Source organism: Streptomyces sp. NPDC001980, assembly GCF_040296885.1.
Taxonomy (GTDB): Bacteria; Actinomycetota; Actinomycetes; order Streptomycetales; family Streptomycetaceae; genus Streptomyces.
Map to the genome: position 1 here is coordinate 1 of NZ_JBEOYD010000037.1, position 103,673 is coordinate 103,673.

93 protein-coding genes are annotated in these 103,673 nt (G+C 72.2%); 44 read left to right on the forward strand and 49 right to left on the reverse strand.

The genetic code is table 11. The features are described 5' to 3' along the window. Positions 1-109: 109 nt before the first annotated feature. Entirely contained in the window at positions 110-799 is a 690-nt protein-coding gene (locus tag ABT137_RS38930; RefSeq protein WP_351716274.1) for a DUF6215 domain-containing protein, read from the reverse strand. Between the two features lie 159 nt (positions 800-958). On the opposite strand from ABT137_RS38930, the gene ABT137_RS38935 reads away from it, so the two are divergent. Together ABT137_RS38935 and ABT137_RS38940 are read left to right on the forward strand one after the other, a co-directional pair. Continuing rightward, positions 959-1,663, forward strand: coding sequence for an alpha/beta fold hydrolase (locus tag ABT137_RS38935; RefSeq protein WP_351716275.1), 705 nt, complete (start codon positions 959-961; stop codon positions 1,661-1,663). Between the two features lie 73 nt (positions 1,664-1,736). Next, the gene (locus ABT137_RS38940) at positions 1,737-3,659 is read left to right on the forward strand and encodes a glycoside hydrolase family 5 protein (protein WP_351716277.1); all 1,923 of its coding nucleotides are present in this window, start codon (positions 1,737-1,739) and stop codon (positions 3,657-3,659) included. A 35-nt stretch (positions 3,660-3,694) separates the two neighbouring features. Here the strand turns inward: ABT137_RS38940 and ABT137_RS38945 are convergent, their stop codons facing one another. Together ABT137_RS38945 and ABT137_RS38950 are read right to left on the reverse strand one after the other, a co-directional pair. Beyond that, complete coding sequence (locus ABT137_RS38945) at positions 3,695-4,552, reverse strand: AfsR/SARP family transcriptional regulator (RefSeq protein WP_351716442.1); 858 nt, start codon at positions 4,550-4,552, stop codon at positions 3,695-3,697. A 307-nt stretch (positions 4,553-4,859) separates the two neighbouring features. Continuing rightward, a complete protein-coding gene (locus tag ABT137_RS38950) occupies positions 4,860-5,831 on the reverse strand; it encodes a DMT family transporter (RefSeq protein ID WP_351716279.1) in 972 nt (323 codons plus the stop codon). A 543-nt stretch (positions 5,832-6,374) separates the two neighbouring features. On the opposite strand from ABT137_RS38950, the gene ABT137_RS38955 reads away from it, so the two are divergent. After that, the gene (locus ABT137_RS38955) at positions 6,375-7,646 is read left to right on the forward strand and encodes an FAD-dependent oxidoreductase (protein WP_351716281.1); all 1,272 of its coding nucleotides are present in this window, start codon (positions 6,375-6,377) and stop codon (positions 7,644-7,646) included. A gap of 30 nt (positions 7,647-7,676) precedes the next feature. Here ABT137_RS38955 and ABT137_RS38960 read toward each other — a convergent pair whose 3' ends face one another. The 5 genes from ABT137_RS38960 to ABT137_RS38980 form a co-directional block, all read right to left on the reverse strand. After that, the gene (locus ABT137_RS38960) at positions 7,677-8,501 is read right to left on the reverse strand and encodes an AfsR/SARP family transcriptional regulator (protein ID WP_351716283.1); all 825 of its coding nucleotides are present in this window, start codon (positions 8,499-8,501) and stop codon (positions 7,677-7,679) included. Positions 8,502-8,583: 82 nt separating this feature from the next. Next, a complete protein-coding gene (locus ABT137_RS38965) occupies positions 8,584-9,240 on the reverse strand; it encodes a ScbR family autoregulator-binding transcription factor (RefSeq protein ID WP_351716285.1) in 657 nt (218 codons plus the stop codon). Between the two features lie 215 nt (positions 9,241-9,455). Continuing rightward, positions 9,456-10,121, reverse strand: coding sequence for a ScbR family autoregulator-binding transcription factor (locus ABT137_RS38970; protein WP_351716286.1), 666 nt, complete (start codon positions 10,119-10,121; stop codon positions 9,456-9,458). Between the two features lie 174 nt (positions 10,122-10,295). After that, on the reverse strand, positions 10,296-10,466 hold the full coding sequence (locus ABT137_RS38975) for an SDR family oxidoreductase (protein WP_351716443.1): 171 nt from the start codon (positions 10,464-10,466) through the stop codon (positions 10,296-10,298). 115 nt (positions 10,467-10,581) lie between these two features. Next, complete coding sequence (locus ABT137_RS38980) at positions 10,582-11,313, reverse strand: HAD family hydrolase (RefSeq protein ID WP_351716288.1); 732 nt, start codon at positions 11,311-11,313, stop codon at positions 10,582-10,584. A 396-nt stretch (positions 11,314-11,709) separates the two neighbouring features. Here ABT137_RS38980 and ABT137_RS38985 point away from each other — a divergent pair, with 396 nt between their 5' ends. After that, on the forward strand, positions 11,710-12,666 hold the full coding sequence (locus tag ABT137_RS38985) for a ScbA/BarX family gamma-butyrolactone biosynthesis protein (RefSeq protein ID WP_351716289.1): 957 nt from the start codon (positions 11,710-11,712) through the stop codon (positions 12,664-12,666). Between the two features lie 79 nt (positions 12,667-12,745). Here the strand turns inward: ABT137_RS38985 and ABT137_RS38990 are convergent, their stop codons facing one another. Further along, entirely contained in the window at positions 12,746-13,426 is a 681-nt protein-coding gene (locus tag ABT137_RS38990; protein WP_351716291.1) for a lamin tail domain-containing protein, read from the reverse strand. Between the two features lie 495 nt (positions 13,427-13,921). Here ABT137_RS38990 and ABT137_RS38995 point away from each other — a divergent pair, with 495 nt between their 5' ends. Beyond that, on the forward strand, positions 13,922-15,259 hold the full coding sequence (locus ABT137_RS38995; protein ID WP_351716293.1) for a jacalin-like lectin: 1,338 nt from the start codon (positions 13,922-13,924) through the stop codon (positions 15,257-15,259). A gap of 89 nt (positions 15,260-15,348) precedes the next feature. After that, on the forward strand, positions 15,349-15,834 hold the full coding sequence (locus tag ABT137_RS39000) for a DUF5990 family protein (protein WP_351716445.1): 486 nt from the start codon (positions 15,349-15,351) through the stop codon (positions 15,832-15,834). On the opposite strand, the gene ABT137_RS39005 is transcribed toward ABT137_RS39000, so the two are convergent. Both ABT137_RS39005 and ABT137_RS39010 read right to left on the reverse strand, forming a co-directional pair. After that, positions 15,813-17,480 (reverse strand): FAD-dependent monooxygenase, encoded by a 1,668-nt coding sequence (locus ABT137_RS39005; protein ID WP_502984648.1) that lies wholly within the window; start codon positions 17,478-17,480, stop codon positions 15,813-15,815. The two genes, ABT137_RS39000 and ABT137_RS39005, sit on opposite strands and share 22 nt — an antisense overlap. A gap of 68 nt (positions 17,481-17,548) precedes the next feature. Further along, on the reverse strand, positions 17,549-19,273 hold the full coding sequence (locus ABT137_RS39010; protein WP_351716297.1) for a sigma-54-dependent Fis family transcriptional regulator: 1,725 nt from the start codon (positions 19,271-19,273) through the stop codon (positions 17,549-17,551). Between the two features lie 163 nt (positions 19,274-19,436). On the opposite strand from ABT137_RS39010, the gene ABT137_RS39015 reads away from it, so the two are divergent. Together ABT137_RS39015 and ABT137_RS39020 are read left to right on the forward strand one after the other, a co-directional pair. Next, entirely contained in the window at positions 19,437-21,176 is a 1,740-nt protein-coding gene (locus tag ABT137_RS39015; protein ID WP_351716300.1) for an FAD-dependent oxidoreductase, read from the forward strand. A gap of 90 nt (positions 21,177-21,266) precedes the next feature. Next, positions 21,267-22,181: a YceI family protein gene (locus tag ABT137_RS39020; protein WP_351716302.1), complete on the forward strand. Its 915-nt coding sequence runs from the start codon at positions 21,267-21,269 to the stop codon at positions 22,179-22,181. A 30-nt stretch (positions 22,182-22,211) separates the two neighbouring features. Here ABT137_RS39020 and ABT137_RS39025 read toward each other — a convergent pair whose 3' ends face one another. The 5 genes from ABT137_RS39025 to ABT137_RS39045 form a co-directional block, all read right to left on the reverse strand. Next, positions 22,212-22,646 carry a tautomerase family protein gene (locus ABT137_RS39025; RefSeq protein ID WP_351716304.1) on the reverse strand — a complete coding sequence of 145 codons (435 nt, stop codon included), beginning with the start codon at positions 22,644-22,646 and terminating at the stop codon, positions 22,212-22,214. 46 nt (positions 22,647-22,692) lie between these two features. Continuing rightward, positions 22,693-23,541: an alpha/beta fold hydrolase gene (locus ABT137_RS39030; protein ID WP_351716306.1), complete on the reverse strand. Its 849-nt coding sequence runs from the start codon at positions 23,539-23,541 to the stop codon at positions 22,693-22,695. A 91-nt stretch (positions 23,542-23,632) separates the two neighbouring features. Next, on the reverse strand, positions 23,633-24,526 hold the full coding sequence (locus tag ABT137_RS39035) for an MBL fold metallo-hydrolase (protein WP_351716308.1): 894 nt from the start codon (positions 24,524-24,526) through the stop codon (positions 23,633-23,635). A gap of 174 nt (positions 24,527-24,700) precedes the next feature. Then, positions 24,701-26,023: a sensor histidine kinase gene (locus ABT137_RS39040; protein WP_351716310.1), complete on the reverse strand. Its 1,323-nt coding sequence runs from the start codon at positions 26,021-26,023 to the stop codon at positions 24,701-24,703. 40 nt (positions 26,024-26,063) lie between these two features. Further along, the gene (locus tag ABT137_RS39045) at positions 26,064-26,741 is read right to left on the reverse strand and encodes a response regulator transcription factor (RefSeq protein WP_351716312.1); all 678 of its coding nucleotides are present in this window, start codon (positions 26,739-26,741) and stop codon (positions 26,064-26,066) included. A gap of 169 nt (positions 26,742-26,910) precedes the next feature. On the opposite strand from ABT137_RS39045, the gene ABT137_RS39050 reads away from it, so the two are divergent. Then, complete coding sequence (locus tag ABT137_RS39050) at positions 26,911-27,237, forward strand: hypothetical protein (protein ID WP_351716314.1); 327 nt, start codon at positions 26,911-26,913, stop codon at positions 27,235-27,237. Positions 27,238-27,387: 150 nt separating this feature from the next. Continuing rightward, positions 27,388-27,792, forward strand: a complete 405-nt coding sequence (locus ABT137_RS39055; RefSeq protein ID WP_351716316.1) for a nuclear transport factor 2 family protein — start codon at positions 27,388-27,390, stop codon at positions 27,790-27,792. Positions 27,793-27,826: 34 nt separating this feature from the next. On the opposite strand, the gene purU is transcribed toward ABT137_RS39055, so the two are convergent. The 3 genes from purU to ABT137_RS39070 form a co-directional block, all read right to left on the reverse strand. Further along, positions 27,827-28,735, reverse strand: coding sequence for a formyltetrahydrofolate deformylase (gene purU, locus ABT137_RS39060; protein WP_351716318.1), 909 nt, complete (start codon positions 28,733-28,735; stop codon positions 27,827-27,829). Beyond that, positions 28,732-29,604 carry a methylenetetrahydrofolate reductase gene (locus tag ABT137_RS39065; protein WP_351716320.1) on the reverse strand — a complete coding sequence of 291 codons (873 nt, stop codon included), beginning with the start codon at positions 29,602-29,604 and terminating at the stop codon, positions 28,732-28,734. The genes purU and ABT137_RS39065 overlap by 4 nt, the downstream gene beginning before the upstream one ends. A gap of 114 nt (positions 29,605-29,718) precedes the next feature. Next, positions 29,719-31,083 carry an aminomethyl transferase family protein gene (locus ABT137_RS39070; RefSeq protein WP_351716323.1) on the reverse strand — a complete coding sequence of 455 codons (1,365 nt, stop codon included), beginning with the start codon at positions 31,081-31,083 and terminating at the stop codon, positions 29,719-29,721. A 396-nt stretch (positions 31,084-31,479) separates the two neighbouring features. Between ABT137_RS39070 and ABT137_RS39075 the strand changes: the two genes are divergently transcribed. Beyond that, positions 31,480-33,789, forward strand: coding sequence for a nitrate- and nitrite sensing domain-containing protein (locus ABT137_RS39075; RefSeq protein ID WP_351716325.1), 2,310 nt, complete (start codon positions 31,480-31,482; stop codon positions 33,787-33,789). A gap of 16 nt (positions 33,790-33,805) precedes the next feature. On the opposite strand, the gene ABT137_RS39080 is transcribed toward ABT137_RS39075, so the two are convergent. Together ABT137_RS39080 and ABT137_RS39085 are read right to left on the reverse strand one after the other, a co-directional pair. Then, positions 33,806-34,984 (reverse strand): AI-2E family transporter, encoded by a 1,179-nt coding sequence (locus ABT137_RS39080; protein ID WP_351716327.1) that lies wholly within the window; start codon positions 34,982-34,984, stop codon positions 33,806-33,808. 95 nt (positions 34,985-35,079) lie between these two features. Further along, the gene (locus ABT137_RS39085) at positions 35,080-35,883 is read right to left on the reverse strand and encodes a serine hydrolase (protein WP_351716328.1); all 804 of its coding nucleotides are present in this window, start codon (positions 35,881-35,883) and stop codon (positions 35,080-35,082) included. A gap of 266 nt (positions 35,884-36,149) precedes the next feature. Here ABT137_RS39085 and ABT137_RS39090 point away from each other — a divergent pair, with 266 nt between their 5' ends. After that, entirely contained in the window at positions 36,150-37,601 is a 1,452-nt protein-coding gene (locus ABT137_RS39090) for a purine-cytosine permease family protein (protein WP_351716330.1), read from the forward strand. 152 nt (positions 37,602-37,753) lie between these two features. On the opposite strand, the gene ABT137_RS39095 is transcribed toward ABT137_RS39090, so the two are convergent. Next, positions 37,754-38,269: a transglycosylase SLT domain-containing protein gene (locus tag ABT137_RS39095; protein WP_351716332.1), complete on the reverse strand. Its 516-nt coding sequence runs from the start codon at positions 38,267-38,269 to the stop codon at positions 37,754-37,756. 393 nt (positions 38,270-38,662) lie between these two features. Here ABT137_RS39095 and ABT137_RS39100 point away from each other — a divergent pair, with 393 nt between their 5' ends. Further along, positions 38,663-39,391 carry a response regulator transcription factor gene (locus ABT137_RS39100; protein ID WP_351716334.1) on the forward strand — a complete coding sequence of 243 codons (729 nt, stop codon included), beginning with the start codon at positions 38,663-38,665 and terminating at the stop codon, positions 39,389-39,391. Next, positions 39,388-40,875, forward strand: coding sequence for a sensor histidine kinase (locus ABT137_RS39105; protein WP_351716336.1), 1,488 nt, complete (start codon positions 39,388-39,390; stop codon positions 40,873-40,875). The genes ABT137_RS39100 and ABT137_RS39105 overlap by 4 nt, the downstream gene beginning before the upstream one ends. 2 nt (positions 40,876-40,877) lie before the next feature. Here the strand turns inward: ABT137_RS39105 and ABT137_RS39110 are convergent, their stop codons facing one another. From ABT137_RS39110 to ABT137_RS39125, 4 genes are read right to left on the reverse strand one after another with little or no spacing between them, the layout of a single operon-like run. Continuing rightward, a complete protein-coding gene (locus ABT137_RS39110; protein ID WP_351716338.1) occupies positions 40,878-43,262 on the reverse strand; it encodes a bifunctional salicylyl-CoA 5-hydroxylase/oxidoreductase in 2,385 nt (794 codons plus the stop codon). Further along, positions 43,259-44,947, reverse strand: coding sequence for an AMP-binding protein (locus ABT137_RS39115; RefSeq protein ID WP_502984649.1), 1,689 nt, complete (start codon positions 44,945-44,947; stop codon positions 43,259-43,261). The genes ABT137_RS39110 and ABT137_RS39115 overlap by 4 nt, the downstream gene beginning before the upstream one ends. A gap of 43 nt (positions 44,948-44,990) precedes the next feature. Beyond that, positions 44,991-45,917, reverse strand: coding sequence for an acyl-CoA thioesterase (locus ABT137_RS39120; protein ID WP_351716342.1), 927 nt, complete (start codon positions 45,915-45,917; stop codon positions 44,991-44,993). Then, the gene (locus tag ABT137_RS39125; RefSeq protein WP_351716344.1) at positions 45,914-46,396 is read right to left on the reverse strand and encodes a cupin domain-containing protein; all 483 of its coding nucleotides are present in this window, start codon (positions 46,394-46,396) and stop codon (positions 45,914-45,916) included. The genes ABT137_RS39120 and ABT137_RS39125 overlap by 4 nt, the downstream gene beginning before the upstream one ends. A gap of 140 nt (positions 46,397-46,536) precedes the next feature. Here ABT137_RS39125 and ABT137_RS39130 point away from each other — a divergent pair, with 140 nt between their 5' ends. Continuing rightward, the gene (locus tag ABT137_RS39130; protein ID WP_351716346.1) at positions 46,537-46,950 is read left to right on the forward strand and encodes a RidA family protein; all 414 of its coding nucleotides are present in this window, start codon (positions 46,537-46,539) and stop codon (positions 46,948-46,950) included. A 23-nt stretch (positions 46,951-46,973) separates the two neighbouring features. Here the strand turns inward: ABT137_RS39130 and ABT137_RS39135 are convergent, their stop codons facing one another. Beyond that, entirely contained in the window at positions 46,974-47,828 is an 855-nt protein-coding gene (locus ABT137_RS39135; RefSeq protein WP_351716348.1) for a PaaX family transcriptional regulator, read from the reverse strand. Positions 47,829-48,117: 289 nt separating this feature from the next. Between ABT137_RS39135 and ABT137_RS39140 the strand changes: the two genes are divergently transcribed. Further along, positions 48,118-48,723: a GOLPH3/VPS74 family protein gene (locus ABT137_RS39140; RefSeq protein WP_351716350.1), complete on the forward strand. Its 606-nt coding sequence runs from the start codon at positions 48,118-48,120 to the stop codon at positions 48,721-48,723. A gap of 102 nt (positions 48,724-48,825) precedes the next feature. Here the strand turns inward: ABT137_RS39140 and ABT137_RS39145 are convergent, their stop codons facing one another. After that, positions 48,826-49,512, reverse strand: a complete 687-nt coding sequence (locus ABT137_RS39145; RefSeq protein ID WP_351716352.1) for a hypothetical protein — start codon at positions 49,510-49,512, stop codon at positions 48,826-48,828. Positions 49,513-49,666: 154 nt separating this feature from the next. Between ABT137_RS39145 and ABT137_RS39150 the strand changes: the two genes are divergently transcribed. After that, on the forward strand, positions 49,667-49,960 hold the full coding sequence (locus ABT137_RS39150; RefSeq protein ID WP_351716354.1) for a hypothetical protein: 294 nt from the start codon (positions 49,667-49,669) through the stop codon (positions 49,958-49,960). A gap of 59 nt (positions 49,961-50,019) precedes the next feature. Next, positions 50,020-50,658, forward strand: a complete 639-nt coding sequence (locus ABT137_RS39155; protein WP_351716357.1) for a hypothetical protein — start codon at positions 50,020-50,022, stop codon at positions 50,656-50,658. Positions 50,659-50,736: 78 nt separating this feature from the next. Here the strand turns inward: ABT137_RS39155 and ABT137_RS39160 are convergent, their stop codons facing one another. The 3 genes from ABT137_RS39160 to ABT137_RS39170 form a co-directional block, all read right to left on the reverse strand. Then, positions 50,737-55,137: an FtsK/SpoIIIE domain-containing protein gene (locus ABT137_RS39160; RefSeq protein WP_351716359.1), complete on the reverse strand. Its 4,401-nt coding sequence runs from the start codon at positions 55,135-55,137 to the stop codon at positions 50,737-50,739. Positions 55,138-55,218: 81 nt separating this feature from the next. Continuing rightward, positions 55,219-55,512 carry a WXG100 family type VII secretion target gene (locus tag ABT137_RS39165; protein WP_351716361.1) on the reverse strand — a complete coding sequence of 98 codons (294 nt, stop codon included), beginning with the start codon at positions 55,510-55,512 and terminating at the stop codon, positions 55,219-55,221. An 84-nt stretch (positions 55,513-55,596) separates the two neighbouring features. Then, positions 55,597-57,492 carry a putative T7SS-secreted protein gene (locus ABT137_RS39170; RefSeq protein ID WP_351716363.1) on the reverse strand — a complete coding sequence of 632 codons (1,896 nt, stop codon included), beginning with the start codon at positions 57,490-57,492 and terminating at the stop codon, positions 55,597-55,599. 198 nt (positions 57,493-57,690) lie between these two features. On the opposite strand from ABT137_RS39170, the gene ABT137_RS39175 reads away from it, so the two are divergent. Further along, positions 57,691-59,100 (forward strand): LysM peptidoglycan-binding domain-containing protein, encoded by a 1,410-nt coding sequence (locus tag ABT137_RS39175; RefSeq protein ID WP_351716365.1) that lies wholly within the window; start codon positions 57,691-57,693, stop codon positions 59,098-59,100. On the opposite strand, the gene ABT137_RS39180 is transcribed toward ABT137_RS39175, so the two are convergent. Together ABT137_RS39180 and ABT137_RS39185 are read right to left on the reverse strand one after the other, a co-directional pair. Further along, the gene (locus ABT137_RS39180) at positions 59,084-59,623 is read right to left on the reverse strand and encodes a sigma-70 family RNA polymerase sigma factor (RefSeq protein ID WP_351716367.1); all 540 of its coding nucleotides are present in this window, start codon (positions 59,621-59,623) and stop codon (positions 59,084-59,086) included. The two genes, ABT137_RS39175 and ABT137_RS39180, sit on opposite strands and share 17 nt — an antisense overlap. Before the next feature lie 111 nt (positions 59,624-59,734). Next, positions 59,735-62,611 (reverse strand): AfsR/SARP family transcriptional regulator, encoded by a 2,877-nt coding sequence (locus ABT137_RS39185; protein WP_351716369.1) that lies wholly within the window; start codon positions 62,609-62,611, stop codon positions 59,735-59,737. Between the two features lie 320 nt (positions 62,612-62,931). Here ABT137_RS39185 and ABT137_RS39190 point away from each other — a divergent pair, with 320 nt between their 5' ends. Beyond that, the gene (locus ABT137_RS39190) at positions 62,932-63,906 is read left to right on the forward strand and encodes a hypothetical protein (RefSeq protein WP_351716371.1); all 975 of its coding nucleotides are present in this window, start codon (positions 62,932-62,934) and stop codon (positions 63,904-63,906) included. Between the two features lie 50 nt (positions 63,907-63,956). On the opposite strand, the gene ABT137_RS39195 is transcribed toward ABT137_RS39190, so the two are convergent. The 5 genes from ABT137_RS39195 to ABT137_RS39215 form a co-directional block, all read right to left on the reverse strand. Further along, positions 63,957-64,826, reverse strand: a complete 870-nt coding sequence (locus tag ABT137_RS39195) for a carbohydrate ABC transporter permease (protein ID WP_351716373.1) — start codon at positions 64,824-64,826, stop codon at positions 63,957-63,959. Then, positions 64,823-65,785: a carbohydrate ABC transporter permease gene (locus tag ABT137_RS39200; RefSeq protein WP_351716374.1), complete on the reverse strand. Its 963-nt coding sequence runs from the start codon at positions 65,783-65,785 to the stop codon at positions 64,823-64,825. The genes ABT137_RS39195 and ABT137_RS39200 overlap by 4 nt, the downstream gene beginning before the upstream one ends. Further along, a complete protein-coding gene (locus ABT137_RS39205; RefSeq protein WP_351716376.1) occupies positions 65,779-67,080 on the reverse strand; it encodes an ABC transporter substrate-binding protein in 1,302 nt (433 codons plus the stop codon). The genes ABT137_RS39200 and ABT137_RS39205 overlap by 7 nt, the downstream gene beginning before the upstream one ends. After that, complete coding sequence (locus ABT137_RS39210) at positions 67,077-68,066, reverse strand: GNAT family N-acetyltransferase (protein ID WP_351716379.1); 990 nt, start codon at positions 68,064-68,066, stop codon at positions 67,077-67,079. The genes ABT137_RS39205 and ABT137_RS39210 overlap by 4 nt, the downstream gene beginning before the upstream one ends. Before the next feature lie 75 nt (positions 68,067-68,141). Next, a complete protein-coding gene (locus ABT137_RS39215) occupies positions 68,142-69,338 on the reverse strand; it encodes an exo-beta-N-acetylmuramidase NamZ family protein (protein ID WP_351716381.1) in 1,197 nt (398 codons plus the stop codon). A gap of 163 nt (positions 69,339-69,501) precedes the next feature. On the opposite strand from ABT137_RS39215, the gene ABT137_RS39220 reads away from it, so the two are divergent. Beyond that, positions 69,502-69,690 (forward strand): hypothetical protein, encoded by a 189-nt coding sequence (locus ABT137_RS39220; protein ID WP_351716383.1) that lies wholly within the window; start codon positions 69,502-69,504, stop codon positions 69,688-69,690. A gap of 175 nt (positions 69,691-69,865) precedes the next feature. Further along, positions 69,866-70,180 carry a hypothetical protein gene (locus tag ABT137_RS39225; RefSeq protein WP_351716385.1) on the forward strand — a complete coding sequence of 105 codons (315 nt, stop codon included), beginning with the start codon at positions 69,866-69,868 and terminating at the stop codon, positions 70,178-70,180. Positions 70,181-70,246: 66 nt separating this feature from the next. Here ABT137_RS39225 and ABT137_RS39230 read toward each other — a convergent pair whose 3' ends face one another. Continuing rightward, complete coding sequence (locus ABT137_RS39230) at positions 70,247-70,876, reverse strand: LysE family translocator (protein WP_351716388.1); 630 nt, start codon at positions 70,874-70,876, stop codon at positions 70,247-70,249. Between the two features lie 114 nt (positions 70,877-70,990). Here ABT137_RS39230 and ABT137_RS39235 point away from each other — a divergent pair, with 114 nt between their 5' ends. Next, positions 70,991-71,926, forward strand: coding sequence for a LysR family transcriptional regulator (locus ABT137_RS39235; RefSeq protein ID WP_351716448.1), 936 nt, complete (start codon positions 70,991-70,993; stop codon positions 71,924-71,926). On the opposite strand, the gene ABT137_RS39240 is transcribed toward ABT137_RS39235, so the two are convergent. Beyond that, the gene (locus ABT137_RS39240; RefSeq protein WP_351716390.1) at positions 71,915-73,108 is read right to left on the reverse strand and encodes a putative hexosyltransferase; all 1,194 of its coding nucleotides are present in this window, start codon (positions 73,106-73,108) and stop codon (positions 71,915-71,917) included. The two genes, ABT137_RS39235 and ABT137_RS39240, sit on opposite strands and share 12 nt — an antisense overlap. A gap of 176 nt (positions 73,109-73,284) precedes the next feature. Here ABT137_RS39240 and ABT137_RS39245 point away from each other — a divergent pair, with 176 nt between their 5' ends. The 4 genes from ABT137_RS39245 to ABT137_RS39260 all read left to right on the forward strand — a co-directional run bounded on the left by ABT137_RS39245 (position 73,285) and on the right by ABT137_RS39260 (position 78,747). Next, positions 73,285-74,730 (forward strand): glyceraldehyde-3-phosphate dehydrogenase, encoded by a 1,446-nt coding sequence (locus ABT137_RS39245; protein WP_351716392.1) that lies wholly within the window; start codon positions 73,285-73,287, stop codon positions 74,728-74,730. 164 nt (positions 74,731-74,894) lie between these two features. Continuing rightward, on the forward strand, positions 74,895-76,418 hold the full coding sequence (locus tag ABT137_RS39250) for an alpha-N-arabinofuranosidase (RefSeq protein WP_351716393.1): 1,524 nt from the start codon (positions 74,895-74,897) through the stop codon (positions 76,416-76,418). Positions 76,419-76,435: 17 nt separating this feature from the next. Continuing rightward, positions 76,436-77,737 carry a glycoside hydrolase family 27 protein gene (locus ABT137_RS39255; RefSeq protein ID WP_351716395.1) on the forward strand — a complete coding sequence of 434 codons (1,302 nt, stop codon included), beginning with the start codon at positions 76,436-76,438 and terminating at the stop codon, positions 77,735-77,737. A gap of 2 nt (positions 77,738-77,739) precedes the next feature. Further along, complete coding sequence (locus ABT137_RS39260; protein WP_351716397.1) at positions 77,740-78,747, forward strand: LacI family DNA-binding transcriptional regulator; 1,008 nt, start codon at positions 77,740-77,742, stop codon at positions 78,745-78,747. A 20-nt stretch (positions 78,748-78,767) separates the two neighbouring features. On the opposite strand, the gene ABT137_RS39265 is transcribed toward ABT137_RS39260, so the two are convergent. The 4 genes from ABT137_RS39265 to ABT137_RS39280 form a co-directional block, all read right to left on the reverse strand. After that, positions 78,768-79,463 (reverse strand): class F sortase, encoded by a 696-nt coding sequence (locus ABT137_RS39265; RefSeq protein WP_351716399.1) that lies wholly within the window; start codon positions 79,461-79,463, stop codon positions 78,768-78,770. 109 nt (positions 79,464-79,572) lie between these two features. After that, on the reverse strand, positions 79,573-80,019 hold the full coding sequence (locus tag ABT137_RS39270; protein ID WP_351716400.1) for a hypothetical protein: 447 nt from the start codon (positions 80,017-80,019) through the stop codon (positions 79,573-79,575). Between the two features lie 235 nt (positions 80,020-80,254). Then, positions 80,255-81,643: a glycoside hydrolase family 43 protein gene (locus ABT137_RS39275; protein WP_351716402.1), complete on the reverse strand. Its 1,389-nt coding sequence runs from the start codon at positions 81,641-81,643 to the stop codon at positions 80,255-80,257. A gap of 108 nt (positions 81,644-81,751) precedes the next feature. Beyond that, a complete protein-coding gene (locus ABT137_RS39280) occupies positions 81,752-82,315 on the reverse strand; it encodes a tRNA-dependent cyclodipeptide synthase (protein ID WP_351716404.1) in 564 nt (187 codons plus the stop codon). A gap of 228 nt (positions 82,316-82,543) precedes the next feature. Between ABT137_RS39280 and ABT137_RS39285 the strand changes: the two genes are divergently transcribed. From ABT137_RS39285 to ABT137_RS39305, 5 genes are all read left to right on the forward strand, one after another. Then, the gene (locus ABT137_RS39285; protein WP_351716406.1) at positions 82,544-83,023 is read left to right on the forward strand and encodes a hypothetical protein; all 480 of its coding nucleotides are present in this window, start codon (positions 82,544-82,546) and stop codon (positions 83,021-83,023) included. Between the two features lie 27 nt (positions 83,024-83,050). Beyond that, positions 83,051-83,917, forward strand: a complete 867-nt coding sequence (locus tag ABT137_RS39290; RefSeq protein ID WP_351716408.1) for a fructosamine kinase family protein — start codon at positions 83,051-83,053, stop codon at positions 83,915-83,917. Positions 83,918-84,082: 165 nt separating this feature from the next. Next, positions 84,083-84,274, forward strand: a complete 192-nt coding sequence (tgmA, locus tag ABT137_RS39295; RefSeq protein ID WP_089102565.1) for a putative ATP-grasp-modified RiPP — start codon at positions 84,083-84,085, stop codon at positions 84,272-84,274. A 15-nt stretch (positions 84,275-84,289) separates the two neighbouring features. Next, positions 84,290-85,273 carry an ATP-grasp ribosomal peptide maturase gene (gene tgmB, locus ABT137_RS39300; RefSeq protein WP_351716410.1) on the forward strand — a complete coding sequence of 328 codons (984 nt, stop codon included), beginning with the start codon at positions 84,290-84,292 and terminating at the stop codon, positions 85,271-85,273. A 47-nt stretch (positions 85,274-85,320) separates the two neighbouring features. Then, positions 85,321-86,208, forward strand: coding sequence for a Gfo/Idh/MocA family protein (locus ABT137_RS39305; RefSeq protein WP_351716411.1), 888 nt, complete (start codon positions 85,321-85,323; stop codon positions 86,206-86,208). 173 nt (positions 86,209-86,381) lie between these two features. On the opposite strand, the gene ABT137_RS39310 is transcribed toward ABT137_RS39305, so the two are convergent. Next, positions 86,382-87,275, reverse strand: a complete 894-nt coding sequence (locus tag ABT137_RS39310) for a GNAT family N-acetyltransferase (protein ID WP_351716413.1) — start codon at positions 87,273-87,275, stop codon at positions 86,382-86,384. Between the two features lie 242 nt (positions 87,276-87,517). Here ABT137_RS39310 and ABT137_RS39315 point away from each other — a divergent pair, with 242 nt between their 5' ends. Further along, positions 87,518-88,615: a PP2C family protein-serine/threonine phosphatase gene (locus ABT137_RS39315; protein WP_351716414.1), complete on the forward strand. Its 1,098-nt coding sequence runs from the start codon at positions 87,518-87,520 to the stop codon at positions 88,613-88,615. A 29-nt stretch (positions 88,616-88,644) separates the two neighbouring features. On the opposite strand, the gene ABT137_RS39320 is transcribed toward ABT137_RS39315, so the two are convergent. Beyond that, entirely contained in the window at positions 88,645-89,085 is a 441-nt protein-coding gene (locus ABT137_RS39320) for an Lrp/AsnC family transcriptional regulator (RefSeq protein WP_093497173.1), read from the reverse strand. Between the two features lie 38 nt (positions 89,086-89,123). Then, a complete protein-coding gene (locus ABT137_RS39325; protein ID WP_351716416.1) occupies positions 89,124-90,473 on the reverse strand; it encodes a transaminase in 1,350 nt (449 codons plus the stop codon). A 333-nt stretch (positions 90,474-90,806) separates the two neighbouring features. On the opposite strand from ABT137_RS39325, the gene ABT137_RS39330 reads away from it, so the two are divergent. Next, positions 90,807-91,277 (forward strand): hypothetical protein, encoded by a 471-nt coding sequence (locus ABT137_RS39330; RefSeq protein ID WP_351716417.1) that lies wholly within the window; start codon positions 90,807-90,809, stop codon positions 91,275-91,277. 1 nt (position 91,278) lies between these two features. Here the strand turns inward: ABT137_RS39330 and ABT137_RS39335 are convergent, their stop codons facing one another. Next, positions 91,279-91,452, reverse strand: coding sequence for a hypothetical protein (locus ABT137_RS39335; protein ID WP_351716418.1), 174 nt, complete (start codon positions 91,450-91,452; stop codon positions 91,279-91,281). A 222-nt stretch (positions 91,453-91,674) separates the two neighbouring features. On the opposite strand from ABT137_RS39335, the gene ABT137_RS39340 reads away from it, so the two are divergent. The 7 genes from ABT137_RS39340 (at position 91,675) to ABT137_RS39370 (ending at position 98,586) form a co-directional block, all read left to right on the forward strand. Continuing rightward, positions 91,675-92,922: a serine hydrolase domain-containing protein gene (locus ABT137_RS39340; RefSeq protein ID WP_351716419.1), complete on the forward strand. Its 1,248-nt coding sequence runs from the start codon at positions 91,675-91,677 to the stop codon at positions 92,920-92,922. Positions 92,923-93,255: 333 nt separating this feature from the next. After that, the gene (locus ABT137_RS39345) at positions 93,256-94,761 is read left to right on the forward strand and encodes an ATP-binding protein (protein ID WP_351716421.1); all 1,506 of its coding nucleotides are present in this window, start codon (positions 93,256-93,258) and stop codon (positions 94,759-94,761) included. Continuing rightward, complete coding sequence (locus ABT137_RS39350; protein WP_351716423.1) at positions 94,758-95,180, forward strand: roadblock/LC7 domain-containing protein; 423 nt, start codon at positions 94,758-94,760, stop codon at positions 95,178-95,180. Before ABT137_RS39345 ends, ABT137_RS39350 begins: the two co-directional genes overlap by 4 nt. Then, the gene (locus tag ABT137_RS39355; RefSeq protein WP_351716425.1) at positions 95,177-95,539 is read left to right on the forward strand and encodes a DUF742 domain-containing protein; all 363 of its coding nucleotides are present in this window, start codon (positions 95,177-95,179) and stop codon (positions 95,537-95,539) included. Before ABT137_RS39350 ends, ABT137_RS39355 begins: the two co-directional genes overlap by 4 nt. Beyond that, complete coding sequence (locus ABT137_RS39360) at positions 95,511-96,134, forward strand: GTP-binding protein (RefSeq protein WP_351716428.1); 624 nt, start codon at positions 95,511-95,513, stop codon at positions 96,132-96,134. The genes ABT137_RS39355 and ABT137_RS39360 overlap by 29 nt, the downstream gene beginning before the upstream one ends. Next, the gene (locus ABT137_RS39365) at positions 96,131-97,357 is read left to right on the forward strand and encodes a cytochrome P450 family protein (protein ID WP_351716430.1); all 1,227 of its coding nucleotides are present in this window, start codon (positions 96,131-96,133) and stop codon (positions 97,355-97,357) included. Before ABT137_RS39360 ends, ABT137_RS39365 begins: the two co-directional genes overlap by 4 nt. Beyond that, complete coding sequence (locus tag ABT137_RS39370) at positions 97,354-98,586, forward strand: cytochrome P450 family protein (protein WP_351716433.1); 1,233 nt, start codon at positions 97,354-97,356, stop codon at positions 98,584-98,586. Before ABT137_RS39365 ends, ABT137_RS39370 begins: the two co-directional genes overlap by 4 nt. 144 nt (positions 98,587-98,730) lie before the next feature. Here ABT137_RS39370 and ABT137_RS39375 read toward each other — a convergent pair whose 3' ends face one another. Further along, a complete protein-coding gene (locus tag ABT137_RS39375) occupies positions 98,731-100,260 on the reverse strand; it encodes a helix-turn-helix domain-containing protein (RefSeq protein WP_351716435.1) in 1,530 nt (509 codons plus the stop codon). A gap of 412 nt (positions 100,261-100,672) precedes the next feature. Here ABT137_RS39375 and ABT137_RS39380 point away from each other — a divergent pair, with 412 nt between their 5' ends. From ABT137_RS39380 to ABT137_RS39390, 3 genes are all read left to right on the forward strand, one after another. Beyond that, complete coding sequence (locus tag ABT137_RS39380; protein ID WP_351716437.1) at positions 100,673-101,293, forward strand: L-threonylcarbamoyladenylate synthase; 621 nt, start codon at positions 100,673-100,675, stop codon at positions 101,291-101,293. Positions 101,294-101,407: 114 nt separating this feature from the next. Continuing rightward, positions 101,408-102,163 carry a dienelactone hydrolase family protein gene (locus ABT137_RS39385; protein ID WP_351716439.1) on the forward strand — a complete coding sequence of 252 codons (756 nt, stop codon included), beginning with the start codon at positions 101,408-101,410 and terminating at the stop codon, positions 102,161-102,163. A gap of 160 nt (positions 102,164-102,323) precedes the next feature. Beyond that, complete coding sequence (locus tag ABT137_RS39390; protein ID WP_502984650.1) at positions 102,324-103,523, forward strand: glycoside hydrolase family 64 protein; 1,200 nt, start codon at positions 102,324-102,326, stop codon at positions 103,521-103,523. The last annotated feature ends 150 nt before the right edge of the window (positions 103,524-103,673 follow it).

A 103,673-nucleotide genomic window follows, 5' to 3' on the forward strand; every position in this document is an offset into this window, starting at 1 on the left:
AGTTGGGCAGCGGTGACCTCGGCGACGTCGTCCTCGGGTCCGAGACGGACGGCGTCCAGGAGCTGGCACCAAGAGGTGCGGCCCGATTCGAGGGCCCCTCCGGGGACCGTCAGTTCCCGTTCCAGCCGGGGACGGTCGGCAGTACCTGCTCCGCGACCCGCACCAGGGCCGTGTCGTCCGGCGGTACGTCGTCCTGCCGCCACAGCGCGACCTCGAACGTGCCCTTGCCGTCGTCCTTGCCGTGCTTGGAGACCAGGAGGCAGCGCGCGGTGCCGCCGGGGCCCGTGCTCGCCTTGCCACCACCGAGGCTGAATCCGATGGATATGGTCGGGCTGGAGTAGAGGACGGCGGGGTGCCCGAGGACGGTCGTCCTGCGGGCGTCGCCCATCAGGCCGCCCACCGTGGCGACGGTCATGTCGTCGTACGACGCCGTCAGCTTCACGGAGTACGTCTCCAGGGTCACCGTCGCCTCGGGTTCGGCGATCTTCGTGCCCCCGGCGAGCGTGAGCCACTCCCCGCTGCCGTCGGCGGTCTCGGCCCGCTCGTGCGAGGTCCCCAGCAGGGCCGGCAGGTCCGGGCGGTTGAGCGCCTTGCACAACCGGGCGCCGGAGACATAGCGGGCCGGCAGGTGGTCGTCCGGCTTCGAGCAGGCCGCCGGTTCACTCGCCGTGTCCTTTTGGTGGACGAACTCCTTCTGCGCCCACAGGGCGCCCACCACCACCGCGAACAACGCCACCGCCGCGAGCGCCTGAAGCCCCGGTCTGCCGTCCTTTTCGGGCTCGGCGAAGCCCTCGTTCATGTCCCCCACCCCCGCTGTGCGTCCCCTGTGCGCGCAGGAGCCTAACTGATGTTCACGGGGAAGGCACACGCCGCACATACCTCTCGGTGGCAGGGGATTCCTTCGGGAGTGTTTGATGGCGGGAGCATGCTGCAAGCCGGAGGAAGCAGGGGGGACGCGGTGACCGACGGACGGGTCGTCGAGGCGGGCGGGAGCGCGCTGGTGGTGCGCCGCAGGCCGCGGGAGCGGACGCGCGCGGCGGTGCTCGTCCTGCACGGCGGGCAGGAGAACGGACTCCGCCCGGCGCGCTCCTGGCAGCCGGCCGCGCTGCGCATGCGCCCCTTCCTCAGCGCCGCCGCCTCGGTCTCCTCGCCCCGTGACGTGCTGATCGGCCAGGTGCGCTACCGCCACCAGGGCTGGAACGACGCCGCCGACCCGCTCCAGGACACCCTGCGCGCCCTCGACGAGCTGCGCGGCCTGGCCGGCGACGCGTCCGTGGTGCTGGTCGGCCACTCGATGGGCGGCCGGGCGGCGCTGCGCGCGGCGGCCGACCCCTCGGTGCGCGGGGTGCTCGCACTGGCCCCCTGGTGCCCGCCCGGCGACCCCGTGGACGATCTCGCCGGGACGAGGATCGTCGTCCTGCACGGGGACCGTGACCGGACCACCGCTCCCGGCGACTCGGCCACGTACGTACGGCACGCCCGTGGCGCCGGTGCTCAGGCCGGGATGGTGCTGCTCAGAGGCGGCGATCACGCGATGCTCCGCCGCAGCCGTGACTGGCACCGGGCCTCCGCGGCCGCCATCAGGCGGTTGCTGCGCCCCGAACGCGACCTCGAAGGCTGGACGGCCGAGGCCTGCGCGTCGGACGAACCGCTTCTGCGCTGATCCCCGCCCTGGTAGGGTGCCTCGCCCCCATGGGCCATCCACCCGCACGGGACATCCACCCAGAGGACTGCCGATGCCGATCGCACGATCGTTCCGGATTGTCACGTACCTGACAGCCATGTTCCTGGTTCTCACCCTGTTCGGCACCGCCCCGGCCACCGCCGGTCCGCAGTCCGCGCAGTCCGCCGGGCAGGCACCGGCCGCGTCGGCCACCGGCACCTGGCAGCCCCCGCTGTCCACCCGGGGCCGCTACATCGTCGACGCCGACGGCAATCGCTTCCGCCTCCGGGCCGCCAACTGGGACGGCGCGCAGGGCTCCTGGACGGGCAGCGGCAGCAGCGCCGATCCCGCGAACCACCACGCCGGCCAGGACTCGTACGGCATCCCCCTCGGCCTGGACCGGGCACCCCTGTCCCAGCTCCTCTCGGACTTCCAGGCACTCGGCATCAACAGCATCCGGCTGCCGTTCTCGAACGAGATGATCCACACGACGACCCCGGTGCCGGACGCCGCGGTCACCGCCAACCCGCAACTGCGCGGCAAGACCCCGCTGGAGGTCTACGACGCCGTCGTGACCGCCCTCACCGGCGCGGGCTTCGCCGTCATCCTCAACAACCACACCAACACCTCCCGTTGGTGCTGCGGCGTCGACGGCAACGAGCGCTGGAACAGCAGCCAGTCGACCCAGCAGTGGGCCGACGACTGGGTCTTCATGGCCCGCCGCTACGCCGCGAACTCCCGTGTCGTGGGCGCCGATCTCTACAACGAGGTACGCCGGGACGTGCTCGACGACCCCAACTGGGGCCTGGGCGACGGCCACGACTGGTACGCGGCGGCCCAGCTGGCCGGCGACCGCATCCTCACCGAGGCGAACCCGAACCTCCTCATCGTCGTCGAGGGCATCAACTGGACGGGCCTGCCGGTCGACGGGCTCCCGCACGGCCGCCCCATGCTCACCCCCGTCCGCACCCTCTCCAACACCCTCGTCGACGCCCACAAACTGGTCTACTCGGCCCACTTCTACGGCTACACCGGCCCCCACCACAGTGGCGCCACCGGCATCGGCGAGACCAGCGACCCCCGCTACCAGGACCTCACCCGCGACGAGCTGTACCAGGCCCTCGCCGACGAGGCCTTCTTCGTCACCACCGAGGGCAAGCACTACACCGCACCGGTCTGGATCAGCGAGTTCGGCATCGGCGCGAACGAGTCGGGCGCGGCCGCCCGTACCTGGTTCGGGAACATCACCGACTACTTCGCCGACCACGACGCCGACTTCGCCTACTGGCCGCTGGTCGGCTGGGCGGGACACGACGACTGGTCGCTGCTCGACTACGACACCTCCGGGCACCGGTCCGGCATCCTCGACGGAGGCGACTGGCGGGCCACCGCCTGGAACCACCTCATGAACTCCGAGAGCCGTACCGGGCACGTCGAACCGGGGACGACCTGGCGCATGCTGTCCACGGACCACGGCGACCAGGTCGAGTCGCTGCGCGTGCGGGCGGGCGGCGACTGGGACTCGGGCGCCTACAAGGCGGTCTGCCCGGACGGGCTGCGGCTGATCGGGCTCGCGCACTCCGGCGGGCGCGGTCTGTGCACCGACGCGACCGCCGGCGACCTGCGCGCCACGGGCAATGCCCAGACGGTGGTCACGGACGAGCGGTACGTGCCGGCGGGCGGCGACTGGGCGTCCGGGTACACCAAACTGCAGTGTCCGGCAGGCCAGTTCGTCATCGGCTACAGCCGTCGCGGGGAGCGGGTGTCGGCGGTGCTGTGCGCACCCGCGCGCGCCGCGTCGAGCGCGAGCGGCCGGACGGTGTGGTTCGACCGGTCCGACAACCGCCCCGCCGACGGGGCGGGCGACGACTTCGCGTCCGGCGCCTACAAGGGCCAGTGTGCCGCCGGCGAGTTGATCGCCGGCGTCGCCTTCACCACCCGGGTGGGCAGTGCGCAGGGGCCCGCCGCCGTGCTGTGTGTCCCCTTGCCTTCCTGATGGGAATTGCCTTCCTGACGGGAAGGCGCGAAGGTTCAGAACGCGCGCGCCAGCCCACCGCCCGGTGCCGGTGCGGTCAGGTCGTCGTGGTGCGGCGGGGTGCCGGGGTTGTCGGCGGTGGCCGCGAGGATGGACTGCTGGAGGCGGCGCAGGCGTGCCGACGGCTCCAGTCCGAGGTCTCTGACGAGGAGGGTGCGCAACTGCCGGTAGACGAGGAGGGCCTCGCCGCGCCGGCCGGAGCGGTAGAGGGCGAGCATGAACTGGGCGTGCAGGTTCTCGTGGGAGCGGTAGCGGCTGGTCAGGACGGTGAGTTCGCCCAGGAGTTCGCGGTGCCGGCCGAGCCGGAGATCGGCCTCGATGCGCTGGTCCAGGGCGCACAGCCGGCTCTCCTCCAGGCGCCGCGCCTCCATGGCCAGGTGGGCCCCGGTGGTTACGTCGGCGAAGGGCGGGCCGGTCCACAGGTCCAGGGCCCGGCGCAGGGTGCCCGCGGCGCCCGCGAGGTTCCCCTCGTCCATGGCGCGACAGCCCTGTTCGCACAGCCGCTCGAACTCCCGGATGTCGCTGCCTCCGCCTCCGGTGGCGAGCAGGTAGCCGCCGGGCAGGGTCACCAGCACGTCCTTCGCGGACCGGGCGGCCGCGTCCTCGGGATCCGCGCCCCGGCGCAGCGCCGCCGCGATCAGTTCCCTGAGCTGGAGCACGTAGGTCTGCAGGGTGGTGCGGGCGCTGCGCGGTGGAGTGCCCGCCCAGAGTTCCTCGATCAGGGTCGGGACGGGCACCACCTGGTCGGCGCGCAGTGCCAGCAGAGCCAGCAGCTGGCGGGGCTTCGGTGCGGTCGGGGCGATGGAGGCCCCGTTCTCCCTCACGTCCAGTGCTCCCAGCAGCCCGATGTCCACACGCGTCTCCCTGGCCTTCTCATCTGACACTTCGCCAGTAGAAAACAGCATGACCGGTCTGTCAACAGACTGCTGACCGAAGCGCTTCCGGCGAACCGCCGGAGAACCGCCACAGGACTGCACCTCTCCCCTACCGGCCGCCGAAGTGGCAGCGTATGCCGCTCTTTCGGCGACCGGCGGACCGGCCCACAGCCGGGCCGGTCCCTCGAATCGGGCACGGAATCAGGCGGAATCCCGCCCTCCGAGCCACTCAGAAAGAGACCATCCGGTCGGTTACTTGACGGTCGGTTACTTGACCTCGCTCGGGTCAGGTGTCCCGCCCGCCGGTGTCGGCGGGGACGGCGAGCAGCACGATGCCGAGTGCCAGGACTGCCAGTCCGCACCACGAGACGCCCGGCAGGCGCTCGCCCAGGACCGTGACTCCCAGGACGGCGGCCACGGCGGGCTCGGCCAGCGTCATGGCCGTCGCGACCTGGGGGGTGGTGTGGCCGAGGCCGTGCCCGAACAGGCGGTAGCAGAGGAAGGTGGTGATCGCCCCCAGGTACAGGACGACCGTCACTCCCCGCTCTGTCAGCAGTCCGCCGCCCCCGCCCCACAGCACCACCGGCAGCACGAGCAGCGCCGCTCCCGCGAACATCACGCCCAGCACGGCGCCGGAGTGATGCCCGCGGGCGATGAGCTCCCCGCCGACCAGGGCGTACACCGCGTACGACAGGCCGGCGAGCCCGGCCAGCAGGACCCCGAGGGCGTCCACGGGGGCGCCGTCACCGGCGAGTTCCGGGCCGAGGACGAGCACCGTACAGCCGAGGACGGCCGCCGCGGTCGCGGTGGCCCAGCGGGCTGAGGGCCGGGACCGCCGGGTGAACCAGGCGAGGAGGCCCGCCAGGACGGGCGCGCCGCCGAGCGCGATCACGGTGGCCACGGCCACGCCGGTACGCGCCACGGCGGGGTAGAAGGTGAGCGGGTAACCGGCCACTGCCAGGGCGCCCAGGGCGAGCAGTCGGCGTTCGCCGCCGTTGCAGGCTCCGGGCAGGGAGCGGCTGCCGGGTGCGGTCAGGAACAGGAGCAGGCCGCCGAGGGCCAGGCCGGCGGCGCCGATGGCGGCGGCCGGTACTCCGGCGGGGGCGAGGGAACTGGCGGTCCCGGTGGTGCCCCACAGCACGGCGGCCGTGAGGATCGGGAGCGGCCCTGCGAACGGGCCGGTACGGCGGGGACGCGGGCGCGCGGCGGCAGCGCCGCCCGGCGCGCAGGAGGAGCGGGATGAGGTGTCGTTCGGCACAGTCGTGAACTTCCGTCGTCGAATACCGTCTGCGGACTGGTTTCGATGCGGGCGCACGACACGAGCTCCGGGCCGCCTCCAAGGCGGTACCGGGAGCTTGGGTTCGATCCGTCGGTGTGTGCGCCCGTCAGGCGCAGAGCGGCGGCAGAACGACGTGCCAGTAGGTGTTCACGGGGCGATCGTACAGGGGCGGCCGCCGGGACCCGGTGACCGCGGTCGCCGGGCGGCGGGCGAACCGGGTGGTCCGCAGTCGGCGCGCGGCACCTCTCGGTGCCCAGGGCACAGCCGGCGTGCCGATCGATCTTGTCGCTCCCGTGATCACCCGCATCCGCCCGTCGCACGTCGATGACATGACTAGTGTCACTTGTCGTATGGTTCGACCAAGTTTTGGCCAACGTGCGTCGATATCGTTTCCCGGTGCCTGCCCGTGGGAGAGACTCACCCGCGGAGGGGGGACGAGCACGTCCGTTTCACGCCGGACGTGCCATCCCGCAGTGTCGCGTCGCCCAGGGGAAGGCGGCGAGCAGACCAGCGGAGGAATGCATGACGCAGTCGCTTCCGGGGCAGCGCCCTGCCCAGGAGCAGGCTTTCACGGGGCACGGGCGGCCACCCGTCGTCGTGATCGGCGCCGGGCCGTACGGCCTTTCGGTGGCCGCCCACTTGCGGGCGGCGGGGGCGCCGGTTCGTGTCTTCGGTGACGTGATGGGCAGTTGGCGGCACGCCATGGCCACCGGGATGTACCTGAAATCGACGCCGGACGCGACCGACCTGTCGGCGCCCGAGCCCGGCGGCCGGTTGGCGGACTTCCGGCGCGCACACAGCGAGCCGGAACTGACCGAGCTGACACCGATCCCGTGCGACGTCTTCGTACGGTACGGGCAGTGGTTCCAGAAGCGGTACGTCGGTGAGGTCGAGCCGGCCCGGGTGACGTCGGTCGAGCGGTCGGCGGAGGGACCCGGCTTCGTCGTCGGACTGGACGACGGGAAGGAGATGGCGGCCTCGGCCGTCGTGGTGGCGACCGGCCTGAACGGTCTCGCCCACGTCCCGGACGAGCTGCGGCGGCTCGCGCCCGAGGGGCCGGGTCCGCGGGCGCGTGTGTCGCACACCAGCCACCACACGGACCTGTCCGTCTACGCGGGACGCCGGGTGGCCGTCATCGGCGGTGGTCAGTCCGCGCTGGAGAGCGCCGCGCTGCTGCACGAGGCGGGTGCCGAGGCGCAGGTCCTGGTACGTGAGCGGACGGTGCTGTGGGGCATGACGCCCGACCTGTCCCGGCCCTGGACGCAGCGGGTGACCAAGCCGGCCTCGCCGCTCGGCACGGGCTGGATCCTGGCCGGTGTCTGCGCGTCACCCGGTGGTGTGCGGTGGCTGCCCGCGGCGGCCCGGTTGCTGCTGTTCCGGCGGGCGCTCGGCCCCTCGGGCGGCTGGTGGCTGCGGGACCGGGTGGAAGGTGTCGTACCGGTGCACACCTCGCGCCGGGTCACGGGCGCCGCGGTCCAGAGGTCGGAGGTGCGCCTGGACGTCGCGGGCCCCGGGGGCGAGCGCGCGTCCGTCGCGGTCGACCATGTGCTGGCGGCCACCGGTTACCGGCTGGACCTGGACGCGCTGCCGTTCCTGTCGCCCACGGTGCGGCGCGCCGTGGCGTGCGTGCCGGGTTCGAAGGCGCCCGCACTGCGGGGGACGTTCGAGTCGTCGGTGCCCGGCCTGTACTTCACCGGTTCGCTCGCGGCTCCGATGTTCGGGCCGATGATGCGGTTCGTGGCGGGCACGGAGTTCGCCGCCGTACGCATCGCCCGGCACGTCGCGGCCGCCTGAGGAACCGGTCGGCCGATCCCGGCGGGCCTGTCAGCCGATCCTGGCGAGCGGGTCCGCCGAACCGGTTGCCGGGGTGTCGTCGGTGGCGGCCGACAGCACCGACTGCCGTATCCGGCCCAGCGCGGCCGAGGGTTCCAGGCCCTGGTCGCGTACCAGAGTGGTGCGCAGCCGCCGGTAGGCGTCCAGGGCGTCGCTCCGGCGGCCCGCTCGGTGCAGGGCGACCATGAGCTGGCCGCACAGGCTCTCGTGGGTGGGGTGCCGGTCGGCCAGCACGGTGAGTTCGGGGATGAGCTCCCGGTGCCGGCCGAGCCGCAGGTCGGCCTCGATGCGCTGGTCCAGCGCGCACAGCCGGCTCTCCTCCAGCCCGCGGATCCGGGTGCGCAGGTACGCCCCCGCGGTGATGTCGGCCAGGGCCGGCCCCCGCCACAGGTCGAGCGCGGCGCGCAGCAGCCGGGCCGCCTCGCGCTGGTCCCCGGCCTCTCTCGTCCGGTATCCGGTTCCGGCGATCCGCTCGAACTCCCGGACGTCGCTGGTGCCTTCACCGCTGTCGAGGAGATAGCCGCCGGGAACGGTGCACAGGACCTGCTTGGCGGTGCGCGCGCCCGCGCCGTGACGAGTCCCTTGCAGCGCCGCGGCGATGAGGTCGCGCAGATGCATGATGTACGTCTGCAGGGTGGGGCGTGCGCTGCGCGGTGGCTGTGGTCCCCAGAGTTCCTCGGTGAGCGTGCCGACGGTCACCGCCCGGTCGGCGTGCAGCGCGAGCACGGCGAGTACCTGGCGCGGCTTGGGTGCGGTCGGCACGACGGAGACGCCGTTCTCCCGCACGTCGAGAGCGCCGAGTACGCCGATGTCCATGCCGTCCCCCTGCTCGTCCGCCACCGCGGGTGGTGCGCGGCGGTTCCTGAGCCCCCGAGTCAAAAACGGCGCGGTCGGTTTGTCAAACCGGACTCCGGCCGGTTGGCGCGCTCTTGGCCCGGGACCGGGCATCGGAGAGCGCAACGCCCGCGAACTGGTCACTGCGCGCCGCGAGCTGGGGCAGTACCAGGGACCAGAACTGCTCGACGTGCCGAGGTGTGATCCGGTCGCGGTCCTCCGTGCCGAGTACTTCGAAGCCGACCGTCGCGGCGACTATCACCGCGGCCGCCCGGTCCGGCGACACCCCGTCGGCCAGTTCCCCCGCGCGCTGGGCCCGCAGCAGCTCTTCGCACACCCAGCCACGCCACCAGCAGCCGAAGCCCATGCCGTTCTTGCGGGAGGGATCGACGCTCAGCTTGAATCCCGCACGGACGACGACGTCGGCGGCGACCGCGGCCAGGACCTCCCGGGTGACCGTGACCAGCAGGTGCAGTGCGGAGGCGGTCGACGGCCGCCGGTCGGCGACCAGTTGCTCGACGGCCCGCCGGGCCGCGCTCTCCACCTCGATCGCGAGGGCTTCCTTGCTGGGAAAGTGGAAGTGCAGCGCTCCGGCGCTCACTCCGGCCCGCCGGCTGATCGCGGGCAGCGAGGACAGCGCGTATCCGTCGGTGGCGAAGATCTCGGCGGCAGCCAGAACGAGGGCCTGCCGGGTTCGGGCCGCCCGGAGCTGCTTGACCATCGCGTCCCCCTGTTGTTCCGGGCGAATCCGGAATTGGACGGTCCGATTCCCCCTGGGCCTGCAGCATTGCGATTCGAGAACTTTAACAAACAGCACGATTGGTAGGTTTGCCGGCGTTCGAGACTCGGTCGGATGGCAGCGACTGTGCTCCGCCTCGCCGGAGCCATAGGCTTCGGCACGCAACAAACCAGGCGGATGGTTTGGTTCGAGGCTGGTCAGGCCTCGGTGGGCACGGGCGATTCCTGCCGGTGACGCTCGACTTCCTCGACGACCCGGGCACCCCGGTCGGGAGTGGTGTCCAGCCGGATCAGGGCCGCGGGAGTGGCTATGGCCGGCAGTACGTGGTTGTAGAGGACGGAGATCCGGTCGTTGAGATCGGTCCAGTCGGAGACCACCTCGGACATGAACTGGGTCCCGATCCAGGCCCCGAGGAAGCACTCGGCGGTCTCACGCGGGTCGACGTGCGGCAGCACCTCGCCGCGTTCCTTGGCCTCCACGAGCTTGTCCGTCACCAGCTCGGTCCAGGCGGGCCAGGCGCTGCCGAACAGGGAACGCCCCTGGAGGTCGGCGGAGAGCCGTATGCCGGCGAGGAGGATGACCTCCTTCGGGATCCGGTGGGCCAGCGTCATGCCGATGTCCACCCACTCCTGGAGCTTCAGCTCGCGCGGCACCCAGTAGTCGTCGCTGATCTGGGCGTTGATCACGCCCCGAGCGAGGGCTTCCTTGGAGTCGAAGTGGAAGTACAGGGCGCCCTTGGTGACTCCGGCCCGCTCGAGGATCTCGGAGATCGTGGCTGCCGTGTAGCCGCGCTCGGCGAAGACCGCGGCGGCGGCCTCGACAACAGCGCGCCGGGTCCGAATCGCACGCTCCTGACGCGCCATGGGGACCCCTCCTCGGTCAAAACAAAACCGGACGTGACGTACCTTACCCCAATCGGGGGTTGGTATTTCGGCCGCACAGGGCCGATTCCCGGTCGGTCCCGCTCCGCCTCCGCCCCGGTTCCGCGCCGGTCGTGCGCCGGAGCCCGAGCGTCGGCGGGCGATCTGCCGGGCAGTTCACCAGGCGGTGCGCCCGCCGTCCACGGTAAGTGTGGCACCCATGACGACGCTCACCTTGCCACCGCACAGCCAGGCGGCGGCCTCCGCGGCCTCCTCCGGGTCGGCGGCGCGGGCCTGCAGGGCGGAGCGGCAGGCGCGCGCCTCGTTCCCGGGGGCCCGGCGAACCAGTCGTCGATCATCTCCGAGCGGGTCGGGCCGGGGGCGGTGGCGGCCCCGATGCCGCTGCCCGCGCCGGTGACGGGAGTGCTCCGGCCCGCCCGTGCGGCCCCCCCCTCCCCCGCGGTCATCCGGTCACCTCACGTGCACCGGAGAGGGAGTCGGCGTCCTGCCAGACGGTGCCGAGCCCGGCCTCGCGGTCGAGGGTGCGCAGGCGTTCCTCGTCGATCTCGGCGAGGCCGCCGACCAGGTGCCGGACGCCGAGTTCGCGCATCAGCTCGCGCTGGAAGCCGTGTTCGAAGGTGCTGGGACGGCCGACGAAGGGCACGTCCAGATCCTTGGCGTGGCCGGCGAAGCGGGCGACGTCGTCGATGAAGAGGGCCTGGTGGTAGTCGAGGCCGAAGCGGTCCCGGACGATCTCCCGGATGCCGGGGCGGAAGTCGTCGGTACAGATGTAGTGCGGGGCGGTGAACAGGTGCTCCCAGGCGCCGAGATGACGGCGGAAGTGGGTCTCGTCGAGGCCGCCGTAGCAGATGACGTCCAGGCCCAGGCCGCGCAGCCGGTGCAGGAGTTCCTCGGCGCCGTCGAGGGTGTGGACGGGGTGGTCGCGCACGTAGTCCTCGCGCTCGGCGAAGTAGTCGGCGATGGCCTCCTGCTCGCTCACCCCGGCGCCGGTCTCCTCCAGCAGCACCTTCGCGGCCGCGAGCCGGGACTGCGAGAAGAGCCGCTGCTCCAGCTCCCGGGTGTACGCGCCGCCGTACTTGAGGACGAGCCGGTGCAGGACGGGACTGAAGCTGTCGTTGAGCAGAACGCCGTCGATGTTGACGGCGGCGAGGCGCAGGGTGCGCAGTGGTTCCATCGGGGTCTCCCTCTCGCAGGCCGTTCGACCATCATGCAGGGGCTGCCGAGGCGGGGTGCGGTTCAGGTACCGCGACGGCCGGGTCAACTCCATGGACTGTGGCCAAAAGAAACCGTCGGACATGTTTCTGCGCGGGCGGTGCGGACCTCGGCTCCATCGACAACAAGCCGTCGACATCTGCCAGTTAGTCCGTTTTTCGCCGCGCCTTCGGGCATAGTTGAGCGCAAAAATACTTGGCCAAACCACTACCGAGCGGAGTCATGCATGGATCGAGTCGAACCACACTTGGTGAATCCTTTACCTAGTGGCCGACCCGAGAAAACCGGTAGGTCCGTATCTTATAGGCGTCGAACAGAGCTTCAAGCCAACGAAGAGCTTTCCGACGGGGGGTCATCGATGAGTCTGTCCACCAGCGAGATCGGAGTCGGTCTGCCCGTACTGCCTCGGCTGACCACCACGGTCCCCAAGGAGTACGTCCACCGCGCGTCCCTCGCCGAGGTGTTCCTCACCGGCTGTACCGCCCAGGACGACGGGCGGCGGTTCTCCCTCACCGGACAGTGGCCCCGCGCCCACACGTTCTTCAACAGCGCCGACGGCTCGAGTCATGACCCGCTCCAGGCCGCCGAGACCTTTCGGCAGGCCGGCATGTTCGTGACGCACGCCGAACACGGCGTACCGCTCGGCCATCACTTCGTCCTGTGGTCGCTCAGCTGCCACACCGATCTGGAGCGGCTGCGGATCGCCTCCCGCCCCACCGACTTCCAACTCGACGTGGCCTGCCCGGACTCCGCACCGGGCGGCCGGACGTCCGCGCGCCGGATGGGCATCGGGTTCACCCTGCGCCGGGACGGCGCCCCCGTGGCCCACGGGGAGGGGCGGTACTCCATCGTCACGCCGCCCGTCTACGCCCGGCTGCGCGCCAACCGGCCCGAGCAGCAGGCGGTTTCGGTCGGCCCGGTCGTCGCGGCCGATCCGATGCGACCGGCGGCCGTGGGCCGCACCTCCCCCGCCGACGTGGTGCTGACGGCCACGGACACGCCGGACCGCTGGCTGCTCACCCCGGACCTGGACCACCCGATCCTGTTCGACCACGGCGGCGACCACCTGCCCGGCATGGTCCTGATGGAGGGCGCCCGGCAGGCCGCCTGCGCCACGCTGGCACCCCGTGCGCTGATCCCGGCGAGCACGTCCACGTCGTTCAACCGCTACGTCGAACTCGACAGCCCCTGCTGGATCGACGTCACGGGGGTGACGGCCAGGGGCGACGGCACGACGACCGTCGACGTCGTCGGCGTGCAGGACGGCGAGGTCGTCTTCACGTCCACGGTGAGCGGGCCGGTCGTCCAGGCCTGACACGGGGCACTGCTCTTGCTCCGGCACACATCCGCCGCCAGGCCGCTTCGCGGGAGCCCGGCGGCGGATGTCCCACGCGTCAGCGACGGTGACTGAAGGCGTGCCGGTCGTTCACGGCCGGGTGGGCGAAGGCGTGCCGCTCGTCGGCGGGACGGTGGGCGAAGGCGTGCCGCTCGTCCGCGTCACGGCGGGCGAAGGCGTGCCGCTCGTCCGCGTCACGGCGGGCGAAGGCGTGCCGCTCGTCCGCGTCACGGTGGGCGAAGGCGTGCCGCTCGTCCGCGTCACGGCGGTGGTGCAGGCCCCAGGAGGCGGAGTCGACGTAGCGCCCGCGGTCGTTGCGCAGGGTGGCGGTGTCGGCGTCGCGGTTCCACACGGAGGAGCGGCGGTCCTGGTACAGGTCCGTCCGGGTGTCCCGGCCCGCACCGGTGTGGACGCGGACCGTGGCACCGCCCGCCAGCCGGTAGTGGCGGAAGGTGTAGCTGTGGCCCTCGGCGTCCGACAGCGACCAGCCACTGAGGTTCACTTCCCGGCGCAAGGTGTTGGTGACGTCCACCCACTCCCGGTTCAGGGCACGGCCGGAGAAGACCGCGCGGCCCTGCAGGTCGTGCTGTACGGCACTGATGACGACCGCGTCGCGGTGCGGCACCGCGGGGCGGGCTGCGGTCGCCGCGGCCGGCAGGGCCGTGACGCCCACCAGGGCGGCCGCCACGGCGGCGGCGGAGCCGAGACGGCGGGCGGTCGCGGAAACGGAAAAGGACACGTGGTCCCCCTTCGCGGGGTTCGAGCACACCCCGGCCGCGTGCGGCACGAAGCCGCAGGCCGCGAGGGGTGCGTGGGGCGAGATGGCGACCGGACGGCCGCGCAGCCACACCCTGCGCCCCGGCCGGGCACAGACCGGGCGGCACACGGCGCCTATTACGGATCCTTCGCTTTCCTATGACTCTCGGGTGTAACGTCCATTTAGTAGTTGAATGCGGCGATTTGATGGCTCTTCACCCCCTTCCGCCCCACAGGCAACGGCCTCGGCCGCCACCGGCCGATGGGTGAACAGCGTCCATCTCACCCGAAAGTGAGTAACAGTCAGCGGCCGATCGGCCCCCACGGGGAGAAGCGATCTTCCGGGTGTCACGAGGAATTTCCAAACTGGTTAGTAACAAGGGGGGTTCGGGAGAAAGCGTTTACCGCTACGTTTTGGCGTGCCTCATTGGCATGCCCACAACCCTCAGCGCACCCCCTCCCCGTAGGAGACACCCCCATGCGCAGACTCGTTGCCTGTCTGGCGGCCGCCGTCGCCGCTCTCGGCGGGCTCACGGCGACGGCCACTCCGGCCGCGGCGGCCGGTTCGGGCACGTTCAGCGTGCTCACGTACAACGTCGCCGGACTTCCGGAAGGCCTGTCGAGCGCACCCACCCCGCGCGACACCAGCACCACGGCGATCGGCACGCGCATCGCGCCGTACGACATCGTCAACGTCCAGGAGGACTTCAACTACCACGCGTACCTGTACGCCACCGACACCCACCCCTACCGCACCGCGACCAGCGGCGGCGCGGGCATCGGCAGCGGTCTCAACACCGTCTCCAACTACGCCTGGGACGGAGACGACTTCGAGCGCGTCGGCTGGAACTCCTGCCAGATCGACTCGGGCGACTGCCTCACGCCGAAGGGCTTCACCTTCATGCGCGAGCGGCTCGCCGAGGGCGTCTACGTCGACTTCTACAACCTGCACACCAACGCGGGCACGAACGACGGCGACGAGGCCTCCCGGGCCGACAACCTCAGCCAGCTGACCGCCTTCATCGGCACCCACTCGGCCGGCAACGCCGTCGTGGTGATGGGGGACACGAACACCCGCTACACCCGCTCCGCCGACACCATCGCCGAGTTCGCCTCGAACAACGGGCTCACCGACGCCTGGGTGCAGCTGATCCGCGGCGGCAGCGCGCCGGCCAAGGGCAGCGACGCGCTGGTCTGCGACCAGTCCGGGGCGACCGTGCCCAACACCTGCGAGGTCGTCGACAAGGTCCTGTACCGCAGCAGCAAGCTGGTGAACCTGAACGCGACCTCGTACAACAACGAGCACGCCAAGTTCCTGACGTCCGACGGGCTGATGCTCTCCGACCACGACCCGATCACGGTCGGCTTCTCCTGGTCGCAGAACGCCAACTTCCAGCTGAGCGACCAGTTCGGCGGTCCGCACGGCGATTACTACCAGGACATCGACAAGGTGGCCGCCGGCGCCCGCGCCACCAGCATCTCGCTGCGCTCCGGCTCCCGGGTCGACCAGGTCGGCATCGCCCTCGCCGACGGCACGACGCTGACCCACGGCGGCACCGGCGGCACGGCGTCCTCGCTGACGCTGGGCAGCAGCGAGTACGTGACGACGGCGTACCTGTGCGAGAGCAAGTACAACAACACCACCCGCATCTTCTACGCGAAGTTCACCACCAACCTGGGCCGCACCCTCGCCGGAGGTACGACGACCTCGGACTGCGTGACCCGGACCGCCCCGTCGGGCTGGCAGATCGCCGGCTTCCACGGCCGTTCCGGTGACGAGCTGGACAAGGTCGGCTTCATCTACACCAAGCGCTGACCGCGCCCGGCCGGCCGGCGGACCGTTCACGAGGTCCGCCGGCCGGCCGGTGCGAGCGGTTCATCGGCGATGATGGCCGCATGGCCCCCATGGACCTCCGCATCGACGCCACCGACCTGCCCGGCCGCTCCTGCCCGGCGCCCGAAGACAGCGGTTTCTCCCGCTACGGCGGCATCCATGTCGCCGTACAGCGCCGCAACCGCCCCGCCGAGCTGCTCGACGCCCAGCCCGGCGACGCCGCCTCCGCGACCTGGACGCTGCCGTGCAGCGCGGCGGTCTCGGCCACCGGCGTCGACATCACGGGGCCCTACGTCCAGGGCGGTCCCGGGGGCCGGTTCGTCTACCTGTCCTGGGGGACCGTGGACGCCGGGGGTGCGTTCACGATGTTCCGCCGGGCCAAGCTGATGCTCGGCGCCGTCCCGGGCGCGGTGGCCGAGGCGGCGGTGCGGGACGGGCTGCTGGTCGGCCGGCTCGGGCTGACCGACGCCCGGGGCATGCCGCGGTGCGCACGGGTCGTACCGCCGGCCGTCGTCTGGAGCGCCGGGAGCGGTTCTCAGCCGAGTGCCTCGCGGTAGTCGGCGAGCGCCGTCTCGGTGTCCGTCAGGGGGAAGCGGGCGCCGAGGTGCCCGTCGGGACGGACGACGAAGCCGGTGGGGCCGCCGGGGCGGTAGAGGCGGGCGAACTCACCGGCCGTGTCCAGGTATTCGGGGACGAGGGGCACGTGGGTGCCGTCCTCCGTGCGGATGGCCAGGACGTCCCAGCCCGGGGCGAGGACGGCTTTGATCACGTCGGTGGGGTCCGCCGCGTAGAGCAGCACGACGTGGTCCGGGCGGTCCCGCAGGATGTCGAGCAGGCGCAGCGGGTAGGCGGCGAGCGGGGTGGTGAGGCCGGCGCAGTCGGGGGCGCGGTCGCCGGGTTGCGGGACGTCCGCGGGGCCGTAGGGGGCGGTGGCGAGGGGGCCGTCCCGGTAGCCGACGAGGAGCTGGGCCTCGCGGAGCAGGACGGTCCGCGGGTCGTCGGGGTCGGCCGCCGTTCCGTGCACGGTGTGGCGTACGGTGCGGCCGACGACCTCCTCTCCGACCGGGCGGCGCTCGGCGTCGTAGCTGGTGAGCAGGGCGGGACCGGCCTCTCCACGCAGGACGAGGGCGAGCTTCCAGGCGAGGTTGCAGGCGTCCTGGATGCCGGTGTTCATGCCCTGGGCGCCGATGGGCGGATGGATGTGGGCGGCGTCACCGGCGACGAAGACGCGGCCCTCGCCGTAGCGGTCGACGATGCGGTGGCTGATCCGGAAGACGGAGGACCAGCGCAGCTGCGAGAGGGTCGCGGGCCGGGGCGCGAGGCGGTCCACGACGGCCTGGAGGTCGGACAGCTCGGGCAGCCGCCGTCCGCTCAGCGGGCCGTGGGCCACCGCGTCGGCGCCGTCGGCGTTCTCGGGGGAGGGTCCGGAGAGTTCCGACTGTTCCGAGAGGTCCGGCGGGACCCGCATCGCCATGCGGTAGCGGCCCGGTCCGGGCAGCGGGATGCAGACCAGCAGGTCGTCCGTGGTGCCGTCGGCGCCACGGTGCTCGGAGCGGACGGTGTAGCCGGCCGGCAGGTCCCAGTCGGCCACCACGTCGCCGAGCATGTACTCCTCGGTGAAGGCCCCGCCCGGGAAGTCGAGGCCGAGGCTCTTGCGGACCGTGCTGTGCGCCCCGTCGCAGCCGACGAGGTAGCGGACCCGCAGTTCCTCCGCCGTGCCGGAGGCGGTGCGCAGCCGGGCGGTGACGCCGTCCTCGTCCTGGGCGAAGGAGAGCAGTTCGGTGCCGCGTTCGACGGCCGTGCCGAGCCCGTTCAGGTACTCCTCGATGATCCGCTCGACCTCGTACTGCGGCAGCGCGGCGAAGCCGTACGGCACCTCGGGCGGCAGCGTCAGCTCGACCCGGCCGGTCTCCTCGCCGTCGACGTAGCTCAGCTGCCCGCGCAGCCGCACGGCCTGCTCGACGACGGTGCGGGCCAGGCCCATCCGGTCCCAGAGCTCGATGGTGCGCGGCTGGATCCCGACGGCCCTGGCGTACGGCAGCCGGGCCGGGAGCCGGTCGACGAGGCGGCAGTCCGCGCCGTGCCGGCGCAGTTCGGCGGCGGCGCTCAGCCCTACCGGGCCGGCGCCCACGATCAGGACGTCGGTTGTCTGCGTCACGGGCGTCTCCCAGCAGGTGGCCCCGGACCGGTTCCGTCCTTCCATGGTCGCCCCGGCGCGGACGGGCGGCGAGCCGGGGCGCGCCGTCGTGGGTGCTCGGCGCGGCCCGGCGGCTATGTGTGGCTGCCGTAGGTGCGCAGCTTGCGGTAGAGCGTCGCGCGGCCGATGCCCAGGGCGGCCGCCGTCCGGGCCTTGTTTCCGCCGTGGCGGCGCAGGGCCTCCAGGATCGCGGTGCGTTCCGCGTCCTCCATGGGGGTCAGCGGGCGTCCCGCGGGTCCCTCGCGTACGGGGTCGGGCAGTTCGGTGCGTCGGACCGGCCCCACCGCCCGGCGTCGCTGCGCCAACGACCTTACGAGATGGGTGAGTTCGGTGACGTTGCCGGGCCACGGGTACCGCTCGAGGGCGCGCCGGGCATCGAGTGTCCAGGTGAGCGGGGGCCGACCGGGTTCCGGCACCGGGGCCACTGCGGCGAGCAACTCCCTTATGTCCTCTGGGCGTTCGCGCAGGGCGGGCAGGGTGACCGAGCGGGCGGCCAGGGTGTCGAGGAGCCGCTGGAGGCAGGGGCCGGGGGGCGCTCCCGGGGTGTAGGTGACCAACAGGGGTGCGGTGGGCCGGGCTTCGAGCAGGGCGACGACCGCCGCCACGTCGTGCTGGGCCAGGCGTTCGGCGTGGCGCAGTACGAGGCTGCCGCGGGGGTCGGTGGGCAGCGTCTCGTGCAGGTCGCCCTCGGCCGCGTCGACGACGAGCGGCTCGGTCCCGCCGAGCAACTCGCGGGCCAGGGAGGTCTTTCCGGTGCCGCGTTCGCCGACGAGCAGTAACGGGGCGTGGGTGACCGCCAGTTCGGCGGCGCGCTCGGTGGCGTGCCGCCACGGCACCGAGTGCCCGGCCAGCCTGGTGGGCGGGCGCCCTGCGGGGACGGCCGGGGCGCGACCGGGCGCCGGTTGCAGTACGGCGACGGCGCCGACGGTCTCGCCGTGACGGCGGACGATCTCCACCGCGGCGCCGCACGGAAGCCGGGTACCGGGCGCGTCCTCGCGCAGCGCCTCGTGCACGGCGCGTTCCAGGTCCTCGATGTCCCGCGTCGACAGCAGCCGGGCCGCGGCCCCGCTCACCAGCCGGCTGTGGCCGGCGAAGGCCACCACCGGCCGGTCCTGCCCCGCGCACGCCGCGAGGTAGGCGTCCAGCAGGGCCCGCTCCGGCGGGCGGGTGTGCACCCGCAGTTCCGCCTCCACCACCGCGGCCGTCGCCTCGGCCAGCGCCGCCTGCGGATGCGGTGCGCAGCCGCCGCACAGGGCCGAGGCGACGGTGACCGTGCCGACCGGCCTGCCGTCGCCGGGGGCCCGCAGCGGCACGCTCACCGCGGAGACCTCCTGCCACACGTCGAGGATGTGCTCGGGTCCGTGCACCTCGGCGCGGTGGCCGGTGCGCAGGGCCAGGGCCGCGCTGTTGGGGCCGACGCTCTGCTCGGAGAGGTCGGGGCAGAGCGTGTCGCGGGGTGCGTACCCGGCGGACCACAGCACGCGGAGCCGGGCATCGGTGAGGAGGAGGGTGGCGCGCTCGTGGCCGAGTACCGGGGCGAGTCGCTCCAGCACCGGCCGGGCCGCTTCCAGCAGTGCGGGGTCGGACGACTGCGGGGCGCGGCCTGTGCAGTCGGCCGCCGAGTCGGGTCGTACGCCGTAGAAACGGGCGCGCCGCCAGGCGGCCGCCACCTCGTCCGGTACGTCCGCCGGCGGCGGGTGCCCGGCGAGGAAGCGGGCGCGGGCCCTGCGCAGTTGGCCGAGCGCGGGGCGGGCCGTGGACTGCAGGCCGGCCGTGGGGGGATGCTCTGCGGTGGTCATGGCGCCCCTCACCGTACCGGGGACAGTTGAAGGGGCAACGACCGGCCTGCCCCGCCGGGTTCCGCCGTACACCGGGTGTCTCGGATTGAGACACCCACGGCCGCCTCCAGCAATTCATGATCTTGAACGGTCGGTTTCCGTCCTTTCCCCTCCGGAGTTCCCCGTGCACACCGATGTCGTGACCGACGTCCTGATCGTCGGCAGCGGCCCCGCCGGTGCCTCGGCCGCCCTGGCCCTGAGCACCTACGGCGTACCGAACATGGTCGTCACCCGCTACGCGAGTCTCGCCGACACGCCGCGCGCCCACATCACCAACCAGCGCACCATGGAGGTCCTGCGCGACCTCGGGGTCGAGCAGGAGGCCCTTGCGCGGGCCACCCCGCAGCACCTGATGGGAAACACCACCTTCTGCACCAGCCTGGCGGGTGAGGAGCTGGGGCGGGTGCGGTCCTGGGGGAACGAGCCGCTGGTGCAGGCCGCGCACGATCTGGCGAGCCCCACGGTGATGTGTGACATACCACAGCACCTGATGGAGCCGGTCCTGGTCGACGCCGCCGTCGCCCGCGGCACCGTCTTCCGCTACAGCACCGTCTACAAGTCGTTCACGCAGGACGCGGACGGGGTGACCGTCACCGTCGAGGACCGGGTACGCGGCGACGAGTACACGATCCGCGCCAAGTACCTCATCGGCGCGGACGGCGGGCGCTCGAAGGTGGCCGAGGACGCGGGGCTGCCGATGGGCGGCCAGATGGGCGTGGCCGGCAGCGTCAACATCGTCTTCGACGCCGACCTGAGCAGGTACACCGCCCACCGCCCGTCCACCCTGTACTGGGTACTGGCCCCCGGCGCGACCGTCGGCGGCATCGGCGCGGGTCTGGTGCGCTGTGTCCGCCCGTGGACGGAGTGGCTGATCGTGTGGGGGTACGACGTCACGGCGGGCGCCCCCGACCTGACCACCGAGTACTCGGAGTCGGTCGTCCGGCAACTGGTCGGCGACGACGACATCGAGGTGACCGTGAAGTCGTCCTCGGCGTGGACGGTGAACGAGATGTACGCGGAGACGTACTCCAACGGGCGTGTCCTCTGCGCCGGTGACGCCGTGCACCGGCACCCGCCGTCCAACGGGCTCGGCTCGAACACCTCCATGCAGGACTCGTACAACCTGGCCTGGAAGCTGAAGCTGGTCCTCGACGGCACCGCGGACCCGAGCCTCCTCGACACCTACACCGCCGAACGCGCGCCCGTGGGGCGGCAGATCGTCACCCGGGCCAACAAGTCGATCGGCGAGACCGCCCCGATCTTCGAGGCGCTCGACGGCCTCGCCCCGCAGACCCCCGAGCAGCTCTGGGCCAACATCGCCGCCCGCAAGGAGCCCACCGAGGCGGCCGAGAAGCAGCGGGCCCGGCTGCGGGACGCGATCGCCCACAAGGTGTACGAGTTCAACGCGCACGGCGTCGACCTCAACCAGCGCTACGCGTCGGACGCGATCGTCCCCGACGGTACCCCCGACCCCGGCTTCGCGCGCGACCCCGAGCTGTACCACCAGCCCAGCTCCCGCCCGGGCGCCAAGCTCCCGCACGCCTGGATCACGTCGGGCACCCGCACCCTGTCCACCCTGGACACCGTCGGCAGGGGCCGGTTCACCCTGCTCACCGGCATCGGCGGCGAGGGCTGGGTGCGGGCGGCCGCCGCGCAGGACCTCGACATCGCCACGGTCGTCGTCGGCCCCGGCCAGGAGTACGAGGACCCGTACGGCGACTGGGCCCGGCTGAGCGAGGTGTCCGACTCGGGTGCCCTGCTGATACGGCCGGACGGGTACGTCGCCTTCCGGCACCCGGCCGCCGCCGAGAACGCGGCGGACCTGCTCGGCGCGGCGCTGCGGCAGATCCTGGGCCGCGTCTGACCGTTCACGACCGGGGCGGACGACGACCGTACCGCCCCCTCCCCTCCCCTTCCTCTCCTCCCCACGCACGCAACACGAAAGGTGAACAGCATGGCCCTCGGGCTGCTCAGGCGCCGGTGGTCCAAGGACACCCTGGCCCGTTCGGCGGGACTCACCCTGCCCCTCCCGCCCGGTGCGGGCGGGGTCGCCCGGACCGTCCTGGACCCCGTCGACCAGCCGCTCCGCGGCGCCGACGTCACGGTCACCGCGCTGGACACCCACCAGGTGGCGGCCCGGGGCACGACCGATCCCTTCGGCTTCTTCATGGCCGCCCTGCCGCCCGGGCGCTACAGCCTGCTGATCGTCGCCGAGGGTCTGGACCCGCACCGGGAGGCCGTCGACATCGCCGCCGACAGCTGCCCGGCACCCACGCACGTCCGGCTGCAGCCGGCCCGGCAGCTGCCGCTGCCGCCGACCGGCGGATGGGTCTTCGATCCGCCGCACACCGCGATCCGGTTCATCGCCAAGCATGTCGGCATGGCACATGTCCACGGTCGGTTCGAGCGTTTCGACGGTTCGGTCAGCGTCGCCCCGGACATGAGCCAGTCGACGGTCCGGATGCGCATCGACGCGTCGAGCATCAACACCGGGAACACGACCCGCGACAACCATCTGCGTTCCGGGGACTTCCTGGACGTCGAGCGGTATCCGTACATCGACTTCGCCAGCACGCGCTTCGCCTACCGGGGCGGCAGCAAGTGGACGCTCCTCGGCACCCTGACGATGCACGGCGTCAGCCGTTCGGTCTCGCTCGACACCACCTACCTGGGCACGGTCAACGGCGGCTACGGCGAGGAACTGCGCTGCGCCGCGCTCGCCACGGCCGAGCTGCACCGGGAGGACTACACCCTCAACTGGCGGTCGATGCTGGCCCGCGGCATCGCGGTGGTGGGTCCGACGGTGCAGCTGGAACTGGACGTACAGGCGATGTACCGCTCACCGGACACCCCGACCCCGCCGGAGTGACGGGGCGGATCCGCCGGACCGGTGGGCGGGTCAGAGGCCGGTGCCCTGGATGCCGTCCAGTGCCTCCGCGTTCTCGGTGAACCACTCGGCCTCGCCGCCGGGGTGCGGGAGGACGAGGCCGTACTCCATGGTGATGTCCGAGTCGATCTCGTTGAGGCCGGACAGGACCTGCTTCGGGGACACCCCGGCGATCTCCGAGTACGCCGCGGTGATGCTCTTGATCAGGTTCTGCTTGGCCTCCAGGGTCCGGCCGGCCCGGATCGCCCCCTGGATTCCGGAGATCGTAGTGTCGAGTTCGCCGGCGCTGTAGGCGACGCCCTCCGGCAGCTCGTTGAAGAAGACGTGCACGAACACCGCGGGCGCGCCGGTGAACGCGACGTGCGCGTCGGTGAAGGCCTTCGCGATCCGCTGCCGCTGCTCGGTGCCGAGCAGCCCCTTGGGCGACGAGACGTGGTAGATGGGCACGTGCCTGGCTCCTGACGGTGGGTCGGACTTCGGTGCTCGCGCCGGATCAGGCGGCCGTGGCGAGGAACGCCTCGACGTCGGCGGCGAACTCGGTGTGGTGCTGGAAGAGGAACCCGTGCGCGGAGTCGGGGTAGATCTTCACCCGCGCGTGCGGGACCAGGCCGGCTATCAGGTGCGAGTAGTGCGGCAGGATCATCGGGTCGCTGTCGCCGTTGGCCACGAACACCGGCATGCGCAGCGCGCCGAGACGCTCCAGCGAGCCGTGGTCGGGGACGCCCCAGCCGCACACCGCGTCGTACTGCGCCTGGCGGGTGGCCCAGGTCGTGGGCTCGTCGCGGCCCTGCTGCCTGCCGAAGATGCGCTGCAGGAACTCCTTGGCGGCCTGCTGGCTGGTCCCGGACGGGGCGAAGAACACCTTGAGGTAGGCGTCCGCCGTGGGCTCGGGGGCGCCGGTCGCCTCGATGACCTCCGGCGCCCAGCCGTGCATACCCGCGGCTCCGCGCGGTGCGGAGGACGCGAGGACGAGCGAGCGGGCGACGTCCGGACGGGTCAGCGCGATCTCCTGGGCGACGAAACTCCCGATGGAGAAGCCGAGCAGATCGGCCCGGCCCAGGCCCAGCGCGTCCATGAACGCGAGGGCGTCGCGGGCCATCTGGGCGATGGTGCCGGGCGTACGGCCGGTGGTGGCGGCCACACCGACGTTGTCGAACGTCACCACCCGCCGGGCGCCGGCCAGCGCGTCGACGAGCGCGGGGTCCCAGTTGTCGAGGTTGCCGCGGAAGTGCTGCAGCAGGACCAACGGCACCCCGTCGCCGCCGGTGTCCCGGTAGGCGTAGTCGATGCCGTTGCCCGCGCTGACCACTCGGTTCGGCAGCGCCGCGTAGGAACTGGTCATTGATGTGCTCCTGTTCTGCTTCCATACATGTGTCGGGGCACGGCTCGCCGAAACACGGGTGCCTCGCGGCTTCGGCGGCCCCACCGGACCCCTAGAGCCAGGCGGCGAGGAGGGTCTGCCACGGGTCGCCGCCCTCGCGTGCGAGGTAGACGGCGCGTGAGCTCACCCACAGCACGGTGGTCCCGAGATGCTCCGGATACCGCTCGGTCATCGCGTGGAAGAAGTCCACGGGCGTGTCGTGCGCGGCCAGGGTGGCCTCGGCGACGTCGAGGTACTGGCGGGTCTCGGCGACGAGCCGTGCCGCGTCGTCGTCCAGGTTCTTGTTCTGGTGGCTCGCGACGATCCGGCGCGGCTCCAGCGCGGCGACGGTGTCGATGGCCTTCCGCCAGGCGTCGAGACCACCGCCGGCCGCCTCACCGAGGTACTGGTGCACCCCGTTGTAGATCACGTCGCCGGCGACGACGAGGCCGAGGTCCGGGACGTGCAGCACGGTGCAGTCGTCGCTGTCCGCGTGGCCCGCCTCGACGATGTGCAGGTCGTGGCCTTCGAGGGTGAGGCGGTTGCCCGGGACCGTCACGGCGGTGACCGGGGACGGCGGGATCTGGCCGGGCCACATCACGTCCCACAGGGCCTCCCTGGCGGACACGTTGGTGTGCATCTGCTCGATGGTGCCGGCGGAGGCCACCACCTGGGCGCCGAAGCGCTCGGCGAGCATCTGGGCGGTGAACCAGTGGTCGCCGTGGCCGTGGGTGGCGAAGACGTGGGTCAGCCGCTTCCCGCTCGCCGCGACCCAGTCCCCGACCGTGCGTGCCTGCGTGCGGGTCAGGGGCGGGTCGACGAGCACGGCGTCCTGCGCGCCGTGGACGAGGGTGACCGCGACGGGCTGGTAGACGCGGGGCTCACCGTTGGGAAGCAGTTCGGGCAGGCTCTGGGGCAGAGGGTCGAGGACGAGGACGTCGTGGCCGAGGGCGGTGTCGGTGGACACGGTTGCTCCTTCGTGGGATGCCGGCTGCCGGCGCGATGCGGTCCGAGTCGGTTGCGCCGACACCGATGAGGAGTGCGTTCGATGAGCACGCGGTGTCGGGGCCTCAGTGTCGATCGACCGACGATCGCCGGTCTCTCACGCGAATAGGTGAGAGGTGTGCGGGCCGGCCGTCGCTCACGCGCCGGGGCGCGCCGTGCCGGGCGGCTGGTGTCCTCGCCGGACGGGCAGGGTCAGCACGATGCGGGCGCCCTGGGGTGCGGCCCGAGGTGGCTGTGCGGTGAGGGTTCCCCCGTGCGCGGTCGCGATGTCACGGGCGATGGCGAGGCCCAGACCGGTGCCGCCCTCGTCGCGGGTGCGGGCGTTGTCCAGACGGGTGAACCGGTCGAAGACTCGCTCACGGTCCGGTTCGGGGATGCCGGGACCGTCGTCGCGGACCTCGACGAGCAACGCCTGCCGGGTGTGGCGCACCTCGACGGTCACGGTGCTGTGCGCGTGCCGCAGGGCGTTGTCCAGGAGGTTCGTGAAGAGTCGGGCGAGTGCCGTACGACTGCCCAGCACCGTCTCCTCGGCGTCGACGTCGGCATCGGCATCGGCATCGGCATCGGCATCGGGGGACGGATCGGTGGTGAGAACGACGACGGGCTGACCCGGGTACCGTTCCGCGACGGTCCGCCGCAGCAGGTCGGTCACGGACAGCGGCTGCAGGCGCAGCGGCTGACGCGCGTCCAGACGGGCCAGGAGCAGCAGGTCGGCGACGATCTCCTCCAGCCGAGTGGTGTCACGCAGGGCTTCGCCGCCGACGGTGCTCCATTCGGCGTGGTCGGGGCGGGCCATGGCCAGTTCCAGACGGACCTTCAGGGTGGTGAGGGGGCCGCGCAGCTCGTGCGAGGCGTCCGAGGTGAAGGTCCGCAGCCGGCCGACGGCACGCTGGAGTTGGTCCAGGGTGGTGTTCATCGTCTCCGCCAGCAGGGCGACTTCGTCGCCGGAGTCGGGAACCGGGACGCGGTTCTGGAGACTGTGCGCGGAGATGTCGGCGAACTCGGCCCGGATGGTCTCCACCGGTCTCAGCGCCCGGCCCATCGCGTACCAGGCCAGGCCCGCGACCAGCACGACCAGCAGGGCCGTGCACGGGACGAGGGCCCAGGTCAGCGTGGTGACGGCGGTGCGGGCCGGAGCGAGATCGGGGAAGGCCTGCACCAGGATCGGCCCCGCGGGCGTGCCGACACTGGCACTGGCGCCCCCTCGTCCCGTCGAGGTGGTCGTCGACGACCCGGTGGGCGCCGCCGTGTCGAGGACGATGTCCGGCAGGGCGGCCTGTACGTCGGCCGGAGGTGTGCCGGAGCCGAGTCGGCGGGCGGCCTCCTCGACGTGGTCGCGAGCCGCGGTGGCGGCGGAGGTGACGAGGTTGGTGTGGACGGCGTACAGCAGGACCACCGAGCAGGCCGCGAGGGCGAGACCGGCGACCAGCGCGACGGCCGCCGTGGCACGGCCCCGCACCGTCCTCGGTCGCAGCCTCGGACGCCGCCTGCCGACGCGGTCAGGCCCCGTCGGAGCGGAGCCGGTAGGCCCCGCCGGGCACGGTTTCGATGCTCGCCCGGCCGAACGGCCTGTCGATTTTACGGCGTAGCGCACTGACGTAGACCTCCACGATGTTCGGGCCGCCCTCGTAGGCGCTGTCCCAGACCTGTTCGAGGACGTCGGCCTTGCTGACGGCGACGTCCGGGGTGGCCGCGAGCAGGGCCAGGATGTCGAACTCACGGGGGGTGAGGGCGATGTCGGTGTCCGCGCGGCGGCAGCGGCGGGCGGCCGTGTCGATCTCCAGGTCCCCGAAGTGCCGGACGATCTGCCGCTCCGGACGTGCCCGGCGGATCAGGGCGTGCAGCCGGGCGGTGAGGACGACGAAGGAGAAGGGTTTCGTCAGGTAGTCGTCGGCCCCTGTGTCCAGCCCTTCCGCCTCGTCGTACTCGCCGTCCTTCGCGGTCAGCATGAGGATCGGGGTGTTGTCGCCGGACGACCGCAGGTGGGCGCAGACCTTGTAGCCGTTCAGGCCGGGCATCATCACATCGAGAATGATCACGTCGTAGGTGTCGGCTGCCGCCTTGGCGAGACCGTCGAGGCCGTCGTTCGCGGTGTCCACCGCGAAGCCCTGTGAGCGAAGGCCCTGTCTGAGCAGTTCGACGAGTCGGGTGTCGTCGTCCATGAGCAGCACGCGCATGCCCCTACCTTGCCCGACCGGTGGCGCGGGGCGCTGAAGAGGATCTTCAGCACGCTCAGCGGTCCTTCAGCCGTCACCGGCGAGAGTCGGTCCGTACCTACGCGGCGGGGCCGGCGCCGGGTCGGACCCGGCGTTCCGCGTCCCCGACTCTCATCAAGGAGCTGAGTTCATGGACATGCAAGGGCGCAGGACGCCACGCCGACGGAGCGTGGTGACGGCCGGTGCGGTCGCCGTACTCCTCGCTTCCGGCGGTGTCGCCGTCGCGACGGCCCCCGACGGGGGCGGCACGAGCACGGACGGCGGGCCCACGCTCACCCGGGTGTCCGGCAAGCCGTCCCATGTGGAGCCGGCCACTGCGACGCCGGTGACCGACGGCATCCGGCTCACCGAAGTACCCGGCGCGCCGCAGGACGTGCGGCCCGCGGATCCGGCGACCCCTGTGACGGATGTCCCCGTCGTCGGCGGCGACGAGGGACACACGGTGTCGAAGCCGTAGCCCGGGCCTCCCGGTCAGCCCCGCAGGGCCGACCGGGAGCGGGAGAGGACCCGCCATCGGCTCCCGGGGGGCCTCACGATCGCTGACCTGCCGATCCCGTCATAGCGTGGAGGTGCACCGATCGTCCAGGAGCCCCACGGAGTGATCGCGATGATTGAGAGCCGGACCGAGCGGAACAAGGCCGTCGTTCTCGAGTTCCTGACGACTGCGTTCAGTTCCAAGGACTTCGCTTCGCTGGACCGGTACGTGCACCCGGACTACGTCCAGCACAACCCCTTCATCCCGCCGGCCAAGGCCGGACTGCGCAAGTTCATCGCCGGACTGCCCGACGACACCCGCTACGAGCCGGGCGCGATCATCGCCGAGGGCGACCTGGTCATGGTGCACGGCCGCTACTCCGGCGGTCCCGACAAGCCCCTCCTCGGAGTCGACATCTTCCGTTTCGAGGACGGCCTGGTGGTGGAGCACTGGGACGTCCTGCAGAACGAGGTCGACGCGCAGGACACCGTGGCGGGAAATGCCATGTTCACCAACCCGCAGACGAGCCCGGCCTGACCGTCCGGGGCCCGGCGGCCGCGCGGCCGCGCGGCTACGCGAAGACGATGGTGTGGTTGCCGTCGCGGATCACCCGGTCCTCGGCGTGCCAGAGGACGGCGCGGGAGAGGACCGCGCGTTCCACGTCGGCGCCTCGTCGGGTGAGGTCGGCGGCGGTGTGGGCGTGGGTGACACGGACGACGTCCTGTTCGATGATCGGGCCCTCGTCGAGGTCCTCGGTGACGTAGTGCGCGGTCGCGCCGACGAGTTTCACGCCCCGTTCCTTGGCCTTGGCGTACGGCCCGGCACCGATGAAGGCGGGGAGGAAGGAGTGGTGGATGTTGATGATCGGCACCCCGGCCCGCTCGATGAAGTCGCCGGAGAGGATCTGCATGTAGCGGGCCAGGACGACGAAGTCCACGTTGTCCTTGAGCAGTCGCAGGTGTTCTGCCTCGGCGGCCGACTTGTCGGGGCCCGTGGACGGCACGTGGAAGAACGGGATCCCGAAGGAGCGGACCTCGTCGGCGACATCGGGGTGGTTGGAGATCACCATGGCGACGCTGACCGGGAGTTGGCCCTGCCGGTGCCGCCAGAGCAGGTCGAGCAGGCAGTGGTCGGACCTGCTGGCGAAGATCGCGACGCGCTTGGGGGCCGACATGTCGCGCAGGGTGCAGCGCAGCCCGAACTCCCTGACGAGGTGCTCGTCGAGGTCGGCACGGAGGGCGGGCAGGGCGGCCCGCAGGCCGGGGAGGGTGAAGACGGTGCGCTGGAAGAAGGCGCCGCCCTGCGGGTTGTCGGAGTACTGGTCGAGGGAGACGATGTTGGCGCCGTGCCGGCTGAGTACGGTGGTCAGCGCGGCGACGATCCCGGTGGCGTCGGCTCCCTGGACGATCAGGGAGGCCTGGTGGTCCGGCGCGTTGTGCTGCCGGGCGGTACGGGCCCGGGTGTCCTGGGCGAGGGTCATCCGTGGTGGTCCTTCCGGAATTGGGCGACCCATTCCGAGGTGGCCCGCAGCCCGCCGAACGTATAGAAGTGGATCTTCACCTCGCCGTGGCGGGCCGGGTCGTAGCCCTCCGCCAGGGCGTGCAGGAACCGGTCGGGGCCGGCGGTGCCCATCAGGTTGGTGAGGGAGAGGCCGTACTTCCTGGCGATGGCGGCGCTGGTGCCGACGCCGAACCGGGCCGCGTAGGCCATCAGGCGCCGGACGCCGGCCGGGCCGGGGACGCCGACACGGACCGGGAGGGCGATGCCCGCGTCCCGGACCCGTTCGATCCAGGCGAGGACGGGGCCGACGTCGAAGCCGAACTGGGTGATGACGCCGCCGTCCAGGCCGTGCGCGGCGAGCGCGGCGGTCTTGTCGCGCAGCACGGACCACAGGACGTCGCCGGGTATGGCGGGATGGCCCTCCGGGTAGCCGCTGATGCCGACGTGCCGTACCCCGTGCCGCTGGAGCAGGCCGGACTCGATGAGGGACAGGGAGTCCTCGTAGGGGCCTTCGGGGCTCGCCGGGTCGCCGGCGACGGCGAAGACGTTGTCGGAGGTGCCGTCGGTGTGCAGGCCGGTGAGGAACTGTTCGAAGTCGGCGTGGGAGCCGAGCCGCCGGGCGGACAGGTGCGGCACGGGCACGAAGCCGAGCCGCCGGACCGCGCGGGCCGCGTCCAGTCGCATCCGCAGATCCTCGTTGCCGAGGAAGGTGACGTTGATGCGGGTGCCCTGGGGGATCGTGTCGCGGGCCTCCTCCAGTCCGGGGACGTCCTTGCCGGTCATCTCCAGGGAGAAGTCCTCCAGCAGTGTGGTGCCCACCGCCGTCGAGGCCGTGCTGAGGGGGGTCATGGTGCTCCTTGCCGAACGTCGAGCTCCGATTTTCGGACATCACTGACCGGCCGCCGTATCCGGGAGGCCCTGTCCCGGAGGTCGTATCCGGGTGGCCGGATCCGGGTGGCCGGATCAGGCGTCGCGGCGGTACCGGGTGCGGGCGTGCCCGTCGAAGGGGCTCGGCTGCACGGTGGCCCGGATGCGCGGGAGACCGAGGTCGGCGTCGGGGTCGGTACCGGGGCCCGGGTGCTCGCCCCAGACCACGGTCACCTCGGTGCCGGGCGTGGCGTGCGCGGGGTCGATCAGGGTCTGGGCCAGCACGGTGCCGACGGGGTCGATCGAGGCGGACTGCATGGTCACGCCGACGAGGTCGGTGCCGGCTCCGGTGCCGGTGCGGTGCTCCACCCGGTGGCGGGCGTAGCTGAGCACGAAACCGGGGTCGGCGCCGTCGCCCAGTACCCGGCGCACGTCGTCCCGGTCGAGGACCAGGGTGACCTTTCTGCGGAGTTCCTCGTCCTTCGCCTTGAGCAGGGCGTCGCGGCCCAGGAAGTCGTGGCCGAAGTGGATCATCTTGCCGTAGCCGAGTTCGTAGGGCGACACGTAGTAGTCCTCGATGTCGGGCGAGAACCAGCTGCCGTTGAGGGGCCGCCGGCCCTCGATACCGAACAGCGGCAGGTACCGGCGGTATTCCGCCAGCTCGGGGGCGGTGTAGATGCCCGGGACCGGGGAGGGGATCCAGCCGCTCTCCACGCTGGGCGTCGTGTACGCCAGGGCCCCGACCCGGACCAGGCCGAAGGGTTCACCGGCCGTGAGGAACGCCTCGTGGACATGGGCCGCGTGCTCCCAGGGGCCGACGAACTCGAACCCGGCCTGGCCCGCCATGCCGTGCCGCAGGGCCCTGAAGGCGCGGCCGTCGAGGGTGACCGGCGTGGAGTGGAAGAACTTCGTCTCGGGCAGCGGCCCGCCGAAGACGCCGGCCACCACGTCCAGCGCCAGCGGGCCCTGGATCTGGTAGCGGAAGAGCCTCGGGTCTCCCCCACCGGCGCGGAAGGCGCTGGAGGGATCGGTGACGAAGGCGACGTCGTAGCCGCCCTTCTCGGCGTGGTACCGCACCCAGTGCTGCGCGGCGGGGATGCCGCTGAGCAGGTACCGGTTCCCGGCCTCGCGCAGCAGGATCCCGTCGGTGACGATGTGGCCGGCGCGGGTCACGGGTACGTACTGCTTGGCCTGGCCGACCGCGAACCTCTCGAAGTCGTTGACGCCGTGGTCGGCGAGCAGCCGGGTGGCGTCCGGGCCCTCGATCCAGAGGTCGTACATGTGGTGCGACAGGTCGAGCAGCGCGACACCGTCGTGCCAGGCCGCCTGCTCCTGCCGCCAGCCCGCGTACTCGCGGGCGACGACCTCGGGCGTCCACGGCTCGGCGCCGGGCTTCCACAGCAACGCGACGGGAGAACCGGCCTTTTCTATGCCGTCCTGGAGGGTGGGAGTGCTGGTCATACGGCTCCTTCGGATCCGCCCGATCGATTCGGTCCCTGCGCGATCGACCGGACTTAATCGATCCAGTACTTAATCGTTCTAGCGGGACGTTAGCAGCGCCGCTTCCGGCTTGGCGAGCGTCGGGACCCGCACACTTTGCTTGCGCGCGACGCCGCTGCGCAGCGGCAGGGCAAGCGCCGCCTGTTCAGCCCATCGAACGACCCGGAGGGCGCAGGTCAGCCACCCCACGGTCCGTGCGTTGACCACCGATGGTTTTGATTGAGCTTTGTACCATTTCCGAGAAACCGCTTCACTGAAACGCCGGTCGATCCCGATCGCTGGGTGTTAGAACTTGGCCACAGAACGTCGGGCTGCGCACAGCCCTGCACGCCATCCCTGTTGTGAAATGGGACGACCTTGCCCAAGTCCAGACCCCTGACCGGCAATTGGCGCGTCGCGAGACGCCTCCAGGCCATTCTGCTCATCCCCGTGCTCGTGGCCCTCGGCCTCGGCGGCCTCCGGGTGAAGAACTCGGTCGACACATTGCGGGACGCCAACGACGCGGTGCGCGTGGCGGAGTTGGTGCAGGCGGCGAACGCCTACGCCAGTGACGCGATCAACGAGCGCGACGTGTCGGTCATCCCGCTCCTGGAGGGCAAGCGGAACGCGCCCGCCGTGGCCGCGGCCCGCAAGGCCACCGACGCCGACGCGAGGGCGTTCGACGCGGCGGTGGCCCGGGCGCCGAGGACCGCGGGCCTCACCCGGCGGATCGAGCTGGTGCGGGCGGGCGAGAAGCAGCTGGCTGCGGTACGGGCCGACGCGTTCACGGCCAGGTCGTCGGGGGTGCAGACGGAGGAGAGCTACCACGCCGTGCAGCACCCGCTGATGGAGCTCTCGAACGAACTGGGCTTCGGCAGCAACAACCAGGCGAGCTTCGGGCGCACCCTGTACGCCATCTCCCTGACCCAGGCGGCCGAATCCCTGGTGCGTGCCATCGGCACGCACCTGCTGGTCGAGAACCGCGACGCGCTCGCCGAGGGCGAGCTGCAGACCCAGCTCGGCTCGTTCAGCTCGTACGCCTACCTGGAACAGGTGGGCCTCCAGGAGTACGCGGGCGCCGGTACCGCCGGGGACATGACCCGGCTGCGGGCGGCGCTGGCCGACGCGCAGAAGAAGGGGGCGCAGCAGACGGCCAAGGCCGCCCAGGATGCCAAGGCGGCCGGGCAGGCCTTCGTGACGCCGCCGGCCCTGACGAAGATGATCAGCGAGATCGCCTCCGGGAAGACGACCGAACAGCTGGCCGCCGAGGGCATCACGCCCGAGTCGTTCTTCGCCGCGTCCGCGCTCGCCTTCGACGCCTACCGGGGTATCGAGGTGCATCTCACCGACACCGCCCTCGCCAGTGCGCGGAGCATCGCCGACGACGCCAGACGGGACGCGATCACCAACGGCTCCGTCGCGCTCGGCGCCGTCCTCGCGGCCGTGCTCCTCGCCGCCTGGGTGGCCCGCTCGATGAGCCGGGGCATGCGCAGGCTCAGCGCCTCGGCGATGGAGATCGCCGCGCAGCGGCTGCCTGCGGTGATCACCCAGTTGTCGCAGGCCGTGCCCGGCCAGGTGGACACCAGGGTCGCGCCGATCCCGATCACCACCACCGACGAGATAGGCGAAGTCGCCCGCGCCTTCGACCATGTGCACCGGGAGGCGGTCCGGCTGGCCGCCGAGCAGGCCCTGCTGCGCGGCAACGTCAACACGATCTTCACCAACCTGTCCCGCCGCAACCAGTCGCTGATCGAGCGCCAGCTCGCTCTGATCACCGACCTGGAGGAGCGCGAGGCCGACCCCGAACAGCTGGCGAACCTGTTCAGGCTGGACCACCTGGCCACGCGGGTCCGCCGCAACGGCGAGAACCTGCTGGTGCTGGGCGGCGAGCGCCCCACCCAGCAGTGGGACCACCCGCTCCCCCTGGTCGACGTCATCCGGGCGGCGGCCTCCGAGGTGGAGCAGTACGAGCGGATCGAGCTGGCGGGCATCCCGGAGGCCGAGATCCACGGCCGCGCCGTCACCGACCTGGTGCATCTGCTCGCCGAGCTGCTGGAGAACGCCACCTCGTTCTCCTCGCCGCGCTCGACGGTCCGGGTCACGGCGACCCGGCTGCCGGACACCCGGATCATGGTGGAGATCCATGACCAGGGCATCGGCCTGGTGCCCGAGGACTTCGCGCTGATCAACCACAAGCTGGCGAACCCGCCGACCGCCGACGCCGACGTCTACCAGTACATGGGCCTGTTCGTGGTGGGCAGGCTCGCCGACCGGCACGGCATCCGGGTCCAGCTGCGGCCGGCCGCCGGGGAGTCCGGCACGACCTCGCTCGTCATGCTCCCGGGCACCGTCACCTGGCGCAGCGGCACCGAGTCCGATGCCGACACGCTGGCGCTCTCGGCCTTCAAGGCACGCGCCACGCCCGGGCTGGCGGCCCTGCTCGCGAACGGGCCGGCCGATCCGTTCGGCGGGCACGAGGCCTGGGACGACGGCATCCCGGGCCCCGGCCCCGCGGCGCCGTCCGGCGCGCCCGCCGCCACCACCCCTGCTCCCGCCGCGGCCGGAACCTCCGCACCCGCCCCCGCCGCGTCTGCTTCCGCCGACCCCGGGCCCGCCGGACCGGCGGCGCCGTCCGGTCGTCCCCGTCGCGCGTCGAAGCGCGGCCGTCGCCCCGCCAAGGACGGCTGAGCCCCCGGCACCGGGGTCAGGGCGGCGGTACCGGGCGCAGGGCCCGCACCACCGACCAGAAGACGGAGATGAACGGCACGGCCACGACGGCGCCGATCACCCCCGCGACGATGCTGCCGGCGATGACGGACACGGCGACGACGAGGGGGTGCAGCCGCACCGCCCAGCTCATCACCAGCGGGTGCAGCACATGCCCTTCCAGTTGGCCGATGACGACGATGAGCACGAGGACGGCGGCGGCCGTGAGCGGGCCCCGCCCGGCCAGCGCCACCACCGTGGCCACGCTCAGCGCGACCGGTGAGCCCACCAGCGGGACGAACGCGGCGAAGAACTCCAGCAGGGTGAGCGGCAGCGCGAGCGGCACCCGCAGCACGACCAGGGCGATGCCGACCAGGACGGCGTTGACGGCGGCCACGATGATGATGCCGCGGGTGTACCCGGCGAACGTCCGCCAGGCCGCGTGTCCCGCCCGGTCCCAGGCGCCGCGGGCGCCGGCCGGCAGCAGTTCGCTGCTCGTCCAGGCCCACAGCCGTTCGCCGGAGTGGATGAAGAAGACCGAGGTGAAGAGCGCGAGCGCGCCGCCGGTGACGAGTTCGACGAGGGTGCCGAAGCCGCTGAGCGCCCGGCTCGCCAGGTTGGAGCGGTGGGCCTGGATGTAGTCGACGATCTGCTGCTGGAGGTGCGACAGGGCGCCCGGGCCGAGCCGGAAGGGCGGACGCTGCAGCCAGACCTCGATGCGGTGGATGCCGCCGCGGAACTCTTCGGCCAGCGTCGCCGACTCCTGCGCGACCGCGTTGCCCACCAGGGCCAGCAGGCCGAAGAACAGGCAGATGCTGCCGACCAGGCTCACCGCCACGGCCAGCGGTCTGGGGAGCCGTCGGGCCAGCAGGTCGGCGAGCGGGCGCAGCACCGAGGTGACGACCAGGGCCAGGAACACGGCGACGGCGATCAGCTGGAAGCGGCCGAGGATGACGAAGACGCCGTAGACGACGATGCCGACCACGATGAGCCGCCAGGCGTAGGCGGCGGCGATCCGCAGGGCGGGGACGACGACCGCACTGACGGAGGCGGAGGCGCGCGGGTCGCGGGCCCGTTTCGGGATCCGGATCGCGCGTGCGGCCCGGCTGCCCGGTGCCGCGCCGCGGGCCCGGCGGGCGCGGCCCCGCCCGGCCGCCGGCCCGCCCGCACCCGCCACCGCGCCTCCCGTTGCCTGCCTCCGTCACCTCTCATGCACGTTAGGGGCATTTCCGACGGCGGGCGGGATGCAGTGGGCCAAGGGGGTCAGACGGGTCAGTGGGCCGCCGTCTCGGAGACGGCGGTGCGGACGGCTCGTTCCACCAGGTTCACGCCGGCCGGCATGGACGCGTTGCCGTCGGACAGGACCGCGACGAGGTAGTGGTGGCCGCCGGTCGTGATGCGGCCGATGCTGTTGATGTCCCAGCGGCCGGTCGTGGTGCGCATGAGCCAGCCGTTCTTCAGCGCCCACCCCGAGTCGGCGGCGGCCGAGACGCCCCAGGACTGGTCGGCGGCGATCTCGGTCATCAGGGTGGCGATACGGTTTCGGGACGCCGCGTCGAGGGGTGTGGGGCCGGTGCCGAAGATCGCGCGCAGCAGTCGTATCTGATCGGCCGCGGTGGTCCGGGTGAGCCCCCAGAGGCCGCCGGGGCCGCCCTGGGTCTGGGTGAGTCCGAGCCGCTTGTTGGCCGACGTCAGGCCGGGGGCCTCGCCGATGGCCCGCCACAGGGCGGTGGCCGCGTTGTTGTCGCTGTCGCGGATCATCACCTGCGCCTCGGCGCTCTCCCTGGCGGTGAGGGCGCGCCGGTGGTCCCGAGCGTGGAGGAGCATGGCGGCGAGGATGTCGACCTTGACGATGCTCGCCGTGTCGTACGGCGTGCCGTCGCCGTAGACGGTGGGCTCCGCGCCCGTGCCGTCCAGGTCGAGGACGGCGGCGGTCACCCGCGCCGTGCCCGGCGCCTGGACGGCGGTGCGGAAGTCGGTGGTGCCGGAACCGGCGTCGGCCGCCATGGCCGCCGGCGCGGCTCCGGCGAGCAGCGTCACCACCGTGGCCATGACGGACAGGGTTCGGTTGAGCATGGCGGGAACCTTCGCAGTTCGGGTCGGAGGGACACAGAGCTGCGAACGTAGACAAAATGTCCGTCCCGCGACATGACCGCCGCCACGACGGGACCGGTTCTGGGCCGATTGTGAGCAGGGCAACAGGGCTCGCTGTGAGCGGGACGACAGTGCGTCACGCGAGGCGGATCTTCCGGTGTACGGAACGTTGATTCCGCATGCCTCATCCGGATCCGCCCGGGGGAAGAATGAGGTCAGAGCGACGGACCTGGCCCCTGGGAGGTGCCATGAGCACATCGGCGGAACCGCGGGTGAGCGGTCTGGAGGTCCGGTCCATCGACTATGTGCCGCTGGACGAGCGGCACGGCAAGCTGTGGCATCTGGGTCCGCTGTGGTTCATGTCCAACGCGCAGATCGCCACCCTGGCCGTGGGGCTGATCAGCATCACGGAGGGCGGCAACCTGATCTGGTCGCTGCTGGCGATCGTCGCGGGCACGCTGATCGGCACGTTCTTCATGGCGTTCCACTCGGCGCAGGGGCCGCAGCTGGGACTGCCGCAGATGATCCAGTCCCGCCCGCAGTTCGGCTATGTCGGGGCGCTGCTGGTGTGGCTGTTCGCGTACGTGCAGTACGCGGGCTTCAACGTGTTCAACACCATCCTGGCCGGTCAGGCCCTGAACACGACGATCCACGGCGGGGTGAAGCTGTGGGTGGTCGTGGTCACGGTGATCGGGCTGGTGGTGGCGCTGGTGGGATACGACGTCATCCACAAGGCGGAGCGGTTCCTGACCTACACGTTCCTGGTCGTCTTCGGGATCTTCACCGTCGGCGTCCTGGTGACGCTGCACTACCCGGCGGGCTCCTTCGACCTCGGCGCCTTCCGGGCCACGCCGTTCCTGGCGCAGTTCGGCGTGGTCGCCGGCTACCAGATCAGCTGGGCCATCTACGTCTCGGACTACTCGCGCTACCTGCCGCCGGACGTCACCGTCCGCAAGACGTTCTACTGGACCTACTTCGGCTCGGCGCTGGGCGGCATCTGGCTGATGGTGCTCGGGACGCTGCTGGCCGGCTGGGCGGGCGACAGCTTCGACACCATCCCGTCGATCAACGCCGCCGGCGACAAGGTCTTCGACGGCTTCGGCGCGATCGTGCTGCTGTTCTCCGCGCTGGGCCTGATCTCCGTCACCGCGCTGAACATGTACGGCGGTTCACTGACCCTGATCAGCGCCATCGACTCGTTCAGACGGGTACGGCCGACCCTTGGCGTGCGTCTGGTCACCCTCGTGGTGACCGCGGCACTCTCCCTGATCGGCGCGCTGGCGGCGACGTCGAACTTCCTGACGAACTTCAACAACTTCCTGCTGCTGGTGCTCTACCTGTTCATCCCGTGGACGTCCGTGAACCTGATGGACTACTACGTGGTGCGCCGGGGCCACTACGCGATCGCCGAGATCTTCAAGCCGAACGGCATCTACGGCCGCTGGGGCTGGCAGGGGATCGTGTCGTACCTGGTCGGGTTCGCCGTCATGATCCCGTTCTTCTCGGTCGGCACCCTCTTCGTCGGTCCCGCCGCCAAGGCCCTCGACGGCGCCGACATCTCCCTGTTCGTCGGGCTGCCGGTGTCGGCGCTGCTGTACTGGTGGCTGACCCGTTCGATCGACGTCGAGGCGGAGACCCGCATCGCCGAGGCGGAGGCGGCGGCCCTGGAGCAGGCATCGCACGAGCACCGCGAGCCGTAGGGGCCGGCTGCCCACCGGACTCGCTCTCGAGTCCGAGGCGGACCGACTGACCGGCGCGCTCCACTACCGCGTTCCGGTCCCGGCCGGTCCGGTGGACGAGGGGTGCGTGGACACCCTCGTCGACACGTTCCCGCTACGGCACGACAGCCGGGTCAGTACGCGGAGTTGACGTTGTCGATCGAGCCGTACCGGTGGGCGGCGTAGTTGGCGGCGGCGGTGATGTTGGCCACCGGGTCGGTGACGCTGTGGGCCGTGCCGGCCACGTGGTACGCGTTGAAGGTGGGGTCGATGACCTGGAGCAGACCCTTGGAGGGGGTGCCCTTCTGGGCGTTGACGTCCCAGTTGTTCTGGGCGCCCGGGTTGCCGCCGGACTCGCGCATGATGTTGCGCTTGAGGCCCTCGTAGCTGCCCGGGATGCCCTTGGACTTCATGATCTGCAGGGACTGCTTGATCCAGCCGTCCAGGTTGTTGGCGGAGCCGGAGGTGGTGCGGCTGCTGTGGCCGGAGGAGGCCGTGACCGCGGTCGAGGTGTGCGCCTGCGTCATCTCGGCAGCCTGTGCGTTCGCCGGCATCAGGGTGAGGGCGGCGGCCGCGGCACCGGTCGTGACGAGGCCGGTGAGGCCGAGGGTGCGCAGGCGGGCGATGCGGGTGCGGTTGATCGTGGTCATGTGAAAGCAACTCTCCGGTGGGGGACGGCGTCGGCGCCGGCCGCGGTGGGCGGCGGCGGTGGGCGGAGCCCGTACTACCGGCGGGAGTGGGCGGGCCCGGCGGGGATCCGCTCGGCCCGTCGCCCGTCTCCCGGCGACGACAGCAATGGTTAGCGGCAGCCGGAGCGGGTGGCAATGATGTGACGTACTACCCCACTTAGGAACCAATGACCGAAATGACCGTTTATATATGCCTTGCAGGCAGTTCAGGGCGTTCCGTTCCTACGACCCTGGATAGGATGTGATCTGGCTCCTATGGGGGGTGTCACGCATCCGGGGCCCATTCGGGGGTCCGCGGCACGAGGTCGGCGACCTCCACAGGTCATCTACAGGCCGCCGCGAGAGCATCCGCCCATGCCTGACATCCCCACCCCGGCACCGGGCGCGATCCGGGTGCTGATCGTCGACGACGAGCCCGAGCTGACCGAACTGCTCTCGGTCGCCGTCAGCGCGGCGGGCTGGCAGCCGTACGTGGCGCGCAACGGGTACGGCGCGCTGCGCACCGCCCGCGCCTGCGGACCGCACGCCGTCGTGCTGGACGGCATGCTGCCCGACCTGGACGGGATCCAGGTGCTGCGCCGGCTGCGGTACGAGAACGCCAGGCTGCCCGTGCTGATGCTGACCGCCAGGGACGCCGTGGAGCACCGGCTCGACGGGCTCGCCACCGGCGCCGACGACTACGTGACCAAGCCCTTCTCCCTGGAGGAGGTGATACTCCGGCTGCGCGCGCTGCTGCGCCGCTCCGGGGCCGGCGAGGCCGCCGCGGCGGAGGAGGGGGTACGGGTCCTCGGCGACCTGGTGGTGGGTGAGCGGACCCGCGAGGTGTGCCGGGGCGGCACACCGATCTCGCTCACCGCCAAGGAGTTCGACCTGCTGCTGTTCCTGATGGACCACCCCCGCCAGGTGCTCGGCAAGACGCAGATCCTCGACCACGTGTGGAACAGCTCGTTCGACGGGGGCGGGAACCTGGTGGAGGTGTACGTCTACGGTCTGCGCGCGAAGATCGACAAGGAGCGCCGGCCGATGATCCACACCGTGCGCGGCGCCGGGTACGTCATCAGACCGGCGGACGACGAGGGATGAGGGCTGTCGGGCGGGCCCTGACCCGGCTGCGCGGGCGCTCGCTGCGGGTCCGGATGGTCCTCGTCCACTCCCTCACCCTGGCCGCCGTGTGCACGGCGATGGCCGTGGCGACCGTACTCGTCCAGCGCTATTACCTGATCCGGGACCTGGACCAGCGGGTCACCGACGCCGCCGAGCACAGTCAAGGCGGCCGGGAGCACGCCCCGCCCGGCGCGAGCCTCGGCTTCCTCAACGAGCGCGGCCAGCACACCGGCACCCTGGCCGCGCTCATGACCGGCGAGCAGATCGCCACGGCAGAGGTGGTGACCGACGAAGGGCCGCGCTCCCTGACCGCGGCCCAGTGCGCCGCCCTGAGTGGCATCCCCGCGGACGGGACCCTGCACACCCGGACGATTCCGGGCCTGGGCACCTACCGGCTGACGGCCGTCACCGAGGGCGGCACCGCCATGCTGGCCGGGCTGCCCGTGGACGGCGTGCAGCACATGATCGACTCCCTGGTCGTGATCGAGGCCTGCATCGCCGGGGTCGGCCTGGTGCTGGCGGGTTCCGTGTCGGCCGTGGTGGTCCGGCGCCAGCTGCGCCCGCTGCGCAGGGTCGCCGCCACCGCCGTCGAGGTCTCGCGCGCACCGCTCGACCGGGGCGAGGTGAGCGGGCTCACCCGGGTGCCGGCGCCGGACACCGATCCGGGCACCGAGGCCGGTCAGGTCGGCGTCGCGCTGAACCGGCTGATCGACCACGTGGAGTGGTCCCTGTCCGAACGCCAGCGTGCCGAGGAGCACATGCGGCGCTTCCTCGCCGACGCCGGCCACGAGCTGCGCACCCCGCTCGCCTCGATCGCCGGGTACGCCGAGCTGATGCTCATGGGCGTGGACACCCGGAAGATCGAACCGGAGCTGGCCTGGCGCCGGGTCTCCGACCAGTCGGCGCGGATGACGGGACTGGTCGAGGACCTGCTGCTGCTCGCCCGTCTTGAGGAGGGCAGGCCGCTGGAGGCCGTGGAGGTGAACCTGGCGACCCTGGTCGGGGACGCGGTGTGGGACGCCCGGGCGGCGGGGGCGGGCCATCACTGGCAGCTGGTGCTGTGCCTCGACACGCCCGCCACGGTGACCGGTGACCCGTCCCGGCTGCACCAGGTGGTCGCCAACCTGCTGGCCAACGCCCGGACGCACACCCCCGCCGGGACGCGGATCACCGTCACGGTGGAGGTGGCGGACGGGCGCTGCGCGATCCGCGTGCACGACGACGGCCCGGGCATCCCGGGCGACCTCCTGCCGACCGTCTTCGACCGCTTCACCCGGGGCGACGCCTCCCGCTCCCGCGCCCCCGGCACCGCGGGCGGGGCGGGTCTCGGGCTGGCCATCGCGGCCGCGATCACCCAGGCGCACGGCGGCCGCATCGCGGTGGACAGCGCGCCCGGCGACACCCGGTTCACCGTCACCCTGCCGCTCGCCGCGGCGAGGAGCCGGGCCACGAGCACCGCCTGACGTCAGCGCACCGCCGGCAGTTCCTCCCCCGCGGGCTTCCACCGCAGATGGACGCTCTCCCCCGCCTGCCCGGCCCGCAGCAGCGACAGGCGGGGGCGGACCGCGTCGGTGCGCGCGGTGGGCGGCTTGCGGCGGCCGGCCCGGAACTGCACGGGCCACTCGGCGGCCGCGCCCGCGTACTCCTGCTCGGCGGCCGCGTGCAGGGTCCAGTGCGGGTCGTACAGGTGCGTACGGCCGAGGGCGCAGAGGTCGGCGCGGCCGGCGAGGAGGATGGAGTTCACGTCGTCGTAGGAGGCGATGGCGCCGACGGCGATGACGGCCGCTCCGGTGGCGGCGGCGACCTCGTGCCGGATGCGGTCGGCGAAGGGGGTCTGGTAGGAGCGGCCGTAGGCGGGCTTCTCGTCCTTGGTGACCTGGCCGGTGGAGACGTCGATGGCGTCGGCGCCGTGGGCGACGAAGGCGCGGGCGATCTCGACGGCGTCGTGCTCGGTGTTGCCGTCCGGCATCCAGTCGGTGGCGGAGATCCGCACGATCACGGGGCGGCCGGCGGGCCAGACGCCGCGGACGGCGTCGAAGACCTCCAGCGGGAAGCGGAGCCGGTTCTCCAGCGATCCGCCGTACTCGTCCGTCCGGTGGTTGGCGATCGGGGAGAGGAACGAGGAGAGCAGGTAGCCGTGGGCGCAGTGGAGTTCGAGGAGGTCGAAGCCGGCGTCCGCGCCGCGCCGTGCGGCCGCCGTGAACTCGTCCCTGATCCGGTCCAGGTCGGCGCGGGTGAGTTCGCGCGGGGTGGATGAGCCGGGGCCGTAGGGCAGTGGGGAGGGGCCGACGGTCTCCCAGTTGCCGTCCGGGAGCGGTTCGTCCATGCCCTCCCACATCAGGCGGGTCGAACCCTTGCGGCCGGAGTGGCCGAGCTGGAGGCCGATGCGGGCGGTGCTGTTCGTGTGCACGAAGTCCACGACCCGGGTCCAGGAGCCGCGTTGTGCGTCGTTCCACAGGCCGGTGCAGCCGGGGGTGATCCGGCCCTCGGGCGAGACGCAGACCATCTCGGTCATCACCAGGCCCGCCCCGCCCATGGCCTTCGAGCCGAGGTGGACGAGGTGGAAGTCGCCCGGGACCCCGTCGACGGCGGAGTACATGTCCATCGGGGAGACGATCACCCGGTTCTTCAGCTCCAGTTGGCCGATGCGGAACGGCTGGAACATGGCGGGGGCCCGGCCGTCCAGCCCCTGTGCCGCGGCGAAGGCGGTGTCCACCCGGTCGGCGAACTCGGCGTCCCTGGTGCGCAGGTTGTCGTAGGTGATGCGGCGGGAGCGGGTGAGGAGGTTGAAGCAGAACTGGGTGGGTTCCTGGCGGGCGTACATGCCGATGTTCTCGAACCACTCCAGCGAGGCCTGCGCGGCCCGCTGGGTGGACTCCACCACCGGCCGCCGTTCGCTCTCGTAGGCGCTCAAGGCGCTTTCTGCGTCCGGGTGTTCGTGCAGGCAGGCGGCGAGGGCGAGGGCGTCCTCCATGGCCAGTTTGGTGCCGGAGCCGATGGAGAAGTGGGCGGTGTGGGCGGCGTCGCCGATCAGGACCAGGTTCTCGTGGTGCCACCGCTCGTTGCGCACGGTGGTGAAGTTCAGCCACTTGGAGTTGTTCGCGAACACCCGGTGCCCGTCGAGTTCGGCGGCGAACAGCTCACGGACCCGGGACACGGCCTGCTCGTCGGAGGCGCCCGGCGCGAACACCGTGTCCTCGGTGGCGTCGAAGCCTGCCCGGCGCCAGACGTCCTCGTGCATCTCCACGATGAAGGTCGAGCCGGCGTCGGAGTAGGGGTAGCCGTGCACCTGCACGACCCCCCACTCCGTCTCCTTGACGAAGAACTGGAAGGCCTCGAAGACCCGGTCCGTGCCCAGCCACATGTACTTGCTGTGCCGCCGGTCCAGCGAGGGGCCGAAGGCGTCGGCATGGGCGGTGCGCACGGCGGAGTTGACGCCGTCCGCGCCGACGACGAGGTCGTACGAGGCGCGCAGCTCCGCCACCTCGGGCGCGAGGGTGGAGAAGTGCAGGGTGACGCCCAGTTCGCGGCAGCGCTCCTGGAGGAGGCGCAGGAGTTCCTTGCGGCTCATGGCGGCGAAACCCTGGCCGCCGACGGTGTGGCTCTCGCCCCGGTAGTGGATGTCGATGTCCGTCCAGCGGGCGAAGCGGCGGGCCATGGCCTCGGCGAAGACGGTGTCGGCGTTCTCGATGCCGCCGAGCGTCTCGTCGGAGAAGACCACGCCGAAGCCGAACGTGTCGTCGGGGGCGTTGCGTTCCCACACGGTGACCTCGTGGGCGGGGTCCAGCTGCTTCATCAATGCCGCGAGGTAGAGCCCGCCCGGGCCACCGCCGATGATCGCGATTTTCACCGGAGTTCCTCTCCCTGCTCGGCGACCGGCTCGACGGCCTGCTCTTGTTCGACGGCCTGCTCTTGTTCGACGATCCTGCGGAGGGCGAACCGCTGGAGCTTCCCGCTGGTGTTGCGCGGCAGGGTGTCGCGGAAGCGCACGTCCCGCGGGTACTTGTAGGGCGCCAGGACCTGCTTGACGTGGTCCTGGATCTCCTTGGCCTTCGCCGCGTCCCCGGTGACGCCCTCGCGCAGCACGACGAAGGCGCAGACGACCGAGCCGCGCTCCGGGTCGGGCCGGGCCACGACCGCCGACTCGACGACGTCCGGGTGGGTGTCGACGGCGGCCTCCACCTCGGGACCGCCGATGTTGTACCCGGAGGAGACGATCATGTTGTCGCTGCGGGCGTGGTAGTGGAAGTAGCCGTCCTCGTCGCGGTGGAAGATGTCGCCGGTGACGTTCCAGCCGTTGACGACATAGTCCTGCTGCCGCTCGTCGTCGAGATAGCGGCAGCCCACCGGACCGATGACGCCGAGCCGCCCCGGCTCCCCCGGGCCGAGTTCCTCGCCGTCGAGGCCGAGGATCGTGGCCCGGTAGCCGGGCACCGGACGGCCGGTGGCACCGGGCCTGATGCCGTCGCCGGCGGCCGAGATGAAGATGTGCAGCAGCTCGGTCGCGCCGATGCCGTCGATGACCTTCAGCCCGATGCGGTCGCGCAGCTCCTCCCAGGTGGTGAGCGGTATGTGCTCACCCGCCGACACCCCGGTCCGCAGACCGCCCAGTTGGCGCTCCCTGCCGTCGCGCACGATCGCCTTGTAGGCGGTGGGCGCGGTGGCGAGGACGGTCACGCCGTGCTTCTCGACGAGGTCGGCGAGCTGGGGCGGCGTCGCCGACTCCGTGAGCAGGGCGCAGGCGCCGGCCCGCAGCGGGAAGACGACGAGCATGCCGAGGCCGAAGGTGAAGGCGAACGGCGCGGTGCAGGCGACCAGGTCGTCCGGCCGCAGCCGCAGGATGTGCCGTCCGAAGGTGTTGTCGATGGACAGGATGTCCCGGTGGAAGTGCATGGTGATCTTGGGGACGCCGGTGCTGCCCGAGGTCGGGCCGAGGAGCGCCACGTCGTCGGCGGCGGTGTCGACGTTCGTGAACTCGCCGGTTTTCCCGGCGCACCGGGCCACCAGGTCGTCGTCGCCGGTCCCGCCGTACGCGACCACCGTCAGGCCGGGCAGTGCGGTGCGGAGCTCGTCGGTGAAGCGGTGGTCCACGAGGGCGAGCGCGGGCCGGGTGCGTTCGGCGATCGGGACGATCTCCCGGGCGCGCAGCGCGGCCATCGTGGTGACCACCACCCCGCCTGCCTTCAGGACACCGAGCCAGCAGGCCACCGTCCAGGGGGTGTTGGGCGCGCGCAGCAGGACACGCTGGCCCGGCACCAGGCCCAGGTCCGCGGTGAGCACCTGGGCGACCTGGTTGGCGCGGGTGCGCAGTTCGCCGTACGTCCACAGCTCACCGGCCGGGGTGCGCAGGGCGGGGCGGTCGGGGCCGTACCGCTCGACGGCCGCGTCGATGAGTTCGCCGGCCGCGTTGAGGCGGGCCGGGTAGGCCAGTTCGGGGGTGGTGAACTCGATGGTGGGCCACTGTCCGGCGGGCGGCAGGTGGTCCCTGGCGAAGGTGTCCAGGTGCGAGGTGGGTGAGAGCGGAAGAGCCAACACGGGGTTCCTTCCGGGAGCCCGCCGGTGGTGTGCGGCGGGCGGCTCAGGCGGGGCGGATCATGCCCTCCTGGACCACGGTGGCCAGGTGGCGGTGGTCGTGGGTGAAGAAGCGGCCGCTGCCCAGTCCGCGGCCGGCGTCGGCGGCCACCGCTTCCTGGGCGTAGAGCAGCCAGTCGCCGACCGGTGCGGGGCGGTGGAACCACATGGCGTGGTCGAGGCTGGCGGTGACCAGGCCGGGGTCGGCCCAGGCGAGGCCGAGGACGCGCAGGACGGGTTCGAGGATGGTGTAGTCGCAGACGTAGGCGAGCGCGGCGAGGTCGCGCTGGGCGTCGGTGAGTCCCTCGACGGGGCGGAGCGCGTCGAACGGCCGTACCCAGACGGCCTGGTGGGGCAGTCGTGCGCCGTCGACGGTGAGGTAGACGGGACCGGGCACGTGGCGCATGTCGAAGCCGCGGCCGCCGCTCCAGTAGGCCTTGGATTCCGTGGTCATGGTGCCGCCGGTGCGCTCGGCGAGGTACGCGGCCGAACCGGGCAGCGTCTCGGGGCCGGGAACATCCTCGGCGAACTCGGTGTGGAAGGACGAACCCGGCTCCCCCGCCGCGAAGTTGGCGAGGCAGACGTACAGCACCTTGCCGTTCTGGTAGCCGCGCACCTGGCGGGTGCTGTATCCGCGCCCGTCGCGCAGTACCTCGACCTCGTAGCGGACCTCGCCGCCGATGTCGGCCGGGCGCAGGAAGTAGCTGTGCATCGAGTGCAGGGTCTTGCCGTCGGTCACCGAGCGCATCGCCGCGGCGGCGGCCTGGGCGACGAGGTCGCCGCCGTAGGCCTTGGGCCAGGGGCAGGGCTGGGTGGTGGCGGTGAAGGCGAGGTCGAAGTGCTCGGGCGGGGCGGGCTTGAGGGTGAGGGCCGCGGTGACGATCGCGGAGGTCGGGGCGGTCTCGCCGGACGGGCCGGTCGGCGCGCCGGTCATCGGTTCAGCCAGTCGCGCAGCTCGGTGTCGGCCACGTCGGGCAGGTTCACCACGATGTTCTCCGGGGTCCGGGTGGTCATCCACACCAGTGGCCTGGTGCGGGAGAGATTGCACTCGACGTGCGGCATGAAGGGCGGCACGAAGACCCAGTCGCCCTCCTCCATGTCGAGGTAGTCCTCGAACTTCTCGCCGAAGTAGATCCGGGCCCGCCCTGACAGGACGTAGCCGCCGGTCTCGGCCTCGCCGTGGTGGTGGGAGACCGAGCGGTAGCCGGGCTCGTTGCTGACCTTGCCGTACCACAGGCGGCGCGCCGGGGTGTGCCGGGCGCTGACGCCCGACACGCGGACGGCGCCGCCCGAGTCGGCGGTGTTGACGTCCTCCTGGCCGGCCCGGGTCACGACCGGTGCGACGATGCCGCTGGGCAGCCGGTACATCGCGTTGTCGCCCTCAAGCCGGTACTTGCCGAGGTCAGGCTCCATGGAATCGACTCCGTTTCCGTGGGCTCGCCGGGGTCCGGAACCGGACCGCGCGCTCTATCTCGTATTTTTCACGGTCGTCATTTATTGTCAATACGACCGGCCGTGCGGCCGGCGCCGGACACCACCGAACCGGAGGCCTGATGACTCCCGTCGCCGTGAACCCGCCCGCCCTGCCCGCCCCGAGCGGTTACTCGCACGGAACACTCGCCGGGAACACGCTCCACCTGGGCGGCCAGACCGCGCTCGACGCCGACATGAAGATCGTTCCCGGTGGCATCGTCGAGCAGTTCCGCCAGGCGTTCGGCAACGTGCTGACCACGCTGCGGGCGGCCGGAGGCGAGCCGGAGGACCTGGTGAGCGTGACGATCTACCTCACCGACATCCCCGACTACCAGGCCCACGGCAAGGAGATCGGCAGGGTCTGGCGGGAACTGGCGGGGCCGGTGTATCCGGCGATGGCGGGCATCGGCTGCACCGCGCTCTGGCAGCCGGAGGCGCTGATCGAGATCCTCGGCGTGGCGGTGATCCCGGAGGAACGGCTGGTCAGGCCATAGATCCTGGGCCGGTGCAGGGTGCCCTAACGGGTGGGTATGACCGCCAGGGCGTGTGCGCGGGCGGGCTCCCGGAGGGTCTTGTCGAGCTCCTCGAAGAGCGCGCCGGCGGTTTCGCCCATCCAGCCCGGTGGCAGCAGGGACAGCGGCAGTCCGGGGTCGCGGTACGGAAGGCGGCGCCACTCGGTGAGCATCGGCAGATAGATCCCGAACGCCTCCCGGGCCGGGATCTCGCCCGCCGCGGCACGCTCGCGCACCGGCCGGTACCGCTCCAGGAAGTCCGCGTAGAGCGCGGAGAGCTCGTCGAGGTCCCACCACTCGCGGACCTTCGCCGACAGATCGCCGAAGGCGAAGTGGTCGCCGGTGAAGATGTCCACGTACGGCGTCAGCCCGAGGCGCTGCAGAGTGCGGCGGGTCTCGTCGGCCAGGATGCCGGGCGCCACCCACACGCCGGGGGCCGCGGTACCGAAGCCCAGGCGGGTCAGGGCGGTGCGCAGGGCGTGGCGCTTGTCGCGCTCGGACTCCGGCACGGAGAACACGACGACGAGCCAGCCGTCGCCGTCCGCGGCCCGGTTCCGTTCGAAGATGCGCACGTCGCCGTCCTCGAGCACCTCCAGCGTGCCCGCGGAGACGGCGTATCCGGCGGCACCCTCGTGGTGCTCACCGCGCAGCACCCCGCGCCGCTTCAGCCGGGAGACCGCCGAGCGTACGGCCTGCCCCTCCACGCCGAGGTCGGCCATCAGGCGTATCACGGAGGCGACGGAGAGCCAGTTGTGCTCGCCGCGCGCGTACAGCGCGAAGAGCGTGATGATCAGCGGGCCCAGCCGGCTGTCCCGGCCGCCCGCGCCGACGGCGGACGACGGCTCGACGTGCGCTGTCATGCCCACCCACCTCCGGCCGAAGTCACCCTTCTGATCGCGCAGCAGCCTATCGCGCGTCCGGGAGCCGCATCGGCGGTGCGGATCGCTGCCGCGGGGCCCGGCGCGCTCAGGTCGTACTGCGGGTGGCCTGTCGACAGCACAGGGTGGTGCTACGGCACGGGCGGCGGCGTCCGACCGGGCATCGTATTCATCGGCGCCGTCGTTGTCCCTGACACCTCTCGACACCTCTGATACCTCTAGTGCTTCAGATACCTCTGGTGCCTTCGCCGCCTCTGTTGGGGAGTCCGTCATGACCACACCCCGGGACCTGTTCCTCGTCACCGTGTACGACGCCGCCGCGCGGCCCGTCGAGCAGGGTGACCTCTCGCTGGCGCTCGCGGGGGCCGAACTGGTCGATCTCGTCGACGCCGGGGCGGTCACGCTCGACGACGAGCTCATCGTGCCCGCACCGGCCGGCGGAACGGAGGACCGGCTCCTCGACGAGGCGGTGGCGGCGCTGCGGCGGGAGGCGCCGTACGAGTCGGTCGAGGACTGGCTGTGGCGGCGGGGGCGGGGCCTGGGCGCCGTCTATCTGGACGCCCTGGAGGCGGACGGGACCGTCGCCCGGCAGCGGCGGCGCTGGCTGCCGCTGCCGACCGGTCGGACGGAGGCCGCCGACTCGCCCGAGCGCGCGCGGGCGCACGAGCGCTGGGCGTCGGGCGAGCCGGTGCTCGCCGCCCTCGCGGCCGCGGTGGGGATCCGGGACGAGGCGGCCAAGGACCTCGCGAGTGCGGTCTCGGACGCGATCGTGACGGTGGTGGCCGCCGTGGACGACGCCGTGACGGAACTGGCCGCCGTACGCCAGCGGAGGGAGATCGAGGACGCGGCGTTCGACAACGTCTGGCGCGGCCTGTGACGGTCGCTGCCGTGCGGCGCCGCCCGGATCGCCCGTGAGCACCGCCGTCGCACGGCGGTCTCACCCACGCGGCCTACCGCCGTGCCGACACCGTTCCGCCCGTCACTGAGTCGCCTTCTCCCCGGTCGGCCCGACCGCGAACCACTTGCCGTCGAGCCCCTGGCCGTTCAGGTCCCCCGGCTTGCTGTCGCCCGAGAAGCGGTAGACGGGCCAGCCGCCGACGGTGATCTGGACCTGGCCGTCCGGGCGGCGGATGGCCCCGACCTCCTTCGGGTTCACGCCCGCCAGGTAGACGTTGCCGCCCTCCTGAATGGTCACGGGCGGCCACTTCACCGCGCAGGCACCGGTGCAGGACGACTTCGACGGATCGGCGGTGTCGTCGTCGAAGCGGTACAGCGCCGCCTGGTTGATGTTGATGAGGTGCGCGGCGGACAGCGGCGCCGAGGTCACCGCGGACAACTGCACCCACTTGGGCGGCGCTTCCTGCACGGCCGCTCCGACCACGGTCCCGCCGGTGCCGCTGAGGCCGGCGTCCTGCGCGGTGGAGTCGACCACCTGAAGCGCCGAGTTGCCCGAGCCCTGGGCCGGTGTCGTGGCGGTGGAGGACGCGGCGGCGGAGGGGGACGGCGACGGGGCGGCCGAGGTCGCCGGGGACGAGCTGTCGCCGATGGTGATCGTCTTGCCGCAGGCCGTGAGGCTCGCCGCCGCGCAGAGGGCGAGAGCGGATGCGACGACGGCACGGCGTGCGGCACCGCCGCGGTACGGCGGCCTGGTGAGGAGCGAGGTCATGCCTGCTACACGAGACAGGCACCGGCGAGGGTTCAATGCCACCGGCGCCGCGCGGGACCGCTCGGAGCGTCCCGCGACGGGTGAACGTTTTGCGCCGCCGGCCTCGTGTTCCCCGCAGAGACGAATCCTCACCGCACAGGAACGGGGGCCCGCAGTGGCGTCGGACGTCAACATCCCCGGGAGTGAACTCAAGGAGGCCCAGGACATGCTGGGCTTCGTGCACGACTTCATCGACATCGGACACCACACGTTCGACTTCGATGCCGCGTTCGGGCCCGAGCTCTCCCACGGCTCCGCACAGAACTTCGAGGACAAGTGGGAGGACGGCAAGCACCAGCTGCAGAAGCAGGTGCAGGGCATCCGGGACGCCATCGGCAACATCCTGGACTCCTTCGAGAGGACCGACCAGGACGCGGTGTCGAACCTCGACGACGGCAAGGGCCGGTGAACTCCCCCGCCGCTTCCCCCGACTTGTCCAACACTTCCCCCGAAGGTGACGGCCGACCGATGAGCACTGCACAACGTTTTCTGCTGGACATACCGGACCAGTGGCAGCAGGTGGACCTGAGCGGCGAGGAACTGGCCAGGACCCGCGCCCAGGCCCTCGCCGCGACCGACGACCCACGCGAGAAGGCACGGATCAACGACATGTTCCGGCAGGGCCGGGAGGTGACCCGGGCGGCCCGCCGTCACGGGGCGCTGCTGGCCGCGGGCACGGCGACGCTGTACACGGAGGGCCTCTTCATGGCGTACGGCATGGTCTTCGCCGTCAGCACGCCCGAGGGCGAGGAGCTCACGCTTCCCGTGCTGTCCGCGCGGCTCGGGGTCTCCTCGGCGACCGGCACGGCGCCGAAGGACCGGGTCATCGCGTCGGCGCGGGTGCCCCACGTGGGCACGGTGGCCCGGGTCACCGGCACCGAGGTGACCCGGCTGACCGGGGACATCGACGTCAAGCTGCTGACGATGCACACGATGATGCCGGTGCCCGGCAGCACCGAGGACTTCCTCGTGGTCACCCTCGCCAGCCCCAACCTGCCGTTGAAGAACGAGGTGTACGACCTCTTCGACGCCATCACCAGCACGTTCCGCTTCGTGACGGACGCCGGTGTCCAGGTCTCCCCGGACGGCGACGGCGTCGCCGCCTGACCTCCACCGCAGGGCACGCCGAAGGGCGGCCGGACCCCCACGGTCCGGCCGCCCTTCACTGCTCCCGGGCTTCCGGCGTCAGAGGTCCCCTCCGAGGGCTTCCAGGAGGGGCACCTGGACCGTCCGCAGCGTTCCGTCGCCCAGGTGCAGCAGACCCCGGCCCGGCTGCGGCGCCTGCCCGACGACGCCTCGGCTCAGCTTCACGCCGATGACCTCGCCGTCGCTCAGCCCCTGCGGGGAGAGCAGCATGCCGGTGCGGTTCCGCTTCACCTGGCCCATCCAGCCGGCCAGGCTCAGCGCCAGCGACTCGGCGTTTCCGGCCGCGAGGACGCCCCAGCCGGTGCCGGCCCCGCCGCGGGCGAGCAGCGCGAGGTCGGGGTCGATCTCGGCGCCCATGAACAGTTCGGCGTCGTCCACGACGATCACCCCCTGCTCCTCCGGCACGTTGCCGAGCGCCTGCCGGAACTCCTGTGCCGTCACCTCGGCGTCGGTGATGAGCGCGGCCACGCCGGGCCGTCCGCGCAGCTGCCGCAGCGGCGAGCGCCGGGGGGCGAGCACGATGAGGCCGGCGCCGGCGGCCAGCAGGGACTCCGCCGCGGTGAGCAGGGCGGTGCTGCGGCCGGTGCGCGGCGGCCCGGCGACCACGAAGGTCGGCACGTCCGCCAGGTCCGGGGCGAGCGAGGTGAGCGTGTCACCGCCGACGGCGACGAGGGGCCGCATCGGACCGCCGTGGGTGTGCAGGGCGAGGGCCTCGGCGTACGTGATCAGGTCGGGGAGCACGTCGAGGCGGATCGGGCGGCGCGCGGCGGGGACCGGGGACTCGCGTTCGGTCAGCTCCCGGCCGAGGGCGACCAGGATCCCGGCCTGCGCGGTGCCGGCCAGGTCCTCGCCGAGCACCGCGATCTGTGCCTCGCTGAGGTCCTGGGTGCGGATACCGCGCCCCGGGGCCGGGTCGGTGGGCGCGGACTTGCTGGGGATGCCCACGCTGGAGTAGTCCTGCCGGTCGTTGAGCCTGAGGACGATCTTGTCCTCGGTGGTGCCGGAGAACCGGCTGCTGCCGAGCACCCGGTCACCGGCGAGCACCACGTGGATGCCGACGCCCGCGCCGTCGCGCAGCAGCCGGATCATGCGCTCCATGTAGCTGCCGTTGTCGTACGAGGTGAACTCGCGCTCGAACACCTCGAACCGGTCGACCATCAGCACGATGTGGGCGAGCCGTTCCTCGGCGGGCTGGGCCCTGCGCAGTTCCGTCAGGTCGGCCGTGCCCCGTGCGCCCAGGATGCTCTGGCGGGCGGTGAGTTCGGCGCCGAGGCGGTCCAGGAGGCGTCCGAGGCGTTCGGTCTGGTTGCGGTCGACGACGGCGCCGCAGTGCGGCAGCGCCGTCAGGGCGTTGAGCGCGCCGTTGCCGCAGTCGATGCCGTAGAGGTGGACGTCGTCGGCGCCGTGGGCCTGGGCGAGGGCGGCGGCCAGGGTGCGCAGGGTCTGGGAGCGTCCGCTGCGGGGCGAGCCGACGATGTGCAGGTGACCGGCCCGGTCGAGGTCGAGGACCAGGGGGACGCGGGTCTGCTGGGCGGGCAGGTCGACCACGCCGTACTCCACGGCGGGCAGGGCCGCGTCCCGCTCGGCGGTGGGCTTGGGCGCGGGCGGCGGTGTCCACGGGAGCAGCTCGGGCAGCGGCGGCAGCCAGGGGCTGGGCTGGCGCGGTACCTCGGCGAGCCGGGCCGCCTGGGCGACGGCTCCGGCGAGGACGGCCAGGTCGGTGACGGCCTCGGACTGTGCCGCGCCCGAGCCGCCCCGGGAGCGGGCGGCAGGCAGCGGGCCGCCCAGGTTCTGCCAGGTCACCGGTTCCGCGCGGACGGACACCTCGGTCCCCACGGCGGCCTGACCGCCGGGGCGCCGGCCGCCGACGCGGCCGGACTGGAACGGCAGCAGGGCCGAAGGACCGAGCCGGGCGTAGGCGCGGCCGGGGTTGGCCGGCGAGATGTCCCCGGAGTCGGGGGCGTCGATGATGTCGCGGCTCTCGCTGGTGTCGGTGGTGCGCAGCGCGATCCGCAGGTTGGTGTTGGCGCGGATGTCCGGGGTGACCGCGCCGCCGGGGCGCTGGGTGGCCAGCACCAGGTGGATCCCGAGCGAGCGGCCGCGCTGCGCGATGTTCACCAGGCCGGAGATGAACTCGGGCAGTTCCCGCGCCATGGACGCGAACTCGTCGATGACCAGCAGCAGTCGGGGCAGCGGGGGCAGCACGTTGCCGCCGCGGGCGCGCTTGTCCAGGTAGTCCTCGATGTCCTTGGCGCCGGCCTGCGCCAACTGGGTCTCGCGGCGGCGCAGTTCGGCGCCGAGGGAGACCAGTGCCCGCTCCACGAGCCGGGTGTCGAGGTCGGTGACCAGGCCGACGGTGTGCGGCAGGTCGGCGCATTCGGCGAAGGCGCTGCCGCCCTTGTAGTCGACGAGCACGAACGTCATCTCGTCGGGCCGGTTGACCACGGCGAGGGTGGCGACCAGGGTCTGCAGCAGCTCGGACTTGCCGGAGCCGGTGGTGCCGGCGATCAGTGCGTGGGGACCGTCGCGGACCAGGTCGACGGCGAACTCACCGTCGTATCCGACGCCGAGCAGGGCCCGGGTGCTGCGGCCGCCCAGCGACCAGCCGGCCACCACCGCCTCCGCGGTGGGCGGTTCGATGTGCAGCAGGTCCAGCAGGCGTACGGCGCCGGGCAGGGCGCTCTCGTCGCTGTCGCCGACGCCGCGCAGCGGGGCCAGGGCACGGGCGAAGTGCTCGTACCAGTCGGGCTCCGGCGAGTCGCTGCGGACGTTCTCCAGCGCGGCGCCGGAGCCGGTGCGCACCCGGGACGTGGTGGCGCCCGGTTCGGTGACGACGACGGCGCCGCACTCCTCGGGCAGCAGCCGTTCCTCGCGGTCGATGCAGATCGTGTGGACGCCCACGGACGGGCCGTCGCGCAGCAGCGCGATCACGCCGGGCAGCGAGCGGGCCCGGCGGGCCTGTTCGAGGACGACGAGGATGTCCGGGTAGCCGTTGGCGCCGCCGCGTACGACGTCGGGTCCCGCGGCCGTCCGGGAGGCGACGAGCTGGCCGAGTTCGCCGATGCGCCGGGCCAGGGAGTCGGCGGTGGAGCCGATCAGGGCGTAGGCGTCCTCGCCCTGGGCCTGGGTGTGGGGCAGCCAGCGGGTCCAGGACCAGTCGCGTTCGCCGTCCGGTCCTGCGAGGACGACGATGCGCAGGTCGGTGGGGCTGTGCAGGGCGGCGGCCTGGGCGGCCAGCCAGCCGGCCAGCCGGGTCGCGCCCGGCCCGGCGACGCCCGCGACGCCGGCCCGGCGCAGCGCCACGGCGACGGGCACCTGGTTGAGCCACGGCACGGTGGAGCGCCGGTGCTCGTCCTGCTCGGGGTCGTCGACGCTCACCGACGAGGGCAGGTCGGTGGTGCCGACGCGTACGGTGAGGAAGTCGGGGTCCTGCCAACGGCGTTCCCACAGCCGTTCCGAGGGCTGCACCGCCATCTGGAGCAGGGCCGCCGGATCGGGCAGCGACAGCCGCAGGTTGTGCTGTTCCTCCAGCACGGCGGCGTCGATGTCCGCACGCACCCGGGCCAGCGTCCGGTCGTACTCCTCCTTCTTCTCCAGGTACTTGAGCATCGCCTGCTTGCGGCCGCCGAACTGGGTGACCAGGGCGGCGATCGGGGAGAGCAGGGCGATGAAGACGAAGGACCAGCGGTGGGTGACGAAGATGGCGATCGCGGCGCTGCCCGCGGGCAGCAGCAGGATCGGCAGCAGCGGGATGGGCCGCTTGTCGGGCTTGACCGGCGGGGTGGGCAGCCGGAACTTGGCGCCCGCGGCGGGCGGCAGGAACCTCGGCGGCCGGTTGAACTCCAGGCCGAGACCGTCCTGGGCCGGGGTCAGCGGGGCGCGGGCCGTCGGGCGTGCGGTCAGCTCCAGCAGGGTGTCGCCGACGGCGAGCTGGCTGCCCTCCCGCCACGGGCCGGGGTCCTGCGCGGGCTTCCCGTCGAGCAACGCCCCGTCCGTCATGAGGAGTTCGGCGCCTCCGTCGAGGCGGACCCGGATCCGGGCCGCGAGCGGCGGGGCGCCCTCGGCGAGGTGGATCCGGCACAGGGGGCCGCTGCCGATGTCGTAGTCGCCGGGGACCAGCCGGAAGACGGTTCCGGCGCCCGGGCCCGACACCACGCGGACCTCGGTACGGCCCTCGGGCTCGGGCTCCCGGGGAAGGGGAGCCCCGAGCCCGAGGTCCATGCCGTCCCGCACACCGGCGCCCTGAAGGCTGGTGTCCGGGTCGACGGGGGTCGAGCCGATGTAGAGGGACGGCTCCCCCGCGGTCGCCCCGGCATATCCGACGGCCCGGGCCAGCTCGGCCGCGAACCTGCCCGTCTGCGCGGACGGTTCGGTTTCCACGGCGACGGTGGCGGACACCCCCTCGACCTGCGGGTCACGCACGCTGACGGTCAATCGCACTGCTCATCGTCCTTCTCGTGTGGAGCTCGGGTGGAGGTGGGTGCGGCACCGCCCGCCGTGCCGGCGGACCGGGCCGGTGGGTCAGGAGAGGTTGGAGCCGAGCTGGCTGTCGGTCTGGTCGAAGGCCTCACCGACGGACTTCACGTACTGGCCGATCCCCTGGAGGCCCTGGTTGACCTGGTCGAAGCCCTTCGCGAACTCGTCGAAGAACGGCGAGAACTTCTGCTGGGCGGCCGGCGTGCTGTAGCCGTCGGCGAGCAGGTTGGAGATCTTGCCCTTGACCTCGTTGAGCTTGTCCTGGAGCTGGGAGAAGTCGTTGAGCAGGGCCTGCGAGGTGGACGCGGTGGTGTCCGAGTTGACGCTGTAGTTGGGCATGGGAGAACTCCTTGCTGGTTGTTGGTGCGATCCGTCCCTTCGGGGACGGAGGACTGGGTGCGGGACGCGTGGTCCGCGGGGCGGCTAGCGGCCGGTGCCGCTGTCCGGGCCTTCGGCGGGGCTCGTCGGCGCGGTGACGAACCCGTCGCTCGACGGGGACGACGACTCGCTGCCGGAGTTCGACTGCGAGTCGGAGGTGCTGATCGGGGGGACGGCGGGCCGTCCCGGGGAGTTGCCGCCGTCCGAGGCGGTGGGAGCGGGCGGCGGCACGTCGGGGGCGTGCGGGGTGGTCGGGGAGGGCGGCAGCGGTACGTTCGCCGGTTCCACCGGGGTCGGGGTGGCGGGGCGCGGGCTGGTGGGCGACGGCGGAATGGGCACGTTCGCCGGATCCACCGGAGCCGGAGTCGTCGGACGTGGGCTGGTGGGCGACGGCGGGATCGGCACGTTCGCCGGATCCACCGGAGCCGGCGTCGTCGGGTGCGCCCCTGCCGGGGTGTTCACCGGGGCCGGGGTGGTCGGCTGGGCGCCGGCGGGGGTGTTGGCCGGGGCCGGGGCGGCCGGCGGAGCGGCGGGGGGCGTGTTCGGCGAGCCGGTCGAGGGCCTGGGGCTGGTCTTGACGGGGATCTTGTCCGTGAGGCCGTCGATCGCGCGCCCGAGGCCCGCCTTGCCGACCGGTCCGGCGCCGAGTTTCGGCGCGGAGTTGGCGATCTCGCCGGCCGCGACCTCGTTGGGGTCGCCGCCCTGGGCGACGCCCACGCCGATCTTCGTCCCGAGCGTGGCGCCTTCCTCGACGAAGCCGCCGACCTGGTCGGCGGCCCGCTTGCCCACGGTGTCGCCGGCCGCGGGTTCCGTGGTGTCCCCGAACCGGCCGCCCTTGCCCTCCTCGACCGGAGGGTTCCCGCGGCTCTTTCCGATCCTGCCGATGCCTCCCTTGAAGGCGGCTCCGGCCACCGCCCCGGCCGCGGCCCCCGCGAACACGCCCGCGGCCGTGATCTTGTCGCCGTTGGCCGCCTTGGCACCCGCCTCCAGCGCCGAGTTGGTCAGGAAGTTGCCGGTGATCTCCGCGCCCACCTTGCCGACGGGGTTGGCGAGGACACCGCTCACGACTTTGCTGTTGGTGAGGGACTCACCGACCTTGGTGATCGACGCGGTGCTCTTGGCGATGAAGCCGGAGTTCTTCACGGCGGCCACGGCAGCGGGAGCGATCGCCTCGACGGCCCTGCCGCCGAACTTCAGCAGGGCGCCGCCGGGGACGAGCCCGAGCAGGCCGACGACGAAGTCACCGGCCTTGATACCGCCGGTCTGACTGGCGATGACTTGGTTGAAGACGAACAACGCCCCGCCGAGCAGCGCACCGACCACCGGGAAGAACACCGCCACGACGGCGACGAGGGCGGCCAGCAGGATCTGGACGAACGGGAAGTCCTTGAAGAAGTCGGCGATCTTCTGGAAGATGTTCCGCTCCGGAATCGCCTCCTGCGCCGCCCGGTCCAGCACGTCGGCACACTGGCGCTGCGCGCTCTCCCGCATCGACCGGGCCTGTTCCGCGAGGCTCTTGGCCGCGTTCAGCTCCGACTTGCCGGAGTCGATGGCGTCCTGGGTGCTGCGCGCCGCGGACTTCTCCGCGTCCGTCGGGTTCGGGCCGAGTTCCTTGGGCGTCTGGTTCGCCTGCGGTGCGGCGGTCCGCGCCTGGTCCACCGCCCGGTCGAAGGTGTCCTGGGCCTCGCGCAGCCGCGGCATGTAGTCGCTGTAGGCCTGGGCCGCGTCGTGGTAGGAGGTCATGGTCTTGGTCAGCTTGTCCGGGAGATCGTCGCCGATCTTCTCCTTCAGCTGGTCCATCGCCGAACCGCGGCCCTGTGAGATGGTGCCGTCCTTCTTCAGGACGTTCAGCGCCTTCTCCGCGGCGTCCCCGATGTCCCGGTACCGCTTCATCACGCCCTGGATCAGGTCGGGGTCGCCGGGCGTCGGGTCCGAGTCCATGCCAACGAGCTGGAAATCCTCGGGACTCGCGTGCCGACGTGCCATTGGGGTCCCCCGGTCCGGTGCCAGTTGGTGGTGTTCGCCAGGTACACGGGGTCGGCGTCGCGGAGGGTTCAAACCCGGTTCGCGTCGAACGTTTTCACCGGGCGGCTCCGTGTAGTCGGTGCAACGGAACCAGGGAGGGCTTGGGTGGACACGATGAGCAGCAGCGCGGACCGGGGATCGGGGCACAGGCCGGCGACCCCCGCGGTACGGACACTCCTGCGTGCCCTGGTGGCGCTGCTGGCGGCGTGCCTCGTGGCGCTGGGCGGAACGGGCTCCGCGCACGCGGCGGCGTCCGACGACGGCCTGATCAAGGTGTTCGTGGTGCCCGACCCGGCGCAGAGCGGCGGGCAGCCCGCCACTCTGCAGTCGATCGCCGCCGCCACGCTGGGCGACGCCTCGCGGTCCGGCGAGATCTTCGACCTCAACCGCGGTCAGGCACAGAAGGACGGCGGGGCCCTCAACGGCCCGGACGACCAACTGCACCCGGGGTGGATCCTGCGGCTTCCCCAGGACGCGTCGGGACCCGACGTCCAACTGGCCCGGGACACCGGGACCCAGAGCACCGCCTCCGCTCCCCCGGCCTCGGGACGACAGACGTCCACGGCGTTCACCTTTCCGCTGGCCGCGGCCGTGGCGGTGCTCGGCACGATCCTGCTCGCCCTGGTCACCGCCGGCATCGTCGGCAGGCGCAAGGTGCGGATCGCGTACGACGCCGTACGGCACGCCGTCCGCCGGCTCGGCGAGCCGATGCGGCGCAGGCGCCGGCTGATGCAGCGCCAGGCGACGGGCCGCCGGTTCGCCACCGACGCGGACGCGGTACGACGCGCCTACGGCACCCTCGGCGAGTTCGCACCCACGCGGCAGCGGCCGGAGCGGCAGGTGCACGCGCTGCGCGTCGACAGCGAGGGCGTGACGGTGTGGCTGACGGCCGCCGACACGGCCGACGCCCCGTGGACGAACGTCGACGGCACCCGCTGGCGCCGCCCCGCGGCCGCCACCGGCTGGCTGACCCGTGGCGAGGACACCCCGACGACGGCACAGGCCGCGGTCGGCTCCGCCTGTCTGGTGCGCGCGGGCACGGACGCCGACGGCGAGCCGGTGTTCGTGGACCTCAGCCGGCTCGACGGCGTCCTCAGCGTGAGCGGTGATCAGAACGTTGCCCGGGACGTCGTGCAGAACGTGCTGGCGGAGATGGCGCGGACCCGCCCGGAGACTCCGGTGACTGTGCTGCGCGGGGCGGACGGTGCCCTGCCGCTGACCGTGCCGCCCGGTCTGCGGCAGCTTCCCCGGGTCGACGCGCCCGCTCCGGTCGCCCCCGCGGAGGAGCAGGGGACGGTGCGTGCCGGAGCGGCGCGCAGGCCGGTGCGGGGACTGGTCGTGGTGTCCGGGACGCCGGGCGAGGCGGCGGCCGCCGAGCTGGCGGCGCTGTGCGGACCGGGTGGCGCGGGCTGGACCGGTCTGGTGTGCGGCGAGGCCGCCGGCGCGCACTGGCGCTGGCGGACCGACGCGGACGGCCATGTCGACATCCCGGTGCTGGATGTGCGGCTCACCGTTCCGGCCTGAGCTCCTGACCGATCCTGGCGCGCAGGGTGTTGAGGGCGTAGTGCCGCCGGGACTTGACGGTTCCGGCGGGTATGCCGAGGAAGCGGGCCGTCTCCTGCGCCGTCCGGCCGCACAGGTAGGTGTGCAGGAGGACCTCCCGGTGCTCGGGGGACAGCTGCCGCAGCAGGTCGGTCGCCTCGACCGCGGCCAGCACGGCGCCGGAGTGGTCGGGCAGGGGCACGTCCCGGTCGTCCGCGCCGATGGTCTCGTGCCGGGCGGTGGCGCTGCGCATCCGGTCGACGATCAGGTTGCGGGTGACCTTGAGAAGCCAGCCGCGCACCGATCCCTCGGTGCTGTAGAGGCGTTCCGCGTGCGGCCAGGCGCGGATGAGGGTCTCCTGGACGATGTCCTCGGCCGTGTGACGGTCGTTCAGCAGCTTCTCGGCATAGGCGAGCAGTGCCTTGGCGTGGTCGGCCATCATGGTGTGCAGCAGCTGGTCGCGACGCGCGGCCGAGGCAGCGGCCGCGTGCGTGGTCGTAGTCATCTTCGAGTTCCTGACGGGGAATGCGGTACGCACCTCCGGCTCCGGACGGAGCGGAGCGGGGAGCGTAGGCAGGGCCCGCTTCCGGAACTCTGACGGTTTACTGACGTGTGGTTACCGACGTGGGGCCGGACCGGGTGCGGCGAGGTCCTTCAGCCGCTCGCGGAGGTCCGTGGCCTCCGGGTGGTCGATCTCCTCCAGGATGCCGAGCGCTTCGCGCCAGGCGTGCGCGGCCTGCGCGGCGTCGCCGGCCGCGCGGTGGGCGTCGCCGATGTGCACCAGCGTGTCGGCCTCCAGATAGCGGTCGCGGATCTCCCGGTACAGCTCCAGCGCGTGCCGGTAGCAGTCCAGCGCGCGGTCGTGGTGGTCGAGGTGGTGGTGGGCGTAGCCGAGGCTGTCCCAGGCGGCGGCCTCGCCGTTGCGGTCGCCCGTCTCCCGGTGGACCTGGAGCGCCCGGCCGCACTCCTCCAGGGCGTCCTCGTACCTGCCCATCAGGATGTACGTCCAGCCGACCTCGTTGGCGATCACCGCCTCGACGCCTCGCTGTCCGGCCTCCCGGTAGAGGGCGCTCGCCCGGGCGTAATGGTCCAGGGCCGCCGCGTGGCGTCCGCGCCGGTTGGCGAGGAAGGCGGCGTAGCGGTGGGTCCTGCCCTGGCCGGCCTGGTCGCCGATCTCGCCGAACAGCTCCAGGGCGCGCGACAGGTGCGCGTCGGCTTCGTCCCACCGCTCGAAACGGCCGCTGACGAAGCCGAGCGCCCGGTGCCCGTACGCCTGGCCGTGTATGTCGCCCAGGCGTTGGGCGGCCCCGACGGCCGTGGTCTGTGCGCCGAGTTGCTCCTCCCAGCGCCCGATGCGGTCCAGGTACAGCTCCAGGGTCGCGGCCAGCTGCCAGCTGTGTTCGCCGCTGCCGTGCCGGGCGTCCTGCTCGATCACCGCTAGCAGGACGGACCGGTTGGTCTCCAGCCAGTGGTCCGCGGCTGCCTGGTCGGCCAGCCGCGGGACGGTCACGCCGGGTGCGTGGGGCCGTAGCCGGATGCGTTCCCGGCTGGGTGCGAGGAGGCTGTCGGCCGCGTGCACGCCGTGCAGGTAGTGGTCGAGCATGCGGCGCCGGGCGGCGGCCAGCTCCTGCACCGTTTCCTGCGTCGGGGCCAGTTCGCCGGCGTAGGCGCGCAGCAGCTCGTGGCAGCCGTAGCGGCCCGGCACGGGCTCCGAGATCAGGTGGGCGCGGGCCAGCTCCGCGAGCAGCGGCCGGACCTGGCCGATCCGCTGCCCGGCCAGGCTGGCGACGGCGGCGAGCGCGCAGTCGAGGCCCGGATGCAGGGCGAGCAGGCGGAACACGCGGGCGGCCGCGGGGGTGAGGAGTTGGTACGACCAGGAGAACGCGCTGCGCGCGTCCGCGGCCGGGGCCTCGCCGGCGAAGGCGTCGAGGCTCTCCTCGCTGTCGTGCAGTTCGGCGGCGACGGACGCGAGCGGGAACGTCGGGTTCACGACCGCGCGGGCGCTGACGACGGCCAGCGCCAGCGGCAGCCGGCCGCACAGGGCGATGATCTCCGCGACGGCGGCGGGTTCACGCGCGACCCGTTCGGCACCGAGCCGGCAGGTCAGGAACGCGTGCGCGTCCGCGTCGCTGAGCACGTCCAGGCTCAGCGAGTGCGCTCCCTCGCCGGCCACCAGACCGTAGAGCTGGTTGCGGCTGGTGACGACGACCATGGAGCCGGGCGTGCCGGGCAGCAGGGGCCGGACGTGCTCGGTGTCCCGTGCGTTGTCGAGGACGACGAGGACCCGTCGGTCGGCGAGAAGGCTGCGGTAGAGCGCGGCCTGGGCGTCCAGGCCGGCGGGGATGCGCTGGGCGGGGATGCCGAAGGCGTCGAGGAAGGACCGTATCGCCTCCGCCGTGCTCATGACCGAGCCGGTCGGGTGGAAGCCGCGCAGGTTGACGTAGAGCTGTCCGTCCGGGAAACGGTCGGCGACGCTGTGCGCCCAGTGCACCGCGAGGGTGGTCTTGCCGACGCCGGCCATGCCGCCGATGGCGCTGATCACCACCGTCGACGCCGGTTCGTCGGTCGCGGGCAGCAGTGCCTGGACGCGGGCGAGTTCCTCGCGTCGGCCGGTGAAGGCGGCCAGGTCCACGGGGAGTTGGGCGGGGCGCACGGTGGGGACGGCGTCCGGCTGGACCGCCAAGGCGTCGCCCGTCCGGTCCGGGTCCTCGCCGGACTCGGCCGGCCCGGTGCCCGCGGGCCGGGTGTGGGTACGGCCGAGGACGCGCTGTTGGGCGGCCTGCAGTTCGGGGCCCGGCTGTACGCCCAGTTCGTCGGCGAGCCGGGTGCGTACGGTCCGGTGGACGTCCAGGGCTTCGGCCTGGTGCCCGGTGGCGGCGAGCACCAGGATCAGTCTGGCCTGCAGTCCTTCGTCGAGGGGGTGCTGGGCGGCGGCCTGCCGGAGCGTCACCAGGACCCGTGCACCGAGGCCTCCGCCGGCCTCCAGGGCCAGTTCGGCGGCCTCCTTGACGGCGGCGAGATGCTCGTCGTCGAGTGCGGTGAAGGCCGGGTGGGACCGTACCTCGGCCGCGATGCCGGAGGCCGCGGGCCCGCGCCACAGCGCCAGCGCCTCCATCAACAGCTCGGTGGCGGTGGCCGGTTGCCCGTCCTGCGCCGCCTGGTCCGCCTGCCGTCGCAGCGCCCGGAAGCGGAGCAGGTCGAGGGAGTCGGCGTCGACTTCGAGGCGGTATCCGCCCGAGCCGCGCACCAGCCAGCGGGATTCGCCCCTGGCAGGGAGGTCGGGTTCGAGCAGCCGGCGCAGTGCGCCGATGTGGCGCTGGACGACGTTCACGGCACTGTCCGGCGGATCCTCGCCCCACAGCGCGTCGACGATCTCGTGGACGGAGACCGGATGCCCCGCCTCGGTCAGCAGCAACGCGAGCAGCGCACGCTCCTTGGGCGGCCCGAGCACCAGTTCCGTGTCGTCGCGCCAGGCCCGGACGGGTCCTAGCACGGCGAATCGTGTACGCACCGAGTCCCCTGTACCGACTGTGACGACATGGAGGCCGACGCGTCCGGCTTTCGGCGGCGCGCGGCATCGGACGAGCATAGAGTCCACGCGAACCCGGCGACGCATGGTTGTGTCGCCACGGTGCGTCGCCCGCGGCGAAGCGGCCACACGCGCACCCGGGAGGACGGGCCCGGCGCGGTCGGACATCCGCCGCTGCGCCGGCGGACTTCCGCGGACCGTATGATGCGGCGCGTGATCGAGAGGTTTCCGGCCGCGCCCACGGTGGCCGGCGAGTGCACCGGGCGGCGGCAGGGACGGCACCCATGAGCGGACCGGTGACGCCGCCGCGGCCGTTGGATGTCCTCTCCTTCTTCCCCGAGCTGGCCGTTCACGCGAGAACGGCGGTCCGGCTGCACCCGGACCCAGCGCACCCGGGCCCGTACGAGAGTTCGGTCGGCGGGCCGTCGGCGTGGCCGGCGGACGAGCCGTGGCCGGTCTGTCCGGGCGGTGAGCACCTGAGGCACCGCCCGCCGCACCGCCCGGACAACGTCCGTGGCGAGCGGTCGGCGAAGTTCGCCCACCACGGCGAGATCACCTGGGACGAGATCCCGGCCGACGCGGTCTGGCCCATGCTTCCGGTCCTGCAGGTGTACGCACGGGATGTGCCCTGGTACGACGGCTTCCCGCCGGGCACGGATCTCCTGCAGATCCTGTGGTGCCCGTTCCAGCACTGGTACGGCGGCGCGGCAGTGCCCTACAACGGCATCGCCGGTCCCTTCGTCCAGGTCCGCCACCGGCACAGCGGTGACGTCTCGGGCGACCTCGCGACGCCGCCGGAACCCATCGCCGTCGGCGAGCCCGGGTATCTGCCGACGCCGTGTCTGATCCGGCCCGAGCCGGTCACCGAGTATCCGCACCCCGGCGTCCTGGGCGAGGAGTTCGAGGCCCGGGTCGACGCATGGGAGATGGCCATGTTCGGCGATCCCACGGACGACCCGGAGGACTACGAGCCCCGGTACCACTGGGAGCTGTCGACCGCCCCGGGCTGGAAGCTGGGCGGACACGAGCCCTGGAACGGCCAGGGCTGTTTCGGGCCGGTGCGGTGCGACGCGTGCGGCAGCGAGATGCGGTTCGTGGCGGCGGTGGCCGGCGAGGAATGGGACGGCGGTACGGCGAGCTGGGCTCCGAGCGGATGCCGCGACGAGCCCACCGACGTGCGGCTCGGCAGCCAGGAGACCCTGCGGATCTTCACCTGTCCGGTGTCGTCGGCGCACCCGGTCATCAGCGACCTGGTCTGACGTCCCGGGTCACGGACGGCCGTACGCTGCTGTCACCCGCCGGGATCCGCTCACTTGAGGCCGCTGAGCATCACGCCTCTGATGTAGTACTTCTGCAGCAGCAGGAAGAGGACCAGCACCGGCAGGACGCTCAGGACCAGGCCGGCCATGACGATGGGCAGCGTGCGCGTGGGGTCGACGTAGTCCTGGAGGAACTGGATGCCGACGGGCAGGGTCATCACGTCCGGGTTGGCGGTGGAGACGAGCAGGGCCCAGATGTACTCGTTCCAGGCGTCGACGAAGGTCAGCAGGCCGAGGGTGACCAGGACCGGCTTGGTCTGCGGGACGACGATCCGCCACCACACGGTGAACTCGCCACAGCCGTCGATGCGCGCGGCCTCCAGGACCTCGTCCGGGATGGAGACCATGAACTGGCGGGTCAGGAAGATCCCGAAGCTGCTGACGAGGAACGGCATGGCGAGCGCCACGATGCTGACGGTCAGTCCCGCGCCGCCGCGCCCGAGCAGGTCGTTGCCGCCGGCCAGCGGCCAGTGCACCAGGATCAGGAAGTGCGGGATGAAGAAGAGGAACGGCGGGAACATCATCGTCGACAGCACCAGCCGGAAGACGAAGTCCCGGCCGGGGAACCGGAGTTTGGCGAGCGCGTAGCCCGCGAGCGACGACGTGAGCAGCACCGAGCCGGTGATCGTGGCGGTGGCGACGACGCTGTTGCGGAAGAGCACCGGAAGGTCGAGCTGGTGGATCGCCGCCCGGTAGTTGGACAGGTCGAACGCCTTCGGCAGGAACCGGTAGGGCAGCGTGCCGGCCTCGTCCGGTCCCTTGAAGGACGTCATCAGCATGTCGGCGAACGGCACCACCGTGAGCACCGCGCCGGTGACCACCAGCAGATACGACAGCCACGGGAATCGGCGGCGGATCACGCGTCCTCCCCCTTGCGCCGGAAGACCCACAACTGGACCAGCGTGACCGCGAGGACCACCGCGAACAGCACGAAGGCGGCGGCGCTCGCGGTGCCCCAGTCGCCGTAGGAGAAGGCCTGCCGGTACATCTCGAGCGCGGCCACGTTGGTCGCGTCGCCCGGTCCGCCCTTGGTCATCACGATGATCAGCGCGAAGGACTGGAGGCCGGTGAGGAACTGGGTGACGCACACGAACAGCAGGGACGGCCGCAGCAGCGGCAGTGTGATCCGCCAGAACACGGTCACGGGCCCGGCGCCGTCGAGTGCGGCGGCCTCGTAGTACGACTCGGGGACGGACTTCAGCCCGGCGGTCAGGACGAGGATGGCCGAGCCGACGGAGGCCCAGGCCTGGACGACCACCACGGCGGGCAGCGCGGTGTCCGGGTCCTGGAGGAACGCCACCGAGCCGAGGCCGACGGCGTTGAGGACGCCGTTGACGAGGCCGCCCGGCTGGTACATGTACTTCCAGACGTTGCCGACGGCGACGACGGTCGTGACGATCGGCAGGAAGTACAGGGTGCGCCACAGCCCCTGGAACCGCAGCTTGTCGATGCAGGTGGCGACGAGTACGGAGCCGGAGAGTGCGAGGGCGACGGTGCCCAGGGCGAAGAGCAGCGTGTTGGTGAGGATCGGCGCCAGGAACGTCGAGCCGTCGGCGAACAGGCCGGCGAAGTTGTCCAGGCCGACGGGATCGATGTCGCCGAGGTCGAACCCGGCCCACCGGGACGTCGAGAGCAGCACCGCGAAGCCGAGCGGCAGAGCGAGGAAGACGGCGTAGAACAGCAGCGTCGGCGCCAGGAAGAGGTAGGCGACGACCGCCTGGCGGCGCCGGTGCCGGGCGCGGAGCCGGACTCCGACGTATGCGGACCTGTCACGCGCCGCCCGTTCGGTCGACTCCGGTGCCAGGGTGGCGTTCACCATGACCGCGCCACCTCCTGGTCGACCTGGCGGCGGGTGGAGCGCAGGGCCTCGTCGACCGTCTGCTGGCCGGTCCACAGGGCCTCGATGTTCTTGCGCAGCAGGGACTTGGCCTGCTGCGCACCGGGCACGTTCGGTTCGGGTACGGCGTACGCCAGCGCGTCCAGGAACGGGTGCAGGTTCGGGTCGCCGCCCGTGCCGAGGAGCCTGCGCATGTCGTCGGCGCGGCCGGTCAGGGAGCCGACCGACGCCTGCAGGGCGCTCATCCGGGTCGTGCCGCGCACCTTGTCGGCGTTGAGCCAGCGCAGGAACTCCCAGGCTTCGCGCGGGTGTTCGCTGGCGGTGTTGACGCCGAGCAGGAAGCCGGTGGAGAGCGTGGCGCGCCTGCCGTCCACCTCGGGGAGGGGCACGGGAGCGACGCCGACGTCGCGGTAGGCCGGGCCCATCAGCGCCTTCAGGTTCGCGGTCCACCAGCCGGCGCTGATCACCATGGCCACCTGTCCGGAGGCGAAGGCCTGGTAGACGTTGACGCCGGGGGCGCTCGCGCCCTTGTCGACGAGGCGGCGCTCCAGCTCGAACACGGTGCGCCCGGCCGGCGAGTCGATGGCGGTGCGCCTGCCGTCCGCCGAGACGAACCGCCCGCCGGCGGCGTTGAGCAGGGCGAGGGTCTGGCCGACCGTCGTGGAGTCGTCGAAGGCCGACAGGCCGAACCCCTGGACCAGCGTGTTGCCGTAGCGGTCCTGCCGGGCGGTCCGGTAGGCGGCCTCCTCCAGCTCGGGCCAGGTGCGCGGCGGGCCGTCGACACCGGCCTCGCGCAGCAGCCGCTTGTTGTAGTAGAGGGCGTAGGTCTGCATCTCGGTGGGGTAGCCGTAGATCTTGCCCGCCACCGATGCGGAGCCGACCGCGGCGGCGCCGTAGCCGCGGCCGATCTCCGCGGCGTGCTCGGGCGGCGCGGGCCGCAGTACCCCGGCGCGGACGAGCTGGCCGTTCCACAGGCAGTACGGGTGCAGGATGTCCGTGCCCTGGCCCGCGGCCTGCCGGACCATGACGGTGGTCAGCAGGTCGGTGAACTCGACGGCCTTCGTCCGCACCTTGACCCGGTCGTGCAGGGCGTTCCACTCGTCCACCGGCGCCTGGAGAGCCTTCTTGAGCTCCCCGCTCGCGTAGTGGGAGAGCAGGGTGAGGACGACCGGGTCGCCGGGCCGCCCGGTGCCCTGGTGCGGGGCGGCACACCCGGAGGCGAGCAGCGCCGAGGGCAGTGCGAGTGCGAAGTGACGCCGGCTCAGTGACGGTGTCACCGGGCGGCCTCCCTGCGCATCACCTTGAACACCCGGGTCGTGGTGAAGCCGCTCTTGCGGTAGAGGTGGCCCGCCGGGGACTGCGCGCCGGTCCACAGGAACCACGCGGAGTGCGCGCGGAGCGCCCGCATCCGCTCCAGGACCAGGTGGAGGAGGACTTCGCCGAGTCCGGTGCCGCGCATCTCCTCCAGCACGCCGATCGGCCCGAACCGCTCGTCCACCGAGTCGAACGCCCCGTGCATGGCCCAGCCGACCATCCGGCCCCCGGGGTCGCGGGCCACGACGATCCGGTCGAGCGGCGTGCCCGCGGTCAGACACGCCCGGATCGTGCAGGCCCAGTCGGGCCCGAAGTGACTCCCGGCGAGGGCGAGGAGGTCCACCAGGTCGTCGTCGGCCGGGGTGCCGAACCGGTAGCCCCGCGCGGTCAGTTCGGCCACCCGGAGCGCCACGTCGTCCGGGAGGCGGTGGCCGACCAGGACGCGGTCCATCGCCGCCGCCTCGTACAGGGTGCGAAAGCCCAGGGAGTCGAGAAGGCCCGCCGCCTCGGGGTAGGCCTCGGCGTCCAGGCCGGGGAAGACGTAGTTCGGGGTGTACGAGGAGAAGTCCACCCTGGTACGGCCGTGGCCGTGCAGCCAGTCGAGGGCCTCGGTCAGGAGCCGGCGGCCGAGGCCGTGCCCGCGGGCGTCCGGGGCGACGAAGAAGAACGGGATCCAGCCCTGCTCCGGCTCCAGGTCGGTGCCGGTCATCGGGACCTGCCGGCGCACCGCGTAGGCGGCACCGACGACCCGCTCGCCGTCGACGGCGACCCGCAGCCCCTCCGGGTCGAAGTTGGGGTCGAGCAGCACCAGGGAGCGGAAGCGGTCCGGGGTGATGGGGTCGGCCGGCGCGCTCCGCCGCCACGCCGCCACGACCTGGGGTCCGTCACCCGCGCGGAAACCGCGGATCCCGGTCCGGTTCGTCGTCGTGAGAGTCGCGAGATCGGTCATCGACGGAGGTGTCCTTCCGAGCGAGCGGCAGTGTCGGGCAGGCGGCGACGGGGCAAGGGGGCGGACCGGCGCGTGTCAGGGGTAGAGCAGTGCGTCGTCGCCGGCCCATCGGGCGGGCGGGGCCGGCGGGTCGCACAGCGGCAGCGGGTCGTCGCCCGCGTCGACGGAGCGCCGCAGCCGGTCGGATCCCCACAGCAGGTCGACGAAGTGACGGTGACCGGTCCCCTCGGCGCCACCGTCCGTGGTGTGCCAGGCGAAGTCGTCCGGGTACAGCCGCCGCAGCACGGCGAGCATCGCGACGGCGGTGCGTACGGGGGCGAACGCCGCGCGGTCGGTGATGTGGAGCTGGACCCCGCGCAGCTGCCGTCCGGCGTGTTTGTGGAAGGCCGGCACGAACCGAAGGTCGCGGAAGTGCACGCCGGGCAGGGCGAGTTCGGTGAGCGCGGGGGCGAACCGGGCGTCGACGTAGGGGGCGCCGACGATCTCGAAGGGCTGGGTGGTGCCCCGGCCCTCCGAGAGGTTCGTGCCCTCGAAGAGGCTGGTGCCGGGGTACACGGTGGCGGTGGCGGGCGTCGGGATGTTCGGCGAGGGGGCGATCCAGGGCAGGCCGGTGGCGGCGGCGTCCTGGGCACGCCGCCAGCCGAGGGCCTCGATCACCGTCAGGTCGGCCGCGCGGCCCGCGGCTCGGGGTACGGCCGAGGCGTTGAGGTGCCGGGCGAGTTCGCCGCAGGTGAGGCCGTGCCGGACGGGGATGGGGGCGCGGCCGACGAAGCCGGCCCACGCCGGGTCGAGCAGCGGGCCCTCGCTGAGGAGGCCGCCGAGCGGATTGGGCCGGTCGGCGACCACGAACCGGATGCCGGTGCGGGCCGCCGAGACCATCAGGTCGAACATGGTCCACACGTAGGTGTAGCACCGGGCCCCGATGTCCTGCAGGTCGTGGACCAGGGCGTCGACGCCGCTGTCGATCAGCAGTTTGTCGAGCCGCTCGCCGTCGCGGCGGTAGGTGTCGTAAACCGGCAGGCCGGTGCCGGGATCCGTCCGGGCTGTCTCGCCCTCGCCGGCCTGGCCGGTACCGTGCAGTCCGTGTTCGGGACCGAACAGGGCGACCAGGGGCGCGCCGGCCGCGAGCAGCGCGGGTGCGGCCGGGCGCAGGTCCGGCAGGACACCGGTGTGGTTGGTCACGAGCGCGAAGCGGCCGGGCCCGGCGAGTGCGGGCGCCGCGTGCAGTCGTGCGATCCCGGTCGTCACCGTGCCGCGGTCGTCCGTGCTCATCCCTTGCCCCGTCCGCCGGTGCGATCTCCCTCAAGCGATGGTGAGGAATGTACTCTTATATCCCGCAATTCCGGCAAGGAATCGCGGGGAACCGGATTGCCCCGATGGTGTGATGACACCGGTCCCGCCGACTCCCGTGCGCGTCCTGGACGTTGGAACAGGCATGGGCCTCAGTGACACACCTTCCTTCGCCCAACTGTCCGACGCCTACTGGCTGGACAGTCCCCACCTGGGCGAGGGCGTCCCCGACCCGGCTCCCCCGGCACCGCCGCCGTCGTTCGGCTGGCGGACCGCGATGGTCGGACTGTCGGCGCTCACCGTCGCGGTCGCCCTGGTCGTGGCGTTCGTGTGAGCCTCCGGCAGGCCGGGCCGGGCGTCACGACACGCCGACAGGCGTCCCCCGGACGTGGGACGTTTCCGTGTCGTTCGGACATACGAGTGCGGTTACGGTGTGTGATGGCGCCGGGACTCGGTGTACCCGAGGTCCCCGTCGGTCACCGCTTTCACCGTTCACGAAGGACTTCACGATGCGTCTCCTCCGCCCGCTCGCCGTCGCTCTCGGCGGGCTCGCCCTCACCGTCATCACCATGGGACCGGCGTCCGCCGCCGACGGGACGTTCGTCTGGGTGGGGCCGAAGGGCAAGGCGTACGCCATCCAGAACCCGCCGGACCGCAAGTGCCTCGAGATGGCGCAGGAGGCGCGCGGGCCGCAGAACGCCACGAAGAAGGCGCTCGTCGTCTACAGCAGGGCGAAGTGCAAGGGCACCCAGCACCGGGTCGCCCCCGGGCACTCGGCGTCCGGCAGCGTCCGCTTCGCCAGCGTGGTCTTCAACCCCCGCTAGACCGCGGTCCGTTCAGCTCTCAGGCGGCGCCGACCACGTCGTGGTGATCGGCGCCGCCCGTTCCGGTCAGACTCCGCCGGCCACCGCCACGCCGAGACCGCACAGCACCACGCCGGTGACGACGTCCAGCGCGCGCCGCACCGCCGGCCGGGACACCAGGGCCCGGCCCCGGCCCACGGCCCAGGTGAAGACCAGGTACCAGCAGACGTTGACGACGGCCCACAGGACGCCCAGCGCGATGCTGCTCAGCAGGACGGGACCGTCGGCCGTGACGAACTGGGGCAGCACCGACACGGCGAACACCCCGGCCTTCGGGTTGCCCAGCGTCGTGCCCAGCCCGGCTCCGTACGCGCTCCGGAGACCGCCGGGACCGGCCGTCCCGCCGCCCGGGTCGATCCGGGCGACGCCCTGCTTCGCCGCCGCCCTGAGGGTGTTGAGCCCCAGCGCGAACAGCACCACTCCGCCCGCGAGGCGTACCACCAGATAGGCGTGCGGGTTGGCCAGGAGCACGGCGGAGAGGCCCACGGCGGCGGCGGTCGACCAGACGAGCAGCCCGGTGGCGTTGCCCGCGATGGTGGCCCGGGCCGGTCGTGGGCCGAATGCCAGGATCTGCCTGATCATCAGTGCCTGCCCGGCGCCCGGGAGCATGGCCAGCAGCCAGGTGGTGATCACGAACAGGGGCAGATGGACGGGCACGGGTCGTCGGCCTCCTCACTGGGCGCGGTGAATGATCCGCCACCAGGCTGACGCGCGGGGTGCATGAAGAGAAGTCAGCACACTGCCGGTCAGCATTAAGATTATTTAGTGACGATGACCTCGGATCCGGGACAGCTGCGCCTGCTCGCCCTGATCGAACGCCACGGTTCGCTCACCGGCGCCGCCCACGCCCTCGGCGTGACCCCCGCCGCGGTGACTCAGCAGGTGGCCCGGGCGGAGCGGGACTGGAACGCACCGCTGGTGGTGCGCGGGCCGCGCGGCGCGTCCCTCACGGTGGCCGGCGCGCTGCTCGCGGAGCACGGACGGGTCGTCGACGAACAGACGGAACAGGCCGGCGAGCGGCTCGCCGCGCTCCTCGGCCGGCTGTCGCTGCGGCTGCGGGTGGGCGCGTTCCTGGCCGCCGCCCTGCATCTGCTCCCGCCCGCCCTGACTGCGCTGCGCCACCGGTATCCGAACGCCGACGTGTCGGTGGAGGACCTGTTGTCCGACCGCGGCGTCGAGCGGGTCGCGGCGGGCGAACTCGACGTCGCGGTGATCGCCTCCTGGGCGCTTCCCCCGGAGCCGCCCCCGCACATCACCGTGCACACGCTGCTGCGGGACCCCATGGTCGTCGTGCTGCCCGAGGACCACCCCCTGGTCACCGGTTCCCCCGACGGCACACCCCTGCGCCTCGAGCAGCTCCGGGACGAGGCCTGGGTGACCATCCTCGCCGGACACGCCGCCCGCGAGCAGCTCGACCGGGCGGCGATCGGTGCCGGTTTCACCCCCAGGATCCGGTTCCAGACGGCGTCGTACGACCTGGCCCAGGCACTCGTCGGCACCGGCTACGGCGTCGCGCTCGTCTCCCGGCTGGCCCTCACCCGGGTCCCGGGCACCACGCACCGCCCGCTGGCCGACCCGCCGCTCCACCGCGACCTGCACGCCGTGACGCGGTCCGACACCGCGCTCACCCCGCTGGCGGACGTCTTCCGGACCCTGCTGCTCGACGTGGCCACCGACCTGAGGGGCGCCTGGACGTCACAGGGGTGAGCGGGCGACGGCCATCACATAGGCCCCGAACAGCAGCGAGACCGCGGCCAGGGCGCCGACGACAAGGGCGGTCTGGGCGGGGCGTACGCGCCGGCTGCCGACCAGGGCGCGGGCGAGCGGGATCAGGAGAGGGAAGGCGGGGAGCAGGAAGCGGGGCTTGGACGAGAAGGAGCCCGAGCCTCCGACGACCAGCAGGACCAGGACGCCCGCGAAGACCACCAGGACCAGCGGGGCCCGGTCCAGGCAGAGGAGGCAGAAGAGCAGCAGCCCCGCGGCGACGATCACCAGGTCCGCCGCGTAGACGAAGCCGCCGCCGTGCAGCAGCAGGCCCTTGAGGAAGCGCAGTGAGCCCGCGCCGAAGTCGAACCGGGAGCTCCAGGCGCGCTGCACCTCGAAGTAGCCGTGCAGGAGGTCGCCGGTGCGCTGCCCGACCCACAGGACGTAGCCGAGCCAGCCGAGCGGGGCGAGCAGGCAGCCGGCCCACAGGGCGAGTGGGACGCGGCCTCGTCGCCGTACCGCTTCGTACCCGCCCGCGGCCAGGACGGCGGCCGCGACCGCGAAGCCACTGGGGCGGGAGAGCCCGGCCAGCGCGGCCAGGCAGCCGGCCCACAGCCAGCGGCCCTTGAGCACGCAGTACAGGGACCAGACCGCGAGGGCCGAGAAGAGGGACTCGGTGTAGGCGATGGTGAGTTCGACCGACTGGGGCAGTACGGCCCACAGGACGACGAGCGCGCCGGCCACGGCTCGGCCGTACAGGTGGTCGCCGACCCGGTGGATGCCCCACGCGGCGACGACGGCGGCGGCCCAGGCGACGATCAACGCGGCCTTGCCGGGGGTGAGGGGCAGGACCGTCGTCACGGCGCGGATGAGCCCCGGGTACAGCGGGAAGAACGCCCAGTCGGTCTGGACGGCTCCCTGGCGGGTGATCTCGATGAGGTCGCCGTAGCCGTAGGTGGCGATGTGCTGGTACCAGCGGGCGTCCCAGGCGTGGGCCAGGTTCCTGACCAGGGGTCGCCCCATGGCGTGGTTCGCCGCGGCGACGGCGGCGACTCCGGCGAGCCGGACCGCCGTGAACAGGACGAGGGCGGGCAGCAGGCCGGACGGGGTGCGGCGGTCGGGTGCGGGGTGGGCGGGACCGGTCTGCGCGGCGGACTCGGGCCGCGGGACGGAGGACGTGCTCACGCTCCGACCTTCGGCAGCGGCCCGCGGCGGCGCAACACGGCACGGAGGTTTCTTACGGTCTTCCGCCCGGGTTCAGAACTTCGCGACCCGCATCACACCCGGACCCCCTTGATCGATCATTCACCGGCCGGTTTAGCATATGAGCGCCACCCAGCTCGATCGAGAGATTCAGGTCTGTGACTGTCAACGACGACTCGTTCACCAACTGGAAGAACCGCGAGGAGATCGCGGAGTCGATGATCCCGCTCATCGGGAAGCTGCACCGGGAGCGGGACGTGACGGTCCTCCTCCACAGCCGCTCCCTGGTGAACAAGTCGGTGGTCAGCATCCTCAAGACGCACCGCTTCGCCCGCCAGATCGACGGTGCCGAGCTGTCGGTCACCGAGACGATGCCGTTCCTGCGGGCGCTCACCACGCTCGACCTCGGCCCCTCCCAGATCGACATCGGCATGCTCGCCGCGACCCACAAGGCCGACGACCGGGGCCTGAGCGTGGAGGCGTTCACCGCGGAGGCGGTCGCCGGGGCCACCGGCGCCAACAAGATCGACCGCCGGGAGCCGCGGGACGTCGTCCTGTACGGCTTCGGCCGCATCGGCCGTCTGGTCGCCCGGCTGCTCATCGAGAAGGCCGGCTCGGGCAACGGGCTGCGGCTGCGGGCCATCGTGGTGCGCGGCGCGGGCGGCGAGGACATCGTCAAGCGCGCCTCGCTGCTGCGCCGCGACTCCATCCACGGCCAGTTCCAGGGCACGATCACCGTGGACGAGGAGAGCAGCACGATCCTCGCCAACGGCAACGAGATCAAGGTGATCTACGCCGACGACCCGAGCGCCGTGGACTACACGGAGTACGGCATCCGGGACGCGATCCTCATCGACAACACGGGCAAGTGGCGGGACCGCGAGGGCCTGTCGAAGCACCTGCGCCCGGGGATCGAGAAGGTCGTGCTGACCGCGCCGGGCAAGGGTGACGTCCCGAACATCGTGCACGGCGTCAACCACGACACCGTCAAGCCGGACGAGCAGATCCTGTCCTGCGCGTCCTGCACCACGAACGCGATCGTGCCGCCGCTGAAGGCGATGGCCGACGAGTACGGGGTGCTGCGCGGGCACGTGGAGACCGTGCACTCGTTCACCAACGACCAGAACCTGCTGGACAACTACCACAAGTCCGAGCGCCGCGGCCGGTCCGCGCCGCTCAACATGGTCATCACCGAGACCGGCGCCGCCTCCGCCGTGGCGAAGGCACTGCCCGACCTCAAGGCGCGGATCACCGGCAGCTCGATCCGGGTCCCGGTGCCGGACGTGTCGATCGCCATCCTCAACCTCCAGCTGGCCCGCGAGGCCTCCCGCGAAGAGGTCATCGACTACCTCCGCGAGGTCTCGCTGACCTCGCCGCTGAAGCGCCAGATCGACTTCATCACCGCCCCGGACGCGGTCTCCAGCGACTTCATCGGCTCGCGCCACGCGTCGATCGTCGACGCCGGCGCCCTGAAGGTGGAGGGCGACAACGCGATCCTCTACCTCTGGTACGACAACGAGTTCGGCTACTCCTGCCAGGTGGTCCGGGTCGTTCAGCACGTCTCGGGCGTGGAGTACCCGACCTTCCCGTCCCCGGCGGTCTGACGCCCCGCACCTTTCGGCAGCCCGGCCCCCCTGTACCCACAGGGGGGCCGGGCTGTTCGCACTCTTGACGCGATCACGGCCCGATGGCAGTTTTTTATCGATACAACCGAGCTCACGAACTATGTTCCGTATATCGAACGAGCCGTCCGGACGGGAGTGCCCGCGTGCCCACCGCCACCGCGATCATCAACCTCGACATCGAGGGCCCGACGATCAGCCGCCACCTCTACGGCCACTTCGCCGAACACCTCGGCCGCTGCGTCTACGGCGGCTTCTGGGTCGGCGAGGACTCCTCCGTCCCCAACGAGGGCGGCATCCGCCTCGACGTGGTGGCGGCCCTGCGCGCCCTGGACATCCCCAACCTGCGCTGGCCGGGCGGCTGTTTCGCCGACGAGTACCACTGGCGGGACGGGATCGGCCCGCGCGAGCAGCGGCCCCGGATGGTCAACACGCACTGGGGCAACGTCGAGGAGAACAACCACTTCGGCACCCACGAGTTCATGGCCCTGTGCGAACTCCTCGGCGCCGAGCCCTACATCAGCGGCAACGTCGGCTCCGGCACCGTCCGCGAGATGAGCGAGTGGGTGGAGTACCTCACCCGGGACGGCGACAGCCCGATGGTGCGGCTGCGCAAGGAGAACGGCCGCGAGGAGCCGTGGCGCGTGAAGTACTGGGGCATCGGCAACGAGACCTGGGGCTGCGGCGGCAACATGCGCGCCGAGTACTCCGCCGACCTGGCCCGCCAGTACGCCACCTACTGCCGCGACCACGGCGACAACCAGCTCTACCGGATCGCCTCCGGTGCCTCCGACGCCGACTACAAGTGGACCGAGACCCTGATGCAGCAGATCAGCTGCTTCGGCTGCGAGGCCACCCCGAAGAACTTCTTCCAGGGCATCTCCGTCCACTACTACACGCTCTCCGGCCCCTGGGAGGCCAAGGGCAGCGCGACCGGGTTCGACACCGACGACTACTACCGGACGATGCTCTCGGCCCACCGCATCGACCGCATCCTGACCGGCCACTCCACGGTCATGGACGTCTACGACCCGGGGCGTACCGTCGGCCTCGTCCTGGACGAGTGGGGCACCTGGTGGGACGTGGAACCCGGCACCGATCCCGGCTTCCTCTTCCAGCAGAACGCCCTGCGCGACGCGCTGGTCGCGAGCACCCACTTCGACATCTTCCACAGGCACGCGGCCCGCCTGCACATGGCCAACATCGCCCAGACCGTCAACGTGCTCCAGGCCATGCTCCTCACCGACGGCGACGCCCTGGTCCTGACCCCGACCTACCACGTCTTCGAGATGAACAAGGGCCACCAGGACGCCACGTCGCTCCCCGTGCACCTGCGCGGCGAGGGCACCCGGCACAGGGTCGGGGACGCGGAACTGGAGACGGTGTCCGCCTCGGCCAGCGTCAAGGACGGCGCGGTCCTGATCTCGCTGAGCAACCTGGACGCGGAGGAACCGGCCGAGGTCACCCTCGACCTGCGCGGCGGCGCCCTCGGCGAGCCGGCCGCCCGGATCCTCACGGCCGACAAGCTCCAGGCCCACAACACCCCCGAGGAGTCGTCGGCCGTCTCCCCCCGGGCCTTCGACGGCGTGTCCGTGACCGCCGGCGGACTGCGCCTCACCCTCCCGCCCCACTCGTTCGTGACCGTCCAGGCCCCCCTGGACCGGCACTGACCCGCAGGAGCGCGCACATGACCCGATCCGCACGTCCGCTGCCCGCCCGGCATCTGCGGCCGCCCATGGGCTGGAACAGCTGGGACTGCTACGGCACCACCGTCACCGAGGAAGAGGTCCTCGCCAACGCCGAGTTCATGCGCGAGCACCTGCTCCCGCACGGCTGGGACACCGTCGTCGTCGACATCCAGTGGTACGAGCCCACCGCTCGGGCGCACGGCTACAACCCGGACGCCCCGCTCGTCCTCGACGGCCACGGCCGCCAGCTCCCCGCCCCCAACAGGTTCCCCTCCGCCGCGGGCGGGGCGGGGTTCGGGCCGCTGGCCGCGCGGGTGCACGGCATGGGCCTGCGGTTCGGGCTGCACATCATGCGGGGCATCCCGCGGCGCGCGGTCGAGGCCGGACTGCCCGTGCTCGGTACGGAGTTCACGGCCGCGGACGTGGCCGACACCGGCTCCGTGTGCCCCTGGAACTCCGACAACTACGGCCTGGACCACGACCACCCCGGCGCCCAGGCCTACTACGACTCCCAGGTCGCCCAGTTCGCCGCCTGGGGCGTCGACTTCGTCAAGGCCGACGACATGCTCTTCCCGTACCACGAGCGGGAGATCGCCGCCTACGCCCGGGCCGTCCGAGGCAGCGGACGGCCCATCGAGCTGAGCCTCTCCCCCGGTACCGACATGTCCGTCGCCCGCCTGGACCACCTCCGGGAGCACGCGACCATGTGGCGGGTCTGCGACGACCTGTGGGATCGCTGGGAGGACGTCGAGGCGCAGTTCGCGCGGATGGCCCGCTGGGCTCCCTGGCAGGGCGGGCAGGGCTGGGCGGACGCCGACATGCTGCCGCTCGGCCACATCGGGATCCGTGCCGAGCGCGGCGCGGACCGCCAGTCCGCACTCACCCACCCCGAGCAGGTCAGCCTGCTCACCCTCTGGTTCATCTCCCGCTCCCCGCTGATGATGGGCGGCGACCTGCCCACCTCCCCGCCCGGGACCATCGCGCTGCTCACCAACGACGAGGCCCTCGACGTCCTGTGGCACAGCACCGGCAACCAGGAGGTGCTGCGGGAGCGGGACCTGGTGCTGTGGACCGCCCGGGACACCGACGGGCACACCCGGTACGCGGCGGTGTTCTCGCTCGCGGACGAGGAGCGGCGTGTCGAGGTGCCGCTGGGGTCGGTCGGAGCCACTCCTCACGACCGCGTCCGGGAGCTGTGGACCGGCACCGACACCGCGCACGACGGCCGAGAGCTGGTCGCCGTGCTGCCCGCCCACGGTGCCGCCCTCTATCGTCTTGCCGAGGACAGCCGGCGGGAGTGAGTGTGGCGACGATCCAGGACGTGGCGAAGGCGGCCGGGGTGTCGGCGATGACCGTCTCGAACGTGATGAACGGGCACCCCAACGTCCGCCCGGCCACCCGGGAGCGGGTCCTGGAGGCGATGGACCGGCTCGGCTACCGGGTCAACGTGGCCGCCCGCAATCTGCGCAAGGGCCGTACCGGGACCATCGGCCTGGCCGTCCCCGAGATCAACCGCCCGTACTACGGCCGGCTGGCCGCCTCGATCATCGCGGCGGCCGACCGGCACGGCCTGCGGGTGAGCATCGAGCAGACCGGCGCCCGCCGGGAGAGCGAGCTGGCGGCTCTCTCCCTGTCCCGCAACCGGCTCTACGACGGTCTCATCCTGAGCACGGTCGGCATGGGCCCGGCCGATGTCGGGGCGCTCGACGTCGACCATCCGGTGGTGATCCTCGGGGAGCGGATCTTCGGCGGGCCCGTCGACCATGTCGCCATGCCGAACGAGGCCGCCGCCGAGGCCGCGACACGCCATCTCGTGGAGCGGGGCTGCCGGCGGATCGCCGTCGTGTGCGGGCGGCTGGGCGGTGAGGTCGATGTGTCGAGCCTGCGGCACGCCGGGTATCTGCGGGCGCTGGCGGCCGCGGGGCTGCCGGCGGACCCGGAGCTGGTGGTGCCCGCCGAGTCGCTCACCATGCAGGAGGCCGCCCGCGGCGTCCGGGAGCGGATGGCGCAGGGCCTCGGCTTCGACGGGGTGTTCTGTGTGACGGACACGGTCGCCATGGGCGTGCTGCGCGCGCTCGCCGACGCCGGGATCCGGGTGCCGGAGCGGGTCAAGGTGATCGGCTTCGACAACGTCGACGAGAGCGCGTACCTCGTCCCCTCCCTGTCCACCGTCGACCCGGACCACGACCTGATGGCCGAGCGCGCGGTCGCCCTGCTGGCGGCCCGCATCGAGCGGGGCGGCCCGGGACCGGAGCGGGAGGAGTTCGCCGGTCCGTTCCGGCTGGTGGTGCGGGAGTCCACCGGTGGCTGACCGGCGGCACCGGTGCGGTGTCAGACCAGGTGGGCGAAGACCACCAGGTTCTCCGTGTAGTCCCTGACGTCGTGGTCGTAGTCGCCGGCGCAGGTGATCAGGCGCACCTCGGGGCGGCGGGTGTCCGCGTAGACGCGGTCGCTGGGGAAGTCGTCCTTCGCGAAGGTCTCGGCGTCGTCGACCACGAACTCCGCGTCCGTGCCGTCGGCCCGGTCCACCGTGAAGCGGTCGCCGCGCTCCAGTTCGTCCAGCCTCGCGAAGACGGCCGCCGAGGTCACGGTGTCGACGTGACCCGCGATGATCGATGTGCCCGCCTCGCCGGGTGCCACGCCCCTGGAGTACCAGCCGACGAGGTTGGTGTTGGCGGCCGGCGGGGGCTGGAGCTGGCCCGTGGAACCGATGGTGAGGGCGGTGAAGGGAGCGTCGACGGAGATCTTCGGGATGAGCAGGCGGATCGGCGTGGACCGGGGCAGCGCCTCGCCGGTCCGGCGCGGATCGGCCGAGGGAGCGGCGTCCGTGCTCGCGGACCTGGTGGTGCCGGTGGTGTCGGTGCCGCCCGTGTGTCCGCCGATCAGCGCCACGGCGACGAGCAGGAGGGCGATGCACCACACGGACAGTCGTCCGCCGGACGGGGGGCTGCCGGAGCCGTCCCGGTCGTCGGGGCCGTCGGGTTCGGCGGGGGCTTCGGGGGTCTGGGTGGCGGGGCCAGCTGCCATCGGGGTCACCTTTCTGGGGCACGGCAGCGGGAGGGCGGGACACAGGGGGCGCGGTGCCGTCGGAGTGTGGAGCGCCGACGGCACCGCGGCCCCCGCATGCGTGGGCCCATCAGGACACGGACCCGGGGACTCTCCTGCGCCGCAGCGCGTAGGCACCGGTGGCCGCTACGCCGAGCACGGCCAGCCCGCCGGCGGTGACACCGGGCGAGGCGAGGCCACCGCCGCCGGTGTGCATGCCGCCGTGCGGCCGGTCGCTCTCCTCGTCGTCGCCCCACGACGAGCCGCCCTGGTCCTTCCCCTTGCCGCCTTGGTCCTGCTTGCCCCCCTGGTCCTGCTTGCCTCCCTGGTCCTGCTTGCCTCCCTGGTCCCCCTTCTCCTCGTCGTCCTGGCCCTTGTAGGAATCGGGGTCGAACCTGCTGTCGCTGCTGCTGTAGGAAGAGTCGTCGCGGCCTCCGTCGTCCCGGTCCCCGGAGCCCGCGGCCTGGGCTGCTGGGGCGGAGAACGCGAGGGCCGCGGTGGCGGCCGTCGTCGCGAGGATCATGCGGGCAGAACGCATCTCGATGTCCTTCCGCCGTGGCCGGGCGCCGATACTCCATCAGCTGTAACGACCCGGCCCCGACATGAACCACCGTCAGCCAGCCCCCCGGCGCGCACCATCCAGGCCGCCCATCCGTGGTCACGACACGCCCAACACCGCCCGGCTGGGTCAATCCCCCGGTCGGCCACACCGCCATTCGGGCGGTCGTGGGCCCGTCGTCGGCGTGTCGCGACGGAACGGGCCCGGCGTGGTGTCAGTAGCCGACGTAGAAGGTGGCGTCGGCCTGGTCCGTGCTCGTGGAGACGGGGTCGATGCGCAGCACGTAGTCGGAGTGGCGGAGGTAGCGCGTCGGGTAGTTGTACGAGCGGAACGAGGACCAGGAGGAGTCGGCGAGACCGGCGGTCCGGTAGAACGTGGCGTCCTGGGCGAACGTCGTGGTGCTGTCGTTCTCGTCGAGCTGCAGCTGGTAGTCGTAGTGGCGCAGATAGCGGGTCGGGTAGTTCACCGACTGGAAGGACACGCCGCCGCTGTCGGCGAGACCGGGGACCAGCTTCCACATGCCGTCGGTGTACGGGTCGAAGGCGTACTCGTCGATCCGGCCGACGAAGTTGCTGTGCCGGACGTATCTGGCCGGGTAGTTGTAGGACTTCAGCCGGTTCCAGGTGGGGGTGCCCCACTTGGCGACGAGGTTGTTGTACTCCGTCGCGGTGATGGGCTGGATGCCGCAGTGCTTGGAGTTGAGCGGCTGGGTGTAGATCTTCTGGTCGAGGGCGGTCCAGGTGCCGGCGGACAGGGCGCCGGTCTGCCAGGCGTAGAAGACGCCGTTGGGGTCCCAGGTGTCTCCCCAGAGGTACCAGGCCGAGCTGGACGTGAGGGACTTGACCAGGGTCGGGGCCTCGGTGCCGTTGTGCGAGACGGCCGTGGAGAACTCGGTGAAGCTGCCCGGGTCCAGTGAGGTGGAGCGGGCGCCGACGAGCGTCGAGTTCTTCTTGAAGTAGAGGTAGTTGACGCCGTTGACGCCGACGGCGAGGTCGCCGTCGATGACGTCGTAGCCGGGGTCGAAGAAGACCTGCGGGTCGCCGGCGGTCACGAAGTCACCGGTGTAGTTGATCATGATGACGTTGTGGCCGCTGTCGTTGACGGCGGAGTAGATGACGCCGTACGTGCCGCGTCCCGCGTCCCAGAAGGCCTCGGGCGCCCAGGCGTGGGTGTCCATGTCGTGCAGCTTCATCCGCCGATAGCCGGTGAAGGTGCGCAGGTCGGTGGAGTCCCAGACGTGGATGTACTGGCTGACGTAGGTCCAGTCGGTGCCGTACAGGTCGGTGGCGAGCACCACGAAGGTGCCGTCCTGCTTGCGCAGGATGAACGGGTCGCGCAGGCCGAGGGAGCCCGATGTGGGGGTGGCTACGGGGGCGTTCTGGTTGAGCGGGGTCCACTGGAGGCCGTCGGTGCTGACGGCCAGGTGCAGGCCGTAGTTGGCGGCCAGCATGTCCGGGGACTCGGTGAAGTAGCACATCACGTAGGCCGAGTTGGTCGCGGCCTGGGCGGATCCGGCGCCGAGGGCGAGGGCGCCGGTGGCGGCGAGGGGGACGGTCGCGGCCGCACCGAGGAAGTGGCGGCGCGACAGGGGGGTGCCGTTCATGTGCGCTCCAGACGAGGGGGGATGTCCGGGATTTCGGACGCGGTTCGGGAAACCGATCAGAAAATAGAGGGGCGCGTGGGGCGCGTCAATGCTTGCGTAACAAGGGAGTTACTGGGAATTCGCTGTGTGCAGCGGTGCCGCGGGGGCGACGATCGCGTGTCCCTGGTTGCGTGAGGCACGCAGGCCCGCGCCCCTGCCGTACAGCAGCGCCGCCATCGGCAGCCGCTGGTGGTAGCAGACGAGGGAGGACGGGACCTGGACAATGGCCGGGGTGTCGAGGAAGAGCGGGAGTTCCGCGCACACGTAATCCAGACACACCGCGCGCTGCCGCGCACCGTCCTCCTCACCGCGCGCGGAGAGGAAGCGGCCGACCAGGCCGTCGCAGACGGCGCGGAAGTCGTCGTCCTCGCCCAGCTGCCGCCGCAGCCCCCAGTGGATCTCCTGGTACGCGGCATTGGCACGGAAGCGGAACATCGGCTGCCAGCGCAGCCGGGTGCCGCCCGGATCGGCCTCGGCGGCGGCGTTGCGGACCTTGGCACGCACCCCGCGCACGCTCTTCGCCGCCTTGCGGTAGACGAAGTCGACTCGGTCGGATTGCTCCAGTCCCCACCGGGCGAGGCCGTACAGGCGCCGGGCGGAGAAATGGCTGTTGCCCACCGACACGCCGATCACCGCGCGAGCGACCCGACCGGGCCTTGTGCCTCGGTCGTGGCGATGCGGCGAGGCTCAAGTCAGCCGCACCGGGTGAACGGAGGTAGCGGCTGCCGGATGTTGGCCGGAACCCGCCGACACATGAGTGGGATTCCTCTCGAAATTCGCCTGCTTCCGGGTGAGGGGGATGGGATTCTTCTCTACGGTCCGATGAGTACCGCAGGGGGAGGTATCACCACAGTGAACCGTATGCGTACATCTTTCCGAATCCTGGCCGTCGCCGGCGTCGTCACCGCCGGCCAACTCGCGCTCGCCACCGGCGCGTCGGCGCGGGCGGAGACCGGGACGGAGACGGCGAAGAGCACCGGCTGCCCGGTCGACATCGTCTATCCGAGCCGCTTCTCCGTGAACGCGAGCGGCTGGGTGACCGACGGCGGCCTGTACTTCGGGGTCAGGAACAAGAGCACGACCAAGAGCTTCAAGAAGGTCACGTTCACCGTGACGGACGTCAAGAACATCCGCTTCGGCACCGCCACGGCCAAGGGCGGCAAGGTCAGCCACCGGACGTCGAAGACGGTGTCGGTGTACACGACGACCCTGAAGAAGAAGGGCGCTCTCGGGGTGAAGATGCAGACGCACCTGCTGAACACCCACACCTACAAGGTGCGGTTCACGCTGCACGGCTCGGGGTGGAACTGCGCCGTCGACCAGGGCACCTGGGGCTCCTGACCGGGGGCGGCCCGTACCCTGGTGGCCGTGGTCGACGGCGGCGAGGGTCCGGGCGCGGTGGCCGCCCGGCTCACCGGGCGGCCGGTCTCGGGTGAGCGGGCCGGGCCGGGCGGCCTGGCGGAGGTGACGCTCGCGGGCGGTTGCGCGGTCGTGGTCAAGCGCGGTGACGGCCCCGGAGCGGTACGGGCCGAGGTGGCCGGGCTGCGCTGGCTGGCCGCCGCCCGGGCGGTGCCGGTGCCGGAGGTGCTCGGGCACGACGAGCGGTGGATGGTGACCGAACTGGTCCGCACCGGGCGTCCGGACGCCGGGGCGTCGACGCGTTTCGGCCGGGCGCTGGCCGCCCTGCACGCGGCGGGCGCCCCGGCCTTCGGGGCGGCCCCGCCGGGTGGCCCGCGCGACGCCTGGATCGGCCTCGCCCCGATGCGCGACGAGCCCGGCACCGACTGGCCGCACTGGTACGCCGAGCACCGGGTGCTGCCGTACCTGCGCGAAGCGGTCGACCGGGGGACCCTGCGGCCGGGCGAGGCCGCCGTGATCGAGCGGGTCTGCGAGCGGCTGCCGGAACTCGCGGGGCCGCCCGAGCCGCCGGCCCGGCTGCACGGCGACCTGTGGAGCGGCAATGTCCTGTGGGGCACCGACGGCCGGGTCCGGCTGATCGACCCGGCCGCGCACGGCGGGCACCGCGAGACCGACCTCGCGATGCTCAGCCTCTTCGGCTGCCCGCATCTGGACCGGATCCTGGCGAGTTATCAGGAGGCGGCCCCGCTGGCCGACGGCTGGGCCGAGCGGATCGGCTTGCACCAGTTGTTCCCGCTGCTGGTGCATGCCGTGCTCTTCGGACGGAGCTACGCCGAACAGGCTTTGGCGACATCCCGGAATTTCGCGGACATGTGACACCGTCATGTGCCGGACGGGAATGTGAAATCGGCCACGTGCAGGAGCGATTCGCCGCTCCTCCCTTAACAAGCTCTTAATTCGGGCTGAGATTACGCAGAGTAAGGAAACCAACCACGCGTTCGAATCGTATAAGTGCATGGAAGAACGAAACAGGGAGAGACCATGCAACCGTTCGCGCTCAACTATGCACGCCCCGCAGTGCAGTTGGACGTCACCACTCCGTACGCGTATGACTCCGGACTGCAGTTGAACGTTCTCCACGATGGCCGGATCGCAGCCACCGATCACGCAACGCTCAGAGCCCTGGGGACGACGACCTCCACCGCGGGTTCCAAGACGCACTTCGACGACTGATCGCGGATCCTCACGATGACCGTGCTCATCCTGACCAGTGACGAGGACGTGACGGCGGACATGGTGGTCCTCCGGCTGCACGAGGCCGGAGTGCCCGTCGTCCGCCTCGATCCTGCCGATCTGACCAGCGGGGTGGCCCTGTCGGGCGAGTATGTGCAGGGCGTCAGCCGCGGACACCTGTCCGTGAACGGGCGCCTGGTGAGCATGAACGGCCTGCGTTCCATATGGCTGCGCAGGCCGGGGGTCGCGGCCTCCCGGGCGGCACAACCGTCCAGCTGGCTCACCGAGGAGTCCGAGCAGGCGCTGTACGGCATGCTGCGCGGGACCGAGGCGCGCTGGATGAACCATCCGGACGCGGCCCGCCGGGCCCGCCACAAGCCGTGGCAGCTGCGGCTGGCGCAGCGCAGCGGGCTCGCCGTGCCCGCGACGCTGATCACCACGTTTCCGCAGGCGGCCCGGGAGTTCGCGGAGCGGTTCCCGGACCTCGTGGTGAAGCCGGTGTCGGGCGCGCATCCGCAGGAGCCGCCGCGGGCCGTGCCGACCAGCCGGGTGGCGCCGGACACCGACTTCGCGGCGGTGGCGTTCGGGCCGACGCTGTTGCAGCGGCGGGTCGCCAAGCGCGCCGACATCCGGCTGACGGTGGTCGGCGAGCGGCTGCTGGCCGCCCGCAAGCCGGTGAGCCCGGACGCCCACCCCGACGACGTGGACGTCCGGTTCGCACCGTCCGGCTCGCCCTGGCGGGAGGCGGAGGTGCCGCCGCGAGTCGCCGAGGCCGTCCACACGTATATGAAGGACGCCGAGCTGGCCTACGGTGCCTTCGACTTCGCGGAGGACGCCGACGGCATCTGGTGGTTCCTGGAGTGCAACCAGTCGGGTCAGTTCGGGTTCGTCGAGATGGACACCGGTCAGCCGATCGCGGAGACCATCGCCGGGTGGCTGGCGCACGGCACCGACCGGTGCCGGTCGTATGCCGACCGGGGGCGGAGCACGACGGCTTGACCGGCTGGGCGACGATGGGGAACCGGGTACGGAGAAAGGAACGCGAGATGCGCATCGGACTGCTGGGCACCGGGCCCTGGGCGCGGGCGGCGTACGCCCCCGCACTGGCGGGGCACGGTTCGCTGGACTTCACCGGAGTGTGGGGCCGCCGCCCCGAGGCCGCCGCGGAACTGGCCGGGGAGTACGGCGTCCGGGCGTACGACGACGTGGACGCGCTGCTCGGCGACGTGGACGCGGTGGCCGTGGCGCTGCCGCCGGTCGTCCAGGCGGAGCTGGCGGTACGGGCCGCTGCGGCCGGCCGGCATCTGCTGCTGGACAAGCCGCTCGCGCTCGGCGTCGCCGAGGGGCGGGCGGTGGTGGAGGCGGCCGAGCGGGCCCGGGTCGCTTCCGTGGTGTTCTTCACCACCCGGTTCCAGCAGGAGCCGGAGGCGTGGATCGGGGAACAGGCCGCCTCGGCGGGGTGGTTCACGGCCCGGGCGCAGTGGCTGGGTTCGCTGTTCACCGGTGAGAGCCCGTTCGCGGACTCGCCCTGGCGGCGGGAGAAGGGCGCGCTGTGGGACGTGGGTCCGCACGCCCTGTCCGTGCTGCTGCCGGTCCTGGGCGACGTGCGGCGGGTGGCGGCCGCCGTGCACGGCCCCGGGGACACCGTGCATCTCGTCCTCGAACACGCGGGCGGCGCGTCGAGCACGGTGGCGCTGAGCCTCACCGCGCCGCCGGCGGCGGCCGGGGCCGATGTGGAGCTGCGGGGCGAGGCGGGGGTCACGCTCCTTCCGAGGAGTGCGGAAGGAGCGGTTCCCGCCCTCACCCGGGCCGCCGACGCCCTGGTCGCGGCCGCGCGCACGGGGCGAGGGCACCCGTGCGACGCGGCCTTCGGCCTGCGGGTCACCGAGATCCTCGCGGAGGCGGAGACTCTGCTGGGAAAGGACGTCGGCTAGACGCTCGGCTGCAGGGGATGCGATGCGGCGTCGTTCGGCAGCGGCGCCGTCGTGGTCGCTCGCGCAGTTCCCCGCGCCCCTGAAGGGGCGCGGGGAACTGGGCGGCCAGCCCCCACGCCGCCGCACACGCTATTCAGCCCGCGCCCCTTCGGGAGAGCTCCCGCGAGGCGTCGTCAGTACGTCGCCCAGAAGTTCACCCGCTCCCGGACCACGGGGTATCCCGCCCTGGCGAAGTGTGCGGCCATGGGGGTGTTGCCCTGGTCGGTGGCGGCGGCGATGAACTCGGCGTCGTGTTCGACGAGGAAGTGCGTGCATTCCACGAGCAGGTCGTAGGCGTAGCCGTGTCCGCGCTGCTCGGGCAGGACGCCGATGAACCCGATGCAGGGCCCGGCCGGGTTGTGCCCGGGGATGTGGATGCCGACCGCTTCGCCGTCGCGGGTGCGGGCGATCTGCCACCACTCGCGGGGCGAGGGCATCCAGTGGAAGAAGTCCATCTCCTCCTGGGCCGCCTGGTCCACTCCCCCTTGTTCGATGGCGCGGCGGGCGTGGGCGTCGAGGGTGACGGAGTGGATGCGGCGCAGGGCGTCGAAGAACACCCGGTCGTCGGGTTCGGGGGTGAAGACGAGGCGGCCGGGCCGTTCGGGCAGGCCGCACTCGGGGGTCCAGCGGTAGTTGTAGCGCTCCACCAGGAGCTCGAAGCCCGCCTTGCGGGCGGCGGTGAAGCGGGTCTCGGCGGCGGTGCGCAGGGCGGGGTCCTCGTGCCAGCCCGTGGGCAGGTCGAGCTCCAGTTCCTCGACCTGCCAGGGCGCGCCGCGCAGCAGTTCGGCGCCGGCCTCCTCCTCGCCCTCGGCCACGTCGAACCAGTTGATCAGGAGCGGCTCGGTGGCCTCGGGGGTGCCCCACCAGGCGGCCCGGGCGACGACGCGTCCGTCGCGCAGGGCGACGCGCTTCCAGTCGGGGCGGAACCGGGTGCGCCGGTGCTTCTCCCGCATGCGCAGCGGGTCGGGCAGGGTGTCGAAGAGGTGGTCGGTGCTGTCGTCGAGCGTGCGGATGACCGGATCGGTCACGGATTCCTCCGGGATGCGTGCTACGGGAGCGCTCCCGGGTCAGCTCTGACCTGTCACGCCCGGGATACGGGGAGGGAGCGCGGGATGGGTGTGATGCGCATCGCACTCGCCTCCTTCCGTCCGGTCTCGGGCGTGCGCTCATACGTTAGGGGGCCGGTCGGGGCGCGTCCACGGGTTTTCCGCGCGCGGCTTTTCAAGATCGAGACGGGTGCGGAGACCGGCGACGGGCGTAGCTTAGGGATGTGACTTCGGTGCGCGGCTGGTCGTCGCGTGGCTACCGGGACGGTCGTGGCTGGTTGCAGGGTGCGCCGCCGCCACGCTGGGTCCGGGTGCTGCCCGTCGTCCTGCTCGGGGTCGTGACGGCGGCGACGCTGATCAGCCCCGACGGACACGACTTCGGCTTCCTTCTCGGCGCCATCCCGCCGCTGGCCGTCCTCTCCTACGGCCCGCTGGCGACCGCCGTCCTCAGCTGCCTGGTGGTGCTGCTGCTCAACGTGCCCGCCACCCACCTGAACCATCCCGGCGACACCGACCTCCTCACGGTCACCTTCGTGGCGCTGCTGAGCGTGTTCGTCTCCTATGTGCGCAGTCACCGGGACGCCCAGCTGCTCACCGAGCGGGCGGTGGGCGAGGCGGTGCAGCGGGCCGTGCTGCCCCCGCTGCCGGAGCGGGTCGGCGCGGTGGGGTGCGTGGGGCTGTACCGGGCCGCGCAGCACGGCACGCTGGTCGGCGGGGACTTCTTCGACGTGCGCGACGGCCCGTACGGGGTCCGGGCGGTGATGGGGGACGTACGGGGGCACGGGCTGGCCGCCGTCGCCACGGTGGTGTCGCTGCTCGGCGCGTTCCGGGAGGCGGTGCTCGACCTGCCGGACCTGGAGTCGGTGGCGACGCGGATGGACCGCAGACTGACGGTGGACTCGGCCGACGTCCCGCACGCGGAGCTGTTCGCCACGGCCCTGCTGCTGGAGTTCTCCGCCGATCTGCGGTCGGTGCGGATCGTGGCCTGCGGTCATGCGGCGCCCGTGCTGCTGCGGGACGGGCAGGCCCAGGAAGTGACCGTCGTACCCGGGGCCCCGCTGGGCCTGGGGCTGGGGGAAGTGGACCCGGCGAAGGAGGTCACGGTGGAGCTGGGGCCCTGCGACCGGCTGTTCCTCGCCTCGGACGGCGTCTGGGAGGCACGCGACGGGAACGGGGGCTTCTATCCGCTCCCGGAGCGGCTCGCCGGGTTCGCGGGCGTGGACGCGGTGGCGCTGACCGAACGGGTGTGGGCGGACCTCGCCGACCATTACGAGGTGCGTGACGACGCCACCATGCTCGTCCTGACACCGGCCATCGGCTGAGGTCCGGGGCACCGCCGTCGGCCGGGTTCTCAGCCCACCTCCCACAGGAACCGGTGGGTGTGGATGCCGAAGTACGGGAACGGCCGGACCTCGCGTACGCCCTCGATCGGCCGGACCACGTCGTTGACGAAGTCGAGCAGGTCCTTCGGCCCGGGCGTGACCACCTCGGCGAACAGGTCGAAGCCGCCCGAGGTGAAGACGGAGTACACCACCGCGGGGTGTCCGGCGAGCGCGTCGGCCACGGCACGGGGGTCGCCGTCGACGCCGATGCCGAGCAGGGCCATCGCCTGGCCGCCCATGGCCATCGGGTCGGTGACGCCGACGACCTGCACGGCCCGGGAGTCCAGCAGGCGCTGCAGCCGCTGCCGGGCCGCGGAGGCGGAGAGGCCGACCTTCGGGCCCAGGTCGGCGTAGGCGATACGGCCGTCGGCCTGGAGTTCACGCAGGATGGCCCGGTCGATGTCGTCCATGTGCACCATGTTCGCCCTCCCTCTCCCTCGCCCTGTCCTCAGCCGGCCAGTTCGAGCAGCGCGGCGCCGAACACCGCGGTGTGGGTGTCGACGTCCTGCTCGGTGGTGTCGGGGCACATCAGGGCCATGTTGTGGAACGGCGTGAGGAGGATGCCCCGGTTGGCGAGGTAGAGGTGCAGGAAGTCCTCCAGCCCGGGGTCGGCGGCGGCCTCGGACTCGGTGCCGGTACGCGGGGGCGGGGAGGCGAAGCGGTACTCGGTGCGGGCACCGAGGCGGCTGACCGACCAGGGCAGGCCGTGCGCCTCGACGGCGGACCGCACACCGGTCTCGAAGCGTGCGGAGAGCCGGTCCATGTGGTCGAACGCCTCGTCGGTGAGCACCTGCTCCAGGGTGGCCCGGGTCGCCGCCACCGAGAGCGCGTTGCCTGCCAGGGTGCCGCCGACCCCGCCCATGTCCACCAGGTCCAGGTCGTCGCGGGCGAGGAGACGGTCGGCGAGGTCGGCGGAGAGGCCGTAGGCGCCGGCCGGGATGCCGCCGCCGATGGCCTTGCCGATGGTCAGCAGGTCGGGTTCCAGGTCCCAGGCGGCGGTGCAGCCGCCGGGGCCCGCCGAGAAGGTGTGCGTCTCGTCGTTGATCAGCAGCGTGCCGTACTGCCGGGTGAGGGCGCGCACACCCTCCAGGTAGCCGGGTTCGGGCAGCACGATGCCGATGTTGGTGAGGGCGGGTTCCATGAGGACGGCCGCCACGTCGCCGTGGGCGAGTTCGCGCTCCAGCTGGTCCAGGTCGTTCAACTCGGCGACCCGGCTGGTCAGGGTGACGTCGCAGGGTGCGCCGACGTTCCCGGGGCGGGGCGCGCCCTTGCCGTCGGGGCCGACGACGATGAGGGACTCGTCGACGCTGCCGTGGTAGCTGTAGCTGTTCACCAGGATCTTCGGGCGCCCGGTGACGGCACGGGCCAGCCGGATCGCCCACCGGTTGGCGTCCGTCGCGGTCAGCGAGAAGCTCCAGCGGGCGAGCCCGAAGCGGCGGGTCAGCTCGGCGCCGACCCACTCCGCGTCCTCCGTCGGCAGCATCGCGGTGGCGCCGCCCAGCTCGGCGAACCGGCGGTGCACCGCCTCGGTCACGGCGGCCGGCGAGTGACCGGCCATCGCGCCGGTGTCGCCGAGGCAGAAGTCGATGTACGTGTGCCCGTCGACGTCGGTGACCCGGGCACCGCGGGCGGTCGCCAGGTACCGGGGGAAGGCGCCCGCGGTCTTGTTCATCCACGTCATCGGGACCCGGCCGAAGAGATGGCTTGCGTCCGCATATGCCGCTCGGGAGCGGGGGTTTCGCCGCTCGGCCTCGGCGCTCTCGCGGGCCAGGAGGGCGTGCAGTCGGGTGCGGTCCATGGAGTACCCCTGGTAGAGCGACGGCGACAGAATGACGGGAGGGTACGACTGATATCGCCCCTATATCAAGACACGACGCTCGAATCGATTGCCGTGACGGCTGAATCGAGCGCCCTCGCCGACCCAGGGAAATCAGCCGTTTTGAGCGACACTCGCATCACTGTGCAGTGTTCGAACATTCGCCCTCAAACGCCAGGGTTCGCCACCCCTTCCGCCAGTTAGAAATATCTACCAGCATGCATATGCCGGGTTGGCGTGCGGACGCGCCGAGCACCCGGTGTCGGTCGTTCCCCTGCGCGCGGAACAGGTGGGCGAGATATCCCGGAGCGGTGCATGACGAACAGGATGTGGATGCAGGGTGTGGAATGGCTCGCGGCGGCCTCGGCGGATCCCCGGGCGTGCAAGTGGGAGTGGGACCACGGCGAAGGCGTCTCGCTGCTGGAGGCGGGCCGCTTCTGGGACGTGCTGAGCGTGCCGGACCGGCTCGGTCTGCTCACGCTGGACCTGCTGTGGCGGCCGTCCCTGCCGGTGCCCGGACCGACGCTGGTGGACAGCGCGGCGCGCCGGGTCGGGTTCTTCCTGCCGCCCGACCCGTCCGGCGGCTGGATCGGGGCCGGGCTGCGGTATGCGAGCAAGGGGGCATGGGTCGCCGTGCCGCCGCCGTACCGGCCCACGCGGTTCCTCGAGTGGCTGGTGCCGCCCGACGGCAGTGGCGCGCTGCACGCCCCGGCCACGCTGGAGCTGGCGCTGCGGGAGGCCAACGGCGCGCTGGCGGTGCTGCGGCCGGTGTGCGAGGAGCAGTAGGTCAGCGGCGGGGCAGCAGGATGAGGACGGCGGCCCAGCGGCTCTCCGGTTCGGCCGGCACCGTACGGCCCCGCTCCCACCACTCCAGGACGAGTTGGGCGTAGATCGGCTCACAGGAGACGAGGGCGCGCGGCTCCTGGACCGTGCGCCAGGGAGTGCGAGAGGTTCCGTCCATGCCGGGGCAACGCCCGGGACGCGCCGGTGGTACGTGTCGTCCGACGCGCTCACCGGGGCGGGTGAGCGCACCGCCCGATCGGGCCCGCCCGCCCGTCCTACAAGCATTCCGGCGGCCCCGCGGCCGGCAGGCGGCTTCGCGGCCACGCTCGTATCCTGTGAACTCAGGGTTCTGACGTCCGACCCCACCGCACGTTCCCTCTCACGTGCTTGGAGTCAGCCCATGCCGTACGCGTCCGCCATGCTGCGCCGAGGGGCCGCGATCGCCGTCGTACTGGGGACACTCACCGTGCCGCCGCTCGTCGGGGTACCCGCCCCCGCACCGGCCGTGTTCGCCGCGCCGGCGCCCGCCCCCTCGCCGTCCGGCAGCGCGGACGTCCGTGCGATGACCCCGGCGGTCGCCCGCCAACTCGACGCGGTCGTCCAGCACGTCATGCGCGAGGCGGACGTGCCAGGCGTGACCGTCGGCGTGTGGACGCCCGGGCAGCCCGGCTACGTTCGCTCCTTCGGGGTCGCGAACAAGGCGACCGGGCAGAAGATGTCCCCCGACCTGTACCTGCGGATCGGCAGCGAGACCAAGACGTTCACCGTGACCGCGATGCTGCAACTCGTGGACCAGGGCAAGGTCAGCCTGGACGACCCCGTCGGCAAGTACGTCGACGGCGTGCCGGGCGGCGATCGGATCACCCTGCGGGACCTGGCCGGGATGCGCAGCGGACTGTTCAACTACTCCGAGGACGCGGGCTTCTTCAAGGCGCTGACCTCGGATCCGCGGCGCTCGTTCACTCCGCAGCAGCTGCTCGGGTATGCGTTCAAGCACCCGGCGGTGTTCCGGCCCGGGGAGAAGTTCTCCTACTCCAACACCAACCTGATCCTGCTCGGCCTGCTCGTCGAGAAGGAGAGCGGACAGCGGCTCGGCGACTACCTCGAACAGCATGTCCTCGGGCCCGCAGGCATGCACCACACCCTGTTCCCGACCGGGAACGAGTTCCCCACTCCGCACGCGCAGGGGTACACGAATCAGACGGCGAGCGGGAAGGTCGAGGAGACCGCCGGCTGGAACCCGTCGTGGGGCTGGGCCGCCGGAGCGATGATCTCGGACCTGGACGATCTGCACACCTGGGCGCGCACCGTGGCCACCGGGGTCTTCCCCGACGGTACGGCCATGGTCGGACCTGCCGTCCAGAAGCAGCGGCTGACCACCCCTTCGACCGGCATCCAGGGCGCCGGGTACGGCCTCGGCATCTTCGACGTCCAGGGGTGGATCGGGCACAACGGCTCGCTGCCGGGCTACGAGTCCCTGACCGTCTATCTGCCGTCGACGCAGACGACCGTGGTCGTGCTGCTCAACACCGACATCGGCTACAAGGGCGACATCGAGCCCAGCACCCTGTTCGGCGAGGCGGTCACCCGGATCATCTCCCCGGCCCACGTCTTCGACCTCCCGGCGCCGGCCTCCGCCACGCGGTGAGGACACGCGACGACGGCATGCGGCGACGCAACGCGGTGACGCAACGCGGTGACGCAACGCGGTGACGCAACGCGGTGACGCAACGCGGTGACGCAACGCGGTGACGCAACGCGGCGACGGCATGTGGTCGGGGATCCCCAACTCCCCGAGCCTGTACGGCATTTCCGACACTTGACACAGAAGCGAACAGTCACCGAACGGATTCGCAGTGATGTAACGATTCACCGTGCGAGGCCGGTCAATGACGGTGTGTACTGTGCAGCGAGCGCCACATGGGAGGGCCCCGGGCTCCCCCCTGCCCACTGCTGCCCTACTCCCCTGGAAACCGATTCCATGATCGAATTACCGGAACTGGTGGCCGGTGGTCTCGCCGCCGGAACGCTCTCCGCGCTCGCCCTCGGCGGCAGCCTGCTCAGGTCCCGGCGCCAGAAGGCCGCGCTGCGGGCCGAGGTGACGGAGTTGCGCGCCCGGCTGGAGGGCACCGAGGGCGCGTTCATCACCGAGGTCGAGCATCTAGCCGCCCGCCGGATGCCCGCGGCCGCCGCCCAGCTCGCCCACCCGCACCTGAGGGTGCCGGGGCCGGCCGGACAGCTCACGCCCGGCACTCCCACCGGGATCGCGCTGGAGTACGTGCTCACCGCGCTGCGCGAGGAGCTGACCGCGCAGCGCACCAGGATCGACGCGGCCGCACAGGCCGGACTGCGCGGCGCCACCCGGGAGATCCAGGCCGCCCTGTACCGCCTGCAGGACGCCCTGCGGGGGCTCCAGCAGCGCTACGACGATCCGGAGCTGGCGCAGACGCTGTTCGCGCTGGACCACGAGAACGAGCAGTCGCTGCGGCGGGCGCAGGTCGCGGCGGTGGTGTGCGGGGCCTGGGTGGGACTGGCCCGCGAGGAGTCCCACGTGGTGGACGCCGTCACCGGCGGCCAGGCCCGGCTCTCGGGCTACCACCGGGTTCTGGTCAACAACCACCTGGAGCCGGGCACCGCCCTGGTGTCGCACGCGGTCGAGCCGGTCGCCATCATCGTCGCCGAACTCCTGGACAACGCGCTGCGCCACTCGGCGCCGGACACCGACGTCGTGGTCAATCTGGAGCACGTCCACCACGGGGTGTGCGTGTCCGTCGACGACGCGGGCCTCGGCATGACGCAGGACGAACGGGCGCGCGCCCAGCGGCTGGTGGCGGGCAGCGACCCGATCCTGCTGACCGACCTCGGCGACCCGCCGCGCATGGGTCTGGCCGCGATCGGCCAGCTCACCCGCCAGTTCGACCTGAGCGTGGACGTCTCCTCCCCCTCGCCCTACGGCGGGGTGCGCGCGGTGCTGCGGGTGGACAGCCATCTGCTCGGCCGGATCGACCCGGACGAGCGGCCCCCCTCGGCCAGCGCGCCCCGGTCGACCCGGGAGCGCTCGGTGCGCACGGAACCGGCACGTGCGACGGCGGCGCGCGAGGCGTCCGCAGGCGAGGCAGTCGTACGTGCGACGCCCGCGCCTGAGACGCCGGTGCCCGAGACGTCCGTGCCCGAGATCGCGCCTTCCGAGTCTCCGGCGGCCGCCGGGCCGGCGTCGGCCCGGTCCGGGCCGGGGGTCGAGCACGAACGCACACCCGCCCCCGGCGGCGTGGAGCCGGGTGACCTGGGCGGTCTGCCGCAGCGGCGCCGGCGTACCCCGGCCGCCGCCCCCGGCGTGCCGCAGCCGCAGCCGGCCGCGCGCCGGCCCGAGGAGGCGGCCGCCGCGCTGGCGGCCCTGCAGTACGGCACCGCGGCGGCGCGGGCCCCCAAGCGGGCGAGCGCGCCCGAACCCCACCGGACCGACGACGAAGGAGGAGCGGCCAGATGATCAGCCGCGATGCGGGCGAGACGGCATGGGTGCTGGACCCCGTCCTGCAGGTGCCCCATGTACTGGCCGCCGTCCTGCTCACCCGGGACGGCCTCGCGACCGGCTACACCGACGGCCTGTCCCGGGCGAGTGCCGAGCGGGTGGCCGCGATCACCAGTACCGTGCAGGGCGCCTGCCGGGCCGCGGCGGCCGCGTTCGCCGACCGGGACCGGGCCGAGGTGCGGCAGGTGGTCATCGAGTCGGACCACGGGTACGTGCTGATCGTGCCGACCGACCACGGCACCTGTGTCGCCGCCTACGGCGACCCGGAGGTGCGCCTGGACCTGCTGGCGCATCGGGTGCACTCGCAGGTGGCCCGGCTGGGCGAGAAGGCGATGGCGGCCGCGCCCAGAGGTTCCGACGGCGGCGCGCCGGCATGACCGGCCGCCGTGGCGGCCGTCCTCTGGTCCCCGCGTATCTGTCGACCGGCGGGGTGGCCCGGCCCAGCCGTCCGTACCTGGAACGGCTGACGGTGCTCACCCGTGACGGGACTCCCCTGCCCGCCGGTCTGCCGGCCGCCGAACTGGCCCTGCTGGAGCTGCTGTCCGGCGGCGCGCTGACGGTGGTGGAGGCGGCGGCGCTGCTACGGCTGCCGTTCACGGCCGTGCGGGTGCTGGCCGCCGACCTCGTCGACCGGGGCCTGGTCCAGGCCCGCGCGCCGATCCCGCCCGCCGAACGGTTCGACCCCGACCTGCTGAAGAGAGTGGCCGATGGCCTCCGCGCCCTCAAGCACCAGTGAGCTGCCCCGCGGGGGCGGCACCCATCTCCCCGACGGCGCCCGCGACCTGGTGAAGATCCTGGTCACCGGGCCGTTCGGAGTGGGCAAGACGACCCTGATCGACTCGGTGTCGGAGATCCGCCCGCTGCACACCGAGGAGCATCTCACCGAGGCCTCCGTGCCCGTCGACGACCTCGACGGGGTACGCGAGAAGGAGACGACGACCGTCGCCATCGACTTCGGGCGGATCAGCCTGACCGGCGGGATCGTGCTGTACCTGTTCGGGACGCCGGGGCAGGACCGGTTCCGGACGCTGTGGGACGACATCTCCTACGGGGCGCTGGGCGCGCTGGTCCTCGTCGACAGCCGCCGCATCGACGCCTCCTTCGACGTCCTCGGTCTGGTGGAGGAGGCGGGGCTGCCGTACGCGGTCGCCTTCAACGCGTTCCCCGACGCGCCGAGCCACTACACGGGCGACCAGCTGCGTGCCGCCCTGGACCTGGCGCCGGGCACCCCGATGGTGACCTGCGACGCCCGGGACGCGCACTCCTCGGTCGACGCGCTGCTCGCCCTCGTCCAGCATCTGATCGACGACCGGCCGGCGGAGGCCCGATGACCGCGCAGCAGTCCTTCACCGTCTCGGGTCCGGTACGGCTGTGGGAGGACGGGTTCGCCCGCAACCCGCACGGCTACTACGCCGCCCTGCGCGCCCAGGGCCCGGTCGGCTGGGCGGAGCTCGCGCCGGGCACCCCGGCGTACGTGGTCACCGAGCGGCGTGCCGCCCTCGACGTGCTGCGGGACGTGGAGACCTTCTCGCACGACCCGCGGGACTGGGAGGCGACCGTCCCCGAGGACTCCCCGCTGCTCGGCATGATGCGCTGGCGGCCCAACGCCCTGTTCTCCGACGCCGACGCGCACATCCGCTACCGCGCCACCCTCATCGACGTGTTCGACCTGATCGAGCCGCACGACCTGCGCCAGCTGGTGCACCGGGCGGTCCGGCTGCTGGTCGACCGGTTCGGGCCCAAGGGCGAGGCGGACCTCGTCACCGACTTCACCCGGCCCCTGATGGCCCTGGTCTTCAACAACCTGTTCGGGCTGCCGGACAGCCAGGGCGACCGGCTCAACGAGGGCCTGCTGAAGATGATGGAGGGCGGCGCGCAGGCGGCCGCGGGCGAGGCGGACTTCGTCGAGTACGTGCTGCGGCTGATCGCCGCCAAGGTCGAGGAGCCCGGCGAGGACCTGCCGAGCATGCTCCTGGACCATCCCGCCCGGCTGACCCCCGAGGAGGTCACCTGGCAGGTGTTCCTCACCCTCGGCGCCGGCTACGAGCCGAGCACGAACCTCGTCTCCAACGCGCTCTCCCGGATCCTCGGCAACCCGCTCTACTACTCCACGCTGACCAGCGGCGCCCGCCCGGTGATGGACGCGGTGATCGAGGTGCTGCACCACGAGACCCCGCTGGCCAACTACGGCATCTACTACGCCCGTCGGCCGGTCGCCTTCCACGGGGCGTGGGTCAGGCCGGCGATCCCGGTGGTGGTCTCCTTCGGCGCCGTCGGGCTGTTCGCCGAGCGGGAGGTCAGCGGCGGCCGGCGCGCCGGCGACGCCTCGCACCTGTCCTGGGGTGCCGGCCCGCACGCCTGTCCGGTCCGGCACCACGCGCTGCTCATCGCGACCGAGGCGATCGAACGGCTCACCCTGTGGCTGCCCGACCTCGACCCGGTCCTGCCCCGCGAGAAGCTCAGCTGGCGGCCCGGCCCGTTCCACCGCTCACTGACCTCGCTGCCCGTCCGGTTCAGTCCCCGCTCCCCCGACCAGCCTGGAGAGTCGTCGTGACCGTCACCGACCGCATCGCTCTCGACCCGTTCGGCTCCGACATCCCGGCGGAGAGCGCACGGTTGCGCGCCCTCGGCCCCGTGGTGCCCGTCGAACTGCCCGGCGGCATACCCGCCTGGGCGCCCACCGGCTACGACGTCCTCAGGGAACTCATCCTCGATCCCCGGGTCAGCAAGGACCCGCGCAAGCACTGGCGGCTCTGGCCGGAGATCGGCGAACACCCCTCCTGGGGCTGGGTGGTGAGCTGGATCGGCGTGGTCAACATGCTCTCCGCGTACGGCCCCGACCACACCCGGCTGCGCAAGCTGGTGGCGCCGAGCTTCACGCACCGCCGTACCGAGGCGATGCGGCCGCGTGTCGCGGCGATCGCCGCGGAGCTGCTGGACGGCGTGGCGGCCGCCGGTGCCGACGGCTCGGTGGTGGATCTGCGGGCCGGTCTTGCGCAGCCGCTGCCGATGCGGATGATCTGCGAGCTGTTCGGGGTGCCCGACGAGATGCGGGACGACACCGGTGCGCTGATCGCGGCCATCATGGACACCTCCGACCCGACCCCCGAGCACGCCGCGTTCGTGCAGGAGCGGATCGGCACGGTCCTCGGCGGGCTGATCGCGTACAAGGTGGAGCACCCGGGCGACGACATGACCACGGAGCTGATCCGGGTCCGCGACGAGGACGGCGACCGGCTCGGCGACGAGGAGCTGCTGTACACGCTGCTGCTGGTGATCGGCGCCGGGTTCGAGACCACGGTCAACCTGATCGGCAACGCGGTCGTGGCGCTGCTGACGGATCCGGTGCAGCTGGCGGCGGTGCGCGCCGGGACGGTCGGCTGGGACGCGGTGATCGACGAGACGCTGCGGGTGCATCCGTCGATCGCCTCGCTGCCGCTGCGGTTCGCGGTGAGCGACCTGAAGGTCGGGGACGTCACCGTTCCGGCCGGGGACGCGATCATCACGACGTACGCGGCGGCCGGCCTGGACCCGGCGCACTACGGGCCGGACGCGGCCGCGTTCGACGCCGCTCGGGGTGGCGACGACCACCTGGCGTTCGGGATCGGCGTGCACCGCTGCATCGGCGCGCCGCTGGCCCGGGCGGAGGCGCTGGCCGCGCTGCCCGCGCTGTTCGAGCGGTTCCCGGGGCTGCGGCTCGCGGTCGGGGCGGACGAGCTGCGGCAGGTGCCGTCGTTCATCGCGTTCGGCTGGCAGGAGATCCCGGTGCGTCTGGAGGCGTGAACCGGCGTCGCGGGGGCAGTGCGACGGGGAGGGCGGGGGCCTCGACCGGTCCCCCGTTCCGGTCGTGCCCCCGCGCATCGTGAACATACGTCCGGATCCGGCCGTTGGGTATCGCGCTGGTGCCCGTTCGTACCCGCCGAGGACTCACCCGTGCACAGGTGAGTCCGGTTGGCCCGGATTCGCCCGCAGCAGGACGGGTACGGCGAGGTCCCCGAGGGCGAGATGGGCCAGCACCACCTCGTACAGGTCGGTGCCGGCGGCCAGCAGCTGGCGTTCCAGGACGGGCTCGGCCCCCCGGACGTGTTCGCGGACGGTCTGGGCGTGCACGCCCAGGTCGTGGGCGGCGCGTTCGGCGTTGCCGCCGACGGCGATCCAGGCGCGCAGGGTGCCGCGCAGGTCGCGGCCGTCCCGGTCCAGGCGGTCCAGGAGGTCGTGCGCCCAGGCGCGCAGCGCCGGGCCGGCCAGCAGGTCGCAGAGGCGGACGCCGGACGGCCGCGGCAGCCCGGCGGCCAGCTCCTCCGTCAGGGACGCCTGGGTGTTGAGGGCCAGATGGGCGGCGGCGCGCACGGTGAGGTCGGAGAAGTCCACGCCCAGCAGTGCCTCGACCCGGTCCATGCGGGCGCGCACGGTGTTGCGGCTGACGCCGAGGACCTTGGCCGCGCTGACGGCGGTGAACTCCAGGCCGAGACGGGTGGTGGCGAGGAGTTCCGCGCGGGTGTGGTGGGGCAGGGTGTCGAGCGGGCGCAGCACGGCGGCGGACCAGGCGTGCAGCGCGTCCGGATCCATCAGGCGTTCCGGGTGGGTGCGTTCGGCGTAGACGGCGGCCTGGTCGGGGCGGAAGTGGGCGACGGCGAGGGCGCTGACGGCCTGGCCGTAGGCGGTGGACGTCTGGGCCAGGCTCTGCCGGACGCTGCCGCCGAGGAAGGTGCCGGGGCGGCCGTCGACGAGCGAACGCAGCCGTTCCGTGGTCGCGGGCACGGGGCTGAGGACGATGACGTGGCCGTCCATGGCGGGGCAGCGCACGACGAGGGCCTGGCCGCGGGTCACGACAAGGCAGTCCTCGGCGAGGCCGTCGCGTTCCGCCGGGTGCCCCTCGACGATGTAGACGCTGGCGCTGTCGGTGTCGAGCAGTCCGGGCCACAGGCCGGCGGCGACGCGGCGGGCGGAGACGGTGTCCTCCACCATCAGGAGTTGCAGGATGGCGAGACGCAGGTCGGCGGCGGCGCGCCGAAGCCGGTGCCCGGCGGCCGTCAGCTCCCGCTCGCGCAGCAGGAGTTCGACGACGCCGGCGGTGTGGGTGACGATCTCGGCGGCGCGCCGGTCGAAGGGGGTCGCGCGGGCGACGGCGAGCAGCCCGGCGGCCGCCGGACGGGAGTCGGGGGCGCGGACCGCGACCAGCCGCAGGTGGCGGTCGTCGTCCTGGACGGCGGCGGCGGAGATCCGCCCGGCCGCCACGTCGGCCGCGAGCCCTGCGTCGAGGGGGATCCTGGTCCCGGCGAGCAGGGTACCGTCGGCGTCCTGGAGGCAGACGGTCCCCTGCACGGCGCCGGCGAGCCAGGCGACGACCCGGCGCGGGTCGCGGGCGCCGGGACGCAGATGGTCGAGGAGCCGCTCGGCCCAGCCGTCGCCGTGCAGTGCCGGGTGCTGGGGGCCCTCGCCTGCTCGGCCTGCCATCTCGCCCTGCCCCTCGTCCCTCGCGTCGGCCTCGATCCACGGACGTTACCCGATGAACGAAGCCCGGTGCCGACCGTTGGGCACGGCTCCGCCGGCGGCCCTCGGGGGAAGGGCCGCCGACGGAGGAAGCCTCACCCGGGGCCGGGGGGAGGGTCCCGGGGTGGCTGGTTCTTCGGATGCCCGGGAATCCGCCGGGTATGCGTGCCGATTTTCAACGCCGCCGGCTCCCCGAAGTCCGCGGTTTGGCAGCGCCCCGAAGGGGCGCTGGGGGTCCCCCCGGCCGAAGGCTGGGGGGAGGAACTGCGCGACCAGCCACGACGGCGCCGCAGTCGAATCACGGCATATCGCGGCACCTCCAGCGGAGCGCCCCGCTCGCCCGGCCGAAAGTCGCCGTACGGCATAAGCTCGGCGGATGGCGAAGTACTTCGACGTGCACCCCGACAACCCGCAGCCGCGCAGCATCTCGCAGATCGCCGACGCGGTCCGATCGGGGTCACTCATCGCATATCCGACCGACTCCTGCTACGCGCTGGGCTGCCAGCTCGGCAGCCGGGACGGCATCGACCGGATCCGTACCATCCGGCATCTGGACGACCGGCACCACTTCACGCTGATGTGCCGGGACTTCGCGCAGCTCGGCCAGTTCGTGCGCGTGGACAACGACGTGTTCCGGGCCGTGAAGGCGTCGACGCCCGGCAGCTACACCTTCATCCTTCCGGCGACCCGGGAGGTGCCGCGCAAGCTGCTGCATCCGAAGAAGAAGACCGTCGGCGTCCGCATCCCCGACCACGTGGTCACCCAGGCGCTGCTGGCGGAGCTGGGCGAGCCGCTGCTGTCCAGCACCCTGCTGCTGCCGGACGAGGAGGAGCCGCCGACCCAGGGCTGGGAGATCAAGGACCGGCTGGACCACCAGGTGGACGCGGTGGTCGACTCCGGGGAGTGCGGCACCGAGCCGACCACGGTCATCGACTTCTCCGGCGGGGAGGCCGAGATCGTCCGCCGGGGCGCGGGCGACACCTCCCGCTTCGAGTGAACTCGAGGGTCCCCCGTACACGGCCCTTTCACCTTGGCGTGCCACGATGATCACGACATGCCGCGCCGGGTGTCCCCCACCCCGACGCCGACTCAACAGAGAGGCACTTGCGCCATGACCGCCGTACAGGGAACCGACGTGGACATCACCACCGAGGACGGTGTCGCCGACGCCTACCTGGCCCATCCCGCCGACGGGCTCCCCCACCCGGGCGTGCTCTTCTACCAGGACGCGTACGGAATCCGCCCCCACCTGAAGTCGATGGCGGACCGGCTCGCCGCCGCGGGCTACACAGTGCTGATCCCGAACGTCTTCTACCGCAGCGGCCGCACGCCGGTGATCGACCTCCCCGAGTTCATCGACCCCTCCGTGGACCCCACGATCTGGCAGCAGATCATGCCGGCCATGCAGACGTTGACGCCCGAGCGTGTCACACGGGACGCCGACGCCTACCTGAACTGGCTGGCCGACAGCCCGCTGGTGGCCGACGGACCGGTCGGCATCACCGGTTACTGCATGGGCGCCCGGCTGGCCGTGGGGACCGCCGCCGTCTTCCCGGAGCGGGTCGCCGCGGCGGCCGGCTTCCACGGCGGCCGACTGGTCACCGACACCCCGGACAGCCCGCACCTGACGGTCGGCCCCATCACCGCGGAGCTGTACTTCGGCTTCGCGGACCAGGACCAGTCGATGACCGAGGAGCAGATCGGCACCTTCGAGGCGGCGCTCACCGCCGCCGGAGTGCGCAACACCTGCGAGATCTACCGGGGCGCCGACCACGGTTACACGCAGGCCGACACCCCGGCCTACTCCGCCGAGGCCGACGAGCGGCACTGGTCCGCGCTGCTCGACCTGCTGAAGCGCACCTTCTGATCCACCCGCTTCACCCGGTTCCGGGGGCCCGTCGACCGACGGGCCCCCGTTTTCGTCCACCTTGTTGACATGGACCCGACCGACCGCCAACCTGAGAGCGCTCTCAGAATTGGTCCGGACCAATTTCCGGACCAACCCCGACCCCACACGGAGGTGGAGAGTGCGCACAGGACTCGTACGCCGGACGCTGCCGCTCACGGCCGCGGCGGCGCTGATCGGCGGGGCGCTCACCCTGGGCACGCCGGCCCCGGCCGGCGCGGCCGTGCCGGACACGATCCCGCTGAAGATCACCAACAACTCCGGCCGCGGCGACCAGGTCTACATCTACGATCTCGGCACCCAGCTCTCCACCGGACAGCAGGGGTACGCCGACGCGGGCGGCACCTTCCACGCCTGGCCGGCCGGCGGCAACCCGCCGACCCCGGCGCCGGACGCCTCGATCACCGGCCCGGCGGCGGGTCAGTCGAAGACGATCCGGATCCCGAAGTTCTCCGGCCGGATCTACTTCTCCTACGGCCAGAAGCTGGACTTCAGACTGACCACCGGCGGCCTGGTGCAGCCCGCGGTGCAGAACCCGACCGACCCCAACCGCAACATCCTCTTCAACTGGTCCGAGTACACGCTGAACGACTCGGGCCTGTGGATCAACAGCACCCAGGTGGACATGTTCTCGGTGCCGTACGCGGTCGGGGTGCAGCGCGCCGACGGCAGCACGGCCAGCACCGGGCACCTCAAGTCGGGTGGCTACAACGGGTTCTTCAGCGCCCTGCGCGGACAGCCGGGCGGCTGGGCGAACCTGATCCAGACCCGGTCCGACGGCACCGTGCTCCGCGCGCTCTCCCCGCTGTACGGCGTGGAGACCGGGGCGCTGCCGTCGACCGTCATGGACGACTATGTCAACCGGGTCTGGTCGAAGTACTCGACGTCGACCCTGACCGTCACACCGTTCGCCGACCAGCCGAACACCAAGTACTACGGCCGGGTCTCGGGGAACGTCATGAACTTCACCAACTCCGCCGGAGCGGTGGTGACAAGCTTCCAGAAGCCGGACGCGAACAGCATCTTCGGCTGCCACAACCTGCTCGACGCGCCCAACGACCTGGTACGCGGCCCGATATCGCGCACACTCTGCGCGGGCTTCAACCGGTCGACACTGCTGACCGGCGCCAGCCAGCCGGACACCAACCCGGCCGACTTCTACCTGGACACGGTCACCAACCACTACGCGCGCAAGATCCACGCCCAGATGGCCGACGGCAAGGCGTACGCCTTCGCCTTCGACGACGTCGGCAACCAGGAGTCCCTGGTCAACGACGGCCGTCCGCAGCAGGCGTACCTCACGCTGGACCCGCTGAGCTGACCCGCGCGAGAGTCCCGCACCCGGCTCGCGGGTGCGGGACTCTCGGCTTCGGTGCGTCAGCCGGTCGTGACGGCGGTGTCGTCGACGACGAAGCTGGTCTGGAGCGAGGAGTCCTCGACACCGCTGAACTTCAGGGTGACGGTCGAGCCC

Bases quoted from the DNA above. Each gene is read 5' to 3' on its own strand.
- ABT137_RS38930 (WP_351716274.1), bottom strand. From the start codon at position 799: ATGAACGAGGGCTTCGCCGAGCCCGAAAAGGACGGCAGACCGGGGCTT.
- ABT137_RS38940 (WP_351716277.1), top strand. From the start codon at position 1,737: ATGCCGATCGCACGATCGTTCCGGATTGTCACGTACCTGACAGCCATG.
- ABT137_RS38955 (WP_351716281.1), top strand. From the start codon at position 6,375: ATGACGCAGTCGCTTCCGGGGCAGCGCCCTGCCCAGGAGCAGGCTTTC.
- ABT137_RS38960 (WP_351716283.1), bottom strand. From the start codon at position 8,501: ATGGACATCGGCGTACTCGGCGCTCTCGACGTGCGGGAGAACGGCGTC.
- ABT137_RS38965 (WP_351716285.1), bottom strand. From the start codon at position 9,240: ATGGTCAAGCAGCTCCGGGCGGCCCGAACCCGGCAGGCCCTCGTTCTG.
- ABT137_RS38970 (WP_351716286.1), bottom strand. From the start codon at position 10,121: ATGGCGCGTCAGGAGCGTGCGATTCGGACCCGGCGCGCTGTTGTCGAG.
- ABT137_RS38980 (WP_351716288.1), bottom strand. From the start codon at position 11,313: ATGGAACCACTGCGCACCCTGCGCCTCGCCGCCGTCAACATCGACGGC.
- ABT137_RS38985 (WP_351716289.1), top strand. From the start codon at position 11,710: ATGAGTCTGTCCACCAGCGAGATCGGAGTCGGTCTGCCCGTACTGCCT.
- ABT137_RS38995 (WP_351716293.1), top strand. From the start codon at position 13,922: ATGCGCAGACTCGTTGCCTGTCTGGCGGCCGCCGTCGCCGCTCTCGGC.
- ABT137_RS39000 (WP_351716445.1), top strand. From the start codon at position 15,349: ATGGACCTCCGCATCGACGCCACCGACCTGCCCGGCCGCTCCTGCCCG.
- ABT137_RS39005 (WP_502984648.1), bottom strand. From the start codon at position 17,480: ATGGAAGGACGGAACCGGTCCGGGGCCACCTGCTGGGAGACGCCCGTG.
- ABT137_RS39010 (WP_351716297.1), bottom strand. From the start codon at position 19,273: ATGACCACCGCAGAGCATCCCCCCACGGCCGGCCTGCAGTCCACGGCC.
- ABT137_RS39020 (WP_351716302.1), top strand. From the start codon at position 21,267: ATGGCCCTCGGGCTGCTCAGGCGCCGGTGGTCCAAGGACACCCTGGCC.
- ABT137_RS39030 (WP_351716306.1), bottom strand. From the start codon at position 23,541: ATGACCAGTTCCTACGCGGCGCTGCCGAACCGAGTGGTCAGCGCGGGC.
- ABT137_RS39045 (WP_351716312.1), bottom strand. From the start codon at position 26,741: ATGCGCGTGCTGCTCATGGACGACGACACCCGACTCGTCGAACTGCTC.
- ABT137_RS39050 (WP_351716314.1), top strand. From the start codon at position 26,911: ATGGACATGCAAGGGCGCAGGACGCCACGCCGACGGAGCGTGGTGACG.
- ABT137_RS39055 (WP_351716316.1), top strand. From the start codon at position 27,388: ATGATTGAGAGCCGGACCGAGCGGAACAAGGCCGTCGTTCTCGAGTTC.
- purU (WP_351716318.1), bottom strand. From the start codon at position 28,735: ATGACCCTCGCCCAGGACACCCGGGCCCGTACCGCCCGGCAGCACAAC.
- ABT137_RS39065 (WP_351716320.1), bottom strand. From the start codon at position 29,604: ATGACCCCCCTCAGCACGGCCTCGACGGCGGTGGGCACCACACTGCTG.
- ABT137_RS39070 (WP_351716323.1), bottom strand. From the start codon at position 31,083: ATGACCAGCACTCCCACCCTCCAGGACGGCATAGAAAAGGCCGGTTCT.
- ABT137_RS39085 (WP_351716328.1), bottom strand. From the start codon at position 35,883: ATGCTCAACCGAACCCTGTCCGTCATGGCCACGGTGGTGACGCTGCTC.
- ABT137_RS39090 (WP_351716330.1), top strand. From the start codon at position 36,150: ATGAGCACATCGGCGGAACCGCGGGTGAGCGGTCTGGAGGTCCGGTCC.
- ABT137_RS39095 (WP_351716332.1), bottom strand. From the start codon at position 38,269: ATGACCACGATCAACCGCACCCGCATCGCCCGCCTGCGCACCCTCGGC.
- ABT137_RS39100 (WP_351716334.1), top strand. From the start codon at position 38,663: ATGCCTGACATCCCCACCCCGGCACCGGGCGCGATCCGGGTGCTGATC.
- ABT137_RS39105 (WP_351716336.1), top strand. From the start codon at position 39,388: ATGAGGGCTGTCGGGCGGGCCCTGACCCGGCTGCGCGGGCGCTCGCTG.
- ABT137_RS39120 (WP_351716342.1), bottom strand. From the start codon at position 45,917: ATGACCGGCGCGCCGACCGGCCCGTCCGGCGAGACCGCCCCGACCTCC.
- ABT137_RS39125 (WP_351716344.1), bottom strand. From the start codon at position 46,396: ATGGAGCCTGACCTCGGCAAGTACCGGCTTGAGGGCGACAACGCGATG.
- ABT137_RS39130 (WP_351716346.1), top strand. From the start codon at position 46,537: ATGACTCCCGTCGCCGTGAACCCGCCCGCCCTGCCCGCCCCGAGCGGT.
- ABT137_RS39135 (WP_351716348.1), bottom strand. From the start codon at position 47,828: ATGACAGCGCACGTCGAGCCGTCGTCCGCCGTCGGCGCGGGCGGCCGG.
- ABT137_RS39140 (WP_351716350.1), top strand. From the start codon at position 48,118: ATGACCACACCCCGGGACCTGTTCCTCGTCACCGTGTACGACGCCGCC.
- ABT137_RS39145 (WP_351716352.1), bottom strand. From the start codon at position 49,512: ATGACCTCGCTCCTCACCAGGCCGCCGTACCGCGGCGGTGCCGCACGC.
- ABT137_RS39155 (WP_351716357.1), top strand. From the start codon at position 50,020: ATGAGCACTGCACAACGTTTTCTGCTGGACATACCGGACCAGTGGCAG.
- ABT137_RS39165 (WP_351716361.1), bottom strand. From the start codon at position 55,512: ATGCCCAACTACAGCGTCAACTCGGACACCACCGCGTCCACCTCGCAG.
- ABT137_RS39170 (WP_351716363.1), bottom strand. From the start codon at position 57,492: ATGGACTCGGACCCGACGCCCGGCGACCCCGACCTGATCCAGGGCGTG.
- ABT137_RS39175 (WP_351716365.1), top strand. From the start codon at position 57,691: ATGAGCAGCAGCGCGGACCGGGGATCGGGGCACAGGCCGGCGACCCCC.
- ABT137_RS39180 (WP_351716367.1), bottom strand. From the start codon at position 59,623: ATGACTACGACCACGCACGCGGCCGCTGCCTCGGCCGCGCGTCGCGAC.
- ABT137_RS39190 (WP_351716371.1), top strand. From the start codon at position 62,932: ATGAGCGGACCGGTGACGCCGCCGCGGCCGTTGGATGTCCTCTCCTTC.
- ABT137_RS39200 (WP_351716374.1), bottom strand. From the start codon at position 65,785: ATGGTGAACGCCACCCTGGCACCGGAGTCGACCGAACGGGCGGCGCGT.
- ABT137_RS39210 (WP_351716379.1), bottom strand. From the start codon at position 68,066: ATGACCGATCTCGCGACTCTCACGACGACGAACCGGACCGGGATCCGC.
- ABT137_RS39215 (WP_351716381.1), bottom strand. From the start codon at position 69,338: ATGAGCACGGACGACCGCGGCACGGTGACGACCGGGATCGCACGACTG.
- ABT137_RS39220 (WP_351716383.1), top strand. From the start codon at position 69,502: ATGGGCCTCAGTGACACACCTTCCTTCGCCCAACTGTCCGACGCCTAC.
- ABT137_RS39225 (WP_351716385.1), top strand. From the start codon at position 69,866: ATGCGTCTCCTCCGCCCGCTCGCCGTCGCTCTCGGCGGGCTCGCCCTC.
- ABT137_RS39235 (WP_351716448.1), top strand. From the start codon at position 70,991: ATGACCTCGGATCCGGGACAGCTGCGCCTGCTCGCCCTGATCGAACGC.
- ABT137_RS39255 (WP_351716395.1), top strand. From the start codon at position 76,436: ATGACCCGATCCGCACGTCCGCTGCCCGCCCGGCATCTGCGGCCGCCC.
- ABT137_RS39265 (WP_351716399.1), bottom strand. From the start codon at position 79,463: ATGGCAGCTGGCCCCGCCACCCAGACCCCCGAAGCCCCCGCCGAACCC.
- ABT137_RS39270 (WP_351716400.1), bottom strand. From the start codon at position 80,019: ATGCGTTCTGCCCGCATGATCCTCGCGACGACGGCCGCCACCGCGGCC.
- ABT137_RS39275 (WP_351716402.1), bottom strand. From the start codon at position 81,643: ATGAACGGCACCCCCCTGTCGCGCCGCCACTTCCTCGGTGCGGCCGCG.
- ABT137_RS39285 (WP_351716406.1), top strand. From the start codon at position 82,544: ATGCGTACATCTTTCCGAATCCTGGCCGTCGCCGGCGTCGTCACCGCC.
- tgmA (WP_089102565.1), top strand. From the start codon at position 84,083: ATGCAACCGTTCGCGCTCAACTATGCACGCCCCGCAGTGCAGTTGGAC.
- tgmB (WP_351716410.1), top strand. From the start codon at position 84,290: ATGACCGTGCTCATCCTGACCAGTGACGAGGACGTGACGGCGGACATG.
- ABT137_RS39305 (WP_351716411.1), top strand. From the start codon at position 85,321: ATGCGCATCGGACTGCTGGGCACCGGGCCCTGGGCGCGGGCGGCGTAC.
- ABT137_RS39320 (WP_093497173.1), bottom strand. From the start codon at position 89,085: ATGGACGACATCGACCGGGCCATCCTGCGTGAACTCCAGGCCGACGGC.
- ABT137_RS39325 (WP_351716416.1), bottom strand. From the start codon at position 90,473: ATGGACCGCACCCGACTGCACGCCCTCCTGGCCCGCGAGAGCGCCGAG.
- ABT137_RS39330 (WP_351716417.1), top strand. From the start codon at position 90,807: ATGACGAACAGGATGTGGATGCAGGGTGTGGAATGGCTCGCGGCGGCC.
- ABT137_RS39335 (WP_351716418.1), bottom strand. From the start codon at position 91,452: ATGGACGGAACCTCTCGCACTCCCTGGCGCACGGTCCAGGAGCCGCGC.
- ABT137_RS39340 (WP_351716419.1), top strand. From the start codon at position 91,675: ATGCCGTACGCGTCCGCCATGCTGCGCCGAGGGGCCGCGATCGCCGTC.
- ABT137_RS39345 (WP_351716421.1), top strand. From the start codon at position 93,256: ATGATCGAATTACCGGAACTGGTGGCCGGTGGTCTCGCCGCCGGAACG.
- ABT137_RS39350 (WP_351716423.1), top strand. From the start codon at position 94,758: ATGATCAGCCGCGATGCGGGCGAGACGGCATGGGTGCTGGACCCCGTC.
- ABT137_RS39355 (WP_351716425.1), top strand. From the start codon at position 95,177: ATGACCGGCCGCCGTGGCGGCCGTCCTCTGGTCCCCGCGTATCTGTCG.
- ABT137_RS39360 (WP_351716428.1), top strand. From the start codon at position 95,511: ATGGCCTCCGCGCCCTCAAGCACCAGTGAGCTGCCCCGCGGGGGCGGC.
- ABT137_RS39365 (WP_351716430.1), top strand. From the start codon at position 96,131: ATGACCGCGCAGCAGTCCTTCACCGTCTCGGGTCCGGTACGGCTGTGG.
- ABT137_RS39375 (WP_351716435.1), bottom strand. From the start codon at position 100,260: ATGGCAGGCCGAGCAGGCGAGGGCCCCCAGCACCCGGCACTGCACGGC.
- ABT137_RS39380 (WP_351716437.1), top strand. From the start codon at position 100,673: ATGGCGAAGTACTTCGACGTGCACCCCGACAACCCGCAGCCGCGCAGC.
- ABT137_RS39385 (WP_351716439.1), top strand. From the start codon at position 101,408: ATGACCGCCGTACAGGGAACCGACGTGGACATCACCACCGAGGACGGT.